Origin of the sequence: Domibacillus indicus (assembly GCF_000970685.1) — a bacterium.
GTDB lineage: Bacteria > Bacillota > Bacilli > Bacillales > Domibacillaceae > Domibacillus > Domibacillus indicus.
On record NZ_LAJB01000015.1, the window covers coordinates 1 to 97,776 of the forward strand.

At 44.3% G+C, this 97,776-nt stretch carries 95 protein-coding genes and 2 pseudogenes; 59 read left to right on the forward strand and 38 right to left on the reverse strand.

Features of this window, described 5'->3' with window-relative positions:
- Positions 1 to 5 precede the first annotated feature (5 nt).
- A complete protein-coding gene (locus VP98_RS14500) occupies positions 6 to 293 on the reverse strand; it encodes a hypothetical protein (RefSeq protein ID WP_046176125.1) in 288 nt (95 codons plus the stop codon).
- A gap of 277 nt (positions 294 to 570) precedes the next feature.
- On the opposite strand from VP98_RS14500, the gene acnA reads away from it, so the two are divergent.
- Positions 571 to 3,297 (forward strand): aconitate hydratase AcnA, encoded by a 2,727-nt coding sequence (gene acnA, locus VP98_RS14505; protein WP_046176126.1) that lies wholly within the window; start codon positions 571 to 573, stop codon positions 3,295 to 3,297.
- Between the two features lie 40 nt (positions 3,298 to 3,337).
- Here the strand turns inward: acnA and ggt are convergent, their stop codons facing one another.
- Both ggt and VP98_RS14515 read right to left on the reverse strand, forming a co-directional pair.
- Positions 3,338 to 5,011: a gamma-glutamyltransferase gene (ggt, locus tag VP98_RS14510; RefSeq protein WP_046176127.1), complete on the reverse strand. Its 1,674-nt coding sequence runs from the start codon at positions 5,009 to 5,011 to the stop codon at positions 3,338 to 3,340.
- Complete coding sequence (locus tag VP98_RS14515; RefSeq protein ID WP_231584188.1) at positions 5,012 to 6,133, reverse strand: M20 family metallopeptidase; 1,122 nt, start codon at positions 6,131 to 6,133, stop codon at positions 5,012 to 5,014.
- Between the two features lie 152 nt (positions 6,134 to 6,285).
- Between VP98_RS14515 and VP98_RS14520 the strand changes: the two genes are divergently transcribed.
- Together VP98_RS14520 and VP98_RS14525 are read left to right on the forward strand one after the other, a co-directional pair.
- A complete protein-coding gene (locus VP98_RS14520) occupies positions 6,286 to 6,708 on the forward strand; it encodes an acyl-CoA thioesterase (protein ID WP_046176129.1) in 423 nt (140 codons plus the stop codon).
- The gene (locus VP98_RS14525) at positions 6,708 to 7,013 is read left to right on the forward strand and encodes a hypothetical protein (protein ID WP_046176130.1); all 306 of its coding nucleotides are present in this window, start codon (positions 6,708 to 6,710) and stop codon (positions 7,011 to 7,013) included. The genes VP98_RS14520 and VP98_RS14525 overlap by 1 nt, the downstream gene beginning before the upstream one ends.
- Here VP98_RS14525 and VP98_RS14530 read toward each other — a convergent pair.
- The gene (locus VP98_RS14530; RefSeq protein ID WP_046176131.1) at positions 7,000 to 7,308 is read right to left on the reverse strand and encodes a HesB/YadR/YfhF family protein; all 309 of its coding nucleotides are present in this window, start codon (positions 7,306 to 7,308) and stop codon (positions 7,000 to 7,002) included. The two genes, VP98_RS14525 and VP98_RS14530, sit on opposite strands and share 14 nt — an antisense overlap.
- 300 nt (positions 7,309 to 7,608) lie before the next feature.
- Here VP98_RS14530 and VP98_RS14535 point away from each other — a divergent pair, with 300 nt between their 5' ends.
- On the forward strand, positions 7,609 to 9,162 hold the full coding sequence (locus VP98_RS14535) for a DUF342 domain-containing protein (protein ID WP_082087945.1): 1,554 nt from the start codon (positions 7,609 to 7,611) through the stop codon (positions 9,160 to 9,162).
- A 10-nt stretch (positions 9,163 to 9,172) separates the two neighbouring features.
- On the opposite strand, the gene plsY is transcribed toward VP98_RS14535, so the two are convergent.
- On the reverse strand, positions 9,173 to 9,775 hold the full coding sequence (plsY, locus tag VP98_RS14540; RefSeq protein WP_046176133.1) for a glycerol-3-phosphate 1-O-acyltransferase PlsY: 603 nt from the start codon (positions 9,773 to 9,775) through the stop codon (positions 9,173 to 9,175).
- A 230-nt stretch (positions 9,776 to 10,005) separates the two neighbouring features.
- Between plsY and parE the strand changes: the two genes are divergently transcribed.
- From parE to VP98_RS14565, 6 genes are all read left to right on the forward strand, one after another.
- Positions 10,006 to 11,982 carry a DNA topoisomerase IV subunit B gene (gene parE / locus VP98_RS14545; RefSeq protein ID WP_046176134.1) on the forward strand — a complete coding sequence of 659 codons (1,977 nt, stop codon included), beginning with the start codon at positions 10,006 to 10,008 and terminating at the stop codon, positions 11,980 to 11,982.
- Between the two features lie 3 nt (positions 11,983 to 11,985).
- Positions 11,986 to 14,409: a DNA topoisomerase IV subunit A gene (gene parC / locus VP98_RS14550; RefSeq protein ID WP_046176135.1), complete on the forward strand. Its 2,424-nt coding sequence runs from the start codon at positions 11,986 to 11,988 to the stop codon at positions 14,407 to 14,409.
- A gap of 128 nt (positions 14,410 to 14,537) precedes the next feature.
- On the forward strand, positions 14,538 to 15,941 hold the full coding sequence (locus tag VP98_RS14555; protein WP_046176136.1) for an alanine/glycine:cation symporter family protein: 1,404 nt from the start codon (positions 14,538 to 14,540) through the stop codon (positions 15,939 to 15,941).
- A gap of 136 nt (positions 15,942 to 16,077) precedes the next feature.
- Positions 16,078 to 16,221: a hypothetical protein gene (locus VP98_RS18965; protein ID WP_156151402.1), complete on the forward strand. Its 144-nt coding sequence runs from the start codon at positions 16,078 to 16,080 to the stop codon at positions 16,219 to 16,221.
- Between the two features lie 64 nt (positions 16,222 to 16,285).
- The gene (gene mscL / locus VP98_RS14560) at positions 16,286 to 16,666 is read left to right on the forward strand and encodes a large conductance mechanosensitive channel protein MscL (protein ID WP_046176137.1); all 381 of its coding nucleotides are present in this window, start codon (positions 16,286 to 16,288) and stop codon (positions 16,664 to 16,666) included.
- Positions 16,667 to 17,023: 357 nt separating this feature from the next.
- A complete protein-coding gene (locus tag VP98_RS14565; protein WP_046176138.1) occupies positions 17,024 to 18,223 on the forward strand; it encodes an MFS transporter in 1,200 nt (399 codons plus the stop codon).
- Positions 18,224 to 18,376: 153 nt separating this feature from the next.
- Here VP98_RS14565 and VP98_RS14570 read toward each other — a convergent pair whose 3' ends face one another.
- Positions 18,377 to 19,000 carry an HAD hydrolase-like protein gene (locus VP98_RS14570; protein WP_046176139.1) on the reverse strand — a complete coding sequence of 208 codons (624 nt, stop codon included), beginning with the start codon at positions 18,998 to 19,000 and terminating at the stop codon, positions 18,377 to 18,379.
- 157 nt (positions 19,001 to 19,157) lie between these two features.
- Here VP98_RS14570 and map point away from each other — a divergent pair, with 157 nt between their 5' ends.
- Together map and VP98_RS14580 are read left to right on the forward strand one after the other, a co-directional pair.
- Positions 19,158 to 19,901, forward strand: a complete 744-nt coding sequence (map, locus tag VP98_RS14575; protein WP_046176140.1) for a type I methionyl aminopeptidase — start codon at positions 19,158 to 19,160, stop codon at positions 19,899 to 19,901.
- A gap of 269 nt (positions 19,902 to 20,170) precedes the next feature.
- Positions 20,171 to 21,157 carry a metal ABC transporter solute-binding protein, Zn/Mn family gene (locus VP98_RS14580; protein ID WP_231584189.1) on the forward strand — a complete coding sequence of 329 codons (987 nt, stop codon included), beginning with the start codon at positions 20,171 to 20,173 and terminating at the stop codon, positions 21,155 to 21,157.
- Positions 21,158 to 21,175: 18 nt separating this feature from the next.
- Here VP98_RS14580 and VP98_RS14585 read toward each other — a convergent pair whose 3' ends face one another.
- Positions 21,176 to 21,775, reverse strand: coding sequence for a YitT family protein (locus VP98_RS14585; RefSeq protein ID WP_231584190.1), 600 nt, complete (start codon positions 21,773 to 21,775; stop codon positions 21,176 to 21,178).
- A 102-nt stretch (positions 21,776 to 21,877) separates the two neighbouring features.
- Between VP98_RS14585 and VP98_RS14590 the strand changes: the two genes are divergently transcribed.
- The 8 genes from VP98_RS14590 (at position 21,878) to VP98_RS18970 (ending at position 26,847) form a co-directional block, all read left to right on the forward strand.
- Positions 21,878 to 23,263, forward strand: a complete 1,386-nt coding sequence (locus VP98_RS14590) for an aldehyde dehydrogenase (RefSeq protein ID WP_046176142.1) — start codon at positions 21,878 to 21,880, stop codon at positions 23,261 to 23,263.
- A 63-nt stretch (positions 23,264 to 23,326) separates the two neighbouring features.
- The gene (locus VP98_RS14595) at positions 23,327 to 23,809 is read left to right on the forward strand and encodes a hypothetical protein (protein ID WP_046176143.1); all 483 of its coding nucleotides are present in this window, start codon (positions 23,327 to 23,329) and stop codon (positions 23,807 to 23,809) included.
- Between the two features lie 148 nt (positions 23,810 to 23,957).
- The gene (cspD, locus tag VP98_RS14600) at positions 23,958 to 24,158 is read left to right on the forward strand and encodes a cold-shock protein CspD (RefSeq protein WP_046176144.1); all 201 of its coding nucleotides are present in this window, start codon (positions 23,958 to 23,960) and stop codon (positions 24,156 to 24,158) included.
- 218 nt (positions 24,159 to 24,376) lie between these two features.
- Entirely contained in the window at positions 24,377 to 24,724 is a 348-nt protein-coding gene (locus VP98_RS14605) for a hypothetical protein (RefSeq protein ID WP_046176145.1), read from the forward strand.
- A gap of 146 nt (positions 24,725 to 24,870) precedes the next feature.
- Complete coding sequence (locus VP98_RS14610; RefSeq protein WP_046176146.1) at positions 24,871 to 25,170, forward strand: hypothetical protein; 300 nt, start codon at positions 24,871 to 24,873, stop codon at positions 25,168 to 25,170.
- Positions 25,171 to 25,225: 55 nt separating this feature from the next.
- The gene (locus tag VP98_RS14615; protein ID WP_046176147.1) at positions 25,226 to 25,855 is read left to right on the forward strand and encodes a metal-dependent hydrolase; all 630 of its coding nucleotides are present in this window, start codon (positions 25,226 to 25,228) and stop codon (positions 25,853 to 25,855) included.
- Between the two features lie 109 nt (positions 25,856 to 25,964).
- On the forward strand, positions 25,965 to 26,369 hold the full coding sequence (locus VP98_RS14620) for a sporulation protein (RefSeq protein ID WP_046176148.1): 405 nt from the start codon (positions 25,965 to 25,967) through the stop codon (positions 26,367 to 26,369).
- A gap of 340 nt (positions 26,370 to 26,709) precedes the next feature.
- Complete coding sequence (locus tag VP98_RS18970) at positions 26,710 to 26,847, forward strand: hypothetical protein (protein ID WP_156151403.1); 138 nt, start codon at positions 26,710 to 26,712, stop codon at positions 26,845 to 26,847.
- 94 nt (positions 26,848 to 26,941) lie between these two features.
- Here the strand turns inward: VP98_RS18970 and VP98_RS14625 are convergent, their stop codons facing one another.
- From VP98_RS14625 to yfkAB, 4 genes are read right to left on the reverse strand one after another with little or no spacing between them, the layout of a single operon-like run.
- The gene (locus tag VP98_RS14625; RefSeq protein ID WP_046176149.1) at positions 26,942 to 27,223 is read right to left on the reverse strand and encodes a DUF6509 family protein; all 282 of its coding nucleotides are present in this window, start codon (positions 27,221 to 27,223) and stop codon (positions 26,942 to 26,944) included.
- Positions 27,224 to 27,242: 19 nt separating this feature from the next.
- Positions 27,243 to 28,610, reverse strand: coding sequence for an aminotransferase-like domain-containing protein (locus tag VP98_RS14630; RefSeq protein WP_046176150.1), 1,368 nt, complete (start codon positions 28,608 to 28,610; stop codon positions 27,243 to 27,245).
- Positions 28,594 to 29,133 carry a peptide-methionine (S)-S-oxide reductase MsrA gene (msrA, locus tag VP98_RS14635; RefSeq protein ID WP_046176151.1) on the reverse strand — a complete coding sequence of 180 codons (540 nt, stop codon included), beginning with the start codon at positions 29,131 to 29,133 and terminating at the stop codon, positions 28,594 to 28,596. Before msrA ends, VP98_RS14630 begins: the two co-directional genes overlap by 17 nt.
- Positions 29,130 to 30,257: a radical SAM/CxCxxxxC motif protein YfkAB gene (yfkAB, locus tag VP98_RS14640; protein ID WP_046176152.1), complete on the reverse strand. Its 1,128-nt coding sequence runs from the start codon at positions 30,255 to 30,257 to the stop codon at positions 29,130 to 29,132. Before yfkAB ends, msrA begins: the two co-directional genes overlap by 4 nt.
- Positions 30,258 to 30,719: 462 nt before the next feature.
- Between yfkAB and VP98_RS14645 the strand changes: the two genes are divergently transcribed.
- Complete coding sequence (locus VP98_RS14645) at positions 30,720 to 31,319, forward strand: prolipoprotein diacylglyceryl transferase (protein ID WP_046176153.1); 600 nt, start codon at positions 30,720 to 30,722, stop codon at positions 31,317 to 31,319.
- 106 nt (positions 31,320 to 31,425) lie between these two features.
- Positions 31,426 to 31,755 carry a hypothetical protein gene (locus VP98_RS14650; protein WP_046176154.1) on the forward strand — a complete coding sequence of 110 codons (330 nt, stop codon included), beginning with the start codon at positions 31,426 to 31,428 and terminating at the stop codon, positions 31,753 to 31,755.
- A 32-nt stretch (positions 31,756 to 31,787) separates the two neighbouring features.
- Here the strand turns inward: VP98_RS14650 and VP98_RS14655 are convergent, their stop codons facing one another.
- The 3 genes from VP98_RS14655 to VP98_RS14665 form a co-directional block, all read right to left on the reverse strand.
- The gene (locus tag VP98_RS14655) at positions 31,788 to 33,029 is read right to left on the reverse strand and encodes a glutamate-5-semialdehyde dehydrogenase (protein WP_046176155.1); all 1,242 of its coding nucleotides are present in this window, start codon (positions 33,027 to 33,029) and stop codon (positions 31,788 to 31,790) included.
- Positions 33,030 to 33,040: 11 nt separating this feature from the next.
- Positions 33,041 to 34,156 carry a glutamate 5-kinase gene (gene proB / locus VP98_RS14660; protein WP_046176156.1) on the reverse strand — a complete coding sequence of 372 codons (1,116 nt, stop codon included), beginning with the start codon at positions 34,154 to 34,156 and terminating at the stop codon, positions 33,041 to 33,043.
- Between the two features lie 285 nt (positions 34,157 to 34,441).
- Positions 34,442 to 35,077, reverse strand: a complete 636-nt coding sequence (locus VP98_RS14665) for an NUDIX hydrolase (protein WP_046176157.1) — start codon at positions 35,075 to 35,077, stop codon at positions 34,442 to 34,444.
- A gap of 195 nt (positions 35,078 to 35,272) precedes the next feature.
- Between VP98_RS14665 and VP98_RS14670 the strand changes: the two genes are divergently transcribed.
- The gene (locus tag VP98_RS14670) at positions 35,273 to 36,352 is read left to right on the forward strand and encodes a branched-chain amino acid aminotransferase (RefSeq protein WP_046176158.1); all 1,080 of its coding nucleotides are present in this window, start codon (positions 35,273 to 35,275) and stop codon (positions 36,350 to 36,352) included.
- Positions 36,353 to 36,449: 97 nt separating this feature from the next.
- Positions 36,450 to 37,376: an MBL fold metallo-hydrolase gene (locus VP98_RS14675; protein WP_046176159.1), complete on the forward strand. Its 927-nt coding sequence runs from the start codon at positions 36,450 to 36,452 to the stop codon at positions 37,374 to 37,376.
- A 506-nt stretch (positions 37,377 to 37,882) separates the two neighbouring features.
- Here VP98_RS14675 and VP98_RS14680 read toward each other — a convergent pair.
- Positions 37,883 to 39,034, reverse strand: coding sequence for a tyrosine-type recombinase/integrase (locus VP98_RS14680; RefSeq protein ID WP_046176160.1), 1,152 nt, complete (start codon positions 39,032 to 39,034; stop codon positions 37,883 to 37,885).
- A gap of 264 nt (positions 39,035 to 39,298) precedes the next feature.
- Here VP98_RS14680 and VP98_RS14685 point away from each other — a divergent pair, with 264 nt between their 5' ends.
- Both VP98_RS14685 and uvsE read left to right on the forward strand, forming a co-directional pair.
- Complete coding sequence (locus tag VP98_RS14685; RefSeq protein ID WP_046176208.1) at positions 39,299 to 39,922, forward strand: hypothetical protein; 624 nt, start codon at positions 39,299 to 39,301, stop codon at positions 39,920 to 39,922.
- A gap of 451 nt (positions 39,923 to 40,373) precedes the next feature.
- Positions 40,374 to 41,252, forward strand: coding sequence for a UV DNA damage repair endonuclease UvsE (gene uvsE, locus VP98_RS14690; RefSeq protein ID WP_046176161.1), 879 nt, complete (start codon positions 40,374 to 40,376; stop codon positions 41,250 to 41,252).
- Positions 41,253 to 41,282: 30 nt separating this feature from the next.
- On the opposite strand, the gene VP98_RS14695 is transcribed toward uvsE, so the two are convergent.
- The 4 genes from VP98_RS14695 to nagA are packed head-to-tail and all read right to left on the reverse strand — an operon-like array spanning position 41,283 to position 44,665.
- The gene (locus VP98_RS14695; protein WP_046176162.1) at positions 41,283 to 42,017 is read right to left on the reverse strand and encodes an SIS domain-containing protein; all 735 of its coding nucleotides are present in this window, start codon (positions 42,015 to 42,017) and stop codon (positions 41,283 to 41,285) included.
- Between the two features lie 12 nt (positions 42,018 to 42,029).
- A complete protein-coding gene (locus tag VP98_RS14700) occupies positions 42,030 to 42,752 on the reverse strand; it encodes a GntR family transcriptional regulator (protein WP_046176163.1) in 723 nt (240 codons plus the stop codon).
- Positions 42,753 to 42,767: 15 nt separating this feature from the next.
- Positions 42,768 to 43,493, reverse strand: coding sequence for a glucosamine-6-phosphate deaminase (nagB, locus tag VP98_RS14705; protein ID WP_046176164.1), 726 nt, complete (start codon positions 43,491 to 43,493; stop codon positions 42,768 to 42,770).
- Positions 43,490 to 44,665: an N-acetylglucosamine-6-phosphate deacetylase gene (nagA, locus tag VP98_RS14710; protein ID WP_046176165.1), complete on the reverse strand. Its 1,176-nt coding sequence runs from the start codon at positions 44,663 to 44,665 to the stop codon at positions 43,490 to 43,492. The genes nagB and nagA overlap by 4 nt, the downstream gene beginning before the upstream one ends.
- 209 nt (positions 44,666 to 44,874) lie before the next feature.
- On the opposite strand from nagA, the gene nagE reads away from it, so the two are divergent.
- Positions 44,875 to 46,323, forward strand: a complete 1,449-nt coding sequence (nagE, locus tag VP98_RS14715; RefSeq protein ID WP_046176166.1) for an N-acetylglucosamine-specific PTS transporter subunit IIBC — start codon at positions 44,875 to 44,877, stop codon at positions 46,321 to 46,323.
- An 87-nt stretch (positions 46,324 to 46,410) separates the two neighbouring features.
- Here the strand turns inward: nagE and VP98_RS14720 are convergent, their stop codons facing one another.
- Together VP98_RS14720 and VP98_RS14725 are read right to left on the reverse strand one after the other, a co-directional pair.
- On the reverse strand, positions 46,411 to 48,024 hold the full coding sequence (locus tag VP98_RS14720) for a multicopper oxidase family protein (RefSeq protein WP_231584191.1): 1,614 nt from the start codon (positions 48,022 to 48,024) through the stop codon (positions 46,411 to 46,413).
- A gap of 161 nt (positions 48,025 to 48,185) precedes the next feature.
- Positions 48,186 to 49,235, reverse strand: coding sequence for a tetraprenyl-beta-curcumene synthase family protein (locus VP98_RS14725; RefSeq protein WP_046176168.1), 1,050 nt, complete (start codon positions 49,233 to 49,235; stop codon positions 48,186 to 48,188).
- A 279-nt stretch (positions 49,236 to 49,514) separates the two neighbouring features.
- Here VP98_RS14725 and VP98_RS14730 point away from each other — a divergent pair, with 279 nt between their 5' ends.
- A complete protein-coding gene (locus VP98_RS14730; RefSeq protein ID WP_046176169.1) occupies positions 49,515 to 50,450 on the forward strand; it encodes an ABC transporter ATP-binding protein in 936 nt (311 codons plus the stop codon).
- Positions 50,447 to 51,964, forward strand: coding sequence for an osmoprotectant update ABC transporter permease/substrate-binding subunit OpuFB (gene opuFB / locus VP98_RS14735; RefSeq protein WP_046176170.1), 1,518 nt, complete (start codon positions 50,447 to 50,449; stop codon positions 51,962 to 51,964). The genes VP98_RS14730 and opuFB overlap by 4 nt, the downstream gene beginning before the upstream one ends.
- Positions 51,965 to 51,979: 15 nt before the next feature.
- On the opposite strand, the gene VP98_RS14740 is transcribed toward opuFB, so the two are convergent.
- A complete protein-coding gene (locus VP98_RS14740; RefSeq protein ID WP_197076605.1) occupies positions 51,980 to 52,948 on the reverse strand; it encodes a CHAD domain-containing protein in 969 nt (322 codons plus the stop codon).
- Between the two features lie 139 nt (positions 52,949 to 53,087).
- Between VP98_RS14740 and purT the strand changes: the two genes are divergently transcribed.
- On the forward strand, positions 53,088 to 54,254 hold the full coding sequence (purT, locus tag VP98_RS14745) for a formate-dependent phosphoribosylglycinamide formyltransferase (protein WP_046176172.1): 1,167 nt from the start codon (positions 53,088 to 53,090) through the stop codon (positions 54,252 to 54,254).
- A gap of 35 nt (positions 54,255 to 54,289) precedes the next feature.
- Here purT and VP98_RS14750 read toward each other — a convergent pair whose 3' ends face one another.
- Both VP98_RS14750 and VP98_RS14755 read right to left on the reverse strand, forming a co-directional pair.
- Positions 54,290 to 54,712 carry a hypothetical protein gene (locus VP98_RS14750; RefSeq protein ID WP_046176173.1) on the reverse strand — a complete coding sequence of 141 codons (423 nt, stop codon included), beginning with the start codon at positions 54,710 to 54,712 and terminating at the stop codon, positions 54,290 to 54,292.
- Positions 54,713 to 54,800: 88 nt separating this feature from the next.
- On the reverse strand, positions 54,801 to 55,364 hold the full coding sequence (locus VP98_RS14755; protein WP_046176174.1) for a DUF1273 domain-containing protein: 564 nt from the start codon (positions 55,362 to 55,364) through the stop codon (positions 54,801 to 54,803).
- Positions 55,365 to 55,438: 74 nt separating this feature from the next.
- Between VP98_RS14755 and VP98_RS14760 the strand changes: the two genes are divergently transcribed.
- Entirely contained in the window at positions 55,439 to 57,319 is a 1,881-nt protein-coding gene (locus tag VP98_RS14760) for an ABC-F family ATP-binding cassette domain-containing protein (RefSeq protein ID WP_046176175.1), read from the forward strand.
- Between the two features lie 206 nt (positions 57,320 to 57,525).
- On the opposite strand, the gene VP98_RS14765 is transcribed toward VP98_RS14760, so the two are convergent.
- A complete protein-coding gene (locus VP98_RS14765; RefSeq protein WP_046176209.1) occupies positions 57,526 to 58,218 on the reverse strand; it encodes a hypothetical protein in 693 nt (230 codons plus the stop codon).
- A gap of 218 nt (positions 58,219 to 58,436) precedes the next feature.
- Between VP98_RS14765 and VP98_RS14770 the strand changes: the two genes are divergently transcribed.
- From VP98_RS14770 to VP98_RS14785, 4 genes are all read left to right on the forward strand, one after another.
- Positions 58,437 to 58,634: a hypothetical protein gene (locus VP98_RS14770; protein WP_046176176.1), complete on the forward strand. Its 198-nt coding sequence runs from the start codon at positions 58,437 to 58,439 to the stop codon at positions 58,632 to 58,634.
- A gap of 402 nt (positions 58,635 to 59,036) precedes the next feature.
- Entirely contained in the window at positions 59,037 to 60,740 is a 1,704-nt protein-coding gene (locus VP98_RS14775; RefSeq protein ID WP_046176177.1) for a molecular chaperone HscC, read from the forward strand.
- Positions 60,737 to 62,179 carry a tetratricopeptide repeat protein gene (locus VP98_RS14780; RefSeq protein ID WP_046176178.1) on the forward strand — a complete coding sequence of 481 codons (1,443 nt, stop codon included), beginning with the start codon at positions 60,737 to 60,739 and terminating at the stop codon, positions 62,177 to 62,179. The genes VP98_RS14775 and VP98_RS14780 overlap by 4 nt, the downstream gene beginning before the upstream one ends.
- Before the next feature lie 16 nt (positions 62,180 to 62,195).
- Entirely contained in the window at positions 62,196 to 62,858 is a 663-nt protein-coding gene (locus VP98_RS14785) for a DUF1266 domain-containing protein (RefSeq protein ID WP_046176179.1), read from the forward strand.
- Positions 62,859 to 63,191: 333 nt separating this feature from the next.
- On the opposite strand, the gene VP98_RS14795 is transcribed toward VP98_RS14785, so the two are convergent.
- From VP98_RS14795 to VP98_RS14805, 3 genes are all read right to left on the reverse strand, one after another.
- Entirely contained in the window at positions 63,192 to 64,052 is an 861-nt protein-coding gene (locus VP98_RS14795) for a methyl-accepting chemotaxis protein (protein ID WP_046176181.1), read from the reverse strand.
- A gap of 21 nt (positions 64,053 to 64,073) precedes the next feature.
- On the reverse strand, positions 64,074 to 65,528 hold the full coding sequence (locus VP98_RS14800; RefSeq protein WP_046176182.1) for an aldehyde dehydrogenase family protein: 1,455 nt from the start codon (positions 65,526 to 65,528) through the stop codon (positions 64,074 to 64,076).
- Between the two features lie 327 nt (positions 65,529 to 65,855).
- Complete coding sequence (locus VP98_RS14805) at positions 65,856 to 66,665, reverse strand: formate/nitrite transporter family protein (protein WP_046176183.1); 810 nt, start codon at positions 66,663 to 66,665, stop codon at positions 65,856 to 65,858.
- Positions 66,666 to 67,189: 524 nt separating this feature from the next.
- On the opposite strand from VP98_RS14805, the gene fdhF reads away from it, so the two are divergent.
- The 13 genes from fdhF to VP98_RS14865 all read left to right on the forward strand — a co-directional run bounded on the left by fdhF (position 67,190) and on the right by VP98_RS14865 (position 78,334).
- Entirely contained in the window at positions 67,190 to 70,126 is a 2,937-nt protein-coding gene (gene fdhF / locus VP98_RS14810) for a formate dehydrogenase subunit alpha (protein WP_046176184.1), read from the forward strand.
- Positions 70,127 to 70,143: 17 nt separating this feature from the next.
- Positions 70,144 to 70,617 (forward strand): DUF1641 domain-containing protein, encoded by a 474-nt coding sequence (locus tag VP98_RS14815; RefSeq protein WP_046176185.1) that lies wholly within the window; start codon positions 70,144 to 70,146, stop codon positions 70,615 to 70,617.
- Between the two features lie 72 nt (positions 70,618 to 70,689).
- Entirely contained in the window at positions 70,690 to 71,745 is a 1,056-nt protein-coding gene (locus VP98_RS14820) for a P-loop NTPase (protein ID WP_046176186.1), read from the forward strand.
- Positions 71,746 to 71,775: 30 nt separating this feature from the next.
- A complete protein-coding gene (locus VP98_RS14825; RefSeq protein WP_046176187.1) occupies positions 71,776 to 72,216 on the forward strand; it encodes a hypothetical protein in 441 nt (146 codons plus the stop codon).
- Positions 72,217 to 72,504: 288 nt separating this feature from the next.
- The gene (locus VP98_RS19380; RefSeq protein ID WP_407919223.1) at positions 72,505 to 72,834 is read left to right on the forward strand and encodes a histidine kinase; all 330 of its coding nucleotides are present in this window, start codon (positions 72,505 to 72,507) and stop codon (positions 72,832 to 72,834) included.
- Entirely contained in the window at positions 72,825 to 73,082 is a 258-nt protein-coding gene (locus VP98_RS19385; RefSeq protein WP_331428708.1) for a LytR/AlgR family response regulator transcription factor, read from the forward strand. Before VP98_RS19380 ends, VP98_RS19385 begins: the two co-directional genes overlap by 10 nt.
- The gene (locus VP98_RS19390) at positions 73,079 to 73,417 is read left to right on the forward strand and encodes a LytTR family DNA-binding domain-containing protein (protein WP_331428709.1); all 339 of its coding nucleotides are present in this window, start codon (positions 73,079 to 73,081) and stop codon (positions 73,415 to 73,417) included. Before VP98_RS19385 ends, VP98_RS19390 begins: the two co-directional genes overlap by 4 nt.
- Positions 73,418 to 73,549: 132 nt before the next feature.
- Positions 73,550 to 74,995, forward strand: coding sequence for a carbon starvation CstA family protein (locus tag VP98_RS14840; RefSeq protein WP_046176189.1), 1,446 nt, complete (start codon positions 73,550 to 73,552; stop codon positions 74,993 to 74,995).
- Positions 74,996 to 75,107: 112 nt separating this feature from the next.
- Positions 75,108 to 76,064: a cation diffusion facilitator family transporter gene (locus VP98_RS14845; RefSeq protein ID WP_046176190.1), complete on the forward strand. Its 957-nt coding sequence runs from the start codon at positions 75,108 to 75,110 to the stop codon at positions 76,062 to 76,064.
- Positions 76,065 to 76,209: 145 nt separating this feature from the next.
- Positions 76,210 to 76,782, forward strand: a complete 573-nt coding sequence (locus tag VP98_RS14850) for a spore coat protein (RefSeq protein WP_046176191.1) — start codon at positions 76,210 to 76,212, stop codon at positions 76,780 to 76,782.
- 66 nt (positions 76,783 to 76,848) lie between these two features.
- Positions 76,849 to 77,310 (forward strand): GNAT family N-acetyltransferase, encoded by a 462-nt coding sequence (locus VP98_RS14855; RefSeq protein WP_046176192.1) that lies wholly within the window; start codon positions 76,849 to 76,851, stop codon positions 77,308 to 77,310.
- A gap of 16 nt (positions 77,311 to 77,326) precedes the next feature.
- The gene (locus VP98_RS14860) at positions 77,327 to 77,962 is read left to right on the forward strand and encodes an MOSC domain-containing protein (RefSeq protein WP_046176193.1); all 636 of its coding nucleotides are present in this window, start codon (positions 77,327 to 77,329) and stop codon (positions 77,960 to 77,962) included.
- A 135-nt stretch (positions 77,963 to 78,097) separates the two neighbouring features.
- On the forward strand, positions 78,098 to 78,334 hold the full coding sequence (locus VP98_RS14865) for a hypothetical protein (protein WP_046176194.1): 237 nt from the start codon (positions 78,098 to 78,100) through the stop codon (positions 78,332 to 78,334).
- A 51-nt stretch (positions 78,335 to 78,385) separates the two neighbouring features.
- Here VP98_RS14865 and qoxD read toward each other — a convergent pair whose 3' ends face one another.
- The 4 genes from qoxD to qoxA are packed head-to-tail and all read right to left on the reverse strand — an operon-like array spanning position 78,386 to position 82,189.
- Positions 78,386 to 78,676 carry a cytochrome aa3 quinol oxidase subunit IV gene (qoxD, locus tag VP98_RS14870; RefSeq protein ID WP_046176210.1) on the reverse strand — a complete coding sequence of 97 codons (291 nt, stop codon included), beginning with the start codon at positions 78,674 to 78,676 and terminating at the stop codon, positions 78,386 to 78,388.
- Between the two features lie 4 nt (positions 78,677 to 78,680).
- Positions 78,681 to 79,277, reverse strand: coding sequence for a cytochrome aa3 quinol oxidase subunit III (gene qoxC, locus VP98_RS14875; protein WP_046176195.1), 597 nt, complete (start codon positions 79,275 to 79,277; stop codon positions 78,681 to 78,683).
- A complete protein-coding gene (qoxB, locus tag VP98_RS14880) occupies positions 79,277 to 81,223 on the reverse strand; it encodes a cytochrome aa3 quinol oxidase subunit I (RefSeq protein WP_046176196.1) in 1,947 nt (648 codons plus the stop codon). The genes qoxC and qoxB overlap by 1 nt, the downstream gene beginning before the upstream one ends.
- A gap of 30 nt (positions 81,224 to 81,253) precedes the next feature.
- A complete protein-coding gene (gene qoxA, locus VP98_RS14885) occupies positions 81,254 to 82,189 on the reverse strand; it encodes a cytochrome aa3 quinol oxidase subunit II (RefSeq protein ID WP_046176197.1) in 936 nt (311 codons plus the stop codon).
- An 840-nt stretch (positions 82,190 to 83,029) separates the two neighbouring features.
- Here qoxA and VP98_RS14890 point away from each other — a divergent pair.
- The 3 genes and pseudogenes from VP98_RS14890 (at position 83,030) to VP98_RS14900 (ending at position 87,918) form a co-directional block, all read left to right on the forward strand.
- Positions 83,030 to 83,407 carry a DnaJ family domain-containing protein gene (locus VP98_RS14890; protein ID WP_046176198.1) on the forward strand — a complete coding sequence of 126 codons (378 nt, stop codon included), beginning with the start codon at positions 83,030 to 83,032 and terminating at the stop codon, positions 83,405 to 83,407.
- 175 nt (positions 83,408 to 83,582) lie between these two features.
- Positions 83,583 to 84,721: pseudogene (locus tag VP98_RS14895) on the forward strand (NADH:flavin oxidoreductase).
- A 677-nt stretch (positions 84,722 to 85,398) separates the two neighbouring features.
- Positions 85,399 to 87,918 (forward strand): lipocalin-like domain-containing protein, encoded by a 2,520-nt coding sequence (locus VP98_RS14900; protein WP_046176211.1) that lies wholly within the window; start codon positions 85,399 to 85,401, stop codon positions 87,916 to 87,918.
- 684 nt (positions 87,919 to 88,602) lie between these two features.
- On the opposite strand, the gene VP98_RS14905 is transcribed toward VP98_RS14900, so the two are convergent.
- The 4 genes and pseudogenes from VP98_RS14905 to VP98_RS14915 all read right to left on the reverse strand — a co-directional run bounded on the left by VP98_RS14905 (position 88,603) and on the right by VP98_RS14915 (position 90,254).
- Positions 88,603 to 88,824 (reverse strand): hypothetical protein, encoded by a 222-nt coding sequence (locus tag VP98_RS14905; protein ID WP_046176199.1) that lies wholly within the window; start codon positions 88,822 to 88,824, stop codon positions 88,603 to 88,605.
- A 25-nt stretch (positions 88,825 to 88,849) separates the two neighbouring features.
- Positions 88,850 to 89,014, reverse strand: a pseudogene (locus tag VP98_RS19460) (stalk domain-containing protein); the annotation flags it as partial.
- 164 nt (positions 89,015 to 89,178) lie between these two features.
- The gene (locus tag VP98_RS14910) at positions 89,179 to 89,592 is read right to left on the reverse strand and encodes a hypothetical protein (RefSeq protein WP_197076606.1); all 414 of its coding nucleotides are present in this window, start codon (positions 89,590 to 89,592) and stop codon (positions 89,179 to 89,181) included.
- Complete coding sequence (locus tag VP98_RS14915; protein ID WP_046176200.1) at positions 89,592 to 90,254, reverse strand: Panacea domain-containing protein; 663 nt, start codon at positions 90,252 to 90,254, stop codon at positions 89,592 to 89,594. The genes VP98_RS14910 and VP98_RS14915 overlap by 1 nt, the downstream gene beginning before the upstream one ends.
- A 569-nt stretch (positions 90,255 to 90,823) precedes the next feature.
- On the opposite strand from VP98_RS14915, the gene VP98_RS14920 reads away from it, so the two are divergent.
- The 5 genes from VP98_RS14920 (at position 90,824) to VP98_RS19475 (ending at position 93,008) form a co-directional block, all read left to right on the forward strand.
- Entirely contained in the window at positions 90,824 to 91,165 is a 342-nt protein-coding gene (locus VP98_RS14920; RefSeq protein ID WP_046176201.1) for a hypothetical protein, read from the forward strand.
- A 549-nt stretch (positions 91,166 to 91,714) separates the two neighbouring features.
- Positions 91,715 to 91,876: a hypothetical protein gene (locus VP98_RS19465; protein ID WP_407919224.1), complete on the forward strand. Its 162-nt coding sequence runs from the start codon at positions 91,715 to 91,717 to the stop codon at positions 91,874 to 91,876.
- A 73-nt stretch (positions 91,877 to 91,949) separates the two neighbouring features.
- Positions 91,950 to 92,288: a transposase gene (locus VP98_RS19470; protein WP_407919225.1), complete on the forward strand. Its 339-nt coding sequence runs from the start codon at positions 91,950 to 91,952 to the stop codon at positions 92,286 to 92,288.
- 142 nt (positions 92,289 to 92,430) lie between these two features.
- Positions 92,431 to 92,784 carry a hypothetical protein gene (locus tag VP98_RS14925; protein WP_046176202.1) on the forward strand — a complete coding sequence of 118 codons (354 nt, stop codon included), beginning with the start codon at positions 92,431 to 92,433 and terminating at the stop codon, positions 92,782 to 92,784.
- A 26-nt stretch (positions 92,785 to 92,810) separates the two neighbouring features.
- The gene (locus VP98_RS19475) at positions 92,811 to 93,008 is read left to right on the forward strand and encodes a DUF3238 domain-containing protein (protein WP_407919226.1); all 198 of its coding nucleotides are present in this window, start codon (positions 92,811 to 92,813) and stop codon (positions 93,006 to 93,008) included.
- Positions 93,009 to 93,273: 265 nt separating this feature from the next.
- Here VP98_RS19475 and VP98_RS14930 read toward each other — a convergent pair whose 3' ends face one another.
- Positions 93,274 to 93,552 (reverse strand): DUF6843 domain-containing protein, encoded by a 279-nt coding sequence (locus VP98_RS14930; RefSeq protein WP_046176203.1) that lies wholly within the window; start codon positions 93,550 to 93,552, stop codon positions 93,274 to 93,276.
- 344 nt (positions 93,553 to 93,896) lie between these two features.
- Between VP98_RS14930 and VP98_RS14935 the strand changes: the two genes are divergently transcribed.
- Entirely contained in the window at positions 93,897 to 94,355 is a 459-nt protein-coding gene (locus VP98_RS14935) for a DUF4878 domain-containing protein (protein WP_046176204.1), read from the forward strand.
- 679 nt (positions 94,356 to 95,034) lie between these two features.
- On the opposite strand, the gene VP98_RS18980 is transcribed toward VP98_RS14935, so the two are convergent.
- Positions 95,035 to 95,193 carry a hypothetical protein gene (locus VP98_RS18980; RefSeq protein ID WP_156151405.1) on the reverse strand — a complete coding sequence of 53 codons (159 nt, stop codon included), beginning with the start codon at positions 95,191 to 95,193 and terminating at the stop codon, positions 95,035 to 95,037.
- 700 nt (positions 95,194 to 95,893) lie between these two features.
- On the opposite strand from VP98_RS18980, the gene VP98_RS19480 reads away from it, so the two are divergent.
- Both VP98_RS19480 and VP98_RS14950 read left to right on the forward strand, forming a co-directional pair.
- A complete protein-coding gene (locus VP98_RS19480) occupies positions 95,894 to 96,202 on the forward strand; it encodes a DDE-type integrase/transposase/recombinase (protein WP_082087948.1) in 309 nt (102 codons plus the stop codon).
- A 785-nt stretch (positions 96,203 to 96,987) separates the two neighbouring features.
- Entirely contained in the window at positions 96,988 to 97,662 is a 675-nt protein-coding gene (locus VP98_RS14950; RefSeq protein ID WP_046176206.1) for a hypothetical protein, read from the forward strand.
- The last annotated feature ends 114 nt before the right edge of the window (positions 97,663 to 97,776 follow it).

A 97,776-nucleotide genomic window follows, 5' to 3' on the forward strand; every position in this document is an offset into this window, starting at 1 on the left:
ATTTTTTATTGTTCTTTTTTGTTATAATAATCTACGGCAAATTGAGCCCCTTCTTCAACCATTTTATTATCTTCAATATCTTTTGGGTGGGGATTGCCTGCTTTGTGCACAGGGAATTCTTTATCGCCTGACTGCTCAGTGCCATTTAGCTTGTTCTTTGCCTGGGCCATCCAGCCGTCAAATTTTTTTCGGTTTTCTTCTTTGGAAAGCCACCATGCAGCTGCACCGGCTCCGGCTAGAAGATAACCAAGACCGCTGCTTTTTTGTTTTTTATTAACATTATTTTTATACATAGAAAGCCCCTTCCTTTTATGCCAGTTTGGGCACCTGCTTCTTAAAAGTTTACCCGTCTTTTTGGGATCAAAACATTGAAGAACCTGAAAGCAGATGGTTTAAAGACCAATAAAGAATAATTATTTATATGATTCGTTTTTCTTATGAGCAGTGATAATTTACTTGTTATTTACTTATACCAGCGAATGTAATAAGATAAAAGATGTGAGAAATTAGTAAACATAAAAAAAGCCTAATTTTTCGATTACATACTCAACATTAAGAGGGGGAACCGAAATGGCGACTAATAACACTTTTAACGCACGCTCGAGTTTTGACTTGAACGGTAAGCGCTATAATTATTACCGTCTTGCGGCACTTGAAGAAGCGGGTACGGCGAAAGTTTCACGCCTGCCATATTCGATTAAAGTATTACTTGAATCTGTACTGCGTCAATTTGACGGCTACGTTATTAAAAAAGAGCATGTTGAAAACCTGGCAAAATGGGGTGCGGATGCAGATGCTGAAGCGGAAGTTCCATTTAAGCCTTCACGCGTTATTTTGCAGGACTTTACTGGAGTGCCGGTTGTTGTTGATTTAGCGTCACTTCGTAAAGCAATGGCTGATATTGGCGGAGACCCGCAGGTCATCAACCCGGAAATCCCGGTTGATCTTGTTATTGACCACTCTGTTCAGGTAGATGCTTATGGTACACCAGAAGCACTTGAACGTAATATGGAGCTTGAATTTGACCGTAACGCAGAGCGTTATGAATTTTTAAGCTGGGCGCAAAAAGCGTTCGATAACTACCGCGCTGTTCCGCCGGCAACTGGGATCGTGCATCAGGTAAACCTGGAATACCTGGCCAATGTTGTTCATGCAGTTGAAACAGAAAACGGTGAATTTGAAGCTTATCCGGATACGCTGGTTGGAACAGACTCCCATACAACGATGATTAACGGAATCGGTGTGCTTGGCTGGGGTGTTGGCGGTATTGAAGCAGAAGCAGGTATGCTTGGCCAGCCTTCTTATTTCCCAATTCCAGAAGTAGTCGGTGTAAAACTAACAGGCGAGCTTCCAAATGGCGCGACTGCAACAGACCTTGCACTTAAGGTAACACAAGTCCTTCGCCAGACAGGTGTAGTCGGCAAGTTCGTTGAGTTCTTCGGTCCTGGTGTTGCTTCTCTTCCGCTTGCTGATCGTGCAACGATCGCCAATATGGCTCCGGAATACGGTGCAACTTGCGGCTTTTTCCCGGTTGATTCAGAAGCGCTTGATTATATGCGCTTAACTGGGCGTGATGAAGAGCATATTCAAGTCGTTGAACAATATTTGAAAGCAAACGACATGTTCTTTAAACCAGAAAATGAAGATCCTGTTTATACACAGGTGGTTGAACTGGACCTGGCTGAAATTGAGCCGAATTTGTCTGGACCAAAACGTCCACAGGACTTGATTCCGCTTTCTCAAATGCAAAAAGCGTTCCAGGAAGCAGTGAGTGCTCCGCAGGGTAACCATGGTTTTGGCTTAACTGCAGAGGAACTTGACCGCACAGCAACTGTAGCGTTTGAAGACGGTACGACTGCTGAAATGAAAACAGGCGCAATCGGCATTGCAGCGATTACTTCCTGCACAAATACATCTAACCCGTACGTTCTTTTGGCTGCTGGTTTGGTAGCGAAAAAAGCGGTTGAACTTGGTTTGGAAGTTCCAAAATACGTAAAAACATCACTGGCTCCGGGTTCAAAAGTTGTTACAGGCTACCTGCGGGATTCCGGACTGCTTCCGTACATGGAGCAAATCGGCTTTAACGTTGTTGGCTATGGCTGCACCACATGTATTGGAAACTCCGGGCCAATGAAAGAAGAAATTGAAAAAGCAATCATTGATTCCGATCTTCTTGTTACTTCTGTTCTTTCAGGTAACCGTAACTTTGAAGGCCGTATTCACCCGCTTGTAAAAGGCAACTATCTTGCATCTCCACCGCTTGTTGTGGCTTACGCGCTTGCAGGTAATGTAAACGTTGATCTTCAAAATGATCCAATCGGCAAGGGCAAAGACGGACAAGACGTCTTCTTTAAAGATATCTGGCCGGAGACTGAAGAAGTAAAAGAAGCGGTTCAACGCACTGTTACGCCTGAATTGTTCCGTAAAGAATATGAGCAGGTATTCAACAGCAATGCAAAATGGAACCAAATTCAAACTAGCAACGATGCACTTTACAATTGGGACAAGGATTCTACTTATATCCAGAATCCAACATTCTTTGAAAACCTTTCGCCAAATCCAGAACCGATCCAGGCTCTTACTGGCTTGCGCGTAATGGGTAAATTCGGCGACTCTGTAACAACAGACCATATTTCTCCAGCAGGTGCAATCGGAAAAGATACGCCAGCCGGTAAATATCTGCGTGAAAAAGGAGTAGAGCCTCGTGACTTTAACTCTTATGGTTCACGCCGTGGAAACCACGAAGTTATGATGCGCGGCACATTTGCCAACATCCGCATCCGCAACCAGATTGCGCCGGGAACAGAAGGCGGATATACAACATTCTGGCCAACTGGTGAAGTAATGCCGATTTATGATGCATGCATGAAATACCAGGAGCAGGGAACAGGCCTTGTCGTACTGGCTGGCAAAGATTACGGAATGGGCTCTTCACGTGACTGGGCAGCAAAAGGAACAAACCTACTTGGTGTGAAAACAGTTATCGCAGAAAGCTATGAGCGTATTCACCGTTCTAACCTTGTTATGATGGGTGTGCTTCCGCTTCAATTTAAACTGGGCGAAAATGCGACAACACTTGGCTTAACCGGGGAAGAAACATTTGAAGTAGCCATTACAGACAGTGTGAAACCACGTGAAATTGTAAAAGTAACTGCTACGGATAAAGAAGGCAAGAAAACAGAATTTGAAGCGCTTGTTCGTTTCGATTCTGAAGTAGATGTGGACTACTACCGCCATGGTGGTATTCTGCAGATGGTTCTTCGTGGCAAGCTGCAAAGCGTAAACGCGAATAATTAAACAAAAAACCGGCTCTTCCCAATCGGAAGAGCCGGTTTTTTTATTGATCTGCTGCTGGAATGCCGGGACGGGAAGAATCGCTGCCGCCTGCTTTTTCCCCTGTATTCGGATTTAGCAAAATCGCCTGTACATTGCCGATTGAAAGAGCAATCGAGTCAAACTGAAAATTCATGCTTTCTAATTTGCGTTTCGCTTTTTCAGGAATCCCTTCTTCCTGCCAGATAAGCGGCCCGGTGCCATTATAAATGCGGGGCTCTTCAATGGCATCTTTTACATCCATGCCATATTCAAGGATATGAATCATTGTTTGCAGCACAGAGGCTGGAATGGTCGGACCGCCTGGAGAGCCGAGTGTTAAAACCGGCTCGCCGTCTTTAAAAATAATGGTCGGTGTTTTCATGCTGACCGGATATTTGCCAGCCTCGACCGAATTAATGCCAGCCGGGTCTGGGTCAAAGTCCGTCATATCATTATTGAGCAAAAAGCCATAACCGGGCACCATAATGCCAGAGCCGAAAAAATGTTCAAGCGAAGAGGTACAGGCTGCAATATTCCCATTTTTATCAACTGCAATAAAATGGGTGGTATCTGGTCCCGGATCGGTCGTGCTGGGATTTTTATGATGCAGCTGCTTATCGTCATATTTCCATGGGTTTCCTTCCGCCACGTCTTCGTTTCTAAATGCAAAGTTGATCAGCTTTATACGTTCCTCTAAATACTGATCGGTCAACAGGCCATCCATTGGAATATCATAAAAGGCCGGATCGCCCATATAAGCGAGTTTATCAGCTGTCATAATCCGCATCACTTCTGCGAAAAGATAGTATTTTTCCCATGAATGAAGATCATATTGGTTAATCTCCAGCTTTTCAAGCAGCTTTAGCATATAAAGAAGAGCAAAGCCGCCGCCGTTTGGAGGGGCGGGCACAGCAACGGTATACTCTTTATAGGTTCCGCTGATTGCTTCAGAAACCGTTGCTTCATAGGAGGCCAGATCCTCTTTCTCTAGAAACCCGTCAAATGAATGAACAGTTTCAATGATTTTATCGGCAATTTCACCTTTATAAAACACATCTGTTCCATGCTTCTGCAGCAATTCAAGTGTATGAGTTAAATCTTCATTTACAACAGTTTCTCCTTCAGTAAGAGGCACACCGTCCGGATAAAAGAACGCTTTTGCTTCTTCACCGAGGCGGTCGCTAAAACGTTCTAGTCCTGTATTCCAGGTTAAATTCACTCGAACACCTTTTTTGGAGAGCTGAATGGCCGGTTCTATTACATCAGGCCAGGTCATTGTTCCAAATTCATCCAGAGCTTTTTCCATTCCTTTTAAAATTCCCGGCACAGCAACGGCTGTTCCGGGTGTTGAACGTTCCAGAAAAGGAATAACATCCTGATGTTCATCCACGAATATATTTTTATGCGCTTTTTTTGGTGCAAGAGAATGGCCGTTTACCACATAGGTTTTCTGCTTTTTTGCGTCATAATAAATAACAAAGCCACTGGCAGCAAGCCCTGTGTTAAACGGCTCCGCCACGGCGAGTGCGAACTGCATAGCGGCCAGGGCATCCATTGCATTGCCGCCTTTTGATAAAATATCAGCGCCAATAACGGAGGATTCCTCTGTCGCACTGGCAGTCATTCCGTTTTTTCCGTGTGCCCGCTGTTTGTGTAACTCCTTTTTTTGATTTTTCCAAATCTGCTCCATATCCATTTAGTCGTCCTCCTTGTCCTGCTGGGACAGTCTTTCAATTGTTTTAGCGAGTAAAATGGTCCGCTCGGTAAGCGAATCAATAGAAGTGTATTCGTCGGTTTCACTGTGGGAAAACTCACCGACCGGTCCCATTCCATCGATCGTCGGGATGCCTTCCGCAGCCGTAAAAGAAGCATCAGAGGCACCGCCTGTAGCTTCTCCATGTATGTCAAGACCAATGTATTTTCCTGTTTCTTTTACTTCTTTAAGCAATTCCCTGGAGGCGGCTGTTTCCTCCATTGGCGGCCGGGCAATTTTCCCTTCTACTTTTGTGTCGGTTCCATGCACAGTGTCTTCTTCGGCAATCTCATAAATATCTTTCACGACTTCACCAGCCTGCTCTTTATTTTGCACCCGGACGTCAATAACTGCTTCCGCCTCGGGCGAGACAGTATTGGCGGAAGTTCCGCCGTTAATTAAGCCGACGTTTACAGACAGGCCATTTTTGTGATCATTTAATTGCTGCAATTTGATAATCTTATGGGCGATTTCTTCAATGGCACTCCGGCCGATTTCGGGTTCTACACCGGCATGGGCGCTTTTGCCGGATACATGCATTGTAAATCTGCCTACTCCTTTGCGGGAAGTGACGACCCCCTCGTTTGGGCGTCCACATTCAACAACCAGGCTGTATTTCTTTCCTTCCGCTGCTTCTTTAATCAATGGCTTGGAAGAAGGAGATCCCACTTCTTCATCACTGTTAAAAAGAATCTGGACATTATGAAGAGCAGGAGAGTTTGTTTCTTTCAGTGCTTTCATGGCATAAAGCAGCTGAACGTGGCTTGCTTTTTCATCGTTTACTCCCGGCCCATAGACGTTATCGCCAATGATCTCAAGTGGCCGGCTTTCCGCTTCCCCGTCAGGAAAGACCGTATCCATGTGGGCAATAATCAAAATATCCGGTTTTTTCGCTTGCGGGGAAGCAATGCTTAAGTGATTTCCATATTCTTTTTCATGATGAACCGTTACAGACATTCCCAGTGATTCGAATTCCTGCTGAAGAATTGTGCCGATTTTATCGACACCTTGTTTATCATAAGAGTTGCTGTTGGTGTTAACCAGCTTCTCCAGAAGAGCAAGCATATTTTCTTTTTCTTGTTTTACATACGTTTTCAGCGAATATCCCCCCTTGTGATACCTTTATCTGTACCCGAAAAAACAAAATACATAAACGCGGCGGGTAAACATGGTAAAATAAAAGTAGAAATTTGTCTTAATTAAAGGAGTTTTTTATCGTGTTTATTTCGGAAACAAAAGTAGAAGTCCGCTATGCGGAAACAGATGCTATGCAGGTTGTCTACCATGGCCAATATGTTGTCTGGTTTGAAATCGGACGGACCCAGTTAATTAAAGATCTCGGCTTTCATTACGCGGATATGGAAAAGGCGGGATTTGTTTCCCCCGTAACAGACATTCAGCTTTCATATAAGCGCCCCTTCCGGTATGGAGAAACGGCTGTTATCCGAACCTGGATTCAGTCACACAGCGGCATCCGAACGACTTACGGATATGAAATTAGCAACGAGGCAGGGGATGTTTGTGTGACGGGTTCGAGCGTGCATACCGTTGTCAACAAAGAGACATTCCGGCCGGTCAAATTTAAAAAAGAATTCCCTGAGTGGCATGCTGTTTATGAAAAGGAGAAAAAGGAGCAGTAATGGCATTCGGATTAAAACGGGAGGACATTGAGAGATGGAGAAAGGAAATGGAAGAAGGCGAAATCTCCTTTTTAACTCACTATTGGCGTGATGACCGGTTTCCATACTGCAGGACGGTTACAAAAGCGGGGTGCCTTGATGTAGATAAATTAATCAGCTGGGGCCGGCAGTATAATTTAAAGCCGGAATGGATTGATATGCGCAACCCTTCCCGGCCTCATTTTGACTTGCTTGGTGAAAGGCAGCTTTTCATTTTAAAATACGAAAAGCTTCATCATCATATTCAGCGCTTTAACCTTGAGTAGATGCTTCTTTTATGTACTCGTAGGCAGGTTCCTGCAAAGCATCGTCAAATCCCACTTTTAAATCATGGCCATCGAAGTACCACACGTCTTTTTCCTCCACGAAATATGTAATACCATCGTATGAAACAGTGACATCTGGTTCTATCGGCTCATCTTTTGCTGCGCCAAGTGAAAAACCTTCGTGCAGCGGGCTGGAGCCGCCATAACGGACGTAAAAACGAACAAACCCGCCTTTTTTTACCTGCATTTCTTCTTCAAACCATTTTTTCGCTTGATTGGTGATTTCGATTTTCATGCCAGATCACTCCATTCTGTTTTTCATAAGTGTAGCATGGAAATAATCCGGCACAAAATGGTTCGTTATATTTAAATGAAAGAAAGCCTTTCCATAATTTTTTTATAAAAGCAGGAAAAACGACTGGCGCAGGAGAAGCCTATGTAAAGGATCTATTTTAAGCCGCAGAGAAAATGAAGCCGTATAACTAACGAACTAAATACCCCATATATGACAGCCCTCTGTCTGGCATTTGAAAGCAGAGAAAAAATAAAGGGATGTAAATCTGCGTTTTTATAAAAGAAAACGGGGTGAGTGGAGATGGAGCAAATGGAGAGCATGGCTCAAAAAGAAATTTGTACTGTAACCATATCAGCAGATTTTATGAAAGCTGACCTTCACTATCAGCCGGCGAAAAGAGGAGAGGGTGAAACGGCAGAAAGGACGGCTTCCGCTGCTGATATTCAACAGCTTTTAAGAAAGGCCGGGGTAGAGTATGGCATTGATCTGCAGGCGATCGAACGGGTACTGCTTACACAAATGGATACTGTCCAAAAAGTCGCTTCCGGCCAGGCGGCAGTGCCGGGGAAAGACGGAACACTGGAATTTTTTGCTGACTACTCAGGAGGACTGGCCCCTCCAAAGCTTGATTGGGGCGGTACAGCGGATTTTCGGGAAATAAATGTGATTCCGGAAATAGAAGAAGGAAGTCTGATTGCAAAGAAAAATAGTTCTGTGCCCGGAATAGACGGCCGGACGGTCACAGGAAAAATAGTTCCTGCACCGCCGGTAAAAGAAGTGGTTGTGCACTGCGGGACAGGAGTGTATGAACAAGACAATCACTTTTTCGCCGCTTTTTCAGGGAGGCTTTTAGTTGAAAAAAGAGGAAACAAGTATAAGCTCGATGTTTCTAAGCAGTTTATTCATCCGGGCTCTGTCAATCTTTCATCCGGCAATATCCGGTTCCAGGGAGATGTGGAGGTGCGGGGAAATGTTGAAAGCGCTATGAGGGTGGAAGCGGCCGGGAATGCAGCCGTGCATGGCTATTTATCAAGCGCCGTGGTGATTGCCGGCAAGTCAGCTTCTGTCCAGCAAAATGTTTTTTCATCCACCATTTCTTCGGGAAAAATGGTGGACTCTGTGAATGCGCTCACTCAATCGCTTTCCGGGTGCCTGCCTGTTATCATGGAGTTTTCGGTCAAAATAAAACATTTTTTACTGGAATTAAAAAACAGGGGCCGGGAACTTGATGCATACATTGCCGTGCAAAAACTGATAGAAAAAAATTTTCCGGATCTCCCTGAACAAATTAAGAAATTCGCTTATGTAGCTGCGCAGGCAGGGCAATCTGTACAAAAAGAATGGACAGAGCTGGCAAATAAACTGTATCGGCTGATTGTGATGAAATCACCGCAGAGCTTTTCTTTTGAACTTTTGGAAGAAGCAGTGAGTCAAGCTTTGTTTCTTCAGTCCTTCTATCAGGAGGAAGAAGAGGAAGACGAGTTATTTGTTTCTATTCCGTACGCTGTAAACAGTGATATCATGTCAAATAAACACGTATACGTTACTGGCCAGGGAGTTTTTAATTCGACAATTAAAGCGGGCGGACGTGTAGAAGTCGCAGGCTGTGTAAAAGGGGGAACGGTCTGTGCGGGCACTTTGATTAAAGTAAAAGAGGCAGGCTCTGAAAGCGGGGTAAAAACGAAGTTTCAAATTGAAGAGTCCGGAAAAATAGAATTTTTAAAAGTATATCCCGAAGTCACTGTCCAGTTTGGCATGAAGCACCTCACTTTTGATCAAGCAGAAGGACCTGTCTGCTTATTTACTGATGACGAAGGGCGTATAAAAAAAGCCGGTTTAACGGTCACCCGTTAAACCGGCTTTCTTATTTGGCTTTGCGAGAAGGTATCTTCGGCTCCGTGCCATTACGCAGCCGGGTGATATTGGCCCGGTGCCGGTAAACGACGAAAAAGGAGAGGGCGACAACGGCAGCCAGGAACGGATAATCACCTGTGTAAATGGTATGGATAACAGCATAAATAAACGCTGCAGCTGCAGCAACAATAGATGCGAGAGAAACATACTTTGTAATCCATAGAACGCATAGAAAAACGATAACCAAAAGCAGGAAAAACCATGGGCTGTAAGCGAGCAGAACGCCGGCAGAAGTGGCGACAGCTTTCCCGCCCCTGAATCCGGCAAATAGTGGAAACATATGGCCGATAACAGCAAAAAGCCCCGCCAGAAGCTGATGAACGCCTGAATCCATAAAAACTGGAAGCAGCGTGGCGGCTGTTCCCTTTAAAATATCAGCAGCGGTTACAAATGCACCTGCTTTTTTTCCGAGTACACGAAACGAGTTGGTTGCGCCGAGATTTCCGCTGCCATGCTCGCGGATATCAATGCCAAAAAACGCTTTTCCAGCTATTAAACCGGACGGAATGGAACCTAATAAGTAGGCAATGATTAAAATAAGTGCTGGAATCAATTTCTCATTCTCCCTTTTTGTATTGTATAATCATGTGCATGACGTTCACATTCATTTTACCATGGAGACCGGAATGGCGGGAAAATTATTTCGGTTGATTCTCAGGTGAAAGTGGCGTACGCTTTAAAGCGGAATTCATAAACGTATTGGAGAACATTTCATTTTTATGATATGATAGTTGAGAACATACGTTTTATGTACGGGTGTTGGAAAGAGAGGGGACTTAGTTCATGGCGGATGCAACAAAAAAACCAGTTTACAATGAGGATTCCATCCAGGTTCTCGAAGGGCTAGAAGCCGTTCGAAAGCGTCCGGGGATGTATATAGGATCGACAGATGGCCGTGGGCTGCATCATTTAGTGTATGAAATCGTTGACAACTCGGTCGATGAAGCGCTCGGCGGATATGGGACGGAAATTAATGTTACCATTCATAAAGATAATTCAATTAGTGTGCGTGATTACGGGCGTGGCATGCCAACAGGAATGCATCGTACCGGCAAGCCGACAACCGAGGTTATTCTTACCGTTCTGCATGCCGGCGGGAAATTCGGTCAGGGCGGCTACAAAACAAGCGGCGGCCTGCATGGTGTCGGAGCTTCAGTTGTGAATGCCCTGTCTGAATGGCTGACGGTAACCATCTGGCGTGATGGACTTCAATATGAACAGCGCTTTGAACGGGGCGGAAAGCCGGTTACAACGCTTGAGCAAAAAGGCAAAGCGAGGTCAACAGGCACACAAATCCATTTTAAGCCGGACGAAACCATTTTTTCGACGACGGTTTTTCAATTTGATACGCTGAGCGAGCGGCTGAGAGAATCCGCTTTTTTGTTAAAAGGATTAAAAATCACACTGGAAGACAAGCGGGAAGACCGTGAACAAAAAGAAGAATACTTTTTTGAAAACGGCATAGAAGAATTTGTGAAATACTTGAATGAGGAAAAGGATACGCTTCATCCGGTTGCTTCGTTTGAAGGAACACAGAATGAAATAGAAGCAGAATTTGCTTTTCAGTTTAACGATGGGTTTTCCGAGAATGTTTTGTCATTTGTCAACAACGTACGGACAAAAGACGGCGGTACCCATGAAGCGGGGGCGCGGGCAGCGATGACGCGCACATTCAATGAATATGCGCGCAAAAGCAGTTTATTAAAAGACAAAGATAAAAATTTAGAAGGTACGGATATTCGAGAAGGATTAACGGCTATCGTTTCCGTTCGGGTACCGGAGCATATGCTCCAGTTTGAGGGGCAGACAAAAGGAAAGCTTGGAACAGGAGAAGCGAGGTCAGCGGTTGACCAGGTCGTATCTGAACGGCTGCTTTATTTTCTGGAAGAAAATCCGGATTTGAGCGGCCTTCTTATCAAAAAAGCGGTCAAAGCTGCCCAGGCTCGCGAAGCAGCCCGAAAAGCGAGGGAAGATGCCCGTAACGGAAAAAAACGCAAAAAAAGCGAGGCTGTTTTATCAGGGAAGCTTACACCTGCCCAGTCACGCAATCCAGAGCGCAATGAACTGTATTTGGTTGAAGGCGATTCCGCCGGCGGCTCCGCGAAGCAGGGAAGGGACCGGAAATTTCAAGCTGTTTTGCCTTTGCGGGGAAAAGTAATCAATACAGAAAAAGCCAAGCTTGCGGACATTTTTAAAAATGAAGAGATCAACACAATCATTCATGCAATCGGCGCAGGTGTCGGCCCGGACTTTGCCGTTGATGACGCGAATTATGATAAGGTCATTATTATGACAGACGCTGACACAGATGGCGCGCACATTCAGGTGCTGCTGCTTACGTTTTTCTACCGGTATATGAAGCCGCTCATTGACAGCGGAAAAGTATATATCGCCATGCCGCCGCTTTTTAAAGTGTCGAAAGGAGCAGGGAAAAAAGAAGTCGTTGAGTATGTCTGGACAGAACGGGAATTGGAGACCCTGCTAAAAAAAATGGGCAAGGGCACGACAATTCAGCGCTATAAAGGACTTGGCGAGATGAATGCCGACCAATTGTGGGAAACGACCATGAACCCTGAAACAAGAACATTGATCCGTGTAACAATCGACGACGCAGCAAGGGCGGAACGGCGGGTAACTGTTTTGATGGGCGATAAAGTTGAGCCGCGCAGAAAATGGATCGAATCCAATGTAGCGTTTGGGCTGGAAGAAGAAGCAGCTCTCTTAGAAAATGAACAGTTGGCCGGCAGCAGGGAGGAATAATCAGTGGAAAACGAACATATTCAAGATTTGCCGCTTGAGGACGTTATCGGTGACCGATTCGGGCGGTATAGTAAATATATTATTCAAGAGCGGGCGCTTCCCGATGCGCGGGACGGATTAAAGCCGGTACAGCGCCGCATTTTATTTTCTATGCATACAGAAGGCAACACGCATCAGAAGCCATTTCGGAAAGCGGCTAAAACAGTCGGAAATGTTATTGGCAACTATCATCCTCATGGTGATTCATCCGTTTACGATGCAATGGTACGTTTGAGCCAGAGCTGGAAAATGCGGACCCCGCTTATTGAAATGCACGGCAATAACGGCTCAGTCGACGGTGATCCCCCGGCTGCTATGCGTTATACGGAAACAAGGCTTTCAGCTATCGCTGGTGAATTGTTAACGGATATTGAAAAAAGAACAGTCGATTTTATTCCAAATTTTGATGAAACAACGAACGAGCCAGTTGTTCTGCCTGCAAGGTTTCCAAACCTGCTTGTGAATGGCTCCACGGGAATTTCGGCCGGTTATGCTACCGAAATTCCGCCTCACCGGCTTGATGAAGTGATTGACGCTGTTATTATGAGAATGGAAAAGCCATCCTGCACGGTTGAAGACCTGATGAAGGTGCTGCCTGGCCCGGATTTTCCGACAGGTGGTATTATTCAAGGGGTCGACGGTATTGAAAAAGCGTACAAAACCGGCAAAGGAAAAGTAATTATTCGAGGCAAAACAGAGATTGAAGATCTGCGCGGCGGACGCCAGCGGATTGTCATTACAGAAATCCCATACGAAATCAACAAAGCTTCGCTTGTGAGGAAAATCGACGATTTGCGAATCGATCGAAAGCTCGACAGTATTGCTGAAGTTCGTGATGAAACAGACCGGACAGGACTGCGCATCGTCATTGATTTAAAAAAAGAAGCAGACACCGAACTTATTTTAAATTATTTGTTTAAAGCAACGGACCTGCAGGTGTCTTACAATTTCAATATGGTTGCTATTTACAATAAGCGGCCGATTTTAATGGGACTGCACCGGCTGCTTGATGCTTATATTGAGCATCGCAAGGAAGTTGTAACGAACCGTTCTGTATATGATCTGGAAAAAGCAAAAGCCCGGCATCATATCGTAGAAGGACTGATGAAGGCTTTATCCATTTTAGACGAAGTGATTGCCTGCATCCGTTCATCAAAAGATAAACAGGATGCAAAAAACCGCCTGATAAAGCAATTTGATTTTACGGAAGCACAGGCAGAAGCCATTGTAACGCTTCAGCTTTACCGTTTAACGAATACTGATATCACAGCGCTGCAAAAAGAAGCCGCTGAGCTTGAAAAAACAATTCAGCAGCTTGAAGCCATTTTGGGAAGCGTCAAAAAGCTTGAAGCTGTCATTAAGCGTGAATTAAAAGAAATGAAAAAAACATATACAACGGAGCGGCAGACCGTCATTGAAGCGGAAATTCAGGAAATTAAAATTGATCAAAAAGCAATGATACCAAGTGAGGATGTAATGGTTTCTGTTACGCGTGAGGGATATATTAAGCGGACGGGCCTTCGTTCTTATTCGGCTTCGGGAGGCCTGCCTGCTATGAAAGAAACAGACGGCCTTCTTTTTAAGCAGGAAATGAATACAACAGATGTACTGCTTGTTTTTACGAATAAAGGAAGTTATTTGTATTTGCCGGTGCATGAACTGCCGGATATCCGCTGGAAAGACGCGGGGCAGCACGCTTCAGGCATGGTCAGCGGCTTTAAAGAAGAATCGATTGTTGGAGCATTTTCAGTCCGTGACTTTTCCGCGCAGCAGTTTATTTTACTGGCGACCAAAAGCGGCATGATTAAGCGGACTGAGCTTGCCCAGCTTAATGTGCAGCGCTATTCACGTACGTTAACAGCAATGAACGTAAAAGGGGAAGATGAAGTTTGTGCAGCGGCTCTGACAGACGGCAGCAGCGATATTTTAATGATTAGCCATCTTGGCTATGGCCTTCGTTTTGCGGAAGAGGAGGTACCGGTTGTGGGACCCCGGGCAGCGGGAGTAAAAGGCATCAGCTTAAAAGAAAATGATTATACAGTAGCTGCTATTGCTGCAAAAAACGCGGAGGAAGCCCAGTTCTTGGCGGTTACAAGCCGGGGGTCTGCAAAACGCGGCGGGTTTGACCAGTTTGAGCGGACATCCCGCGCAAAACGCGGAGTTGTGCTGGTCCGGGAATTGAAAACAAATCCGCATCGCATTGTCGGAGCGGCTTACCTTGATGAAAACCGCGATTACTATGTGCGCATGAAAAAAGGCGAAGATGTAAAAGTAAATATAAACACTTTGAAGAAAGTGGACCGTTATTCAAACGGGTCGTTTATTGTTGATGAAAAAGAGCAGGGACCGATTCAAGCACTTCTTCTTACAGAAAAAGAAGCAGAATAAGAAGCAAAAAGCTCCACGTACAAAAATGACGTGGAGCTTTTTTTATGGTAAATTGGGTTTTGTGTTGTTTTTCGACAGGGTATTGGCTCTGTAAGCGGCAACAAATATTTTTTAAAAGGAGTGAGAGAATGACTGCATTAGATCAAATTGTAGCAGAATTAAATAAATATATGTATTCATACGTTATGATTGCAATGCTGATTATTCTGGGACTGTTTTTTACAGTCAGGACAGGATTTGTCCAATTTAGAATGCTGCCGGAAATGTTCCGGGTTATTTTTGAGAAATCCACAATTTCAGCAGATGGAAAAAGAGGGATTTCGTCTTTCCAGGCATTTACGATAAGTGCCGCCTCAAGAATTGGGACAGGCAACCTGGCAGGCGTAGCGACAGCGATTGCCGCCGGAGGGCCGGGTGCGATTTTTTGGATGTGGCTTATCGCTTTAATTGGTGCGGGTTCTTCTTTTGTAGAAAGCACACTCGCCCAGGTATATAAGGTGAAAGATGGCGATGTATTCAGAGGCGGCCCCGCTTATTATATGGAAAAAGGACTAAAGAAAAGATGGCTGGGCATTATTTTTGCGGTGTCTATTACAGTATCGTTTGGCCTTGTTTTTAATGCGGTTCAGTCCAATACCATTTCCATTGCGATCAATGAAGGGTTTGGCGTTTCCCGTTATGTAACAGGAGCGGTTTTAACCATATTAACAGGAGTTATTGTTTTTGGCGGACTAAAACGAATTGTTAACGTAACACAGGTTCTTGTACCTGTTATGGCTATTCTTTACGTACTGCTGGCTGTTGTGATCCTGGCAATGAATATTACAGAAATTCCGGCAATGTTTAAACTCATTATCAATTCTGCATTTGGCCTGCAGGAAGCAGCAGGCGGTGCACTTGGCGCAGCGGTTATGAACGGAATTAAACGAGGGCTGTTTTCAAATGAAGCAGGTATGGGTTCTGCTCCAAACGCTGCTGCCACAGCAGCAGTCAGCCATCCGGTGAAGCAGGGGCTCATTCAAACACTGGGTGTTTTCATTGACACGATTGTTATCTGCTCGGCGACCGCTTTTATTATTTTGCTAAGCGGCCAGTATTTGCGCGCAGATGCGGAATCCATTAATTTAACCCAATCTGCTTTATCGGTTCACATTGGCGACTGGGCTGTTATTTTCCTTGCAGTGGCTATTTTTATGTTTGCTTTCAGTTCAGTGGTCGGAAACTATTATTATGGTGAAACGAACATTGAATTTATTAAAGAATCAAAAACAACTCTTCTTATCTATAGACTTGCCGTTATGGCAATGGTTTTCTTCGGTTCAATAGCAAAGATCAGCCTTGTCTGGAATTTAGCCGATTTGTTTATGGCGATAATGGCTTTTATCAACTTAATTGCGATTACTATGCTGTCTAAGATTGCAGTCAAAGTATTGGGTGATTACCAGAAGCAGCGAAAGCAGGGGAAAGATCCTGTTTTTTACTCTGATTCTGTTGAAAACATTGGGGAAACTGACACCTGGAACCGCCAGTAAAACAAACAAAATAAACCGGCTGTGCCGGTTTATTTTGTTTACTTTCATTATGTGCAAAATTCAAAACTGTATCATTAATCTAAATGAACTTTTATAATGAAAAAGACGTGTTACACCATGCAAAGGGGGCGAAAGCATGCAATGGATAGCCGGACTGCTGTATATGTTTATTTACGCAGTGCCTGTTTTTTTTATTACGCTGTTTATTAAGCTGTTTAAAGCCGAACAAAAATGGAACCGTCAAGCAAGAAAGAAAAAAGAATCCTCGCACAGGAAATAATGGGAGAAGGGTGATCATGCCGGCAGCAGAAAGCCGGGAAAGGAAGTAAAAAGGAAGTGGAACAGTGTTAAAAGAGTTTAAGGAATTTGCCATGCGCGGCAATGTTCTCGACCTGGCTGTCGGAGTCATTCTTGGTACAGCGTTTGGGAAAATTGTTTCTTCACTCGTTGCGGATATTATTATGCCATTGATTGGCTTGCTGATTGGCGGAATTGATTTTTCCGGTTTGTCCATTACAGTCGGCAATGAAAGAATTAAATATGGAGTGTTTATTCAGACCGTTGTTGATTTTGTCATTATTGCTTTTTCTATTTTCCTGTTTACCAGGCTTATTAATCAAATATATAAGAAAGAAAAGAAAAAGAACGAGACGGCTCTGGTATTAACGAAAGAAGAAGAGTTATTAACGGAAATTCGTGATCTGCTGAAATCGAATAAAAATTAAGCTTATGCCCGGACATTTGTCCGGGCATATTTTTATTTCGGTAGACGAAACAATTTTCGTGCTTCTTCAATAAGCATGTGCTATGATGGATTCCGCAGTAAATTGTCGACAGATGGAGAACGAGAAAGAAGTTCTGTCATCGGGAAAAATTTCAATTAATAAAGCGGCTTGAAAAGCGGATGATAAACTTGACGAGCTGTTTTTTTAAAAAGGTTTAAGGCTATTTTGTTTACGGGAAACCACTGGAAGGGAAGGGGACTGCTCGCACTGGTGCCGCAGAGTTATTTGAAAAAGAACAAAAAGCATCTGTAAATAAATATGCAAATGGTATCATTCCAACAAGAAAGAAGGAGTTACATGTCGAAACAGTCTATACACCAGTTTCCTCTGCTGCTTTTAATGATGAATATGTTTATTGTAATGACCGGTATTGGGCTTGTTATCCCCATTATGCCGACGATTATTCAGGAGTTTGGCGCAGGTGGTAAAACCTTTGGGTTTCTTATCGCAACGTTTGCATTTGCCCAGTTTTTATTTTCGCCGCTTGCAGGGGATTTATCGGACCGTTATGGCCGAAAAAAGGCAATTGTATTTGGTCTTATTTTATTTTCAGCCGCCCAGTTTTTATTCGCGTTTTCGAATTATTTAGCGTTCTTATATGTCTCGCGTATAATCGGAGGAATTGGCGGCGCTTTTATGATTCCTTCTATGATGGCGTTTGTGGCAGATATTACAACTGTGGAAACGCGTGCAAAAGGAATGGGCCGTCTCGGTGCATCCATGTCTTTTGGTTTTGTTGTCGGTCCCGGAGTTGGCGGATTTCTGGCAGAGCTGGGGCTGCGTGCTCCTTTTCTTATCGCCGGAACAGTTGCAGCCGCCGCTGCGGTTCTTTCATGGTTTTTTTTAAGGGAACCCGAAAAAGAAAAAGCAGATGTGCTAGTAAAGCAGCGCGAATCTCTTGTCAAGCAGCTGGCTCTTTCCGTAAAAAAGCCTTACTTTATTTTGCTGGTCATGATGTTTACCTTATCCTTCGGCCTTGCTAACTATCAGTCGACTATCAGCTTGTTTACGGACCGAAAATTTGGGTTCAGCCCTTCAGATATTTCTATTTTGATGGTAGTGGGCGGCTTGATCGGTGTTATTGTCCAGGCTTTTGTACTTGACCGGGTACTTGAGCGTTTTGGAGAAGTGCGTATTATGAATGTTATGCTGGTGGTAGCAGCTTTATCGATGGTCAGCATTTTGTTTGCGGCAGGATTTACGTCAGTGCTGTTGATTTCAGCGGTGTTTTTTACCGCCGCTTCTCTTCTGCGCCCTTCCATTAACACGACCATTTCCAAAATGGCCGGCGATGAACAGGGATTCGCAGCCGGCATGAATAATGCTTACATGAGCATCGGCAATATGATTGGTCCTGCGCTTGCAGGGACATTGTTTGATATTAATATGGGCCTTCCTTATATATTTGGTTCGATTATTATTGTGGTTACTTTAGTGATATGCATTCGCTGGGCAAGAGGGAGAAGCCGGCAGAAAGCCGTCCGTTCGGCAGAATAAATACAAAAAGCCCGCCTTTTTTAAAAGGCGGGCACAGCCAGCCAGCAAACGGCGTCACCTGCCGGCTGTAAATGCTCATGGTCCAGGGAGACAGGCAGTTTTAATCAGCCTGTTTTTTCACTTTGTTTATACTTTCTGCCTGCCTTTTAAAACTCAGGCTTTTAAAGCAAAATCTACAATATCGTCCGGCACCGCTGCTTTTGAGGTTTCGCCCGAGATAAGAGATTCATGATCGTATCCCCAGGAAGCCCAAACGGCCCGGAGTCCTGTTTTGGCGCAGGCATCTATGTCGCGCTGTTCGTCACCAACATAAAACACTTCTTCCCGGGAATAGTCATACTGCTTTAATAACTTTTTAATCATTTTATCTTTGCTGAAAATGTATTTAGATGAAAAAATGTCGTGAATATAGTCAACTCCATTGGATTTTAAGCACTGCTCGATAATATCGGCGGCATTAGATGAAATAATGGCAATATGAATACCGCGGCTGCTTAGTTCATCAAGCATCTGCTTAACGCCCGGAAACAATGGAAGAGAGGCCTTTGATTCGCGTATAAAGCGATAGAGCTTGGGAGCGGCAAAGGGAATACTGCGCATCGGAAAATTTAAATGGCGGCAGCGCTCAGGAATGCTCATTTTCTTTAAGTCATCAAGCTCTTCAAGGGCAACCTGGTTGTAGCCTTCTTTTTGGGCAAAATCGTTGTATGCCTTGATAAATACTTGAAGAGAATCGGAGATCGTGCCATCGAAATCAAATATGACACATTTTGTCATTGAAATCACTCCTTCAGTCGGGACTGCGTTGTCCGCAATATATTCTTAGTTTAACACTAGAGTGAGTGAGCAAACATGAAAAAACATAATTTCAACACATTCTTAACATTCTGCTATAATAAGTAATGGAAAATGAAAAGTGAGGGACTGTACATTTATGATTGTAAAAACTGATGAAGAGTTAGCAGCGTTAAAAAAAATCGGCAGAATCGTGGCTTTCATTCGTGATGAAATGCGCAGCTTTACAAAACCGGGAATAACCACAAAAGAAATTGATGAGCTTGGCGGCCGTTTGTTTGCTGAACATGAAGCAATTTCGGGGCCGAAAGGTGAATATGACTTTCCAGGCTATACATGTATAAGTGTAAACAATGAAGTGGCCCATGGTATTCCAGGGAGCAGGATAATCAATGAAGGAGATCTTGTCAACATTGATGTATCGGGCTCATTGGATGGGTACTTTGCCGATACAGGCATTTCCTTTGTTGTGGGAAATGGAGAGCCTGTTTTGACCAAGCTGTGTGAAGCAGCAGAGCAGGCTTTTGAGCGTGGCTTATTAAAAATTAAAGCGGGGGCAAAGCAAAATCAGATTGGGAAAGCAGTTGCCAATGAAGCACGCCGCCACGGTTTTACAGTAATTAAAAATTTAACCGGGCACGGGATTGGCAAGTCGCTTCATGAGGCACCGGATCATATTTTAAATTACTTTGATCCCTGGGATAATGCTTTATTAAAAGACGGCATGGTTATTGCGTTTGAACCTTTCGTTTCAGAAAAAGCGGACATGATTAAGGAATCAGGCGACGGCTGGACCTTTAAAACACCGGACGGAAGCCGGGTAGCTCAAATTGAACATACCATTGTGGTAACAAGAGGAGAGCCAATTATTTTAACAAAATAACGCTGAGCACAGGCTGTTGACAAACGTCCGCTTTCAGCATCACTTGCCGGCTGTGAAGGATCAGGATCCCCAAAAAGGTCACTCCGCTTCCCAGCCGGCCGCGTTCCTGGAAAGACAGGCGCCTTCAATCAGCCTGAGTTCTAACTTTGTCTACACTCTCGAGCGTTCACCTTTTTGGTGGATGCTTTTTTAAATCGTAATAATTACTGTTTACAAATCGTAATCATTACTATATTATAAAGACACACTTAATTATGGAGGAACGAAACGTGAAAAAATGGATATTAGCAGCTGCAGGCTTGACACTGGCCCTTGCGGCTTGCGGGAATGAAGAAAGCGCAACAAAGGATAAGCAGGAAACAACAGGTGCTGGCGGGGATTTAACCGTTTATACAACGATTTATCCACTCGAATATTTTACTGAACGAATTGGCGGTGACACGGTTAAAGTGGAAAGCATGCTTCCGGCAGGAGCTGATGAGCATACGTATGAACCGACATCAAAAACTATTCTTAATATTGCGGAAGCCGACTTGTTTTTATATAACGGGCTGGGGCTTGAGCCATTCGCAGAAAAAGTAGAAGAAACACTTTCAGGAGAAGATGTATCGATTATAGGCGTTGGAGAGCAGGTTGAAATTGAAGAAGGGCACGAACACAGCGAAGAAGAACACAGCCACGAAGAGGAACATGCAGATGAAGCGGGCCATGGGGACGGACATAACCATAGCGGTACAGACCCTCATATTTGGATTGATCCGCTATTAGCTGAACAGATGGCAGCAGTGGTGAAAGAGGAACTGATAAAGCTGAACCCAGATGAAGAAGCGCTGTATGATGAAAACTACAATGCGCTGGCAGCTGAGCTTGAGCAGCTTGATAAAAACTTTCATGCAGCAGTCGATGGAGCAGCCAAAAAAGAAATTCTTGTTTCCCACGCGGCTTATGGATACTGGGAAAAATCCTACGGCATTGAACAGCTTAGCATTGCCGGCCTGTCTCCTACAGATGAACCGTCCCAAAAAGAATTGAAAGAGCTGGCTGACACGGCGGAGGCTCACAATATCCGCTATGTGATTTTTGAGCAGAATGTGACGCCGAAAATTGCGGAAGTTCTTCAAAAAGAAATTGGGGCAGAATCTCTCCGGCTTCATAACCTGGCTGTATTAACGGAGGAGGATATAGAAGCGAAGAAAGACTATATGTCGATTATGAAACAAAATATAGAGACTTTGAAAACCGCAATGGGTGAATAAAAAAGCCGCTTCCTGAAGCTACTGCTTATTAGGAAGCGGCTTTTTGCGCATAGCCTCTATGGAGAAGGACTGAATTATATCAATGATGCGGGAAGCCAGCCACTGGCAGACAACCGCATAAAGAATAGTTCTTACATCAACGACAAGCCCCGTTGCAATTAAGATGGCCGTATTAATATAAAAAAGAGAGCGTCCTGGCGGCCAATTGCGCCATTTTGACAAAATAAGAGCAGCAATATCCATTCCTCCGGAAGAAGCGCCTGATTTAAATAAAATGCCGAGACCAATCCCAAAAAGAAGGGCGCCGGCAGGAAGGTCCATCCAGATGGTTCCTGGCGGGACGGGGAAAAATGGCGTTAAAAAATCAATGGCCGCTGCGGTAACCGTCACACAATACATGGTAGCGGCCGCCGTTTTTAAGCCAAGCCATTTTACTGCGAGCACAATCATTACCGCATTTACTCCCCAAATCGATGCTGCATAAGGAACCTCGAATAAATAATGCATTAAAATACTGATGCCGGCTGCACCCCCCGATGAAACGGCATGAGGGAATAAAAACACCGACATTGCCGCAGCCTGAATAGCAGCTCCGGCTGTCCAAAACAATACTTTCACAACTGTCACCTCTGCTTGTGATCATAACGCATTCAACGAAAAAAATGAAGGGGTATTTTTGACGCTCTAAAAAGGCATTGATAAAATAAAGAAAATACATAAATGGAGATGGTGCGTGTGAATATTGCTGAAATGATCAGAGCACAACAGGAATTTTTTGATTCAGAAACGACAAGGAATGTTCAATGGCGGATCAGCCGTTTAAAAGAATTAAAACAGGTAATAAAAAAATACGAAGATGACATAATGAAAGCACTGTATTTAGATTTGCGCAAAAATAAGTTTGAAGCTTACACAACAGAAATCGGATTTTTATATGAAAGCATTCGTTTTATGATTCGCCATCTGCCGGAATGGGCTGCTGCTCAAAAAGTAAAAACACCTATCCACCAGCAGCCGGCGGAAAGCTATATTATTCCGGAGCCATACGGGAGTGTTTTAATTATTGGGCCGTTTAATTATCCCTTCCAGCTGGTTATGGAACCTCTTATTGGCGCGATTGCAGCAGGGAATACAGCTGTTGTAAAACCGTCAGAAAGCACTCCTCATACAGCAGCCGTGATAAAAACCCTCCTTGAAGAAGTGTTTGATCCAGCGTTTATCGGTGTACAGGAAGGCGGGAAGGAAATGGTCACTGCTTTATTGGAGGAACCGTTTGATTATATTTTTTTTACGGGGAGTCCCAGGACGGCAAAAGTGATTATGGGAGCAGCTGCCAGGCAGCTTATTCCGGTTACACTGGAGCTTGGTGGGAAAAGCCCGGCATTTGTTGATTATTCAGCCGACTTAAAGCAGGCAGCAAGGCGCATTGCCTGGGGGAAATTTTCGAACGCAGGCCAGACATGTGTAGCGCCGGATTACGTACTGGTTCATGAAAATGTAAAAGAGCCCTTTTTACATGAACTGGCGCTTGCTTTGTTTGACTTTTATGGAAAAGAGCCGCAGCAGAGCCAAGACTTTGGCCGGGTCGTGAATAAAAGTCAGTTTGACCGCCTGGCTAAAATGCTTTCCCGGACAGACGGAACTATTCTCTATGGAGGCAAAACAGATCAAAAGGATTTATTTATTGAGCCGACTATTGTCGAAGCGGCCTGGGATGATGCGTTGATGGAAGAAGAAATATTTGGACCCATACTGCCGGTTCTTTCTTATAATGAACTGAACAGAGCCGTTAAACAGGTGAAGAAGCTGCCTAAGCCGCTGGCGCTTTATGTCTTTTCTAAAGAAAAATCAGTGGAAGAAAAAGTGTTAACGGCCATTCCATTTGGAGGTGCAAGCGTCAACGACACACTCGTTCACGTATCAAGCCCCTATCTGCCGTTTGGAGGAGTGGGGTCATCGGGAATGAATGCTTACCATGGAAAATCAAGCTTTGATCTTTTTTCACATAAAAAAAGTATTATGCGGAAGAAAACGACGCTTCCAATAGACCTGCTTTATCCACCTTACGAAAATCGTGTTAGTACAATTCGGAAAATCTTGCGCTAGCAGGGAAATAAAAATAAAAAGTAGAATATATATTAATAGAAAGAAGAGTGGGAGGGAAGACGTGTGCCGATCAGCCTCGACCGATTAAAAGTGCCGGATGAGTTTGTTTTAACGCAGGAAGAAGTGATAACCGCAGTGTCGGAGTATTTAACAGCCCAGGGCTGGACTGTTCAAGTAGAAACACAGGCGGGAGGCCATGACCTGGCTGCATCCAAGGAAGAATGGAAAGCATATATAAAATGCAAAGGATCACGCGGAAAGCGCCAGCAGGAAGGCATGGTATATGATAATAACCAGCTGCGCGGAAATACCGGGGATCAAATTGAAAAACTGATTCGGGTACAGGGAGAAGCTGAAAGCCCAAGCTTATTTATTATGGCGAACCCTGGCCTTGACCGTATGAAATGGATTGTCTCAAAGCTTGAAGGAGGCCTTGATAAATTGGATATTATCCGTATATGGGTTTATCCAGACCGAACGATTAAATGGGATTTTCCCGCCCACCTTTTGTATATTTCAAGATCACTGGGAATTGAGAAAAATTGAAAGATTGCGGTTGCATGCCTCGGAAAAAGATGATATAGTAAGGATAGTTGTTCGTTCGTTTCAAAAGGAATCACATTATGTGTTTCATCTTGAAATAGCAGCAAACAGCAAGAAAAGATTTGCGTATTTAGCGCGAGGAGGACATAACATGCTAGAAGGTAAAGTAAAATGGTTTAATGCAGAAAAAGGCTTCGGTTTTATCGAAGTTGAAGGACAGGACGATGTATTCGTTCATTTCTCAGCTATTCAAGGTGAAGGTTACAAATCCCTTGAAGAAGGCCAAAACGTGACATTTGAAGTAGTTGAAGGACCACGTGGGCCGCAAGCTGCTAACGTAGAAAAACACTAATTCTGATTAAAACCATAACAGGTGGAGCTAACGCTTCACCTGTTTTTCATTTCTTTTTCAAATTTTGAAAACGCATACTTTGCAAACGTTGTCAATACAATGAAGCGAATTTGTCACAAAAATGCTATATTTCCAGTTTGAAAACAGGGGTTTTTTTAATAAAAACGAGTAAAATAAGGAGGGCGGAAAATGACCAAAAAGCAATCAGGAGGTTAAGGATGATTTATATTGCAGCAGCGGCAGCGGTTATCGTCGGGATTATGCTGGGAAGCCGGCTTCTTTCTGGCTACAAAATAAAAGAAGGAAGGCTGGTTGTAAAAACAGGCAGCCAGGAAACATCTATTCTGTTAAAAGAGATAGTTGAAGTATTTGAAATGGACGAAGTGTCAGAAGATGCGTCCTTTTTTGAAAAATATATTGTACGTGCATATATGAAAAAAAAGCGGGTAGCCGTTTATACACGATCCAATGTTTCTTATTTTTTTATCCTGCGCAATCCAGGCCGGCTTGTTAAATCAGTAAAAGTGCAAAATCCAAACGTCCATATTAAAGCAAAAGTGATTTAAAACGGATAAAGATCCGTTTTTCTTTTTGATCTAAAATAAGTATACAATAATTTTATTATGTAAACATAAAATCACTGTTTACAAATGAGAGAGAAGCTGTTATTTTATAGTAGTTATGGCGAACAAAAAAGGGGTTATCGATAAGGATGGCAATCTTTACAGAAAGTCAGGAAGAAGCAGTAATTACAGAAACGTCGTATTGCTGGAAGAAAAATAGCATCAAAATTGAAAATGGATATTTAAAAAGCACTGGAATGGTAACGAATACCCGCATACCAATTAACCATGTGGATACAATTGTATATTCATATAATCCAAAAAAACCAGCTATTGTGCCGGTGCTGAAAATTATCGGAAGAGGCGCTGTTTTATGTGAAATGGAGATTTCAGCTGAACATATTGAAGGGGTACAAGATTGGCTTCTTCGAGTGATTGGACATTCATAATACTTTACAGCCGCCTCATTCCAGGCGGCTTTTTGCATGATGAAAGGGTGAGGAAATGAAAGGATCGTCACATATGATCATTGGGGCAGCAACAGGCTTTGGAGTGGGTGTCTGGATGCAGTCTTCGCTGGTGGAAGCGGCACTTTTCACTGGTGTGGGTGCCGTTTCTGCATTAGTGCCGGATCTTGATGTAAATGGAAAACTCGCGAACAAAATAACTGTTGAAAAAAAATGGCTTATTTTATTTTTTGCGGCGGCCGGCCTGCTGCTTGCTCTTTACAGCTATTTTCTGCTTTTTGGTGTCAAACAGGCGGCCGGCTTCACAGCAAGCGTCGCACTTTTGATGCTGCCCAGGCTGTTTATTAAACAAAGAATGATGCTTTTTTTTACAGGAGCACTTGTTGTATATGTCGGCTGGTATATAAATGAAGTCTGGATTATGTACATAGGGCTGTTTATTTTATTTGCTTCAGTTGTTTCACATCGAACCTGGACTCATTCTATTATCGGCATTATCCTGTTTTATTTTGTTGCTGCTGAAATTACGCGGGCTTACCCGATCAACGGACTGCTTGCTGCTCTCGTGCTAAGCTATATTTCGCACTTGCTGGCAGATATGAAAATGCTGCCGGCTAATAAAAAAGGAACCAAGTTTTTTTACCCGTTATGGAAAAAAGAATTTTAATTTTTATAATTACACTATGTGTTAAATTCAAATAAAAATAAAACATAAAAAGATTATTAAAACAATAAAATGTGGGAATAAAAATAAAAAGCAAGCGGGGGATTTAATTATGTGGAAAGAATTTTTCTCAAGTATTGGAATCGACAGTGTAAAAGTAGATACTGTTTTGGAAAAACAAATAGCTGCACCGGGTGAAACAGTAAAGGGAAACATCCTTATTAAAGGCGGCCAGGCAGATGAGCCAGTTGAAAAAATTCAAGTATTGCTTTACATGCAGTATGAAGAAGTAAAAGAGGATAGTGATTTCTCCTGGCATGATAAAGATATTGAAGAGATAAATATTCAAATAAACCGCAATATAGCAGCAGGTGAATCCGAGACAATTCCATTTTTGATAAAAATCCCTGATAATGGCCCTCTAACAGATGGGTCACATAAATGGTATATCAAGACAAAAGTATTTATTGACCAGGCTGTTGACCCGGAAGATGAAGATCAGATTATTGTTCAATAAAAAATAAGAAATGTTTTCGCTTTTCTATTGCAGTTTTAAAAAAGTACAGAATAACAGCGTCTGTTCCAGGCAAGAACTGCAGCATTTCCTAAATAAGAACGGGTGAAGAAGGACTGGCAGTGAAGGCTCCAGCAGAAAAGCAAAGCTGCCAGTTCACAGCCCGCTAAGCTGCTGGATTCTTGCAGGATCGGAGCCAGCTGAAGAAAAGAAGCAGGCAACTTCTTTTGTATAAACAAAAAACAGAATGAATTTTCTGATTTTTGTTTGACAACACCACTCGTGTGTTATATATTAGTTTTAATAAAATTAATTTGTTATATAACAGAAAGGGGAGAATTTTATGGAATTGTATCAGGAAGCATATCGATATTATGAGAAAAAATGTGAAAACTATGGAATAAAAAGTATTCCATTTTATCGATTTATGCACAATTTAACCGAAGACCAGATCAAGTTATTTGTTCAAAAAGCCATTTAAAAAAGAAAGGAATGAGGAATACGCAAACTGCCAGCGAAGATGCCGTCTAAAAAACCCCGTCAGCAAAAAAAGCTCAGACGGGGTTATTCATGCTTTAATTTAAATGGGCGGCGCAGTATTCACGGACAAGTTCTATTTCATCTTCTTCCAGTTCAAAATCCAGTACACTGTCATCCGCACGGTTGTGCAAAAACAATCCGGCGATTTTTTGCGCGGGTTCTGTTACAGCATACAGTACACGAATGTAGAAGCCTTCTGGTGAGTACAGCTCGTCTTCCTCATCAACTGCTGCGAAAAGATGAAATTCATAACGATCCCCTTCTAAAATACCAAATGGATCATCGATTTTTTCAACCGTATGGTTTGTAATGATCATGCTGTGTTTCCTCCTCAGTTTATTTGGATAATGCGATAATCCATTTTCTCATTCGTTTAACTCCCTCTTCAAATTGCCCGGGGCTTGCGTAGCCAAAAGACAGCCGGATCGCGCGTGATGAACCCTCTGTATAAATACTGCCCGGATGAAACAAAATTCCTTCATTCAATGCTTCTGTGTATAATTCCTTTAATGAAATATTTTGATTCAGGCGAAGCCAGATAAAAAAACCGCCGTCCGGTATAGTCCACTCTGCTAAATCCGACAAATGCCGCTCCAGGGAGGCAGAAGCTGCCTGGCGCCGCTTTTTCAATTCTTTGCGCACATATTCAAGGTGATGTTCATAAAGGCCTTCACCGAGCCATTCAGCGGCCACCCGCTGCGATAATGAGCTCGTTCCATAATCCGCCTGCATTTTTACACCGGCCAGGCGTTCTATGACGGAATCCGATCCTGCAATCCAGCCTATACGAAGCCCGGGGCTTAATGTTTTGGACAAGCTGCCAATATAAAGAACATTTCCTGCGCTGTCCTGTGATTTAAGAGAAGGGGGGGGAGGCGTATCCAGCCACAGGTCCCGATAAATATCATCCTCAATAATCGGCAGCCTGTTCGCACTGCAGTACGAAAGTATTTCTTTTCTTCTCGCCTCACTCATTAAAACGCCGGTGGGATTATGAAAGCATGGAATTGTGTAAAGAGCTCCCTTTTGCCCGGACGCCCACACAGATTGCAATGAGTTCGGCAAAAGACCTTCGTGATCCATAGGAATTCCTTTTAATGTCATACCAAGCGATTGAAAGGTATGAATGGAGTATAAATAAGAAGGCTCTTCAAGCAGGATAGAGGAACCCTGTTCAAGCAGACCGGATGCAATCAGCTGAAATCCCTGCATGGCTCCAGAAACAACCAGAATCGATGAAGGAGAAACAGGAGTCCCCTGCCGGCTCATATAGCTGGCAATAGCTTCGCGCAGCGGCTCATACCCGGCTCGTTCCTCGTAGCCGAGCGTGTTGATTTTTCCTGTCAGGCGTCCAAGCACATCATTCAAATAATTTTCCGGAAATACGTCTTCCGCCAGTTCCCCACGGCTCAAGTCAATAATGCCCGAGTGTGCTGCTTGAGAAGCACGCTGGTTGTCAGAAGGAAGGGAAGCAAGCAAAGACCAGGTATTGTTTGCTACTATAGTTCCTTTCCCCATAATTCCCTGGATAATGCCGTCTGTTTTTAGCTGTTCCAGCGCGGCAACTACCGTACTTCGATTAACAGACAATTCTTCAGCCAAAACCCGCTGGCTCGGGATTTTCGTGCCGAGAGACCATCTGCCCCCTTCAATCTGTTCTTTAATCCAGCCGGCAACTGCATCCGATTTAATACTTCGCTTCATGTTCAGGCCAATGTTCCTTTAAAAATTCATCCCGCCCGGACTGCTTCCGATCTGCTTCGTATTCGTCCTTGTGAGTTTTATAAAAATTTTGATGATCGTTTTCTGCCGGATAGAAAGCGGAGGCCGGCAAAATAGGCGTTACGATCGGCTTTTTAAATAACCCGCTTTCTGACAGTTTCTGCTTTGAGCGCTCCGCTGCCGCTTTTTGCTCTTCGGTTGTGTAAAAGATAACCGCACGATACGATTCGCCGCGATCCTGGAACTGGCCTTCATCATCGGTCGGATCGATTTGCTGCCAGTAAATGTCGAGAAGTTGATCGTATGAAAAAATATCAGCATCATATGTTATTTCGACCGCTTCTTTATGGCCGGTGTCGCCCGATTTTACCTGTTCATATGTTGGATTGGCAGCGTGGCCGCCCGTATAGCCGGATATGACCGATTCAATCCCTTCCCATTGATCAAACGGCTTGACCATACACCAGAAACAGCCGCCGGCAAAAATAGCTTTTTCTTTTTTCATTGCTGCACTTCCTTTCTTTCTTGATAAGCTTTTCGAGTCAAAAAGTCTGCATCGGGGTAATAAGCTTTTTTCACAAGCAGATTCGGACCAAGGCATCGAACGGAGGCGCAATGGCAGCTAATCTCTTTTGCTAGTGCCGAGCCGGACCAGGCATCAAAAGCCTGCTGCAGCGTGTGGCTTTGAATGTTGCCAAGAGAAGGCGCATCTGCGAAATCAGTCACAATCACTTCACCTGTGAAAATATTAACATTTAACCTTGAACGGCCGTCCGGATCATTCCGGACTGTGACAAGCGGCTCATTTTGCAGCCGGTAAACTAAATGACGATTCTCTTCATCCGGGCTGCATGCAAAGAATGGAAGTGTACCGAACAGCATCCAAACGTCAGGGTTTCGAACATCAAGCAGCCTGTGGATTGCTTCGCGTGTTTCAGTTAGTGTCAATGATTCTAATGCACTCGCAAAGTCACTTGGATACATCGGATGTATTTCATGCCGGGTGCACTTCATTTCATCAGTAATTTGCCGATGAATGGAGGCAAGGTGAGGGAGAGTCCTTTTATTCAGCATCGTTTCCGCAGATACCGTAACACCTGCTTCGGATAAAATGCGGCTGTTTTCTATCATTCGGTTAAACAATTTTTCACGCTGGCTGTAGGATGGCTTTCGTTCCATATTAGCGAACCCTGCTTCTACAAAATCATCCACAGTCCCCCAATTATGCGAAATATGAAGAACATCAAGGTAAGGCGCAATGTTTTCATAACGTTCAGCATCAATGGTTAAATTAGAATTCATTTGCGTATAAACGCCACGGTTATGGGCGTATTGCAAAAGTGGAAGAACATACTCATTAACCGACTTTTTGGAAAGCATGGGCTCGCCGCCGGTGATGCTTAATGAGCGAAGGTCCGGAATTTCTTCAAGGCGGGACAGCAGCAGAGAAAGTGGCAATGCCTCCGGGTCTTTTGTTTGAAGTGTGTAGCCTACCGCACAATGTTCACATCTCATATTGCAAAGTGTGGTCGTCGTAAATTCAATATTAGACAGCCGGGCAGCTCCTGCCTGATCAATATCTATATAGCTTTCCCATGGATCAAAAGCAGGGGAAATCTTTTTTTTCATGTTCAAACACCTCGTTTTCTTTCAACATGTAATTATACCGCTTTTTGATGGAAATGAAAAAAGAAAGGTGAATTTACAATTCTTTAGAAAATATTCACATATTATTCATATCCAGTTCGTATGATAAAGAAAGTAGCAGAATTATCATTTTATCAAATAAAAGAGGTGCTTGAATGGGCAAAAGAAGAGGGACAATCCTGCTTTATCAACCTGAACAAATCAGTGCATGGCGGTATAGCAACGACACAAACGCAACAGGCATACAACTGTTCAGCTTCAAATGGCAGAGACATTCTATCTTTGGTCCCTTTAAAAAAACATACCGGTCCGATCCGCCTTGACTGGCAGAATCAGCACAATAGGATAAAGCGTTCATTTCCTGCATGTTATTGCCATATTACTTTTCTTTAATAGAAAAAACAGGTATCATGTGTGGTAACAACATGTAAGGAGGAATACATAATGAATAAGGTAACAGGATTTATGGGAGCTGCACTGCTTGCCGGAGGAATGCTTGCAGGCTGCTCAGCGGATTCTGAGAATGCCACGCCAGAAGAAGAGACAGTAGAGGAAACAGCCGCACCGGAAGAACAGCCGGAAGTGACGGAAGTAGAAGAAACAGAGACAGGACAAGCAGACGAGACGGCTGAAAACACAGCTGAAGATACAGCAGGCACTGCATCTGATGCAGCAGATAATGCAGCTGAAGAAGTGGATGGAGCGGTAGAGCAAGCGGAGGACAGCCTAGGAGACGCAGCAGATGCAGTTGAAGAAGGAGCAGCCGATATGGGTGAAGCAGTCGAAGATGGTGCTAATGAGGTAAAAGAAAATGTGGAAAATGCAGGAGAAGAATCTTCTGAAGCAACAGAAGCAACAGGCACATTTAACGGACTTGCTGATCCTCATACTGTCGAGATTGAGGTCGATGGCGTGCCGGCTGCCTATCAAGTAGAAGCTGACAGTGACATGATGGCCAAGTTTGAGGCAATGGAACCGGGTGAAAATGTCACATTTGTTTATGTAGAAAACGGAGAACAGCTTGTTATTAATGAAGTAAAATAAAAGATTGAAAAAGCGCATCGAATTCGATGCGCTTTTTCGTTTAAATAAAGAAAAAAGGGGAATAAATAACTATACGATACATAAGGGTAATAGGGGGCTGCAATATATGAATACATCAGGAATGCTGCGCGGATATTTGGCAAAAGTAATGGATCAGGAAAGTTTCTTTTTTCATGTTATCAACTGTATGGAAAAACAGCTGATTGACTGGGGAAACGAGCCTATCCTTTTATTTAACTGGGAAAAGCACTCAAAGGATGTAGGCGGTTTTTTTCTTGTTGATGGCTTTTCTTATTTCTTTACTTTCGAAAAACAAGCATTAAAACAGCTGCAGAATCAGTCACCTTATGCTGTTGACCGTGCATTATGGGAGTCACTGGTAGAAAACGGCTTCGTTTTAAAAGAAAGCAATTATATCGATAAAGCATTTATGTAAAAACAGCCGGGAGTCCCGGCTGTTTTTATTTATTAATTTCGCACCTGTCCTGAGCCGCGAACAAGTGATTTTACGGTTGTAATGGCTTTTAACCCCATTGGCCCGCGGGCATGAAGCTTTTGTGTGCTGATGCCAATTTCTGCTCCATAGCCGAATTGCTCGCCGTCTGTAAACCGTGTCGAAGCGTTACGGTACAGAACAGCAGCATCAATGCCCCGGAAAAAGAAATCGGCATTTTCCTCGTTTTCGGTAACAATGGCTTCTGAATGCTTTGTTCCATACTGGTTAATATGCTGAACTGCTTCCTGTGTATCATTAACCATTTTTGCAGAGAGCGTCATAGCCAGATATTCCTGCCCCCAGTCTTCTTCTGAAGCTTGTTTAACATAGCCATAGGTGTCAGTCAAATCCTTATCGCCGCGGACTTCCACACCTGCATGCTTAAGGGCTTCAAACAATTCTCTCTGATACGGCCAATTGCGGTGAACGAGCAGGCTTTCCGCAGCATTACATACTGATGGACGGTGCGTTTTTGCGTTTAAAGCAATATTAATAGCCATCTCTTTTTCCGCTGATTCATCAATGAACACATGGCAGTTGCCAACGCCGGTTTCTAAAACAGGAACCGTAGACTGCGCAATAACAGATTGAATCAATCCGGCTCCGCCGCGTGGAATTAATACGTCCAGGTAATTATTCAATTTAAACATTTCTGCTGCAGTCTCGCGGCTTGTATCTTCCAAAAGCTGAAGGGCGTCAGATGGAAGGGGGGATTTTTTCAGTGCCTGTTTCATGACAGACACCAGCGCTTTGTTAGACTGAAGAGCAGATGTACTTCCACGCAGCAGCACCGCATTTCCAGCTTTTAAACAAAGAGTCGCAGCATCCACCGTAACATTTGGACGGGCCTCGTAAACCATTCCTACAACTCCGAGCGGCACCCGAATCGTTTCGATATAAAGACCGTGTTCAGTTGTCCATGATTCCACCACTTCGCCAATTGGATCTTCTAATTTCGTTAACTGGCGCACAGCCTCGGCAATTGCGTGGATTCGCTCTTCTGTCAGCTGAAGACGGTCCAGCAAAGAATCCGTAAAACCTGCTTTGCGGCCGGCGGCCATATCCTGTTCATTTGCGGCTAAAATTGCCGGTGTCTCATCGATCAATGCCTCTGCAATCAGCAAAAGCGCTTCATCTTTTTCCGCTGTTGATTTTGTCGCCATTTGAAAGGAAGCTTGTTTTAAAAGCTCTGCTTTTTGTAAAAGTTCACTCATTTCTCCCACTCCTATCCTTCATTTTTTAAGGTAACCCAGTTATCACGGTGAATGACTTCGGCCCGTTCGTTAATGGAATAAGCTTTTGCTTCTGGGCCGGGCAGCCCTTTTACCTTCTCAAGGTCAACGGAAGAATAAAAGACTTGTCCCCGCCCGAGAAGATCTTTGTTTTGATTGCGGACATCCACCACATCCAGGGCGTCGAATAAGCCTTCAATAGAGGTAATGCCCACTGGAAGAAGGCTTTTTCCGCCTTTTATCACCGCTTTTTCTGCTCCTGAGTCCACAATAATGGTTCCCGAGGGCTTCGCGTGGTGGGCAAGCCATTGTTTTTTCCGCTGCATATGCGGCTGCATCGGCGACCCGATATAAGTTCCAGAGCCTTTTCCTTCCATAATATCAAGCAGCTTTCGCTCGCCCGCGCCATTGCCGATAAAGACGGATACGCCAAGAGATTGGGCTTTATCAGCAGCCAGGAGCTTTGATTTCATACCGCCTGTGCCGACGGATGATCCGCTTCCGCCCGCTGCCTGCAGCATTTCTTCGGAAATCTCCGGCACAAAATTAAACCGCTTTGCATTTGGATTGGTTTTGGGGTTGCTGTCATAAAGGCCGTCAATATCAGTTAAAATGACGAGCCCATCCGCCTGCAAAAATCCGCTGACCAGTGCTGAGAGCATGTCGTTATCTCCATACGTCAGCTCTTCAATAGAAATAGAATCATTTTCATTAATAATCGGAACAGCGCCGCGGTTTAACAGCTCTGTCATTGCTGTGTAAAAATTTTGAAAACGACCTTTGGAGTAAAAGTCTCCTTTTGTTAACAGCATCTGGGCAGCGGTTATACCTTTTGGTGACAGGTGAGAAATATACCGCTGGATTAATAGGCTTTGCCCGACGGCGGCAGATGCCTGGCGGGCAGCCATTACTTTCGGGCGGGCGGCATAGCCGAGCGCCCGAAAGCCGGCAGCAACAGCGCCGGAAGAAACGACAATAACTTCGTGGCCTGCCTGCTTCATAGCCGCAATGGCAGCCGTATGATCGGCCACTTTTTCTTCAACAATATTTCCGCTGTTATCCGTTAGCGAGCTGCTGCCGATTTTTACGACAATACGTTGTTTTTTCATAACAATTCATTCCTTTTCAATAAAAAAAGCACACCAAATCGTCCATAAAGGACGGGTATGCTTTCCGTGGTACCACCTTTTTTGACGCGACTTTAGCGCCCACTTTGCATCTGTAACGGAGAAGGCCGGCTTATGTTTTCATAAGCAATGTGTAAGCAGGGCAGGTTCAATAGTGCCTTTCCGCAGGAGTCTTTCAGCCGGTGAACTCCTTCTCTGGTCCGGGGGCGGTCCATTTACTAATCCCGTCATTTTTGCTCTATTCTTTTTTATTATCGTATATTCTGACTATTTGTCAAGCACTTGAGGAGCAGAACGAAGAATATCAAGAAAGTGTTTTAATACTTTTGCCGTTAATCCCCAAATAATCCGATTCTCATAAACATAAAAATACTCTTCCATCTTTTTAGCCTGCCAGTTGTACTCTTTTCCATGAGTAATCAAATGATAAGGGAAATTCTCTTCCGGTTCCGGCCGAAGCTGAATGTAATGAAGATCGGGTTTTGTTTGAAGCAGGAAATCAAGCGGAACCGTAAATACTTCACCGACTTCTGCTTCATTTAAGCGAAGATCAGTCAAATCAAGCAGACCGGCATAGCTGTAAATAATCATACCAAATGGAGACAGCATAAAATCGAGCGGAAACAAAATCTCAATGTTCTCAATCGGAACACCCAGTTCCTCCTGGGTTTCCCGAACGGCTGCGTTTTCCGGAGAGTGATCACTTTCGTCAATTTTGCCTCCGGGAAAGCAGATTTCTCCCGGCTGGCGCCGCATTGATAAAGCCCGTACTTCAAACAGGACATGAAGGCCATCTTCTTTTTGAACAAGCGGCAGCAGCAATGAAAACTTGGCGAAGGCTTCACTGCCGAGAATCTCGGGTGTACGGCTGGCAAGCCGCTCTTTTAATTCCTTGATGTTCATCAGACCAGCTCCATTTTTACTCATTCATCTTTTGTTTTTTGAAAAGGTTCTTGATTCTTTCATTATAATAGAAAGATGGAGATAATGAAAAAATTTGATTTTTTAGTGTGAAAATATTCAAAAAAATTGTATGATAGAAGAAGTACATACCTCAGCAGCATGCTGACGAATTTTTACACATGAGGAGTCCTAAAGATGACACAAGAATTAACCGTACAATTAGCTGACAAAAAAAGAGAAAAACCCGACCAGGCAAATCTCGGGTTTGGCCGTGTTTTTACCGATCATATGTTTATGATGGATTATACGGAAGGCAAAGGATGGCATGATGCACGCATCGTTCCGTATCAGCCGATTGCCCTTGATCCGTCGGCTATGGTGTTCCATTACGGGCAGACGGTATTCGAAGGAATGAAAGCTTATTTAACGGAAGAGGGAAAAGTATTTTTATTCCGTCCTGAAAAAAACATGGAGCGTTTAAATCGCTCCAATGAGCGCCTTTGCATCCCGCAAATTGACGGTGAGTTTGTTATTGAAGGGTTAAAACAGCTTATTGCCGTTGACCGGGAGTGGATTCCGACAGCGGAAGGAACATCTTTATACGTCCGGCCGTTTATCATCGCGACAGAACCGTTTTTAGGTGTTGCCCCGGCTAAAAATTATACATTGATGATTATTATGTCACCGGTCGGCTCGTACTATAAGGAAGGTATTGCACCGGTTAAAATTTTAGTAGAGAATGACTTTGTCCGCGCTGTAAAAGGCGGCACTGGCGAAGCGAAAACAGGCGGCAACTATGCGTCAAGCTTAAAAGCGCAGGAAGCAGCAGCCGGCAAAAACTATTCACAGGTGCTCTGGCTGGATGGCCTGGAGAAAAAATACATTGAAGAAGTCGGCAGCATGAATGTATTTTTTAAAATTGACGGCGAGGTTGTTACTCCGGCACTGAACGGCAGTATTTTGCATGGCGTTACACGCGATTCAGTAATTCAGCTTTTGAAGCACTGGAACGTTCCTGTATCTGAACGCCGCATTTCAATGGAAGAAGTAGCGGAAGCATACCGGAATGGGAAACTAGAAGAAGCTTTTGGCACCGGGACAGCGGCTATCATTTCCCCGATCGGAGAATTCTTGTGGGAAGAAGAAAAAATGGTGCTCAATGGAGGCGAAACGGGTGAACTGTCCAAGCGTATTTATGATACAATCACCGGTATCCAAAAAGGTGCGCTGAAAGACGAGTTTGGCTGGATTACAGAAGTGCCGGTTTCAAAATAAAATTTATTTTACAATAGCGCTCTCCTTCAGGCGCATAACGGTCCATATACACGTATGGGCCGTTCTTTCTTATTTATTCATTTAAAGAGGTGGAAAAATGACAGCGGTTTCTATTGGCAGTAATCTTTTTTTGCTTGATTTACATGATTCTGGATTTGAAAGAAGAACGGGCTCCTATGTTTTTCAGGAAGCGAAAAAAGCCATTATTGAAACAAGCGCCAGCCCTTCTGTTCCGTACCTGCTTAAAGGACTGCAAGAACTGTGCATACAGCCTGAAGAAATTGACTATATTATTGTTACTCACATTCATCTTGACCATTCTGGCGGCGCCGGTTTGTTTTTGCGGTCATGCCCGAATGCAAAGCTGATCGTCCATCCAAAAGGAGCCCGGCATCTGGCGGCGCCGGATAAACTGATTGCCAGTGCGAAAATGGTATACGGGGAACAGTTTGGCCATTTGTTTGATCCGATTGTGCCAGTTCCAGAGGAGCGGATTATGGAAATGGAAGACGGAGGAAAAATCAATCTTGGGGAACGGGAACTGACATTTATTCATACGCCGGGCCATGCCAATCATCATTTTACGATTTATGATCAAAAATCGAACGGCATTTTTACAGGCGATACAGCGGGAATTCAATATGCGCATCTGACGGATGAAGGAATTCCCCTTTATATGCCGACCACTTCCCCAAATCAGTTTGATCCGGAAGCGATGAAGCGGTCAATCGAAAAAATCATGGCTTTTGAGCCGGAGCGGATTTACTTCGGCCACTATGGAATGACCGGGCACCCGAAGCAGGCTGTTGATTTGGTTTTGCGCTGGCTTGATGTGTATATGGAAGAGTTGCAAAAAGCGGAAACGGCAGAAGGGCTGGAAAAAAACCTCATGAAAAAAGTAAATCATTATTTAAGTGAAAAAGGAGTACCAGCCAGCCATCCTGTTTATCAATTGTTGAAAATAGATTTACAGGTCAGTGCGCAGGGGATGATCCATTATAAGGAAAAACAGCACTCGAAATGAGTGCTGCTTTTTTTGCGTTGAGGTGGACGGTTATCCGAAAATTAATTTCTCGATGCGCGAGAGAACGAATCTGAAGCATCCTAAAATTTAACATTCTTAAGTGGTTATGTAGCCGTTCTTCCTGAATTCGTTTTGAATAAAGGTGGGTGAACCTTTATTTTCGGAGGTAAGGGACTTCGGAAAAGCTGGCAACACGAAAAAAGTTAAATTATGATTGGTGAGGTAAGGCAGCGGTGTCTTCGCATGCTTCGATAGGTTTTGATCGCATGAAGCGAAAAGGGCGGTTTTCTTTTAAAACGCCGACTGCAAAAAAACATTTTAAGATGTTAAAACCGCCGGCGCATTTCTCTTTCTTTTTTATTTACCATAAAAATATTATGTAAAGTAAAGATAATTTATACTTATCTATACATAAAAATAAAAACCCTTATATATTAAGGGTTCACAGCAGTTTTTAGTGCTGATTTGTAATTCAGGTGACTAAAAGGGGACCGAATAATAATAATTTAAAAGATGCTTGTTAATTTCGCAACAGCTTCCCGCTCGTTTTCTCTGGTTAAGTGCGAATACGTATCCATGGTCAGTGTAATCGTGCTGTGACCCAGTCGTTCTTGAATCACTTTGATATTCACGCCGTTCGATAATAAAAGGGAAGCGTGAGTATGGCGCAGGTCATGGAACCGAATTCGCTTTAAGCCATGTTTCTCCGTAAACTCGATAAAGTATTTTAAAAAAGTCTGCGGAAGATGCGGGTAGCCGTCCGGACGGCAAAAGATCAAATCCATTCCTTCAATGCCTTTCCATTTGGAACCGTAAGCCATTCGAGTTTTCTTTCCTTCAGTAATATACTTGCGTAATTCTTTCATATAATTATCCGGCATAGGGATAATGCGTGTTTTCTTGTTTTTCGGATCGCCCAGATAATACGTATCTTTTTTCGTGTCGTGAACCAGCGTGTGCTTCACTGTAATAGTATTGTCCGCAAAATTTACATTCTCTATCGTCAAGCCCAGAATTTCCCCGAGGCGCATACCGGAAAGAACAGCCATTTTGATAACCATTCGATGCTTTGGCATGGCCTTCTCCAAAACCTCAAATAGTTGCTTTACTTCATTTATATCGTAAAACAGCATTTCTTTTCTTTGTTGTTTTGTTCTTTTAACCGTCTTTGCCACATTCTCCGGCATCAGATCCCACTCAACCATTTTTTGCAGCATCAGCCGGTTTACCCGCAGCTTATAATCCGCCGATTTCACATCTTCTTCGATTAAATGGTTGTTAAATTCGACCATATGGAATTTCTTTAAGTCTTTTAGCTTCATTTCTCCGAAAAAATCTAATGCTGCCTGGATATTTTGCTCATACGCTTTTTGTGATTGGAAGGAAAGATGTGAGACATGATTTTTAAGCCATAAGGCAGCAGCTTCCCTGTATGTAAGATTATTCGTATCAATCGGGCCGCTGGTGGCTGCTTCAATTTCAAACTCGGTGATTGCCTTTTTAATGGCGCGAGAGGAGAGCGTTTTGAGAGAAACCGTTTTTTTGCGCCGGATCCGTTTGCCGCGCTCATCATAGCCTAACTCAACAGTAATCTTTATACGGGGAAGCTCGGTTTTGTCGCCGGGTTTTTTTTTATTCAAAACAATGTAACTCGACATAAGGATATCTCCTTTCACTCCGTTTGTGCTTATTCTTATAGAAACCCTACAACACTTTTTAGGGTTCTGTCAAAAGAATTTCAAGCAATTCAGTGCAGGCGTACCAGTGATTAAGTTCTCTGGACTAAAAAATATCATTCATATAAACTATTATTACATGTATTTGGCAGCGGCATTCTCTTTTTAAGGAGGCAGCCGGAAAGGAAGCTCCTAATCCCTGCCTGTTTTTTTATAGGAGAAAGTGAAAGGATGGAGGCTGTTTATATGAAAATGTCTGTTACCCGCGCTCTGGCAGAATTGAAGCTGCTGGACAAGCGGATCAATTCTGTTATGAGTTCCGCAAAATTTGTTACCTTTGCTGTCGGCAGTAAGCCGGTTAGCGGTTATGCGTCTACAAAAGAATACGAGGAAAAAGTAACATCCGCCTATCAGTCTGTTACAGATTTGATCCAGCGGCGCAATGATATTAAATCCGCAATTGTTCTTTCCAACGCAGCGACGAAAGTGAGTATTGCGGATAAAGAGTATACAGTGGCAGAAGCGATTGAACGCAAAACATCGATTCAGTACGAAATGCAGCTGATGAGGAAAATGAAAAGCGAATACACGGCGGTTACAGATGAAATCCAGCGTATTAACGAAGCTGTAAAAGAAGAGCTGGACAGGAAGCTGGATGCTCTCTACGGCCGCGAAGCGAAAACAAAAGTAGATGAAAACAATGAGCTTGTGAAAAGCTACCGTAATGACAATGAAGCAAAAATGGTCGATCCGCTTAAGATTCGCGGAGAATACGAAAAGCTGGAGCAGGAAATTGACGAATTTCTATCAGAAGTCGATTTTGTTCTTTCCACTTCCAATACCTTGACAGAAATCGAAGTGCCGGAATAAGATTAAGCTGTTAGTCAATCGAAAATCAGCAAAACTGAACAGGTGCCGGCGGCTTTGACCATACAGCCGCCATTTTTAATCAATCCATTTGAGGGATAGTGAATAGAAACGCGAGCGAGCGTAATCAGGCTGAAAGCTCAAAGTTGAACGTTCAAGCCTCAAAGGTCAGGAATTAAACTTCTTATAAATGGAAAAGTTCAGGGATCAGAAATGATAAGTTCGATGAAATCCGTGAGCACGGCTTATGCGGCGGTTGTTTATCGGCCGCGCTGATTGCCGCATGGCTGGTTGGCTAACATATACATAAAGCGGCTGCTGTTCATTCGGCAGTCGTTTTCTTATGCCGGTCCGCGTTTGAGAAAACGTTCCTTCTCGCTTTAATTAAAGCGGTTCATTCTTTTCCGTATAGGGAACAGATAAAGAAGAGCGGAAAAGGAAAGGAGACTGCCGCATGAAAATCGGATATGCCTGCATCAACATGACGATGCCTTCAAAATTTAAAACATGCCGGCTGAAAACAGCCGAGACAGAAGGGATGGCAAAAATAAAAGAGCTTGCCCTTCATAATTTTAATGAAACGCTTGAGATAATAAAATGGAATATTGAGCATGATATTTATTTTTACCGGATGAGCAGCAATCTTGTACCGCTTGCCACACATCCGGTAATGACCTGGGCGTGGGAAAAAGACGAGGATGTTCTTCGCATTACCGATCAAATCAAAGAACTCGTTGATTTTTATTCGCTGCGCCTTTCGGTCCATCCAGGCCAGTACACACTGATTAACTCGCCCAATGAAGAAATAGTGCAGAAGTCAATTATCGACCTGGAGCATCACCGGCAATTGCTGGCTCTTACCGGAGGGACGGATATGATCCTGCATGTAGGCGGTGCCTACGGCGATAAAGAAGCGGCGAAGAAGCGGTTTGTTTCCGCGTTTCACGAGCTGCCGGACTCCATTAAAAGCGTAATGCGGATTGAAAATGATGATAAAATTTTTACCGCTGAAGATGTTCTGGACATATGCGGAAAAACAGGAGCGTCCGCCTGTTTTGATATTCATCACCATACCTGTAAGCATGAAGAAAACAGCACAAATGTCGATGAGCTTATGCGGAGGGTGATCGCGACGTGGGAGGGCGCCGGCATTCCGCCTAAAATGCACATCAGCTCGGGACGGAATGGAAAAACAGACCGGGCGCACCATTCTTATATTTTACAAGAAGACTGGGACTACTTTATGGAGCATCTTCCGGATTATTCGGTAGATGTAATGGTCGAGGCGAAAATGAAGGAGCAGGCGGTGCTGAGAGTAAGGGAGATGCTTTGAAAAATGCACTTTCTTCCGAAAGTGCATTTTTCAGCTCAGCAAAGGAATCCGCTTCTGGTATTGCCGGATCAGCGACTGATTGTATTCATCAGCATCCGGCCGGTTGCCGCTTAAAAAAACCGGCGGTGTAAAGCCGGACTTCATCATTTTTTCAATGGCTGATGCCATAATGCCGTTTAAGAGTGCGGCGCCCATGACAGTGGAAACCGGTGAAAAAGGGGCAGGACACTGTTCGGGCGTGAACAGGGCATCTCCGTAAGGAGCGCCGTTGTCAATCACCAGACCGGCAGCCTCATGCAGTTTTATTTTTTTCGTGTGTCTGGAGCGGGCGTTTTTTGCGTACGCTTCCGAGGTAATGGCAATGGTTTTGGCGCCCGCTTTTTGTCCGTGAAGCGCCACATCAACCGGAACAGGATTAATGCCCGAAGTCGAGACGACAATTAATACATCTTCGGGACGAATATCGAGTTCTTCTATATAGGGGGCCAGTCTTCCGTTTTGGCGTTCGAGCATGGAAGAACGGACTGCGCCTTTGTGCAGCATCAGCTCTTCAACCAGGATGGGACGGATGCAGGCGAGCCCTCCTGCCCGGTAAAAAAGCTCCTCTGCCAGCATATGCGAATGCCCGCAGCCAAACACATGAATAATGCCGCCTTTTTGAACACAGCCTGATATCCATTCCGCTGCTATGTCTGCCTTCTTTGTCTGCTTTTGAGCTGTTTCAACCAGCATATCAGCTGCCTGGCGAACATATTGTAAATACATAGGATCACTTCCTTACCGGTTAATATCGATCGTAAATTTGTAGCGGTCGGCCCGGTAGGATGACTTTACGTACTCAAGCGGTTTGCCGTCTTTTAAAAAGGTATTCCGCTCAATCAGTAAAACAGGCGCGCCTTTTGAAACGAGGAGATGCGTCCGTTCCGTTTCGTTTGCAACAGCTGCTTCCATCGACTGAACAGCATGTCCGATCGCAAGGCCGAGTTCCTCCTCGATATAACGGTAAAGAGAGGAGGCGACCACTTTTTCTGTCAGCCCTTTTACTAAGTTAGCTGAAATGTAAACGGTTTCTAAAGCCATTGGCACCTCGTCAGCCAGGCGAATCCGCTTCATTTCGTAAACCGGTGTATGTTTTTTTAAGGCAAGCCGCTCCGCTATTTTCTTATCCGCGGGAATAATTTCGAAGGAAAGCAGGGTACTCCGGGGCGTCATCCCGCGCGCTTTCATGTCTTCTGTGAAACTCGTTAACCCGGAAAGCTTCTGTTCTAGTTTTTGTTCTGCCACAAAGGTTCCGCGTCCTTTTTGCCGGACTAAAAGGCCGGCATTTACAAGGTTCGTAATGGCCTGCCGGACTGTCATCCGGCTGATAGTAAGCTGTTCAGCATATTCCCGCTCAGACGGGAGCGGGTCACCCGGCGCCAATTCGCCGTTTTCAATCTGCCCCCGGAGAAAATGCTCCAGCTGAAAATAAATTGGCAGAGGGGACTGTTTATCAATCATACGATTTCTATCCTTTCACGTAGCAGACGAAAGTGCTTCGTCGTCTGCTAGTATTGTAACATGTGGATGATGATGGAGCACAGAAGCAGGAAATGCTTCTGATATTTCACCTGAAAATAACCGCTTGATGGCTTCGGCTTTTTTAAAGCCGGATGCAAGCAGCAAAATATTCCGGCTTTTCATAATCGACGCAATTCCCATTGTGATAGCCTGCTTCGGCACATCTTCAATTGAAGGGAAAAACCGGGCATTTGCCTGCCGGGTAGAAGAAGTGAGTGCCGTAATATGAGTCGTCCGGCCAAACGGTGTGCCGGGTTCGTTAAAGCCGATATGCCCGTTTTGTCCGATGCCGAGCACCTGAATGTCTATCGGATGCTGATCAATCAACGCTTCATAACGATCGCATTCTTTTTTTACATCTGCCGTTTCTCCATTAGGAAGGTGGGTATTGGACGGCAGGACGTCAAGGTGGCAAAAAAGATGCTGTTCCATAAACGAATGATAGCTGTTTGGATCGGAAACGGGCAGCCCGATATATTCATCCAGATTAATCGTCGTCACCTGCTTGTAGGAAGTGCCGTTTTTTTGATGATCCAAAATTAATTCGGCATATAACCCTTTTGGAGTAGAGCCTGTCGCCAGGCCCAGGACCGGGCTGCCAGCCTGGTTCAATACAGACAGTATACATTCGGCGGCTTTTCTGCTCATTTGTTCATAGCCGGGCACCCGGATTATGTTCATCCTTTTTCCTCCTTATTATAAGCTGCAGCTCCGCGGCAGATTGTTTTTTGGACGCGGAACCGGGCATCGTAAATCACAAGATCTGCATCCTTCCCGACCGCAATACTGCCTTTTCGGTCGAATAAGCCTGCTTGCCTGGCCGGGTTTTCCGCGGTCATCCGGATAATATCGCGGACCGTGCAGTTAGTGTATTCCCGCATATTTTGAATAGCTTTTTGCATGGATAAAGTGCTTCCGGCAAGTGTTCCGTCATGCAGAACCGCCCTGCCGCCTGTTACGCTGACCGGCTGTCCTCCTAATTCATATTCTCCGTCCGGAAGGCCTTTGGCGCGCATGGAATCGGTAATTAATATGGCACGGTCCGCTGTTTTATAAAAAAACGCAAGCCGGACCATCTGCGGGTGGATATGAATGCCGTCGACAATCATTTCTGTATAAAGCCTGTTTTGAAGAAGGGCGCCGCCGGCCGTGCCGGGCTCCCGGTGATGCATGCCGCGCATTCCGTTGTACAGGTGAGTGATATGAGTCAATCCCATTTCGGCCGCTCGCTCAAGCTGCTCAAAGGTCGAATCGGTATGGCCGGCTGAAGCGGTAATACCGGCTTTTGCTAAAAATGCTACAAGCTCAAGTCCGTTTGGCTCTTCAGGTGCCAGCGTCACAAGGCGGATTTTTCTGCCTGAAAGGGCATTCCACTTTTTAAAAAGCGGCACGTCCGGCTGTAAAACAGCGGCAAGCGGCTGGGCGCCGGGGTGTCTGGGGGAGATGAACGGGCCTTCTAAATGAATGCCGGCCATTTCTGCTGCACCGGGCTGCTGGCTATAGGAGGCAAGGCAGCCGAGTGCTTTTTCAATTGCTTCTTTTTTCTGTGTCATTGTGGTGGCCAAGAAAGCAGTGGTGCCTTCAGAGGGGAGATAGCCCGCTATCTGGTCCAGGGATTCCCGGGAAGCATCCATAACATCTGCACCTGCAGCGCCATGAATATGGATATCAATTGCACCCGGAACGACCATGGAGTCAGGAGGGATCGTTATGTGCCCCGTTGATTTATGCACCGGCACTTGTTCAATCGGGCCAAACGAGGCGATTTTTCCGCCGGTTACCCGGATAAAGCCGGGAGTAAATACCTCTTCTTCTGTATAAACCGATCCGCCTTGAATAATATAATCATTCATACTGTGACACCCCGACTTTTCTTTTTCATTAGCTTCAGTTTAACGAAGTATCAGCTGGTTGTCTATACCAATATCGTGAAATTCAATAGAAAACAACTTGATTTACTCGTAAATTGGTATAGACAACTATATTTATTTCGTGGTAAGGTTTGTTAATAAAAGCGTTTTCTTTTTTTGTCTGCAATTTATTTTAAGGGGGAATGGCAGGGATGATGAAATATCTGCAGAACATTGGCCGGTCGCTTATGCTTCCAGTAGCGGTGCTGCCGGCAGCCGCGATTTTGATGGGAATTGGTTACTGGATCGATCCGTCAGGCTGGGGAGCGGATAACGCACTGGCTGCTTTTTTAATTAAAGCGGGCTCCTCCATCATTGACAATATGGCCTTCCTGTTTGCTGTTGGTGTCGCGCTTGGCATGTCAAAGGACAGGGATGGATCTGCAGCATTAAGCGGGCTTGTTGCTTTTCTTGTCGTAACGACGATTTTATCCACCGATTCTGTTGCCATGCTGCAGGGAACGGAGCCTGAAAACGTGAATGCAGCCTTTGAGAAAATTAACAATCAATTTATTGGTATTTTATCCGGTTTAATTGCTGCTATTATGTATAACCGGTTCAGCCATGTGCAGCTGCCTGATGCCCTTGCTTTTTTCAGCGGTAAGCGGCTTGTACCTATTATGACGGCAGTATCCATGCTGGCAATCTCGGGTATTTTGTTTTTCATCTGGCCGGTCATTTTTAGCGGACTTGTGTCATTTGGTACAGCTATAAGCAAGCTTGATTTTATCGGAGCGGGTCTGTACGGCTTTTTCAACCGGCTGCTTATTCCGACCGGCCTGCATCATGCCCTCAATTCCGTGTTCTGGTTTGATGTGGCGGGCATTAACGACATCGGCAATTTCTGGGCCGGGACGGGAGAAAAAGGCGTAACCGGCATGTATCAGGCAGGCTTTTTCCCCGTTATGATGTTTGGCCTGCCGGCAGCCGCTCTTGCGATGTATCATACAGCAAAAACAAAACGGAAAAAGCAGGCCGCTTCTCTTTTGCTGGCCGCCGGATTTGCTTCCTTTTTCACAGGCGTTACAGAACCTTTGGAATTTTCCTTTATGTTTTTAGCTCCTGCGCTTTATGTAGTGCATGCTGCATTAACGGGCCTTTCGCTCGCTGCGGCCGCTTTCTTTCACTGGACAGCGGGCTTTGGCTTCAGCGCCGGCTTTGTTGATTTCGTGCTGAGTTCACGGCTTCCGCTTGCGAATATGCCGTATATGCTTCTTCTTCAAGGATTAATTGTTGCTGTTATTTATTACGTGCTGTTCCGGACCCTGATTGTGAAGTTCAACTTGAAAACGCCTGGCAGAGAGGAAGAGCAGCTTCAAGCAGACGGGCCTTCTCTTAATTCAGGAAGCCGCTTTGAACACACAGCCGCCGTTATTTATGACGGACTCGGGGGCGGTGCCAATGTTATTTCTGTAGATAACTGTGTGACCCGGCTGCGCGTGGAGGTAAGAGATATGGAAAGTGTGGATCAGGAAAAAATCAAATCAACCGGCGTGCCGGGCATTCACATTGTCGGCCCCCACAGCATCCAGGTGATTGTCGGCACAAATGTACAGTTTGTAGCCGATGAAATTGCCCGCCTCCGAAAAAAACACGCGTAACAAGAAGCCGGCATCCGACGCATCCAATTTTATCATTATAAGAAGGGCACCGTTCATTGAGATGAACAGTGCCTTTGTAATTACTAATTACTCATCAGTTGTGTCATCGGAGGAATGGTCTTCCTCATCTGCATGGGGAAGCTGGACAGGATGTGCATCTTTTATAATCCGAATCGGCCTCATCATGTCATGGTCTTCGTGTTCAAGAAAATGGCAGTGCCAGATGTAATTGCCTGTATGCTCTTTAAAATGCATGATGATTTTGGTTACCATTCCTACGTCGGCTTTTACTGTATCTTTCCAGCCCCGTTCGTAATCCCGTGGCTCCTCTGCCGGCCCCGTAAATTCAAGTACACCTTCATTTTCATAGCGTTCTGCATTAAACGGACGGCGCTCTATAATCTTAAACTGCACAAGGTGAACATGAATGGGATGCGGAATCTGTGTAACATTAATTAAGTTCCAGATCTCAATACTGTCAAATGACGGCTTTTCTGTTGCGGGATCATGATACATCCGGTCATTCAGCATCAGCATCGGCCGTCCGTATTCGTCCGTGGAAACGGTCAAAGGCAGGTCTCTGGAAATATGTGCATGATGCTCATGCAGCTCCATTGCCGGAGCGAGCTCATCCGGGATTGCACTGGTGTCCGTGCCTAGCAATGGAAGATCGACCCGGAACTGCATGATGACACTTGTGTGCTCATCCAGAAATTCCGTATCACTGTTTTGCAGGGTGATTTCTTTCCCTTCCATTCCTGTAAAATCAATGATTACATCGGTACGTTCAGAAGGAAGCAATTCAACCGACGACAGCTCGGCCGGCGTGTTGAGAAAGCCCCCGTCCGTGCCGATTTGATAAAAAGTCTTTTCGTCTGACAGGCTTATTACATAACCTCTACGGTTTGAAGCATTTAAAATCCGGAACCGGTATTTGCGCGGTTCCACTTTAAGGTGCGGCCATACTTTCCCATTTACCACAATGGTATTTCCTAGAACCCCCGGCGTAATAGATGGGTGGACGGGCACGGGAAAAGGCGGGGCATCTGGATAAAAAAGAGAACCATCTTCATTAAAAGATCTGTCCTGAATCATTAACGGAATTTCGTATCGCCCTTTTGGCAGCTGAAGCCTTTCCTCGAGCGAATCACGAAGCAGATAAAAGCCTGCGAGTCCTGCATATACATTCAATCTCGTTAACCCCATTGAGTGGTCGTGATACCAGAGCGTTGTTCCCGGCTGGTGGTTTGTATAGGCATGCACTTTCCGGCGGAACAGCGGGCCGGTCTTTTCGTAATTTTGCGTATACCAGGCTTCGGGATGACCGTCACTCTTCCAATCTACATTGGCTCCATGAAGATGAACAACCGACCGGACTTCAGGCGAATCGGAAGCGCTGTGCAGCGTATAATCAACAGGGAGAAAATGGGTTTCGGGCAGCTTGTTTTCATACTTTATATACATTGTTTTGTTTTTCTCTGCTTCAATGGTAGGCCCTGGGCTGATTCCGTTATATCCCCAAATCCGTGTTCTCGGAAAATCTTTGTGGAAACGGTGGCGTGATTCTTTCATGGCAATTTTGTAGAAGGAACCTTTCGGATAACGGTCGTCCTCGAAAGGCTGGAGTACAGGCGGCTTTCTCAATTCATCCGCGAATTTTGGAATCGTAGCTGGATTCGAGGGATTTACATTTTGACTCAAAAGACCACACCTTCCTGATAATTTCAGGCTGTTTATGCCCAAATTATCCATATGCGGCGGGCTTCTGCTATAGCACTTTTATATGAAAGCTGGAGGGGGGGCCTTAAAAAGAAAAGCGAAAAGCGGCCTGGAAGAGTTCAAGCCGCTTTCTTCTTTTTCGTTTATGCCTGCCGGTACACCCGCCTGTTTAAATAAAAAAACAGGGTAGGCAGGCCGCCGAGACGAATAAATTGTTTGGCCATTCTTTTTAAATGCTTATCCTCCTGAACTTTTCTGTCAGCCAGATAAATGGCGATAAGACCTTTGTTGATGAGCCGGTGGAATTTGGGATTCGGCAGATGGCGGATACTTACTCCGGCTTTTTCTTTAAAATGCCGGATTCTTTTTATCATTTCTTTTTCATCTTTATAGTAAAAAACAAAGTTTAAATCATTTTCTTTTCGGTCTTCTTCCTGGTCAATAAAATAATCAAGCATAATATGAAGCCCCTGAACCCAGGGGAAGTAGCCGTTTTTAACAGCGGCCGCTTCTTCGGTTTTTAAAGGGCCGGAAGCATAGGCGGCCAGGCAGAAAATTCCCAGGGTGGACCCGGCACAGGCAGAAAATTCATACCAGGCCATCGGAGGGACATTATGCCTGTGATGGGAAAACCAATTTTCGAGCAGAATAGTCCGTCTGCTTGTTTCGACATGTTTAAAGACCTGCAGATCACAATAATACCCTGCGAGCTCAAGCATAAAAGCCTGGGCGCTTTGAAAACCGGGCAGCTCATCTAACACATCCTGGCAGGCTGATACGAGAGAAGCCAGGTATCCGCCATCGTCCTGGTTCTGCCGGTGCCGGTAATAATTGACCGGCTTTGCTCCGGGAGTCAGGGCATGAAGCATAGACTGATGAAGAAGCCTGAAATCTTTTTCTTCCAGTGATATACTTCTGTCACAAAGATTATCCAAATAATCACTGAGCGTTTGATACGCGACAATAAAACGAATAATATTTTTCAAGTTTCGGCCTGCGAGCAATCCATACACAGCGCCCCCTTCACAGTGAAACGCTTTTTCTTGAATGCTGGCAAGCGCCTGCTTCCTCAATTCGCCATCAGGGATTTTATCTGCTTTTTCCTTCCATTCACTTAAACAGCGGCGGCTTGCCGGAAGGACGTCCTGCTGTATTTTAAACAAAAGGGTCCATGGTTTCTCCGGTATTTTCACCTGTATGCCCTCCTCAGTAACAGAATCAACATATTCGAATTGCTGGCGTGCTTTTAAATAAAGAAAGCTTACAAGTTATGACCACGCTGCAATAAAATCAGAAACTGCCTGTCCTTCTTGATAAGATGGCCATTTAGCGTTTTCTTTATACGATTTTTTACAAAACAACGGAGCAGCCGTTTGCCCTTTGCTTTTTGCACCGGCGATAGTTGAGAGAAGAAAAACGCATATGAAAAGCGGTAAAAGGGTAATAGTGGAGAGAAATGGAGGGTGATATGGATGATTGAATTTGACCAGGTGGAAAAAAGATACCGGGACGGCACGCAGGCCGTTCAAAAGCTGGACGTAACCATTGAAAAAGGAGAGTTTTTCGTATTAATCGGACCCAGCGGCTGCGGAAAAACGACCATGCTGAAAATGATTAACCGCCTGATTCCCGTTTCGGGTGGAACACTGCGGATTAACGGCAAAAATATTAACGAGTTTGATATTCACGAGCTGCGCTGGAATATCGGGTACGTGCTTCAGCAAATCGCTTTGTTTCCGCATATGACCATTGCTGAAAATATCGCTGTTGTGCCGGAAATGAAAAAATGGGACCGGTCCAAAGTTAATCGCCGTGTCGATGAGCTGCTTGAGATGACCGGTCTTGACCCCGCCATTTATCGAAATCGGAAGCCAGCAGAGCTCTCCGGCGGCCAGCAGCAGCGAATTGGCGTGATTCGTGCGCTTGCAGCGGACCCGGATATTATTTTAATGGATGAGCCATTCAGCGCCCTTGATCCAATCAGCCGGGAAAAGCTGCAGGACGATATATTGGAATTGCAGCAGAAAATTCAAAAAACCATTGTGTTTGTCACCCATGACATGAAAGAAGCAGTAAAGCTTGGAGACCGCATCTGCTTGATGCAGAATGGGCAGGTTGTTCAAATTGGAAACCCAGACGAGATCATCAGCAGCCCGGCAAATGAGTTTGTCCGTAACTTTATCGGCATACATTCACAAAAAGAACGCACACCAATAAAAGAAGTGGCCGCAGCGTTTCCGGTTCATGCAGTAGAAGGGCAGAGAATAGAAAGCCATGAAACGGCCGCAAAAGCTCTTCAGCTTCTGGCCAATACAGATGTGTTAACGGTTTATGAAAACGGACAGCCGACTGGAGCGGTTACCCGCCGGACGATCATTCAGTTTCTGGCTGAGGGGGTGCAGGCATGAACGAGCTGAAATCTGTTTTTTTCGAGCGGAAAGAAGAGCTGCTGGAGGCTCTTTTGGAACATATCCAAATTTCGTTTATTGCTCTTTTTTTCGCAGTGCTTATCGCCATTCCCCTGGGCATTTATTTAACACGCAGCCAAAAAGCGGCAGAAAGCATCATTGGCGCTGCTGCTGTTATGCAGACGATTCCGTCGCTGGCTCTGCTCGGCCTGCTTATTCCGCTGTTTGGCATTGGGAGAATCCCGGCCATCATTGCTCTTGTTGTATATGCACTTCTCCCGATACTGCGCAATACATACACAGGCATTAAAGAAGTGGATCCTTCTTTAATTGAAGCGGCCCGGGGAATGGGAATGAACTCGAAACGGCGGCTTATAAAAGTAGAACTGCCGCTGGCCATGCCGGTTATCATGGCCGGTATCCGCACGGCGATGGTGCTGATTGTCGGCACAGCGACACTGGCTGCTTTAATCGGTGCCGGCGGTCTTGGGGACATTATTTTGCTGGGGATCGACCGTAACAATACAGCATTAATTATTCTGGGGGCTATTCCGGCTGCGCTGTTAGCCCTTTTATTTGATGTGCTGCTGCGCCGCTTTGAAAAGCTTTCTTTTCGAAGAGCCGGCGTTGTGCTTGGTGTGCTGCTGGCCGTTTCGCTTTTCGTTCTTGCCCTCCCGCTGTTAGAGAAGGAAGAGGATAAAATAGTCATTGGAGCAAAGCTCGGCGCGGAGCCGGAAATTTTAATTAATATGTACAGGCTGCTGATTGAGCAGGATACGGATCTTTCGGTTGAATTAAAGCCCGGGCTTGGCAAAACCTCTTTTGTTTTTAATGCGCTTGATTCCGGAAGCATTGACCTCTATCCTGAATTCACAGGAACCGCCCTGTCCGAATTTTTAAAAGAGCCGGCTGAAAGCACAGATTCGCACGCGGTGTATGAACAGGCAAGGGACGGAATGAATGAACAGTTTGATATGAGGCTGCTTGAGCCGATGCAATACAACAACACCTATGCGCTGGCCATCCCATCTTCGTTAGCCGAGCAGTACGGCATTGAAACGATTACAGATGTTAAAAAAATTGAAAGCCAGGTGAAAGCGGGCTTTACCCTCGAATTTTCAGACCGGGAAGATGGCTATCTCGGCATTCAAAGGCTTTATGGCATTGATTTCCCTTCTGTTGTGACCATGGAACCAAAGCTGCGCTATCAGGCATTGCAAAACGGGGAAATTAATTTACTGGACGCTTATTCAACCGACAGTGAGCTGCAGGTATATGAGTTAACCGTGCTCGAAGATGACCGGAATTTGTTTCCGCCCTATCAGGGAGCGCCGCTTTTAACAAATGAAACCGCAGATGAGCACCCGGAGCTGGTTGAATCATTGACTAAACTTGCCGGCATAATTACAGACGAGGAAATGAGGGAAATGAATTACGAAGTAAATGTAAACAATCAGTCTGCCGAAGAAACAGCCCGGGCGTTTTTGCAAAAGAAAGGGCTTCTGAAAAAGTAAGCAAAACCCGGGCGGTTATACTGCCCGGGCTTTTGGCTTTATATCCACTTCCTTGATCAGGGCCCGCAGGCGGTTTTGCCACTTTTTCTTTAGAAGTAACGTCTCTTTTTTCGATACGTTCAATTTCCTTTCATAGCGCTCCAGCTTTTCGATCCAGTCCTGTACATCATTTATTTCGCCGAACTGGCTCTGAATGGCTTTATAATCATTTTCTTTCGAAGAATAGTCCTGGCCGGTCCGCTCGCTGAGATCTGCGTACATATAGCGGAGTAATTTCGCCTGGATACGGACCCGGTGCAGCGCTTTTACGGCTTTCGCTGACTGCTTTCCATGGGAGGCGGCCAGATGGTGGAAACGGACCGCTTTATCAGCAAACCGGTTTTCAAAGGACTGGATTTGCTGTTCCTGATCTACTACAGCAAGGAGAGAAGGCAGCTCATCTGATAAAAAAGCCGCCGACAGCTGCTTTACGTTTTTCAGCAGTTTCGGCATTTTTTGTTCCATCTTTTTCTGAAGCTTATTCCGTTTTCTCGCCACTTTTTTCAGCAGCTCCTGGTGAACGGCTCCTGACCGCCCTTCAAATGTCTGTAGAAATACATCCGCTTCCCGGATCGGGCTGAGGAGAGAATGAATTTCCTTAAGAGCAGACCTCAGGGGGTGGCGTTTTTTGACCTTAAGGAACTGCAGAAGAGAAGCAATCTTCCGGCCTGTTACCCGCGCCTGATGAATCGTCTCCAAGTCTCCGTTTTTGCAGCACTGCCTGCATAATTGGCGGAAACGATCGAATCTTTTTTTAAATAATACTGTCCATTGATTGGCCCGCTGGCGATTTCCTTCATTCAGGCATTCATCACAAAGAAAGCCGTCTTGAAGAGAAAGAAGTGAAAATTCCTTTTGACAAAGAACACAGGATTCCAGCTTATTATTCATAACCGTATCACCTGCTTTTTGTATTGGCTGCTTTTCTTTTCCCGCTTTTTCCAAAAAGATAACCTTTGTCATAAATACGAATATTTTTTAAAAATATTATTTTTATGTTCGTTTATGTGGTGATATAATAAAGGTGACATTTAAAATGCGCCACAAATAGAAAGAAAAAACGGATGTTTAGGAGAATGCTTTTATGAATGGATTACAGTCGAAAACGATTATGATGCTTGGTTCAGGAGAGCTCGGCAAAGAAGTTGTCTTAGAAGCGCAGCGGCTCGGTGTGAAAACGATCGCCGTAGACCGCTATGAGGACGCGCCGGCCATGCAGGCGGCTCATTCTTCGCATGTGGTGAATATGCTCGATGGCACAGCGCTTCGTGCACTGATTGAACAGGAAAAGCCGGATTTCATCATCCCTGAAATCGAAGCCATTGCAACAGAAACATTAATAGAGATTGAGAAAGAAGGCTTTCAGGTTGTGCCGACTGCAAATGCAGCGAACCTTACAATGGACCGGGAAGGCATCCGCCGCCTTGCCAGTGAAACGCTCGGGCTGCCGACAGCAAAATACGAATTTGCCGATACGCTTGATGAGCTGAAAGCAGCGATAAAAACGATAGGCACTCCGTGTGTGATCAAGCCGATTATGAGTTCATCGGGCAAAGGCCAGAGTATCTGCCGTTCACTGGATGACGCGGAATTCTGCTGGAATGCCGCGATGGAAGGCGGCCGTGCCCAAAAAACGCGGGTGATCATTGAAGAGTTTATTACCTTTGAATCCGAGATTACGCTGCTGACTGTACGTTCGGTTTCAGGCACGGCTTACTGTGCACCGATCGGCCATATTCAGCAGGATGGAGATTATATTGAATCATGGCAGCCGCATAATATGACAACAGGCCAGGTTGAACAGGCAAAGAACATTGCCAAAAAAATTACTGATGCGCTCGGCGGCTTTGGCTTGTTTGGTGTCGAGCTGTTTATAACAAAGAAGGGGGTTTATTTCAGCGAAGTATCGCCGCGGCCGCATGATACCGGCATGGTAACGATGGCAACGCAGGATTTATCTGAGTTCGCTATTCATATACGTGCTGTCCTTGGCTATCCGGTTCCGGAGATCCGCCTTCTTTCACCCGGAGCAAGCCGGACAGTAAAAGCATGGGAAGAGAAGTCTTCTTATGAGATCAGCGGCGTTGAAAAAGCGCTGGAAACACCGGGGACTCAGGTGCGGATTTTTGGCAAGCCGGAAACAAAAACAGGCCGCCGGATGGCGGTCGTCTTAAATGCTGCGCCATCTGTTCAGGAAGCACGGGAGCTGGCAGAAAAAGCGGCTTCTGCGATTTCGGTAACATACAGCTAAAAGAGCAGGCCGCCTGGATTTTCAGGCGGCCTGTTTTATGAAGCATCGGAGGTAAGTGAAGCTAAGATAGCTTTTGTTTCTTCGATTTTTTCTGTGTTGCCCTGTTTTATATATTCATGAAGCTCGCTTAAATAATAATCAAGTGTCTGATAATGTATTTCTTTAGAAAGGGCTGCTTTTCTTTTTTCGTGCTGCTCGGCGAGAGCGGTAAATTGAATAGACCGATTGAGCCGGTCCAAAACATCCTCATCCACAATTTTAGCGTAAATTAATTCCATTGTGCTGCGATGGCGGATGAAAGAAAATTGATTATTCGCAGCGGCATGATAAACATTTAAAATCATGGTGCCGCGGTCAAAGCCCCAGAAAATTAAATAATGCTGCTGTGCCAGCTCATGAACAATGCTTTTTAACTGCTCCTTTGACAAATGAAGAGACAAATTTTTATGTTCAATCATGCTCGGAGCCCCCTTGTTTAGTAAGCGTTTTCATTTATCCTATTATATGCGAAAAGAGGGATCGGGTTCAAGCGAGCGAACCGGGGAATTACCAGTTCGGCCGCTCTTTTTCCTCCAGTTCTTCCGCTGCTGCCTGCAAGTCGTACATAGTGACCATAAAAACAGGGTATTCGGCCGTTTCAGCCCGCTTGTCCGCTGCTGCTTTTAAAAATTTCGGGGAGCCTTCTCTTTCTTCGTCATAAATGAGCAAAAGAGCATCAGTATGATCAAGGGAAAACTCATCCCGCGCTCGAAACTGCCAGGGTCCCGAATACGGCTTTTTGGATACAGCGTCCGCGAAGTCCGCCTGGTTCATAATCTGATTGTAATGATCCTGACGTTCTTCTTTCCAGTTTTTTTCCTGTTCCAGAAAAGGCATAAGCACACCGAGCTTCAAGGCGGGGTATTCTTCTTTTAACAACAGGATCACCTCTGCGCCCCATAATTCAACACCCGGCTGCCCGCCGATGATCACCCACTCAAGCCCCTCCTCAATCAAGGCTCTCAGCCGCTGTTCAAGGGCGTATTTAATAACCGAAATTCCCGGGTGCTTTTGATCCCATATGCCAAGCTCGTGGCTTTTATAGCCGGAAAGTAAAATCGTTTTAAGCAATTCAACCACCTCGCGTTCATTATACATGGAACAATGGTAAAATAGAAAAAGATCAGCAGGAGAAGGGGAAACGAATGAAAGTTTTAACAATAGAAAGCTTAACAAAAACATTAGGTGAAAAAACACTATTTAACGATCTGTCATTTTCGATCGCAGAAGGAGATAAAGTGGGAGTGCTCGGTATCAATGGCACCGGCAAATCAACGCTGCTCAATGTAATCGCCGGGCTTGATGATTATGATTCAGGCAAAAAAGATCATCCAAATGACTATTCTATTTCCTATTTATCTCAAAACCCGAATTTCGATGAAAGCCTGACCATCATGGAATATATGTACGCAAGCCAATCAGCCGTATTTAATGCGATTCAAGAATACGAGGAGGCCCTGCTCCGCCTGCAGGAAAAGCCGGCAGATGAAGCAGGGCAGCAGGAGCTGATGAAACAGCAGCAAAAAATGGATGATCTCGGCGCCTGGGATACAAGCGCCGAGGCGAAAACCATTTTAACAAAGCTTGGCCTGCCCGAGTTTACCCGCAGGCTGTCCGAGCTCTCCGGCGGTCAGAAAAAGCGGGCTGCCCTGGCAAAAACGCTTATTGAAGCAGCCGATTTGCTTATTCTGGATGAGCCGACCAACCACCTTGACTATGACAGCATTAAATGGCTGCAGGAATACTTGAAAAAATCGCCAAAAGCTGTTTTGTTTGTGACACATGACCGTTATTTTCTAGATGAAGTGGCGAATAAAGTCTGGGAGCTCGAGCGCGGCAGGCTCCATGAATACAAAGGAAACTATGCAGATTTCCTGGAATCAAAAGCCATCCGCGAAGAAAATGAAGCACTTGAACAAAGCAAAAAAGAAAGCCTGTTTAAAAAAGAGCTTGCCTGGATGCGCAAAGGCGCCAAAGCGCGGACAACCAAACAAAAAGCCCGTATTCAGCGGTTTGAAGCGCTCGATGCGGATGTGAAAAACAAAACGCAGAGCGCGTCACTTGAAATGGACCTGGGAGGGGCACGCCTTGGCAAAAAGGTGCTGGAGGTAAAGCATCTTCAAAAATCCTTTGGCAGCCAGGTCATTCTGTTCGATTTTTCATTTCTGTTTAAGCGTGGTGACCGGGTCGGCATCGTCGGACGCAACGGCAGCGGAAAATCAACGCTCCTAAATATGATTGCCGGCCGCGAGCCTGTGGATGCGGGAGAGCTGGATCTGGGGCAGACGGTAAGGGTCGGCTATTATACGCAGGAAAATGAAGATATGGACGAAAGCAAGCGCATGATTGAGTACATCCGGGAAACAGCGGAATCGATTGAGCTGAAAGACGGCAGCTTTATTTCAGCCGCGCAGATGCTGGAGAAGTTTTTATTCCCAATGCACACTCATGGAACGCTGATCCGCAAACTGTCCGGCGGGGAAAAGCGGCGCCTTTATCTGCTGAATATTTTAATGTCGTCTCCAAATGTTTTACTTTTGGATGAACCGACCAATGATCTGGACACGCAAACACTGACCATTCTGGAAGACTATCTGGAACACTTTCCAGGTGTTGTGATCACAGTGTCCCATGACCGTTATTTTCTTGACAAAGTGTGCAGCCAGCTTTTTGTTTTTAAAGGGAACGGTGCGGTAGATCACTACTATGGCATTTATTCCGATTTTCTGGAAGAACAGCAGGAAGAGGCTTCTGCGTTAGAGGCGAAGCCAAAAGCCCCGGCTGCTCCGCCGCGCCCTGAGCGGAAAAAGAAAATGTCGTATTCAGAAACACGGGAATGGGAAACCATTGAGGATGACATGGAAGCGGTCGAACAGCGGATCGCTGCCATAACGGAGGAAATGGGAACAGCCGGCAGCGATTTTGAAAAATTAAACAGCCTGATGGCAGAAGAGACTGCTTTAAAAGAGAAACTTGAGTATATGCTGGAGCGGTGGGAGTATCTCGCCGAAAAAGCGGAAGGGTAAAAAAAAGAGCTTCTGACTTTTCAGAAGCTCCAAGAGTAGAGACAAAGTTAGAAAGCAGGCTGAATGAAAACGCCTGTCTTTCCAAGAACGCGGCCGGCCTTTTTGGGGCCATGATCATTCACAGCCGGTAAGTGACGCCGAAAGCGGACGTTTGCCAACAGCCTGAGAGCTTCTGATTTTTCAGAAGCTCCTTTTTTGTAGAGAGATTACCTGACAATCGTCGCCCGCCAGCTGCCGCCGCCCCGGTCACAGGTGAATTGTCCAGAGACTGTTCTGCCGTCACCGGACAGTGTGCCTCGATAATCACAATTGTTTCCGTCGCTGCTGTTCCGCCGTGCCACCCGTACAGTATTGCCATCAATAGAAATGCTCAGCACCGCTGTTACATCCTGCTGCCCGGGCTGAGTCCAGCGGGCATCAAAAATATTGCTGTTTCCGCGCCTCGTCCATACCCCCGTCCAGCCGCCTTCCTGTTCGTTCCATCTTCTGCCCAGGCGGTCTTCAGGCTGATCACGCCGCTCAATAACCGCACTCCATGAGCCGCCGCCGCGATTGCAGATGTTTTGGCCGCTTGCTGTTCTTCCATTTGAACCGAATATTCCTGTGTAATTGCAATTATTTCCATCGCTGCTGTTTCGGCGCAAAATAAAAATATAAGGGCCGGATGTGTAGATTGTCAATACCGCCGTAATGTCGGGCTGTCCTGCCTGTGACCACCTTCCATCAAATACATTGCTGTTTCCTCTGCGTGTCCATACGCCGCGCCAGCTGCCTTCCTGCACAATCCAGCGCCGCCCCAGGCCGTAGGGCTGCTGCTGTACAGGCACCACATTGGCAGGGACAGCATCAAAGGGAACAACATTGAATCCGGGGTAAAATGAATGCCAGTATGGATACATGCTTTTTTCCTCCATTTTCAAAATGAAATCCTTCCTCCTTATGATATGCCGGGAAGCGGAAACGGGAACAAAACGAGCAGCCCGCAGTGGCGGGGAGATTAACAGGGAGAAGGAGAGATAGAAAAAGTCGACAAAACTTGCTAAAAAAATCGGTTTTCGTTTGACATGTTTTTCTTTTTTGGCACGGTATGATAAAAGAAAAAAAGGTGAGTGGGAGAATGAACCGGAAGATAAACTGGTGCTGCAGCAAATGTCAAAAGCCAATACTTGCAAACGATTTGATTGCCTGGACTAAAAAAGAAACGCTCGTTCATTTAATTTGCGACGCTTCACAATTGATGGAAGGTGTCCACTATATCGGACGTGCAGAAGAAGTAATGAACGAAAAAGAGGCGCCCGGCCGGCACCACGCTTGAATAGAAATATAACTGTACCGCTTCGCTTCATATCAACAAGGAATCAGCCGCACTCAGACATGTATGCGTTTAAAACGACCGGTGTTGCTGCCGGCTGATAAGTCTTGTTCTTCAAACCTATCCAAATCTTTTTGTATCCGCTTACAAACCATCATTTTTGATGGTTTTTTCCGCTTATCCGGCACACCTCAAAACGGCACTATTCCCTTTGTTTTTCGTAAAAAATAATTTACTTTTTATTCCAATAATATAGACTTAATTGATTATTTGCTTATCCAATAAACCGGCCAAAAGATTCGTGTTTCCAGCAGAAAGGCCGTTCTGCATTTATCTTTTCTTACGTTCCCTCTATAATAGGAAAATATATGAAAAAATGTATTGGATGGAAACGAGGGACTTAGGATGACAACCATCGGAATTGATTTAGGGACATCAAACAGCCTTGTGGCTTACTGGGGAGAAAAGGGGCCGGTCATTATCCCCAATATATTGGGCGAACGGCTGACGCCTTCTGTAGTGAGCCTGGGCGAGAATGGGGAAATGCTTGTCGGGGAAATTGCAAAAGAGCGGCTTATTACACACCCGGCTAATACGGCGGCGGTTTTTAAGCGCCACATGGGAACAGAGAAGCATTATTCGTTGGGCTCCTATCATTTTTCTCCCGAAGAACTTTCTTCCTTTGTGTTAAAGGCACTTAAACAAGATGCGGAAGCTTTCCTGGGGGAGGAAGTGACAGAGGCGGTTATCAGTGTACCTGCTTATTTCAATGACCGGCAGCGAAAAGCAACCCGGAAGGCAGCCGAGCTTGCCGGCCTCCAGGTGGAACGGTTAATCAGCGAGCCGACAGCGGCAGCGATTGCTTACGGGCTTCATGAAGCACAGAGTGAAACAAAGTTTCTCGTATTTGATTTAGGCGGCGGTACATTTGATGTGTCCATTCTTGAATTATTTGAAGGAATCATGGAAGTAAAGTCCATTGCGGGTGACAACTTTTTAGGAGGAGAAGACTTTACGGCTCTTCTTTCGGACTGGTTTATGGAAGTGAACGGGCTAAAGCGGGAAGAGCTGCTGCCAGCACAGCTTGCTTCCATATGGAAGCAGGCGGAAGAATGCAAAAAGAAGCTTGGCGGCCAGCAGTCTGCTGTTATTCGACTGCAGATAGAAGGAGAGATGATTCAGTCTTCCATTACCCGCACCCAATTTGAAAAGCTTGCACAGCCGCTTTTATTGCGGCTTCGCCAGCCGATCGAGCGGGCGCTGCATGACGCGGGCATTCATCCAACAGAAATTGATTCGGTTGTTTTAATTGGCGGCGCTACCAGAATGCCTATTATTAAAAATGTGACTGGAAAATTATTCGGCCGGCTCCCACTGGGAATCATTCATCCGGATGAAGCGGTGGCACTGGGCACTGCCGTACAGGCCGCCTTAAAAGAGCGGAACGAAACGGTGGAAGAGCTGATCCTGACAGATGTCTGCCCTTATTCACTGGGAACCAGTGTTGCCAAACAGATTAAGCCGGATGAGTATGAGCCGGGACATTATTTGCCAATTATTGAAAGAAATACACCCATTCCAGTCAGCAAGGTGGAAAGGCTGTACACAGTGTCTGATTTCCAGACCGCGCTCAAGATTGATATTTATCAGGGTGAAAGCCGGCATGTAAAAAACAATTTAAAGCTTGGCGAGATTTCTGTGGAGGTAGAACGGGCTCCTGCGGGCGAGCAGTTCATTGATGTCCGCTATACATATGATATAAACGGGCTTCTGGAAGTGGAAGTCACCATTGTAAAAACGGGCGAGAAAAAAAGAGTGCTGGTAGAACAAAATCCCGGCAGCCAGACACAGGAAGAAATAGAGGCACGCATGAAAGAGCTGCAGGCAATCAAAATTCATCCGCGGGAACGGACAGAAAACCGGCTGCTTCTGGCAAAAGGAGAGCGTTTCTATGAAGAATCATTAGGCGAAAAAAGACAAAGAGCCGCAGCTGTACTGGACTGGTTTGAGCGGATACTCGCAAGCCAGGACGAGCAGGATATCCGGCATGCTGCCGAGCGTTTCAAGCAGGAGCTGTCACTGCTTGAAAGGTGGGACGGCTTCGAATGACATATTGGGATATTCTTGGCATTGAACCGGTAGATGACCCCTCCACCGTCAAAAAAGCATATGCAAAAAAGCTGAAGCTTCATCATCCTGAAGATGACCCGGAAGGCTATCAGCGGCTCCGGGAAGCTTATGATGCCATTAGAAAACAATTAAAAAAGGGGCTTAGCCGGATCCCGGAAAAACAACAGGCCGCACCGGCGCAGACGGAGCAGGCACCAGTGATGACTGCCATACTTGAGCCGGAGAAGGCCGGGGGTCGTGAAGACAGCGAAGAAACGGTCAATGCTTTTATATCTAAAGTATTGGAGCTGTATAGGGATGTGCCGCAGCGGCTTCAGCTGGACAGCTGGATCAATCTCCTGAACGAGCCGGCTTTATGGGATTGGTCTTTTAAAAAGAAAGCCGGCACTCAGCTGTTTGTATTTTTAAAAGAGCACCCGCTGCTGCCAAAGGATGTCTGGCTGCTGCTTGAAGAAAGCTTTCAGTGGCGCGAGTCCATTCCTGAATATATGCTGGATAACGACCCAGATCTTTTTAGGTTTTGGACAAGCTATCAAAAATATTTTGGTCCTTATCCGTCCTTTTCCTTTGAAGAGATTGCCCGGCAGGAAGGAGTGGACGCAGATGCGTTTCTTCAAAAACGTGAATACGCCCTGGATGCGTTTCTTGCCGGCCGCCTGACAGAAGCCAGACTCGCTGCAGAAGAAGCTTTTTCTCTTTTTTCGGAAGATCCTGACCTGCTGAGGCTTCATGGAGAAATCTACATACAGCTGGGCGAATATGAACAAGGTGCTTTGCTTTATGAGCAGTATCTTAAATCGAGGCCGGAAGACAAAGAAGCAGTGCTGGCACTGGCTCGTACGGAGTATGCCAGAGGGAACTGGAAAAAGACGGCTTCTTTATGCGAGGAATTAACCAATTTTTCGCAGCACCCCGGTGTATTGAGCCTGCAGGCCAAATGCCAGCTGAAAGAAAAAGAAGCAGAAAAAACGCTTTGTATCTGGAAGGACATTCAGAAAAAGTGTTCTTATGATGCGGAAAGCTTTGTTTATTTAACGAAACTTCACGCGTATATACGGGATCACCGGCTCAAGCTTAAACGAACACCCGGACTGCCCGCCCGGCGTGAGACGAAAGCGGCGCTTATGAAAACCTCTCCTGCTGCACGTGCCGGCCTTTTTTGCCGGTTTGTTTTTGAAGGCTTTAACTCCTTCCTCGCTATTTTAATGATTGTCAGCTGGATTGGGGTGTTAAAAACCGCATATGGAAGCAACCCGTTCGAGTTTATGCTGCTTATTATAGGCTCCCTGCTGTTTCCCAATGTTTCACTCAGCTTTATCGATTCAAAAGCCCCTTTTATTTGGCTGGCCCTATTCAGCTGGGGTTTCTATTATTTAGCCCGTTCGATATTCCGTGCTCTCAGGGCGGTACGATATTAGAAAGAGGAGGGAAAACATGATCAGCTTATATCCCCCTGCCAGGAAAACAGGCCGCTTTTTTCATGCGATGAGTACGCTATGCTATTCTGGAACGTTCGCTTACTATGATGCGGTAAACTGGAAAGCGAAGCTGTCTATGCAGGACAGGGAAATCCTGCTGAATGACTGGTCCATTCAGGGCGAAGAGTCTATGAAAAAAGCAGCCAGCTGGCTGCTAGAGGAAGGAAAGCGGGCTGAGTTCCGCCGATTTCAAAATCAGATGCGTTTTTTAAACAATAAAGACAGGCAGAGTGTGATAGAGTCCACGAAAGATAAGGAAGCAAAGCATAAAATGAATGTCGCCCTTCATTATATGGACCGCCTGCCGGCAGAAACGATTGCTGCACTGGATTACAGCCTTTGTGTTGCACTCTGCCTGCAGGCGGAGCGTAACGGATTTATCGGCAGGATAAATTCCCTGCCCTTTAAAACGGAAGCTGCCGTAAGGGCGCAGCAGGCATATTCAAGCTGGGCGGATTATACTGCTGCTTTTCTGGCGGGCCTTCAGTTTACAAAGCATACAGGTGAGGAGGCACAGAAAATGATGGAGGAAGAAGAACGGTTTCTCGCCAAATTACTCGTATCCGGCCAGAGCCCTTTTCAGAATGTGAGCTGGAATACAAAGATTTTCAGGCTGTAAAAACATAAGGGCCAGGAGAAAGGATGTTTTTTTGCGGGATTTTCACTCGGAAAGGATGACTGCAAAATGGAATGCGCAGGGAGAAAGGCTGGCCGTTTGCCCGGCTCTTCTTTCTTCTGTGAACAATTAAAGGTCGGCGGGACTGCGCATTCGCCGGGACGGACACTGAACCAGCCGCCATTTCATGCAGTCTGCTCCTGCGTTCGATCAAGCACTGCTGCATGTGACTTTGTGAACGGCTATGTGAAAAGTTAATAAAATCACATTCTAACAAAGTAAAAAACGCCTCCTTCTTTAAAAGGAGGCGTTTTTTACAGCCTGGCTTTATCTTCGTTATTTTGTGTGCAGCGTTGTCTCAGCCATGTGGGCCAAGTCAATAGTGTTTTTGCTGATTTCCTGAATAGTCGCGGAAAATTCCTGCACTGTTGCCGACTGTGTGTCTGTCAGTTTGTGGATTTCGGAAAAGGCTTCGTTTAAATCCAGAAGCAGATTCTGGATATTTTTTGTGATGCTGTCGATTTGAGAGACATTTTCTTTTGAGTTTGTGGCCAGTTTTCTGATTTCATTCGCTACCACTGAAAACCCTTTGCCTGCTTCGCCGGCTCTCGCAGCTTCAATCGCCGCATTTAAACCAAGTAAATTGCTTTGATCGGAAATGCTTCTGACCACAGTGGAAATTTTGCCAATTTGTTCGGCACTAGAGCTGACATCTTTCATTTGATCCGATATCTTGGTTACCCGGTCTGTCAGAACGGTCAACGATTCACTGATTTCTTCGATTGACGCGGCTGTTTCTTCCACAGTAGCGGATAAATTATCAGCTACTTCAAACAATTGGTTGGCTTTTTGCATGCTTGTTCCAAGACCCACGCCGCCGATCACTTTCCCGTTTTCATCATGCAGGGGGATCGCCCGGGCAATAAGCGGAAACCCAAATAATTCTTTTGGAACGACAGCGGTTTTTTTCGTATTTTTCCGGATCGCTTCTGTGATAATGTCACCTTCCGTGAGCGGATCACCTGGAGAGACGTTTAAAGAAAATGTTTCCCCTGGAATATTTATGATCAGTTTTTCGGTATCATATATTCCAATTGTAATATCATCCTGAACTAACTTATTTAAAAAGGGAGCTACTTTGACGAATGCTTCCAGCAGTTCCGATTCGTGTTTTGTTTTGTGGTCGATTTGAGCCATGCCCTGTCTGCACTCCTTTGATTAGTAAGGGAAAGTCCGCTGTCCGAAGTTTACTGAAATCCATTGGAGAGTTGTAAACTCGTCCAGACTCCATTCTCCATTCATCCGGCCAAGACCCGATTGTTTTTCGCCGCCAAAAGCAACAATTGGTTCGTCATTAATGGTCACATCATTCACATGTATCATTCCTGTATGAATTCTTTTCGCCATTTGAACACCTTTTTCAAGATTCGCTGTATGAATCGCGCCGCTTAAGCCAAAACGTGTGTTATTGGCGATCTCAACTGCTTCTTCTTCCGTTTCAAAAGGCATGAGGCAGACAACCGGGCCAAATAATTCGTCCTGGGCGGCAGCCATATCTGCAGTTACATCTGCCAAAATCGTCGGCTCAACCATTTTTCCTGAAATTGCTCCTTTTAAAATAGGAACAGCGCCGGCATCAATGCCTTTTTGAACCATCGCCTGGAGGTTTTCTGCTTGTCTTATGTTAATGACCGGGCCAATAATCGTTTCCGGATCACGCGGATCTCCTACTTTCAGCGAAGAAACTTTCTCTGCATATTTTGCCATGAATTCTTTGTAAATCGACTTTTGCACAAGAATCCGGTTGGCAGACATGCAGATTTGCCCCTGGTGGGTAAAACGGCTGAAGGCGGCTGCATTGACTGCATAATCGATATCGGCGTCCTCCAGAATAATAAATGCACTGTTTCCGCCCAGTTCAAGCAGCGGCTTTTTAAAATGCTTAACGGCAAGCTGTCCGATATGGCTTCCGACGCTGGTTGAGCCTGTAAAAGAGATAATACGCGGAATTGGATGCTCAACAAATGCATCGCCAATTTCTTGAATATCGGTTACGACAACATTAAGCAGCCCTTTTGGAATCCCGGCTTCTTCAAAGATTTTTCCGATTAGCGTCCCACCCGTTACCGGTGAATCTTCGTGCGGTTTTAATACAACGCCGTTTCCTGCTCCCAGGGCAGGAGCAACCGATTTAACGGAAAGGAAAAAAGGGAAGTTAAACGGGCTGATGACCCCGACAACCCCGGCTGGTATGCGGTATAAGCGATTTTCCTTTCCATCTTCTGTTGAAGGCAGGATTTTTCCTTCCATGCGGAGAGGAAAGGTAGCTGCTTCTTTAATAATATTTTTGACCAGCCCGATTTCAAAGGCCGCTTTCAGGCGGGTGCCTCCCAGTTCATCAATAATCATATCGGTGATCGCTTCTTCATGATTTTCTATGTAGTGGACAGCACGTTCAAGAATATCGCGTTTTTTGTACGGGTTTACCCTGTCCCATTCTTCTTTCGCGCGCAGTGCTGCTTTATAAGCGGAATCCACATCTGAAACATCCGCCATTTTAAAGGAAACCAGCAATTCATCGTTATATGGATTAAGATTGTCGAGGGTGCGGCTGCTCTGTCCGTCTCTCCATTCTCCATTGATAAATTGCTTTCCAAGCGATTGAATATCCACGTTTTATTCCTCCCTAAATTTCACAAAACTTATATACTCCTTACGTATCGGTTAATTGCCTGGTATATTTAGCAGATTGTTCATTTTTTCTAATAAAAAAGAAAGAGAATAACGGGAAATTGTGCAGCGAATGGGGGATAGACTGAAAAAAAATCCAGGCATTCGGCGGAGCAATCACCGAATGCCTGGATTGATTAAGTTACATGGGCTGCTGCCGTACCCTCCCGGCTGCAAAGTAAACTGCGCGCGGCGGGAAAAACCGGCTGTATTCAAACGAAAAGCCGTCTTAAGGAACAGCGGGTGCCATTTTTTAAGCCGGCTTTTTCGTTAAGCGGATTTGATTCGGTCCGCCGTTTTGTTTTTTGGCTGGAATGATTTTTTATAAGCAGCAAAATAGAGGCAGGCTACTAACACGGAACCGCCGACAACATTGCCAAGAAACACAGCAATAAAATTAGGTGCATATTCCGCCCAGGAGGCCTCACCTGCAAAAATAGCTGCCGGAATAACAAACATGTTTGCGACAACGTGCTGGAAGCCAATGGCGACAAACGCCATAATGGGAAACCAGATGCCGAGAATTTTACCGGCAAAATCCTTGCTTCCAAGTGACAGCCAGATGGCAAGGCAGACGAGCCAGTTGCAGCCGATCGCTGAAACAAATGCTTTCAGGAAAGGCTCCTCTAATTTAGCGTGGGCAATCGCTGTTGTTTTGGCCAGAAATGGTCCTTCCGCTGTTAATCCGACAAAATGGCCGAAGAAATAAGCAACAAAAACCGCGCCGGCGAAGTTGGCAATTGTCACGACAAACCAATTTCGCAATACCTTTAAAAACGTGGTTTTTTTCGCAAGCCAGGCCATGGACACGGTCATCATATTCCCGGTGACAAGCTCCGCGCCGCCTAATATAACTAGCATAAGGCCCACCGGAAACACAGCTGCCCCGATAAGGCTTGAGAAGGATCCCCATTGTTCCGGGAGATTTGCAATGATCCGGATATCTAACAAAAATCCCAGCGCAATAAAAGCTCCGCCTAAAAATCCAAGAATAAGAAGTGCAGAAAGAGGGGAATTTGCTTTTGTCTCCCCTGATTCAGAAGCCAGTACAGCAATTTCTGGCGGCGAATAAATAGACATACAGAATAACCTCCATATTAATATAAAAAAACCAGCACAAAGCAGCACCCTCTATAAGGGTGGTGATTTGCGCTGGTTAATTTTTCTACACATATGCTATAGAATCATCAATCGTGCAAAGAGCGGTGTTCTCGTAAACAAAATGCAGCTCCTACATTTTCTTCAGATGAAACCCGCAAAGCCAGAAAATATCCTATCATTCTCGTTTGAACCTTGTCAAGATAATATCGGAAATTATGAAATCGCTTTTATTAAGTTCCCTGGCTGAACAAGCTCATTTTCTCGAAGCAGGACAGGGAAATAATTTTTTCATCTTGCCTTTTTAATTTCGAGGAGTATAATGGTCTCTGGAATAATAATAATGGAATTCTTAATAATTTTTTGTTAGGGCTCTATTGAATGATTTTATGGCGGAATGACAGGTTAGTAGGCGTATGCTAATTGGTTAATCCAGCACGTGGACACCTTTTGGGTGTTTGTTGTGCTGGATTTTTTTATTCCCAATTAAAAAGGAGAACGCTGGAATGAATCAGGAATACATAAAGATTTATTTAAATGGCCAAGAGTACAACGTACCATCTGGCGCCACCATTTTAGAAGCGGTGAACGGGGCAGGTCTTGCACTTCCGCAGGTATGCTACGTGCCGGAAGTAGACCCGATCCAGACATGTGATACCTGTATTGTAGAAGTGGACGGGAAGCTTATGCGCTCTTGTTCAACAAAGGTATCAGAGGGAATGGCTGTTTCTCTTTCCTCTGAACGGGCAAAAGCCGCGCAGACAGAAGGAATGGACCGTCTGCTGGAAAATCACATGCTGTACTGCACAGTATGCGACAACAATAACGGAAACTGCACACTGCACAACACAGTGGACATGATGGGAATTGAACATCAAAAGTATCCATATACACCAAAGGCAGATCCAACGGAAGTGGATATGTCACACCCCTTCTACCGGTATGACCCAAACCAGTGTATCGCCTGCGGACAGTGCGTGGAAGTATGCCAGAATCTTCAGGTGAACGAAACTCTTTCGATTGACTGGGAAGCGGAACGCCCGCGCGTTCTTTGGGACCAGGGCACCTCCATTAATGATTCTTCCTGTGTCAGCTGCGGCCAGTGTGTAACGGTTTGCCCTTGTAATGCCTTAATGGAAAAATCGATGCTTGGCGAGGCTGGATTTATGACCAAGATCGAGCCGAATCTAATGGACCCAATGATTGACCTGGTCAAGGATGTAGAGCCTGGATACAGCGGAATCCTGGCTGTGTCTGAAATAGAATCGGCTATGCGCGAAACAAGAACGAAAAAAACCAAAACAGTCTGCACATTCTGCGGTGTCGGCTGCTCGTTTGAAGTATGGACAAAAGGCCGCAAAATTTTAAAAGTACAGCCAACATCAAAAGCGCCGGTTAATGCCATTTCAACCTGTGTTAAAGGGAAATTTGGCTGGGATTTCGTCAACAGCGAAGAGCGTATTACCACTCCGTTAATCCGCCAGGGCGATGAATTTGTGGAAGTAACATGGGAAGAAGCGCTGGATGTCGTGGCATCGAGACTTGGTTCTCTTAAAGACCAGTATGGAAGCGATGCGCTTGGCTTCATTTCTTCTTCCAAAATGACTAATGAAGAAAATTACTTGATGCAGAAAATGGCGCGCCAGGTATTTGAAACGAATAATGTTGACAACTGCTCACGGTACTGCCAGTCACCGGCTTCGTGGGGACTTCAGCAAACAGGAGGCATCGGCGGTGACTCCGGCACGATTAAGGATATTGCGTCCGCAGGTCTTGTTATTTTAGTCGGCTGTGCTCCAGCGGAAGGCCACCCGGTGCTTGCGACACGGATTAAGCGTGCTCACAAGCTGCATGGCCAGAAGTTAATCACGGTTGACCTGCGCAGACATGAAATGGCGGACCGAGCTGATTTATTTATCCGCCCGAAACAAGGAACGGACTATGTATGGCTTGCCGCTGTAGCGAAATACATGATTGACCAGGGCTGGCATGACCAGGCATTTATTGAGGAAAAAGTGAACTTCTTCGATGATTATGTGAAAATACTCGAACGCTTTACGCTTGAATTTGCAGAAAAAGAAACAAATATTCCAAAAGAAACATTAATTCAAATAGCAGAAATGATCCGCGATGCAGACGGAACTGCAATTTGCTGGGGAATGGGTGTTACTCAAAACGTAGCCGGGTCTCACACATCGGCGGCGATTGCGAACCTGCTGCTTATCACCGGCAATATGGGACGTCCTGGTGCGGGTGCGTATCCGCTTCGCGGCCACAATAACGTTCAGGGAGCAGCAGATATGGGCACGATGCCAAATATCTTCCCTGGGTACCAGTCTGTTACAAATGATGAAGCACGCGCCAAGTTTGAACAGGCATATGGCGTTGATATTTCACCGAAGCCGGGGCTTGATAATATTGAAATGCTCGCGGCTATTGATAAAGGTGATTTAAAAGGCATGTATATCGCGGGAGAAGATATGGCATGGGTTGATGCCGATTCCAATCATACCCAGGAGATGCTGGCGAAATTGGACTTCCTTGTCGTACAGGAAATTTTCTTTACCACAACCGCCCAATTCGCGGATGTGATCTTGCCGGGTGCGCCATCTTTAGAAAAAGATGGTACGTTCACGAATACAGAACGCCGTGTTCAGCGTCTTTATCAATCGCTGGACACACTTGGAGACAGCAAGCCGGACTGGTGGATTTTTATGCAGATCGCGAAGCGGTTTGGCTACCAGTGGAACTATTCTCACCCAAGTGAAATTTTTGCGGAAATGGCAGGATTAACACCATTCTTCAGCCAGTGTAATTATGATGTGCTGGAAGGCTGGAACAGCTTTAACTGGGGTTCTCCGGACGGAACAGATACTCCGGTTCTTTTCCTGGACGGATTTAATTTCCCGGACAAAAAAGCGCGTCTGGCCCTGCTGGATTACGTGCCGCCGGTAGAATATCCGGAAGAATTTGATTTAACACTTAATAACGGCCGGCTTTTGGAGCAGTTCCATGAAGGCAATATGACCAACAAATCAAACGGCATGAACAAAAAGCTTCCAAAGGTATTCGTAGAAGTGTCACCGGAGCTGGCAAAAGAACGCGGCGTGGAAAGCGGCTCACTCGTCCGGCTTTTATCTCCGTATGGCTCTATTAAGCTCAATGTACTTGTGACGGACCGTGTTCAGGGAACGGAAGTATACGTGCCTATGCACTCGGTCAGCCATGAAAATGCGGTCAACCTTCTTACCGGGAACGGTTTTGACGTGGTGACGCATACACCGGCTTATAAACAAACAAAAGTGCGGATGGAAGTGCTGAGCGTCACTGGAGAAAATCCGCTGCCAAAGACAAGTCCAAGAAACAAAAAGCGCCATCCTCAAAATGGAGTGGAAGCTGAGCGCAAGTGGAAGCGCCCTGGATATGTTTCATTGGTTGACTAATTGAAGGAGGAAAGAGGATGGCAAGTCCGATCAGCGCGTTAAAAAAACGTGAGTGGAATGAAGAAGAAAAAAAGCAGCAGTCACTTACCAAGCTGGCAGATGGTTTATCGGAAAATGAAGAAGCTCTTCAAAAAACACTCGCTGTTGTCCGCGAGCTTCATGACAGCGGAATTCTTGAAGCGGCGGAGTCCATGCTGAAAGCAAAAGAACATATTGCGGAAATCGCATTGGGACAGGTTGGCCGAAAAGAAGTAACATCTTTACTGAACAATTTGATGGCAGCGGCGGGCGTTTTAACCGCAATTGACCCGGAGCAAACGAAAAAGCTCCTGTCCGGCGTGACGACAGGGCTTGAAGATGCCAGAGAAAACAACAGCCAGAAAGTCGGCGTGCTTGATTTAATGAAAGCCTTGAAAGACCCGGATATTAACCGGGCCGTCAACTTCGGCCTGAACTTTCTCAGAGGCGTTGGAAAAGAATTAAAAGAATAAAAGCAACCGCGGGAAGGCAGCAAACAGCGCTGCCTTCCCGTTCATGTATGGCTAAACAGGAGTGGGAATTTTATGAATAAAGAACAAGTGCTGCAGGCATTAGAGCATGTACAGGATCCCGAGCTGCATCGGTCTCTCGTTGAGCTGAATATGATCCGGAATATTAAAATAGACGGGGCATCCATCAGCCTTGATGTGATTTTAACGATAGCAGGGTGTCCATTGAAAGCAAAAATCAAGCAGGATGTCGAAGAGGCTCTTTTAAAAGCCGGCTTTCAAAATATCCAGCTTTCTTTTGGAAGTATGACCGATGAAGAAAGAAAATTACTATCCGCTTCTCTTCGCCAGGCGTCGGCTGCCGAGAGCGGAATGCCGGCACTGTTAAAGCCGGATTCCGGCGTGACCTTTCTTGCGGTAACCAGCGGAAAAGGCGGAGTGGGCAAATCAACCGTAACGATTAATCTGGCGGTTGCTCTGGCCAGGCTCGGCAAAAAAGTCGGTATTTTAGATGCGGATATTTATGGCTTCAGCATTCCTGTGATGATGGGCATTACAGACAAGCCGGTCATGATTGACCAGACAGCTGTGCCGGTCATGAGCCATGGCGTTGCCGTTATGTCGATGGGCTTTTTTTCGCCTGACAACGGGCCTGTTATGTGGCGGGGGCCGATGCTGAACAAATGGATCCGCAACTTTTTAGTGAATACACACTGGGGAGAGCTTGATTACTTGCTGCTCGACCTGCCTCCGGGTACCGGAGACGTCGCTATTGATGTAGCAGCCATGATTCCTCAGGCGAAAGAATTGGTCGTGACAACTCCCCATCAGGCAGCTTCTTATGTCGCTGCACGGGCAGGCATGATGGCCAAGCATACGAAGCATGAAATTGCCGGTGTAGTAGAGAACATGGCTTATATGGAAGAAAAAGACGGCACAAAAGTATATTTATTTGGAAAAGGAGGCGGCGATCAGCTGGCAGAGCGTTTGCAGACGAGTGTGATAGCCCGTATCCCTCTCCAGCCGGCAGGGGAGGCCGCGGCGTCATCTGTTGCCGATGAAGAAACAGAAGCAGGGGAAGCGTTTGAGCTTCTTGCAGAAACCATTGATTTTACGTACAAACAGCTGTAACAGAAGCCGTTCGTACGGGGAGGAAAAACGATGATCATACAAAAAGAAGCACTTATTCCTTTGCAGCAAGTACCGGACCGTCTGCGTGAACGGTTTCCGGCGCTTTCGTTTCCAGGTGGGCAAATGGTTCAGGAGGCTGCAGATTATTTAAACGTTTCTCCTTCGGATTTGTTTTTTAATCCAAAGAAAGACAGTGCACCGTTCGTTTATTATAAAGACGTGGTATTCATTGAGCTGCCGGAAGTGCTGACTGTTGATGAGCTGGAATTAACAAAAATGAAAATGAAAATCAAACAGACACACATCAGCTTAAAGCGGTTTGTTAAACAAAAAGAATGGAAACGGCTGTTTTTGTTTATGGACCCCCGCATTTTGCTGCCGGCTTACGACGAGCTGGTTAACGAGATTCCAGAAGACCAGAAAGAAGAAGTCCTGCAGGCCATCCGCAGACGGCTGGGAACAGGAAGATAGACCACCAAAAATAAAATAGGCGCTCTTTTAAGCCGCTGGTTATCGGCTGCTAATACATTAAAACAGGACTGCTCTCGGTGCAGCCCTGTTATTTTTTTAGCTCAAATCCTATATGGCTGAGTGCCGGAATGGCATCTAGTGCTGGCTGCTTTTATGGCAAGATCCGGATGAAAATCGGTTAAAATCGGCGTTACGCCCATCAGCTTCAAAATCGTAACAACTTTTAAAATAGTATCAAGACTCGATCCCAATAAGGCGAGAAAGCTGCTGATTTCGCTTTCCCGTTTTCTGAGGAAAAATTTATGCGCCACTACGGCGGACTGGACTACTCTTTCAGAAGAACTGGATTATGTAAAAGCGTATTTATCGATTGAAGAAACGAGATTTGAAGAGAAACTCCATATCCATTATAAGATCGATGAGTCAGTTCTTCATCAGCGCATTCCGCCCCTGACACTCCAGCCGCTTGTGGAGAATGCTGTAAAGTACAGTATGGCTGGATCTGGCAGCCATAACGTTTTCATTTCGATTCAATCCCATTATGAAAATCGTGTTCTGATTGTCGATGATGAGCCATACAGCCAAAAAGAGCATCGGAGCATCCGGCTGTGCAGGTAGCTGGTGAAGCAGATTCCGGTGAACAGGCAGTCATCAAAAGCATCCTCCTTCAGCCGGATGCCGTATTGCTCGATATTGAAATGCCAGGGATAACCGGTCTTGAAGCAGCGGAAGCCCTGCGTGAATTAAAGAGGGTGCCGGAATTTGTGTTTGCGACGGCCTATCCGCAGTTCGCTGCTGAGGCGTTCTGCTATGAGGCTGTTGCCCGGCTCAAAAAAAAATCCTGCCAGAATCGAAAAAAAGTGTGAAGCACTCAAGCAAACTTGCTGTAGAACATGAAGGAGATATTTTTTACATAAACCCTGGTGACATCTTATATATTACACGCGAAGAAAAAACAAGCAAAATCGTGACGATGGAGTATGCCTATGAAATAAAGACGCCGATAAAAGAGCTGCAGGCGCGTTTTAGCAGCTATCCTTTTTTTCGCATTCATAAAAGCTTTCTTATGCATCTTGATTATGTAAGAAAGCTGACCCCCTGGTTTAACGGTGCGTATCAGCTTGAGCTGAAAGAGCGGGACGAGGTGCTTCCTGTCAGCCGCAACTATGTGAAAGAACTGAGGCAGCGGCTGGAGCTTTAACTGACATGTCAGCATGCTGTTTCAACATGACGGCCGCTTTTTTTAACATGATAGGGGTTTTTTTATCAGTTTGTGCTTTATTCCTCTATACTTGTTATAAGCGATTACAACAAGTGAAGGAGGAATGAAATAATGATTACTTTTTTAGTTTCACTCGCTTTGCTCGTTTTGGGCTATTTTACGTACGGGAAATTCATTGAACGAATGTTTGGCGTAAAGGAAGGCCGGTCCACGCCGGCGTATACGCACCGGGATGGTGTGGATTACCTGCCGATGAGTGAGAGAAAAAATTCGTTAATCCAGCTGCTGAATATTGCGGGTGTGGGTCCTATATTCGGCCCGATCATGGGGGCGCTGTACGGTCCTGTCGCGTTTATCTGGATTGTGGCCGGCTGTATTTTTGCCGGTGCGGTTCATGATTACTTAACCGGGATGATTTCCATTCGCAATCGCGGCGCTCATCTGCCGGAGCTTGCGGGCAGATTTTTAGGCAAAGCGATGAAGCATGTGGTGAACGCTTTTGCTATTTTGCTGCTGGTGCTTGTCGGAACGGTTTTTGTAACGTCACCAGCAGATCTTCTGTTTAATCTGATGGATGGCTGGATGGGCATTGGTGTTATTACAGGACTTATTTTTGCTTATTATATTTTAGCCACACTTTTGCCGATTGATAAAATCATCGGGCGCTTTTACCCGATTTTCGGTGCACTGCTTATTATCAGCGCGGTTGGTGTCGGCATATCTCTTGTTGTGACAGGAGCGCCGATTCCAGAATTAACTCTGACCAATATGCATCCGGACAATCTGCCTATCTTCCCGCTGCTGTTTTTAACAATTTCCTGCGGCGCTCTGTCTGGATTTCACGCAACACAAACGCCGATTATTTCCCGCACGACGGAAAATGAAAAGCAGGGAAGAAGAATTTTTTATGGCATGATGATCGCAGAAGGTATGATCGCCATGATCTGGGCGGCTGCAGCGATGAGTTTATTCCAGGGGCCTGCCGGCTTAAATGAGCTGCTGGCGAACGGGGGGCCGGCGGCTGTTGTCAGTGAAGCATCTGTCCTGTCATTGGGCGCAATCGGCGGCACACTGACGATTCTCGGGGTAATCGTTCTTCCAATTACATCGGGAGACACGGCTTTCAGAAGTGCCAGAATGATTATTGCGGATTATTTAAATGTGGGACAGGCTAAAATTTCCAGCCGCCTCTGGATTGCCCTGCCGCTTTTTGTGATTTCTTATGCACTAACAAAAATTGATTTTAATATCTTATGGCGCTACTTTTCGTGGGCGAATCAGTCCACGGCTGTCATCGCGCTGTGGGTGGCTTCAGTTTATTTATTCGTCGCCGGCAAAAATTACTTTGTGGCGATGATTCCGGCTGTTTTTATGACTATGGCCACAATGACGTATATATTGAATGCGCAGATTGGCTTTAATCTGCCGCTCAACACGTCTTATTATGCAGGAGCGGTGATCACGGCTGTTCTTACTGTCCTGTTTTTCAAACGCGCCAGAAGAGCGAAAAGAAACAAGCTTCCGCTTGAAGAAGTGCCGGGCCGGCCGGCTGCATAAAAACCAGACAAAAGAGGCAATCTTTTCATGATTGTCTCTTTTTTGCGTGTAGTAAGACGGCCGGGCGGGTAGAGGGAAATAAATATTTACATAAGAGGAGGCTGCCAATCGCATGATTGAACTATTAAAAAAAGGAAATACATCCTCCGGTGTTGCCGCACTGGGCAATACGGTTCTTGCTGTGTTGAAATTTTTCGCTTCTGCTTTCAGCGGCAGCGGAACGATGTTTGCCTCGGCTATGCATTCACTGGCGGATGCCATTAATCAGGGATTTGTTTATTTTGGCAGTTCGCTTGCTGAAATGAGGCCTTCGAAGCGGTTTCCAGCCGGGTTCGGACGTCTTGTCAATATTTTTTGTATGATCGCAGTGATTGTCGTGTCTATTATGGCATATGAAACCATACTAAAAGGCTGGAAGCTTCTACAGCATCCGGAAGAATCAACAGACTTTTTATTAAACGCACTGGTTCTGCTGGCCGCTTTTATTATTGATGGATTTATTCTTTTTAAAGCCATGAAAGAGATCCTTCACGAAGCACGTGTGGAGAGAAAAGGAAACATCATTGCACAGGCATTTAAAAATGTTGGAAAGGCGTCTCCAGCGACCCGGCTTGTTTTTTACGAAGACCTGGTAGCAACGTCCGGTGCTGTGCTTGCGTTTATCGGAATCAGCCTGGCGCAGGCCGGTATTTTAGCAGCCGATGGAGCGATTACTATTTTAATCGGCCTGCTTATGGTATTTGTGGCATTCCGGGTCGGGTATGATAATATGGTCGGGCTGATTGGAGTGGCAGCTCCTGTTGAAATTGAAACAAAGGTAGCCGAGACGATTTTAGCGGATACGGATACTGTTGATATCCATTCACTGCGTGTGTTACAGGAAGGGCGCTCTTATCATGTGGAAGGAATTGTAGAGCTCCGCAAAGGAATGACGCTTGCTGAAGCAGATGATATTAAATTCCGTGTGAAAAACCGCCTGCTGAATGAACCGGAAATCAGCGATGTTACGCTCGGGATTATTGAAGACGATGGAACAGCAAGCTGGTCCTCTTCTCCAAAAACTGTCTAAAAGCCGGATGAGGATTTTCCTCATCCGGTTTTTCTGCTTTTTTACTTGCTTTGCGCGCAAAAATTGCCTGTTCTGTTCCCGAATAAAATAAGAGCCCTGCCGCACACTATGCAGGCAACACAATTTATTCAGGAGGCGATATTGTATGACTTCCCCACAATTTAACCATGGCGCGCATGAAATACTTGATGTTCATGAGGTCTTATCCAGTGCAGTTGGCACGTTAAGCAAATTTACGATGCTTCGTCCGCAAATCAAGGATACGGAACTTTTAGACATTGCAAACCGCCAGTATGAATTTATGCAGCAGGGATATAATACGCTTCTCGACTGCTTTAAGTCCGGGAAGGATCCGGCTGTTCCGACAAAAGTTTATAAGATGAAGCAGGACAATGATTGTGTATACGGCCTTCAAACAAAAGAGCCGAAAAAGCCGATTGAAGATCCTGCGCAAATTAATGATGAATTGATTTCAGGATTTATGCTTGATGCACATAAGTTCAGTACAAGTGTAAAATCAAAAGCAGCCCTTGAATCAACAAACCCGGTTGTCCGCCGCGTTCTGGCAGATTCAATTCCAAACTGCATTGAAATGGCATATGAAATTTCTCTTTATCAAAACAAGCATGGCTACTACCAGGTGCCGCAGCTTGCGGAAGCAGACATGAAAATTATGCAGCAAAGCTACGGCCCGGCCCTTCAGCCGGTGCATTCATAAAAATGGAAGCCGCCCTTGCACCCGGGGGCGGTTTTTTTGTACGATAAAAAGAAAGGGGGTGGAAATATGCGGCTGCGTGAAGCATATCCAGAAGAAATGCCTCATTTATATAAGCTCGGGCACAGGGAATGGCCAAAGGGACGGACGCTTGGCCAATACATAAAAGACAACCAGAAAGAAGAAGCGTACGGAACCCGTTATGTACTGGCAGATGAAAACGGCCGGATTGCCGCTTCGCTCATGCTGCTGCGGCTGCGTCCTTATTTATTTGGAATTGGCTCTCTTGTGACAGAGCCGGGTTACCGCGGTCAAGGGTTCGGCACAGCGTTGCTCACCGAATGTATAAGCAAGCATCCGGAAGCCGCATTTATGCTGTACAGTGAAATCGGCACGGAATACTATGAGCGGTTCGGCTTCCAGGCGCTTCCCGGTGCGCTTCAGCGCTATTCAAGCGGCATATGCATGGTAAAAGCAGATGGCGTGCTTTATAACCGGATTTTAAATGAGCCGATACCGGATTACTTTTAGGGAGTGAACAGCAGGAATGAAACTAATTTCATTAAATACCGGCAGGCCGTCTGAGCTGCCGTACAAAAAGAAAACCGTTTCCTCGGGCATTAAAAAAAGCCCTGTTGAAGCGCCGATTTATTTATCCAGAACGGGGTTTGAAGGAGACGGGCAGGCGGATCTCGTCCATCATGGCGGAGCGGACAAGGCGGTTTGTGTATACCCGTTTGAGCACTATACATACTGGGAAAAAGAGTTCAAAGAGGCGCTTCCGGTACCCGCTTTTGGAGAAAATGTGACGGCAGCCGGCCTGCTTGAAACGGACATGCATATTGGCGATACATTTCAGCTTGGAGAAGCCATCGTACAAATCAGCCAGCCGCGCCAGCCCTGCTTTAAGCTGGCAGCTTTGCACAATACGCCAAAGCTTGCTTTCTTTGTAGAGCAAACCGGCTATACCGGCTTTTATTTCCGGGTTACAGCAGAAGGGACGGTCAGCCCAAAAAGTGAGCTCAAACGGTTAACCGTTCACCCGTCACGTATAACCGTGAGCGAGGCAAACCGGATAATGAATGACAAAAATGTGGAGCCGGCGGATATCGGCCGGCTGCTTGAGATAAACGAGTTAGCTGAAAGCTGGAAGAAACCGCTTCGGAACCGCTTATCCTCCTGAACAGGAACAGAGGAAATCTTTTTCCTCTGTTTTTTTTGTGAGCATTTCGTGAAAAAAATATGGCGAATTCGCGAAAAAAGTTTGACAAATTTGTGAATGTGGGTAGAATAGAAAGTAAGAAGGAGCTGATAAAAAATGACAACAGAACAAATGAAAGTGCTATCATTTATTCGGTATTTTTCGGGTGCAGGCTGTGCGATTGGCGCAGGGATCTTTTTGGTTAGTTTGTTTGCAGGCAGTCTTAATGATGGGTTCATGATGTCGATTGTTGGAGCAACCATTTTAGTCAGCTCCATGTGGGTGTTCGGTATCTGGTTAGTTTTTGTACTTATCGAAAAAGTCGGTTCAAGATACGAAAACGAAGAAATATAAAAAAACCGGAGCATCACGCTCCGGTTTTTTCTTACTATTGATCGTCTCAGATCATAGCATTTGATAGCCCCAGATCATTGTGAACAATGTTCCAAGGATAGTTACCACGCCGACAAACAGGGCGTAGATAATATTTGTATAAAGTGTTTTTTTGTCTTCTGATTCTCCAATATGCATAAAGAGAAGAAGCTGAACAAGTGCCTGCGCAATGGCTGTCACAAGCAGGATCGCCATTCCCATCTTGTATGACATATCAAATACAAGAACAGCAAGGGCAACAACTGAAAGGACCATGGAAAACACAAAGCCCATTACGTGCTGCTTCGGGAACAATTGCTTCATCATCTTACATCATTCCTTTCAAATAAACGAAGCTGAAGATAAAGATCCAGACAACGTCTAGGAAGTGCCAGTAAAGCGAGAAGATAAACGATTTGTTCGCTGTTTCCGGTGTCAGGCCGCGTTTTGCTACCTGGATAAGGATGGCCGTCCCCCAGAAAAGACCGAACGTAACGTGCGCACCGTGAGTGCCAAGCAGTGTCATTAAGCTTGATGTAAAGGCGCTTGTTTGAATCGTTGCACCTTCATGAATATATTCTACAAACTCATAGATTTCAGTGCCAAGGAATCCAAGGCCGAGTACAAGTGTGATAACAAAGAATGTCATCATCGCTTTTTTCAGGCCAAGGCGCATGGCGTGAATACCAAGACCGATTGTAAAGCTGCTTGTTAAAAGCAAAACTGTTTCAATCATTACTGGCGTAATTTTAAAAAGTTCCTCGGCGCTCGGTCCATTGCCGTGGCCGTTATGAAGCGTAAAGTATACCGCGAACAGCGTTGAGAAAAGGGCGATCTCGGCGCCAAGGAAAATCCAGAAGCCGAGAATCTTCAGCCGGTTTTCTTCTGTGCTGTACTCAAGCGGAAGTGATTCATCAATTTTCATTATTTGTCACCTCCAAGTTCCCGTTCTATCCGTTCAACTTCTTCGACAGAAACGTAGTAGCCGTGATCCTGTTCAAATGAACGAAGAGCCATAAACACAAAGATTAAGATTGTGAAAATAATCGTCGGAATCCACCAGCTGAATACGAGGCAGAAGCCGGCTGCAAAGAACGCACCGCTCATCAAAAACGGCATGCCGCTGTTGCTTGGCATATGAATTTTTTCAATCGGGCCGCTCCAAAGCTGTTTGTTGTGTTTCTTCGCGTGCCAGAATGCATCAAGCTCGTTCACCTGCGGAATGCGGGCAAAGTTATAAAATGGCACAGGACCGTGTGTCGCCCATTCAAGAGAGCGGGCATCCCATGGATCTCCTGTTTCATCACGCGGGCTGTAACGGATACTCCAGTACAAGTTATAGACAAGGATAATAAAGCCGATTCCAAGTCCAACTGCACCGACAAACGAAAGCATATTCAGCGGGCCGTAGCCTGTGCTTTCAGAGTATGTGTACATACGGCGTGTCATCCCGTTTAAGCCAAGAATAAACAGCGGGAAAAATGCGACATTAAAGCTGATCGTAATAAACCAGAAAGCAAGTTTGCCAAGCTTTTCGTTTAAACGGAAGCCGAATACTTTCGGGAACCAGAAATGGAATCCGGCGATAACCGCAAATACTGTACCTGGAATTAATACATAGTGGAAATGCGCTACCAGGAACATCGTATTGTGGTACTGGTAATCGGCACTTGCCATCGCAAGCATAACTCCTGTTACGCCGCCGATTGTGAAAATCGGAATAAACGCAAGAGAGTAAAGCATCGGTGTCGTAAACGATATTTTCCCTTTATGCAGGGTAAGCAGCCAGTTGAATATTTTTACACCGGTCGGAACGGCAATCAGCATCGTTGTAATCGAGAATACGCTGTTGACCATAACGCCGTGGCCCATTGTGTAAAAATGGTGCGCCCATACGACGAATGAAAGAAGGGAAATCGCGACCATACTGACAACCATTGATTTATAGCCGTATAAGTTTTTCCGGGCAAACGTTGAAATAATTTCACTGTAAATCCCGAAAGCAGGAAGGATAACGATATATACTTCAGGATGTCCCCAAACCCAGAAAAGGTTGGCCCAGAGCATATCCATTCCGCCGTCCTGCATGGCGAAAAATTTCGTGCCAAACTGGCGGTCCATTGTCATCAATGCAAGTGCTACCGTTAAAACAGGGAACGCAAACACGATGATAACGTTTGTGATTAAGATCGACCAGGTAAACATCGGCATTTTCATTAATGTCATGCCCGGTGCGCGCATTTTTAAAATCGTAACCAGGAAGTTAATCCCTGTCATCAATGTACCAAGACCTGCAATTTGCAGGGAAATTGCGTAATAGTTATTTCCGACTGTCGGGCTGAACTCCAGGCTCGCAAGCGGGAAGTAAGCGGACCAGCCGGCATCCGGCGATCCTCCGATAATAAACGAGATATTAAACAGTCCCGCACCGACCGCAAACAGCCAGAAGCTGACGGAGTTTAAGCGTGGGAATGCCACATCGCGTGCACCGATTTGAAGCGGTGTTACCACGTTCATTAATCCGATAATAAATGGCATCGCCATAAACAGGATCATGATAACGCCGTGTGTCGTAAAGATTTCATTGTAATGCTGGGCATCCAGCAGGCCGTTCTCCGGCATTGCTGTCTGGCCGCGCATGAGGAGGGCATCAACGCCTCCGCGGAATAGCATTACGAGCGCGACTAAGATGTACATAACGCCGATTTTTTTATGGTCAACAGTTGTGATCCACTCACGCCACAGGTAGCCCCACTTCTTAAAGTAGGTAACTCCAATAACGAGGGATAACGCACCGACCACAATACTAATCATTGCTGCAACGATCATTGGTTCGTTGAGAATGAGAAATTGCTGCTCATGCGATTCCATGAAGTATATCTCCTTTCATTCTTTCATTCATTATTCTTCTGCCTCTTGATGATGGAAGTGATCAGCGTCTGATGAAGGAGCAGTTTCCATTTCTTCTTCTGCTGAATCTTCTTCTGCTGCAGTTGGTGTTCCATGATGATGTCCTTCAGGCGCCGGCTTGAACTCAAGGTGTGTTGATGAATATGATTGACGGCCTACAAAGTCTGTTTCAAGCAGCTCATCGAACTCGCTTTCAGTCAGCTCAGGCGCTGTGTTTTTTACATCATTCACCCATTCGTCATAATCAGCCGCTGTCATTGCCTGGGCTTCAAATTCCATCTGTGCATAGCCTGCGCCGTTAAAGTTTGAGTTCCGGCCCATATAAGATCCAGGCACATCTGCGGCCAGGTGGATTTTCGTCACGTGGGCACTCATCGCGTACTTTTGTCCGGCAAGCTGCGGAATCCAGAAGCTTGTAATTGGCCCATACGAGTAAAGGCGGAATTCAACCGGACGGTCAACTGGCATATTAACGTAGTTAACAGTTTCAATTCCTTCTTCCGGATAGCTGAAATGCCACTTCCAGTTAGATGACGCTGCATAGATAACAAGCGGCTCCTGATCCTCATATCCCAGTGGCTTGCTTTCCACTTCTTTTGTTGATTGAACGGTGATTACGGACAAAAATACAACAATGATAATCGGAATAATCGTCCAAATAATTTCTAGTTTTGTGCTGCCATGTACGTGAGGAGGCTCATAATCCTCTCCCATTTTTGAAGCCCGATACTTTACAAGCATGTACGCATATAACACGTAAACAACGAATAATATACCGCACATCACAATGATGGACATAATAATGGTGTCAGATAACGTTTCGGCATTCGGTCCTTTCGGATCGAGTACCATAAGCGGATTTTCACATCCTGCAAGTACTGCAGCCATAGCAAAAAACGCTGACAGTAACAGCCATTTCTTTTTCATGCTATACCCCTTTCTTATAAGTTGCCTAGTAAAAAGCGAACAGATTGTTAATAACTTCACATTTGAACATTTTAAGGCAGACAAACGAGAGTAGTAACGATCCATCGCCTCTTCCTATGCTAATCCTATTGACCAGAAAAAACAATTGTTAAACGGCAGTGTCACAAAAAATTCAACGTTTTGCATTTCCTTTACCGGAAAAGGAAAATTGCGGCTAGACCTTTTTCGGAAAATATGTCTATACGCCATATCAAACAGTACCTGCTTTTCATTATCAGCAAATAGAAAACAGGCCGCGAAAGAAAATCGGCATTAAAAAGAAAGCATAGCGGGATGTGTGAATTCATGTCTTTATATAAAAAAGCATCCTTCTATGAAAAAGGATGCTTTTTTACATTTTTCACGCAAAAAATCTCGAACTTACATTCGGGAGTGTGTTATAATGAAGGAACAATAGCCATGGTTTCTCAAGGGTGGTCGGCTCACTCCACTGTCAAAGTACATCTTTGCAGGAATGGAGGTGAGGCCGTATGACTGTATTTGAATCGCTTATGTTTACCGTAGCATTTACGGGGCTGGTTATTTCAATTCTGTCATTCCAGAAAAAAGATTAAAACCGCCCTTGAGGTTTTAGCGAGCCCGGGCGGTTTTAGCCTGTGTGACGCCGATCCCTTCAAAAGGGCCGGCTATTGTAATCGCTGATTCGGTGCTGGACACATCGAATCAGCTTTTTTAATATATGATATTCTATTGATATTATACCCGATTCAAGCGGTTTTGAAAACGAAAAGAATTTTGCTATCATAATGGCCAGCGAAAACGGAAAATGAGGTGATTTGCATGGATTCATTCCGTATTGCGGAGGAAAAAATTAAAAAAGCGATGGAAGAAGGGTTGTTTGACAATTTGCCCGGTGCCGGCAAGCCGCTTCCAGAAGATGAATTTGCCTCTCTGCCGCCGGAGCTGCGGATGGCGTACCGCATGATGAAAAATGCCGGATTTACCCCCGAAGATGCCAGTCTGCGCCGAGAAATGCGCAGCCTTGAACAACTGGTCCATGACTGCATCGATCCAGAGGAAAAGCGTGAACTGAAACGGCAGCTGGATGAAAAAATGCTTCGCTATAACCAGATGCTGTCCAAAAGGAAAATCAATACAAATTCGAGCATCTTTAAAAACTACGAGCAGAAAATTGAGAAAAAGCTGTTTGAAAAATAAGTCTTAACGATTCTGCCAAAAAAGCACTCCTGCAAAAGAAAGGAGTGCTTTTTTGGTATTTCTCTGTTTTGCTTCCTTATTATAAGGAATATGGAAAAGGAGATTAAAAAAGAGAAAGAATTTAAACCAGATCGAACATACTAAGGCTGTTTCCATACAGGAAGGAGATGTGGCAATGAGCACCAAAAAACATTTATTTGAAAAAGCTGCATTAGGGAGCACGGTTCTAGAAAACCGGGTGAGTGTAGCCCCCATGACACGAACAAGCGCAACACCTGAAGGGCTTGCCACGGACCAAATGCTCTCTTATTATACTTCATTCGCCCGGGGCGGCTTTGGGCTTGTGATCACAGAGGGCATCTACCCCGATAAAAAATACAGCCAGGGATATCTGAATCAGCCGGGAATGACAGATGACGAGCAGGAAAAAGCCTAGAAAGAAGTTGTTGAATCCGTTCATCAGGCCGGTGCAAAGATTTTTGCCCAGCTTATGTATGCAGGAGCTCTTTCACAGGGAAACCGTTTTGTGAACAGCACGATTGCCCCTTCTGCCGCCCAGCCAAAAGGGGAGCAAATGGAGTTCTACGGAGGGAAAGGCCCTTTTCCTATGCCTAAAGAAGCGTCCGAAGAAGATATTGCGGATGTTATTAAAGGTTTTGCAGAAGCCTCGGCACGCGCTAAAGCAGCCGGATTTGACGGAGTGGAAATCCACGGGGCGAACGGCTACATTCTCGATCAGTTTTTAACCGGCTATACAAATAAGCGTACCGGTGAATTTGGCGGTTCTGCCGAAAATTGGACAAGACTGCTTACAGAGGTATCCCGTGCGGTGCGGGAGGCCGTCGGTGCAGAATTCACAGTCGGCATCCGGATTTCTCAGGGAAAAGTAAATGATTACGAGCATAAATGGGCGGGGAAAGAAAAAGAGGCGGAAATTATTTTCAGCCAATTAAGCGAAGCGGGCCTTGATTTTATCCATGTTACCGAATATGAAGCGTGGCAGCCGGCTTTTCCAGAAGGCGAAGGAACAGCCGCCACTGACTCCGCTTTTGGTGACGGAGGGGCTTCTCTGGCCGCTCTGGCAAAAAAATACGGCGGGCTGCCTGTCATTGCAAATGGACACCTGAAAAAACCTGATTTGGTACAGGCCATTATTGCAAAAGGCGAAGCAGATGTGATATCACTGGGGAAAGGCGCTCTTGCAAATCATGACTGGTAAACAGAGTGAAAAAAGAAGAGCCGTTACAGGACTTTCAGCCGGAAAAAGTGTTAAGCCCTACCGCAAAAATCAAGGAATTTGAAGTAAAACAATAAAAGCCGCACGATGCAGGAATTTTTCAGCTTAAATGGAAGAACAGCGCTGGTAACTACCTAAAATACTGCAGCGGCGGGTGAAGATCATTCAGAGGTTGAGCAAATAACCGGGGGAATTCCTGCCCGGTTATTTGCTTTTCGTATTTCATTAAAATAAACGCGGCATCCCCATATAAAGAAGTAACCATTTATCTTAAGCATAAAAAGAACTTATTCTATTAAAAGTGATTTATTTATTTTATGAATATACCAAACTTGTACGGTTAAGTTTTGGCTGGTTTTTTAAAATTTATGATTTTTCTGTATTGTATAATAAGGTTTAAGTTGATAAAATTGTAATGTAAGCGGTTAACAATGGTTAGTATACGTTTTCATGATCGGAGGTGTGAAAAAGATAGATTTATATAAATGTTAATATTGGTACGTACATTTATCCAGCTACTTACCGGTGCACTTTTATGAGAACATGTTAAAGTATTTCCTTTTTCTCGTTTTTTATATAAGAATATCTTATTTATTCGGAAGATTCCGATTTTTTATCAGCAAAAGCTGATGACCGCTGTTCTTAACGCAAAGATGCCGTGATAAATGTATGCGTTTTCCCAACCGTTCATAAAGGAGGAGACAAATTGAAAACAAAAGGCCAGTTTAAAAGGCTCTTGTCTGCTTTTCTAGTAATGCCATTATTAATACCGGGCAGTGCTCTCGCGGATGAGAAACCAAATGATTCTGAACCGATTAAGTTCAGAAATGCTTCCGTTCATGACCCGTCTGTTATTAAAGATCCGAAAACAGGAACGTATTATGTATTTGGTTCACATATTGATGGGGCTAAATCAACGGATTTAATCAATTGGGACAGATTCACAAACGGGTATACAACACCAGATAATAAAGTATATGGTGATTTATCCGCAAATCTTGCCGAGTCATTTGAATGGGCAGGAGAAAATGACGCGGACAGCAAAGGCGGCTATGCCGTCTGGGCCCCGGATATTTTTTGGAATAAGCATTATGTAAATGAGGACGGGACTAAGGGTGCTTATATGATCTACTACAGCGTGTCTTCCACGTATATCCGCTCTGCCATCGGCATCGCGGTGTCGAAGAACATTGAAGGACCGTTTAAATATGTTGATACGATTATGTATTCCGGGTTTACGAATAAAGAAGCATATGACCAGAACAGCGATGTTAATAAGCACTGGAAAAACACAAATATCGACGAGCTTGTTCAAGACGGCGATATTAATAAAGTGAATCCAAATTGGTTCACAGAAAACGGGGAATATAATAATAAACTTTATACCAATGCCATTGATGCGAATATCCTCCAGGCTCAAAATAACAAGTTGTATATGACGTACGGCTCCTGGTCCGGCGGAACCTTTATTTTAGAATTGGATAAGAAAACCGGGCTGCCCAAGCATCCAGGGAAAGACGGCAAAACAAAAGATGGAAGAATGATTGACCGTTACTTCGGCACAAAGATTGCTTCCGGCTACGGACGGTCTGCAGAAGGAACATACGCCGTTTATGACAAAGAAACGGATTATTATTACCTTTACATCACGTATGGCGGACTGGCGTCTGATGGCGGCTATCAAATGAGACAGTTCCGCTCAAAGAATCCTGACGGACCGTATGTTGATGCAAAAGGAAATCCGGCTGTTTTCCCGGAATCCTTTGACATAGGAGTTGGAAACTTCCCGGGCAATGATGACCATAAGGACATCGGCAATAAAATGATCGGGAACTTCCTGTTTAAAAGAGACCTCGGGGAACCGGGAACAGGAAGCGGTGTTGGATACCTTTCTCCGGGCCATAACTCGTATTTGATTGATAAAAAGCTGGACAAGGAATTTATCGTGACTCATACCCGCTTCCCGGAGCAGGGGGAAATGCACGAAGTACGGGTACACCAGACATTTAAAAACAGGGATAAATGGCCGGTGCCGACACCGTACCGCTATGCCGGCGAAACGATTGAAAAAGTTTCAAAAGCAGATGTCACCGGTGACTATAAATACATTAACCACGGAAAAGAAATTACCGGCGACCTGACAGAGTCAACGTGGATCAAATTCAATAAAGATCAGACGATTTCAGGGGCTGTAACGGGTACATGGAAGCTTTACGATGATTACCGGGCAAAAGTAACAATTGATAACGAAGGAACGTATGATGGTGTATTTATCCGCCAGTATGATCCTGTCTCCCAGAGCTGGGTAATGACCTTCAGCGCTATGTCAGGTGAAGGAGTGGTTATCTGGGGAAGCCATGTAAAAGCGTCTTCTGATAAAGATTTAGTCAAAGCAATCAAACAAGAATTAAGCACAAGCCTGCCATCAACGGCCATTAGCGATATTACACTGCCAAAAACAGCAGCAAGAGGAGCAGAAATTACCTGGGAATCTTCTCATCCGGAGATCATTTCTGCTGAAGGCTCCGTAACACGGCCAGCCCCTGGTTCCGAAGATGCTGTAGTAGACCTGACTGCTGCGATTAAACTGGGGAATGCAACGGAAACAGTGACAATTAGCGTCACTGTCGCCGCAAAGTCTGAAGGGGGCTTATCTGCTTTCTACGACTTTAATAACGGTTTGGAGAATCGTACAGGTACGAAAGAGGAAGCGGCTGTGACAGGTAATCGCCTTAACAACACAGGCGGTGAGATTACCTTTGCTGAAGGAATTGCCGGACAGGCCGCCAAATTTGATGGGAATTCCGGCTTGCGATTAGCCAACGGCTTAATTACCGGTGACACGTACACAGTGTCGTTATGGCTCAAGCCCGAGCAAATCACTGAATTTACTACTGCTTTCTTTGGTGCAAGAACATCGAATAACTGGATCAGCATCGTACCGAAAACGTCCTGGGGCAATACGATGGTCTGGGCACACGACGGCGATGCCTGGTACGATGCCGTGACGGATAAAACAATTCCGGCAGGCGAGTGGACACATCTTGCTTTTTCTGTCAATGAAGGGAAAGCTGTTTTTTACATGAACGGCGAAGCAAAATACACAGGTGAAAACTTTCCAAACGTATTCACTACCGTGGATGCTGCCTTTGGTTTAGGCGTTAACTACTGGGACACTCCTTACAAAGGATTAATGGATGAAGTGCGTGTTTATGATGGAGTATCGCTTCAGGCTGAAGAAATACAGTCGCTTTACGAAAACCCAAATAAATGAACGGCCAGCGATGGCTTGAAAAAGTAAAATTGCTAACATACATGCAGGGTCCGTTATAAATCATTTTATTTTGCCTGCAGCAGCAAAGAAAAAGTCCGTGCGGCACAGGAATTTGCCGCGCGGACTTTTTGGTAAAAAGAATTTTCATATGGTATGGACAAAAACGAAGGTTAATCTCAGATTTAACAAAATCATTTTCTTTGAATAATATTTTCTTTGTAAAAACCCGTGATTTTTTTCATTTATGGATCAAAAAGATATTTCGGAAAAGTAATCATGGAGTGGTGGATACGAAATTGAAATTATTAAAGGCAGTATGAAATTAAACAGGCGGAAATGAAGAAAACACCGGATGAGGGAATGGGAAAAGGGACAAATTTAAAATGCAGCTTTTTCATTTTTCATTTTAAAGTTAACATAATATTTAGTACAGCATGTAATTTTAAACAATAAGAGGTTGTTTACATAAATTATGTTGAAAATTTATGATTATTGTTTATTTTTAACATGTTATTGTTAAATAATAGGCTTCCTATCTTTAAGCTATTTTAGCATATATAAAAACATAAAACCAATGATTATTTTAAAGAAGAAAGTATTAGTTCAGAGGGGATTATAGCCTCTAATTTTGTACTATCTCTGATATAGTTAGAAACGAATGAAAACTTCTATATCATACTCTTTTTAATTTATAAAGGTGTAGGTATGGCTGTCGTAGTATGTAGCAATTGACCAGCTGTACGGGCCGGGCTTTTTTGGTGCTCTTGCCGGCATTCCATTTTTTAATACCGCTTCAGTGACAGGTTCTGAAAAAACGGGTTGTGAAGCAACAGAATAAGTAAAATTGATCTTCTTCTGTGCAACACTGCTCGTTACCTTTATATTGGGAAACAGCTTTGTGATCATACCATTGTATTTCCTTTAACAACCGTTACCGCTTGAGGAATCGTGAGTTTTTTTCGTTTAAATCGGCTGTGGCAGAACCCTGTGTAACTGTCAGCACATCTGATCCATTCTTTACGAGAATTTTCTTTCCGTTCGTTGAAACACTTCCGCCTACCTTCTCAAATACACCACGAAGCGGGACCATGAAACCTTTGTTTGTTCTTTGTGCCGCCCTCCCAAATGAATCTCTTTACTGTTAAATAGCGTTTTATAGGGAACCGGTGCAGGAGCCATGATTCTAGAGAACAAAACCCCGCCGGTCAAGACAGGAAATAATATAATATTATCGTAACTAAAAAAAGACCTAAAGAGGTCTTATAAAGCGTTTAAGCTTCTTACTTTATCTATTTGATAAAAAACGCTGTTAACTTCATTGTCAGTTAGATAGGAGTTGTAACGGAATTGAATATTCGTTAATTCAAGAGGATCTAAAGTTTGTCCACCGTCCATTACTTTATTAACTAAATCCGGAAAATACTCTATCACATACAAAGAATCTAATTTAACAAAACTTTTCAAATAGAAAGGTGGTTTGAATTTAACTACATTTAAATTAGAAGAGTATAACAATTTATGTTCTTTTTTCTTCACTGAAGAAATATTTAACAATGATATTTGGTTTGATTGTACATCTGTATCCAAGACAAGAAAAGTTCTTGGGTACGTGCATTCCGCTCCGTCGGCAAAATCTAAACACATCATTAAACCTTGTCCTTGAACTATATTCATTAGAAAATAATATGTCCGTGTTTTTCGTCGTAACAGATCGAATAAACGGAATCTTCTCCTCTGAAGTTTTCTAACGTTTCCAATAAATCTGTATTCATTGTAATCGTGTTAGGATCATAATAAAATGTAGTTCCATTTACAATTTCATATTTTTCGTCATCATCTTCTTCTGCCGTAGCAAGATCAATCACTTCTTTAATTTTATCTAGATCATGTGTACGTATTAGTTCTTCCTCAATAAAAGCGCGTTCCTTATTATGGTAGCCATTGCTTTCTTTTGAGTTTTCATAAGACTCGATCCAGCTATACTGTTGATGATTTAAATCTGATAAAGTTTGGGCGTCCAGACCACCGAAAATTCTTTCGGCAATTTCTAAGGACCGTTTTTCTTCTTCAGTTAATTCAGGCTCGTCTGACAAGGCCTCCTGAACTGTTTCATAATGATTGTGTTGATACTGTTGTCGGACGCTTTCAATCACTGTTCCATTTTTAAAAGCATACATGCTATCTGCAAAAAGTTTTTTATCTTGCAGGGCTAAATGGATCAACTGAGAAAAGTAAAGCATTTTTTGCAACTTCATGTTACCATCAAACGTATTACGCGGATAATCATACTCTTTTTTTATGAAGTAGTTAGCAAAATTTTTAGCCTCTTTTGCCATTGTAGTTCCTCCTCGTGAAACTAGTCCCTCTTTCTCTCTCTAATAAGTAGTTTATCATAGAAACATCCGTTTGTGTAAAATATTACTTGATTTCTATAATTATGAAACAACATTGTTGGTATTTATATATACCATTTATTTAATCTTCAAAATCCTGTTTTTTGTTACTTGCCAATCAAAGTGGGAAATTAAAAAACCTAGCCGGTGAAAGTTAGGGTGTAGATAGGTTTGTCCTTCAACACTTTCATACAGAAGAACCTCTATTTGAAGAAATCCTAGTAATGGAAGCAGAATTACCTTTAGATTATACAACGAAATGGAAAATCCAAGCTGAAGTCAATGAAGGTTAACTTCTTAAACACCAATATCATAATTACGGATTTTCATTTCGCGTACAATTTATCAAGTGCAATGAATAACTCTACTTCCACCCGACGAACCCAAAAAAGGCCCTAGTTTTTATATATCCAAGACTTTTCCAATACGATATAATTGCATTTGAGTTATATTTAATCTTTAACAGGCTACTATAAAGTCGGATTAAGTTTGGAGAACAAGGGAGGGATAAAATGACGGGAGTTAGAAGAACTACTTCAAAGCGGATTAAGTTTATTGGTCTAGGTCTGATACCTCTAGTGGTGGCCGGGTTAATCACATGGCAGTTGGTTGACAGGCACAAGGAAGTTCAACAAATCGAGTCGAAATTAGGTTTTGGTATCACAGTGGTAGATAGACAATCACACGATGCATGGTGGGCAGCAACAAGAACGTATGTAGTGAAACCATTGAAAGATGATAAGGAAAATACCATGGAATATATATTTTACTTAAATAAAGAAAATAAGATTGAACAATGGGCGAAGTTCAAGGATGGAAAGGCGATCAAACCAATAAATTATGAAGATATGTAACTACTAAAAGCCCCGGCTGAATTTGATAGCCAAGGCTTTTCCGACACTATACAACATCATTAAACTGTGGTTTAACGGAGATTTCTTGACGTTTATATATTTACCATATAGAAATACGTTTAAAGAGCCTGTGGTTCATTTTAGAAAGGATTCTATAATCCAGATAATACAAAATCAAAATTAAATTACCCTTTTATTAGCGTCAAGACTTAATAAGTATGGTATGGATAATTCCAAAAAAGAGATAACTTTTTTTGGCTGTACAACAATTATCAAAATAGCTAACAGGACATTCATGATAAACTAGGTTGTTTCTGAAAACTAAAAAAATGAAATAAGCCTTGCCCCATCTCGACGTTTCGCCTACAACCATACCCATCAGATTAAAGGGAGATGGGAAGATGACAGGGAAACGGTATGAGATAGAAGATTATCAATGGAAAAAATCAGCGTGTTCTTTCCGCGGGCAAAAACCGGCCGGGAAAGAACAACCGTGATATGACCAATGCCATTTTATGAATCTTCAGAAGCGGCGCTGCCTGGTGGTACCTGCCGGAACGATACGGCCCATGGAAAACGGTGTACAGCCTGTTCTGCAAATGGCAGGATGATGGAACCCTCAAAGCTATTTTTCATGCACTACATGTCGAGATCGACGCTGAACATATCATGATTGATTTACCTCTGTCAAAGCCCACCAACATAGCATAGGGGCTAAAAAGGGGCTGTAAATGCCGAGTCGAACCAACATATCGGCGTAAGCGGCGGCGGGCATACCACGAAAATCCATGCGGTTGTAGATGGATTAGGAAATCCCCTTTACTTTCAGCTATCTGCTGGCAGCGTTCACGATTCGAAAGTGGCCACAGAAGTTCTTTCCCATGTCCCGCTAGAACAGAACAGCGTCGTGGCCGACAAAGCCTACGGAACAAACGAAATCCGCTCTTTTCTCACTTCTCATCAGGCAGCTTACGCCATTCCACCTAAATCAAACACAGTCGATCCATGGGCATGCGATTGGTGGACCTATAAAGAGCGCCATTCAGTCGAGTGTTTTTTCAATAAATTAAAGCATTTTTGCCGGGTCGCTACTCGTTATGACAAGCTGGCTGCTTCTTTTTAGCCTTTGTTTATGTCGCTTCTATTTTTATGTTGTCTAAATAAGGGAGAAGTATGGAGTTTTCAGACACACCCTAGTTATTTACGTTCTCTCTCTTTCTCTTTATTAGATAACCTTGCGTAAGGTACTAAAGGAGGAATGAAAATTGGCTAGTGTAGAAGTATCAATTATGATATTTATTAAGAATCACGACTGGGTAAATCTTTTAGGAAGTGATGCGGATTACGCAGATCACGGGATGCAATTTAATGGGAATGATCGCGAATTCAGCTCATATGGACCAGATTCAACAAATTCAAAAACATATCAATATTTAGAAATGGACCGTTTGACTAAGGCTTCGGAGTATCGCGAATATATAGGCCAGACGGTGCGACGAGTATGGGACTCTAACTCATGCCAGTATTCATATGATTATGCACCGCTATCTGACTTAGACTATATCCAGGATGGATCGGTACAACATACAAACGGTTTAAACTCACTATTAATGCTATAAACCTATTACAGTACGGGTCCCCAGCAATTAGTTATACTCTGTATGTAACTATGTACACCAATGGAAGTGTACCTGTTAAAGAAAAATACGATGGATACCCAAGTTATGAAATTTGTAAGCGAGTGGACGGTGGACCATTGAAAACGGTATGTCGGTTTACTCAGCAAACAACGAGTTCTCTTCCATACTCGGAAGAACATTCCGTTAACAAAACGGTAAGTTAAGTATCGTTTAAAAGAAAAACTCTCAAAGAATATTAGTAAATTCTTTGAGAGTTTTATATATATTTATCTACATACGAATAACGGTTTTTATGGACAGACACTTGCAGAGCCTTCCGCTGGAATAAATGACTGAATGAAACTTTCCTTCTCTGCTTGCTCGTCTTCGGAAGAACCAGCTGCGCCACCTTGTCCGATCTGCTCCTTAGTTAGCTCATCACCGCGTTTATCACAATAGGCCTCTATATCATGCCACTCTACGCTACCGTCATCTGTTCGCTCTTGAATGCCGCTCTTGAATGCTTGAATCTGAAGATGTAGTTAAAACTCCACTCTCTGGGATCGTATACACGATTTTATTCTCCTTAACCTCTAATGGCGGAGCACCGTCAACATTAAAATTAACTACAACTGACTCTTTATTAAACCCATCTGGTAATAGATATACCTTATCAATACCTTTTTCATCTTCGTTATCGGTACACGCATACGCACCAATAACCACAGCAATAATTCCAAGCAATAAGAATAAAACTTTCTTATTCAAGGAACCCCTCCTAACATTTAATAATGGATAAAAATCAAAACATACTGTAGCCACCTGATGAATTGAATACACTGCATTAGTGAAGGTGGTACACCTTTCATTTGATGAAATCTCCTCATGCTGCTAAATCATCGAAGTGACCCAGTGTATTTTCTACAATTATACATTATATGGAGTAGGAGCAAGAGGTGGGGAAGTACAATGAAAAGTTATCTTAGTGTTGACAATTCAAATCATCCACTACATATTTATTTGTTATTGACAAAAGAGAAAATTCGCAAAATCTTTAGAATAGTTAACCATTTTATGTTAAATTCTTAATGAAAGGATAAACTAAAAAAGAGGTGGTATTTATTAAAAAGAAACTGCTCATCCCAATTTTAGTTGTTGTAGTATCAACTGTAATAGCTACTCCATTTATAACAAACTCCTTCGCAAAGGATATTTCTTCTCCGGAAGAATTTGTAAAAGAATATTTGGAGATCGGTAAAGATGGGGATTACGAAAAATTCACTGATCTGGTTATTGATGACCGCTTCGGGACAGACAAACAAGAGCTGATTGATGGATATAAACAGCTTTCAAACATTACACCCGCACTAGTTCATTACGAGATTAAGAAAGTAAAGGAAATTAAGGACGATAAAGCTATTGTCATTACCCGTTTAGAATTTGAAGATGGCAGCGTTGAGCAAGCACCCGTCCACCTAGTCAAACAAAACGGTGAATGGAAAGTAAAAATCGAACTTAAAGATGCAAAAAAAGATCCTGACTATAAGGTAATAAAGGAACCAGTCAGGTAGTAAATTTAGTAACACTTTATTAGTTATACGAGTATGAATAGAATTACTATTTGTAAAAGTGAAGAGATGCATACCAAACAATTAGCCCTATTTAATTAAAACTTCCTTATAATGGCGCTTCAATGCGTTCAATCCAGCACTCGCTTTTTCGAGTGGAGGATAAGCAAGTTCTTCTCTATACTAGAAAACGATTTGACTAAAGAAACAAATCCTTTTGGGGAGTAAATACCTCGTTTTTAAATGAAGCTGAAGAAGTAGTATGTGTAGTTGAGGAAGAGCAAATTGCGTTAAAATTCCCTCTAAATTGCTCATTAGTTTGAATCTGTCCGGCATGACTACTAACCGGGCTGTCTTTAATATTGCTTGGAAAGAAAAAGAGAAAACCTATGTACTTATCTTTAATGAGGATACAGAGGAAAGGACCGAATTAGATCTAAGTGAATATTATGTTACCCTTTTAAGTAAAGATGAGATTAAAACAACAGCAGTAGGGCTATATCACATTCTTTGCCAATAGCATAAATAATATGCTCCCCGGGCTATTCCGAGTGAAATCTTCGACGTGGGAGTCCAAACCTATACTAAAAAGGCTTAATAAAAAATCCAATGTAGGAGTATTTCCTACATTGGATTTTTTGCTTGTTGAGGCAATAATATTGTTATGATAACCAGCCGTAAATTAGAGCTGTTGGGTTTTTACTTTAATCTTTTTTTTAAGGGCAATTCGTTTTTTTTCTACTTTTTTTATCTTTCTAAGGGTTAAGAGGGAAAGAAGGCTAAGTATAACGTAAACAAATGCATGATCAGGTTCAGTATGCTCATTATTGATTATTTTCATAAGCTTCACCTTCTCCCTTTTTTATACGTAGACTCCTTTAGGAAAGCAATCTACCAAACACTCTTCCATGGAGTAGGTGCAACGAACACAGATGCTTTTTTTAACTAGCACAGTACATGCAGCCAGACAGCCCCAGTTGATCTTAGCTACTTTTTTGCAATTATATTTTCTTAATTCATAGCCAGAAGGACAGGAGGCTAGTGATGTCATTGTATCATTATTTCCGTTTAAAATCATTTCTGGATTTTCTGCATTAGGGATAGGTATTGGAGCGACTACTTATCCGGACAGAAAAATTAAGGTCACGTACACTTGACCTAAAACAGATGAGGAGTTCCAACTATGACAAAGTGAGAACGCCGCACATTCACGCCCGAGTTTAAAAAGCAAATGGTGCAGTTGTACCAGAATGGAAAAACGAAACGAGCGATTATTGATGAATGTGATCTGACTCCGTCATCTCTTGACCGATGAATCAACCAGGCTGAAACCTTAAAGAGAAAGACAATCATTCTCCTGAACAGCAGGAGCTTTTGGAACTTCGCAAGGAACTAAAGCAGCTCAAAGTCGAATTGCATAAGCATGGATTTACGGTTTCTAGGAGACGTATTGGCCGCATCATGAAGGAACAAGGGCTTGTTACAGTGGCACAGTTCAAGCCGCAGAAAACTCCCTGTAATGAGTCAGCTCAGGCGAATGAATTGAAACGCAGTTTCATCAGACAAAAGCGAAAAAAGTAGTCGTCAGTGATTTAACATTCATCAAAGTCAAAAACAAATGGCATTACGTATGTATCTTTGTCGATCTCTTTAATCGCGAAATCATTGGCTTCAGCACAGGACCCAACAAAGATGCAGGCCTTGTCGCACGGACTTTTTCTTCTATTCAAGGTGATCTGCGGGATATCCAGCTGTTCCATACCGACCGTGGCAGCGAATTTAAAAACCAGCTCATTGACGAAACGTTACCAGCCTTCCAGATTGGCCGCTCCTTAAAACTGTCCAAATGATAATTGCCGTGGCGGAAGCCACATTTAAAATCGTTAAAACAGAGTTTATCAGCCAGATGAAGTTTGATAGTTTAGAGCATCTTACGCTTGCTCTTTCACTTCTTCAACTAATGGGGTGCAAGAGTTTAAAAACCGGCTGCTGTTCCAACCGGTCTTTTTTCCTCCTCAACTAACAAAGCAGTTTAGTTTAATAACGATAAATAAAAACTTCCTAATGCAACATAAAAAACACTATGTACTCTTGCTAACAATATGAAGAAACAAGGGATTGTTTCTTCATATAATACGTAATGCGGCCAATATGCCCTCTGGAAACCGTAAATCCACGCTTGTGCAGTTCGACTTTGATCTTGTGTGTACCCGTAGGCACTTCTGTTTTGTTTGAAAATCTCTATGACAGCACCTGTTATATCGTCTTCTTACTGACATTCATCGGCCTCATAGAGTAGGTAGGTACTACATGTGATTTGCAGGACGCCGTACATTGCTAATACCGAGTATTCATCTCTATTTCGCTTAATGACATTTACTTTCATTCCATGATCGGCGCGGCTTACTTTAAGATATCGTTCTTTATTCTAAACTGTTTCATTCAGTTCCTTGCGAGGTTCCAAAAGCTCCTGCTGTTGAGGAGAACGATTATCTTTCTCTTTAGTTCTATTAAAGAAAAATGTTGATTTTCTTATTGAAATAACAGAGCACTTTAATTCCATAAGAAAACTAAGTATACCCTACCTAGATTCTAATCTTGTGTTATGCTTTTATTAAAAAACAGGAGGACGCTAATGTTTCAAAGGTTAACTTGGCTTGAATTTGCAATTGATTTAGAGAACGAAAACTTTAAAAATTATATTGATTTTATGGAAGAAAATATTTACAAAGAACAGTCACAATTAGAACGGTCTTATAACGAACATATAAAGAACTATCCACCCGAGGATCACGAACAAATTTTTGAATATATGTATGAGGACCAATTTTATAACATAGAAAAGGTTTTCCCTAAAATAATGAGAACGTCAGCTTTAATATCGCAGTACTCATATCTAGAAAAAACACTTAATACAATTTCAAATGAATGTGAAAGAAAATATAATTTATCATTAAACCCTGAAGATATCAGGCATAATGGTGTAAAGAAATATCTTTTTTACTTAAAGAAAGTTGTTGGATTAAATATCAATGATACCGAAATATTATGGCAAAAGATATATGCTTATAATCAAATAAGAAATCGTTTTGTTCATTCACCAGATGAAAAATTTACGGCAAAAGAAAAGGCTAACTTTGAACAAAAAGTCAAGGGACTGTCATTCGAACAACACCCGCTTGACCCGAATATTTTTGAGCTGAAGAGTATAGACAAAGAAATTAATACTGATTTTTTTGAATTGCTTACTCAAGCACTAAAAATTGTTAGTAATGAAATAAAAAAGAAAGATAAAGAACTGGATCAATAAGTTCCCTTTCGGCTTGTCGAACTGACTGAGCAGCATTCCTCTAATAATTGAAAACGCCATTAATATCGAGTACAAAGCTTGTGGCAAATCGTACTTAAACAAAAGAAAGAGGAC

Coding starts and splice junctions, on each gene's coding strand:
- VP98_RS14615 (WP_046176147.1), top strand. CDS start 25,226: ATGAAAGGATCGTCACATATGATCATTGGGGCAGCAACAGGCTTTGGA.
- VP98_RS14840 (WP_046176189.1), top strand. CDS start 73,550: ATGATTACTTTTTTAGTTTCACTCGCTTTGCTCGTTTTGGGCTATTTT.
- VP98_RS18980 (WP_156151405.1), bottom strand. CDS start 95,193: ATGAAAATAATCAATAATGAGCATACTGAACCTGATCATGCATTTGTT.
- VP98_RS14685 (WP_046176208.1), top strand. CDS start 39,299: ATGAAAATGTCTGTTACCCGCGCTCTGGCAGAATTGAAGCTGCTGGAC.
- qoxA (WP_046176197.1), bottom strand. CDS start 82,189: ATGAAAAAGAAATGGCTGTTACTGTCAGCGTTTTTTGCTATGGCTGCA.
- VP98_RS14530 (WP_046176131.1), bottom strand. CDS start 7,308: ATGAAAATCGAAATCACCAATCAAGCGAAAAAATGGTTTGAAGAAGAA.
- VP98_RS14905 (WP_046176199.1), bottom strand. CDS start 88,824: ATGATCACAAAGCTGTTTCCCAATATAAAGGTAACGAGCAGTGTTGCA.
- VP98_RS18970 (WP_156151403.1), top strand. CDS start 26,710: ATGGAATTGTATCAGGAAGCATATCGATATTATGAGAAAAAATGTGAA.
- uvsE (WP_046176161.1), top strand. CDS start 40,374: ATGAAAATCGGATATGCCTGCATCAACATGACGATGCCTTCAAAATTT.
- VP98_RS14650 (WP_046176154.1), top strand. CDS start 31,426: ATGAATACATCAGGAATGCTGCGCGGATATTTGGCAAAAGTAATGGAT.
- VP98_RS18965 (WP_156151402.1), top strand. CDS start 16,078: ATGCAATGGATAGCCGGACTGCTGTATATGTTTATTTACGCAGTGCCT.
- VP98_RS14860 (WP_046176193.1), top strand. CDS start 77,327: ATGAAACTAATTTCATTAAATACCGGCAGGCCGTCTGAGCTGCCGTAC.
- VP98_RS14590 (WP_046176142.1), top strand. CDS start 21,878: ATGGAGATGGTGCGTGTGAATATTGCTGAAATGATCAGAGCACAACAG.
- VP98_RS14515 (WP_231584188.1), bottom strand. CDS start 6,133: ATGCTTGCTCTTCTGGAGAAGCTGGTTAACACCAACAGCAACTCTTAT.
- qoxB (WP_046176196.1), bottom strand. CDS start 81,223: ATGGAATCGCATGAGCAGCAATTTCTCATTCTCAACGAACCAATGATC.
- opuFB (WP_046176170.1), top strand. CDS start 50,447: ATGAACGAGCTGAAATCTGTTTTTTTCGAGCGGAAAGAAGAGCTGCTG.
- VP98_RS14555 (WP_046176136.1), top strand. CDS start 14,538: ATGACTGCATTAGATCAAATTGTAGCAGAATTAAATAAATATATGTAT.
- VP98_RS14605 (WP_046176145.1), top strand. CDS start 24,377: ATGATTTATATTGCAGCAGCGGCAGCGGTTATCGTCGGGATTATGCTG.
- VP98_RS14670 (WP_046176158.1), top strand. CDS start 35,273: ATGACACAAGAATTAACCGTACAATTAGCTGACAAAAAAAGAGAAAAA.
- VP98_RS14785 (WP_046176179.1), top strand. CDS start 62,196: ATGATCAGCTTATATCCCCCTGCCAGGAAAACAGGCCGCTTTTTTCAT.
- nagA (WP_046176165.1), bottom strand. CDS start 44,665: ATGAATGATTATATTATTCAAGGCGGATCGGTTTATACAGAAGAAGAG.
- VP98_RS14625 (WP_046176149.1), bottom strand. CDS start 27,223: ATGATCATTACAAACCATACGGTTGAAAAAATCGATGATCCATTTGGT.
- VP98_RS14665 (WP_046176157.1), bottom strand. CDS start 35,077: ATGAACATCAAGGAATTAAAAGAGCGGCTTGCCAGCCGTACACCCGAG.
- VP98_RS14845 (WP_046176190.1), top strand. CDS start 75,108: ATGATTGAACTATTAAAAAAAGGAAATACATCCTCCGGTGTTGCCGCA.
- VP98_RS14865 (WP_046176194.1), top strand. CDS start 78,098: ATGACAACAGAACAAATGAAAGTGCTATCATTTATTCGGTATTTTTCG.
- VP98_RS14695 (WP_046176162.1), bottom strand. CDS start 42,017: ATGTATTTACAATATGTTCGCCAGGCAGCTGATATGCTGGTTGAAACA.
- VP98_RS14675 (WP_046176159.1), top strand. CDS start 36,450: ATGACAGCGGTTTCTATTGGCAGTAATCTTTTTTTGCTTGATTTACAT.
- qoxC (WP_046176195.1), bottom strand. CDS start 79,277: ATGAAAATTGATGAATCACTTCCGCTTGAGTACAGCACAGAAGAAAAC.
- VP98_RS14820 (WP_046176186.1), top strand. CDS start 70,690: ATGAATAAAGAACAAGTGCTGCAGGCATTAGAGCATGTACAGGATCCC.
- VP98_RS14620 (WP_046176148.1), top strand. CDS start 25,965: ATGTGGAAAGAATTTTTCTCAAGTATTGGAATCGACAGTGTAAAAGTA.
- VP98_RS14500 (WP_046176125.1), bottom strand. CDS start 293: ATGTATAAAAATAATGTTAATAAAAAACAAAAAAGCAGCGGTCTTGGT.
- VP98_RS14805 (WP_046176183.1), bottom strand. CDS start 66,665: ATGTCTATTTATTCGCCGCCAGAAATTGCTGTACTGGCTTCTGAATCA.
- VP98_RS14655 (WP_046176155.1), bottom strand. CDS start 33,029: ATGAGTGAACTTTTACAAAAAGCAGAGCTTTTAAAACAAGCTTCCTTT.
- nagB (WP_046176164.1), bottom strand. CDS start 43,493: ATGAACATAATCCGGGTGCCCGGCTATGAACAAATGAGCAGAAAAGCC.
- purT (WP_046176172.1), top strand. CDS start 53,088: ATGAATGGATTACAGTCGAAAACGATTATGATGCTTGGTTCAGGAGAG.
- proB (WP_046176156.1), bottom strand. CDS start 34,156: ATGAAAAAACAACGTATTGTCGTAAAAATCGGCAGCAGCTCGCTAACG.
- VP98_RS14570 (WP_046176139.1), bottom strand. CDS start 19,000: ATGACAAAATGTGTCATATTTGATTTCGATGGCACGATCTCCGATTCT.
- VP98_RS14565 (WP_046176138.1), top strand. CDS start 17,024: ATGTCGAAACAGTCTATACACCAGTTTCCTCTGCTGCTTTTAATGATG.
- VP98_RS14825 (WP_046176187.1), top strand. CDS start 71,776: ATGATCATACAAAAAGAAGCACTTATTCCTTTGCAGCAAGTACCGGAC.
- msrA (WP_046176151.1), bottom strand. CDS start 29,133: ATGAAAAAAGAAAAAGCTATTTTTGCCGGCGGCTGTTTCTGGTGTATG.
- VP98_RS14780 (WP_046176178.1), top strand. CDS start 60,737: ATGACATATTGGGATATTCTTGGCATTGAACCGGTAGATGACCCCTCC.
- VP98_RS14535 (WP_082087945.1), top strand. CDS start 7,609: ATGGAGCAAATGGAGAGCATGGCTCAAAAAGAAATTTGTACTGTAACC.
- VP98_RS14920 (WP_046176201.1), top strand. CDS start 90,824: ATGACGGGAGTTAGAAGAACTACTTCAAAGCGGATTAAGTTTATTGGT.
- acnA (WP_046176126.1), top strand. CDS start 571: ATGGCGACTAATAACACTTTTAACGCACGCTCGAGTTTTGACTTGAAC.
- VP98_RS14855 (WP_046176192.1), top strand. CDS start 76,849: ATGCGGCTGCGTGAAGCATATCCAGAAGAAATGCCTCATTTATATAAG.
- VP98_RS14890 (WP_046176198.1), top strand. CDS start 83,030: ATGGATTCATTCCGTATTGCGGAGGAAAAAATTAAAAAAGCGATGGAA.
- VP98_RS14950 (WP_046176206.1), top strand. CDS start 96,988: ATGTTTCAAAGGTTAACTTGGCTTGAATTTGCAATTGATTTAGAGAAC.
- VP98_RS14795 (WP_046176181.1), bottom strand. CDS start 64,052: ATGGCTCAAATCGACCACAAAACAAAACACGAATCGGAACTGCTGGAA.
- VP98_RS14630 (WP_046176150.1), bottom strand. CDS start 28,610: ATGAAGCGAAGTATTAAATCGGATGCAGTTGCCGGCTGGATTAAAGAA.
- VP98_RS14815 (WP_046176185.1), top strand. CDS start 70,144: ATGGCAAGTCCGATCAGCGCGTTAAAAAAACGTGAGTGGAATGAAGAA.
- nagE (WP_046176166.1), top strand. CDS start 44,875: ATGATGAAATATCTGCAGAACATTGGCCGGTCGCTTATGCTTCCAGTA.
- VP98_RS14610 (WP_046176146.1), top strand. CDS start 24,871: ATGGCAATCTTTACAGAAAGTCAGGAAGAAGCAGTAATTACAGAAACG.
- VP98_RS14730 (WP_046176169.1), top strand. CDS start 49,515: ATGATTGAATTTGACCAGGTGGAAAAAAGATACCGGGACGGCACGCAG.
- VP98_RS14915 (WP_046176200.1), bottom strand. CDS start 90,254: ATGGCAAAAGAGGCTAAAAATTTTGCTAACTACTTCATAAAAAAAGAG.
- VP98_RS14760 (WP_046176175.1), top strand. CDS start 55,439: ATGAAAGTTTTAACAATAGAAAGCTTAACAAAAACATTAGGTGAAAAA.
- qoxD (WP_046176210.1), bottom strand. CDS start 78,676: ATGAAGCAATTGTTCCCGAAGCAGCACGTAATGGGCTTTGTGTTTTCC.
- VP98_RS14770 (WP_046176176.1), top strand. CDS start 58,437: ATGAACCGGAAGATAAACTGGTGCTGCAGCAAATGTCAAAAGCCAATA.
- VP98_RS14850 (WP_046176191.1), top strand. CDS start 76,210: ATGACTTCCCCACAATTTAACCATGGCGCGCATGAAATACTTGATGTT.
- VP98_RS14645 (WP_046176153.1), top strand. CDS start 30,720: ATGAATAAGGTAACAGGATTTATGGGAGCTGCACTGCTTGCCGGAGGA.
- yfkAB (WP_046176152.1), bottom strand. CDS start 30,257: ATGAAAAAAAAGATTTCCCCTGCTTTTGATCCATGGGAAAGCTATATA.
- VP98_RS14700 (WP_046176163.1), bottom strand. CDS start 42,752: ATGATTGATAAACAGTCCCCTCTGCCAATTTATTTTCAGCTGGAGCAT.
- VP98_RS14900 (WP_046176211.1), top strand. CDS start 85,399: ATGCCATTATTAATACCGGGCAGTGCTCTCGCGGATGAGAAACCAAAT.
- VP98_RS14765 (WP_046176209.1), bottom strand. CDS start 58,218: ATGTATCCATACTGGCATTCATTTTACCCCGGATTCAATGTTGTTCCC.
- parE (WP_046176134.1), top strand. CDS start 10,006: ATGGCGGATGCAACAAAAAAACCAGTTTACAATGAGGATTCCATCCAG.
- VP98_RS14680 (WP_046176160.1), bottom strand. CDS start 39,034: ATGTCGAGTTACATTGTTTTGAATAAAAAAAAACCCGGCGACAAAACC.
- map (WP_046176140.1), top strand. CDS start 19,158: ATGATTGTAAAAACTGATGAAGAGTTAGCAGCGTTAAAAAAAATCGGC.
- VP98_RS14775 (WP_046176177.1), top strand. CDS start 59,037: ATGACAACCATCGGAATTGATTTAGGGACATCAAACAGCCTTGTGGCT.
- cspD (WP_046176144.1), top strand. CDS start 23,958: ATGCTAGAAGGTAAAGTAAAATGGTTTAATGCAGAAAAAGGCTTCGGT.
- VP98_RS14910 (WP_197076606.1), bottom strand. CDS start 89,592: ATGAATATAGTTCAAGGACAAGGTTTAATGATGTGTTTAGATTTTGCC.
- VP98_RS14750 (WP_046176173.1), bottom strand. CDS start 54,712: ATGATTGAACATAAAAATTTGTCTCTTCATTTGTCAAAGGAGCAGTTA.
- fdhF (WP_046176184.1), top strand. CDS start 67,190: ATGAATCAGGAATACATAAAGATTTATTTAAATGGCCAAGAGTACAAC.
- VP98_RS14525 (WP_046176130.1), top strand. CDS start 6,708: ATGGCATTCGGATTAAAACGGGAGGACATTGAGAGATGGAGAAAGGAA.
- ggt (WP_046176127.1), bottom strand. CDS start 5,011: ATGGATATGGAGCAGATTTGGAAAAATCAAAAAAAGGAGTTACACAAA.